Origin of the sequence: Bacteroides intestinalis (assembly GCF_003464595.1) — a bacterium.
GTDB classification, from domain to species: domain Bacteria; phylum Bacteroidota; class Bacteroidia; order Bacteroidales; family Bacteroidaceae; genus Bacteroides; species Bacteroides intestinalis_A.
The window spans coordinates 1-115,343 of the sequence record NZ_QRZF01000013.1; the positions used below are offsets into that span (position 1 = coordinate 1).

Consider the following 115,343-nt stretch of genomic DNA (forward strand, 5'->3'; position numbering starts at 1 on the left):
ATTTAATCGTATTTATTTAACTTTGAAACAATGAAAGTACTTATATATAGCTATTTGTCAAACATTATAGCTGTGTATAGCAAAGCAGGAACTCTTTGAAAAGCCTGTAAAGTAAAACAGGAAGAATCAAGAAGTAATGTAAAGCAAACCAGGAAGACTTTCAGGTTTCTGTACAATGAATCAGGAAGAGATTATTAGAGAGTGTAAACCGTTTACAGGCATAGTCATACCTCAGCATGTAACGGTCTTTACCCCATATTGTAACGACCTTTACCACCGTATGTAACGGCCTTTACCGCGTCATGTAACGGCCTTTACCGCGACATGCGAACAGGATTAGCATGGGGGATAAAAAGAGTTACCATGAAAGAAAACGACCGCATCTCTGTAAGATTTCAATTCCGCTCTTCCCATAAAAAAATGAATAGATTCATTTTATTCTACCCTTCGTTTGCATTATCTTTGTGGTCAGTTTTATAACAAGAATATAAATTCATAATTAAAAAACAAAGAAATTATGGCAATGCATACATGGTTTGAGTGCAAAATCCGTTACGAGAAAGTAATGGAAAACGGAATGAACAAGAAAGTAACCGAACCTTATCTGGTAGACGCACTCAGCTTCACGGAAGCAGAAGCACGTATTATTGAGGAAATGACACCGTTTATTTCAGGAGAGTTTACGGTATCGGACATCAAACGTGCTAACTATAGCGAATTATTCCCAAGCGAAGAAGAAGCCGCAGATCGCTGGTTCAAATGCAAACTGGTCTTCATCACTCTGGATGAAAAGAGCGGAGCTGAAAAGAAAACATCTACTCAGGTCTTGGTACAGGCTGCCGACCTCCGTGATGCCGTTAAGAAGCTGGATGAAGGTATGAAGGGTACAATGGCTGATTATCAAATCGCTTTAGTGTCCGAAACACCTCTTATGGATGTATATCCGTACAGTGCAGAACCCAATGATAAACCGGAGGTTTAATATATATTAGTATCATGAATATTGCAGATAATCTTCAACAAGTGCTGAACGAACTACCTGAAGGGGTGCGATTGGTAGCTGTTTCCAAATTTCACCCCAATGAAGCGATAGAAGAGGCCTATCGCTCCGGGCAGCGAGTGTTCGGTGAAAGTAAGGTGCAAGAAATGACTGCCAAGTACGAAAGCCTTCCCAAAGACATTGAATGGCATTTTATCGGGCATCTGCAAACTAATAAAATAAAGTATATTGTACCCTACGTAGCCCTGATTCACGGCATTGATTCATACAAGCTTCTTGTTGAGGTCAATAAACAGGCCGAAAAGGCCGGGAAAGTGGTCAACTGCCTGCTGCAACTACACATTGCAGAGGAAGAGACTAAATTTGGTTTCAGTTTTGACGAATGTCGGGATATGTTAGCGGAAGGTGAATGGAAAACTCTCAGTAACATACAATTATGCGGCTTGATGGGCATGGCGACAAATACAGACGACAATGAACAAATAGAGAAGGAATTTTGTTCATTAAGTAGCTTCTTCAAAGAAGTGAAAGACTCATGGTTTGCCGACACAGAGGCTTTTCGGGAGTTGTCCATGGGAATGTCCCACGATTATCACCAAGCTATTGCGGCTGGAAGTACTCTGATACGCGTAGGAAGCAAAATCTTTGGAGACAGAACGTATTAATCATTATTCATTAAACATTATTACCATGGCAACATTAAAAACTACTTTTGCCGGGTTAGAATTAAGAAACCCGATTATCGTCAGCAGTTCAGGCTTAACTGATAGTGCTGAAAAAAATCAGAAATTCTATGAAGCCGGTGTCGGTGCCATTGTTCTGAAATCTCTTTTCGAGGAGCAGATCATGATGGAAGCTGACTGGCTCGGAGATCCGAATATGTACCCGGAAGGCAGTGATTACCTGGTAGAATACGTCCGCCAGCATAAGCTGTCTGAATATCTGGAATTGATTAAAGAGACTAAGAAAGTATGTCCTATTCCTGTTATTGCCAGTATCAACTGCTATCAGGATGCTGAATGGGTAGGCTTTGCACAACAAATGGAAGCTGCAGGAGCCGATGCTATAGAAATTAATATTTTGGCGTTACAAACAGGTGTTCAGTACAATTACGGTTCATTTGAACAACGTCATATTGATATTCTCAGCCACATCAAAAAGACAGTTCGCATTCCGATCATTATGAAGTTGGGCGACAACCTTACTAATCCGATAGCTCTGATAGACCAGTTATATGCCAATGGAGCTGCCGCTGTTGTATTGTTCAATCGTTTCTATCAGCCGGATATCGATATCGAGAAGATGAAGCAAATCTCAGGAAATGTATTCAGTACAGGAGCTGATCTGGTTAAATCTTTACGCTGGATAGGTATTGCCTCAGCAGCAGTAAACAAGCTGGATTACGCAGCATCAGGCGGTATTCATTCTCCCGAAGGAATCGTAAAAGCAATTCTTGCAGGAGCTTCAGCCGTAGAAATCTGTAGCGCATTCTATCAAAACAGTTATGCACTTGTAGCAGAATATACCCGTTTCCTGAATTTATGGATGGATCGTAAAGGAATGGAAACAATCTCTCAATTCAAAGGAATGTTGAATGTTAGCGATTTGAATGGTGTGAATACCTTCGAACGTACTCAGTTCATGAAATATTTCTCCAGCAGAAAATAACAGGAACCACACAACATATCATTATACGTAATGCCCCGTAACATATATTGTTAGTGTATCTAACGTATATTGTTACGGGGCATTACATTTATTTATTACTACTTCCTTACAGGATGACTCAATCCGTTTTCTTGTCCAATGCTTCGAAACATGAATTCTTACTGATAAATTCAGGAACGATATCCTTCATAGCTGACACAATCTTCATCTGATCATAGGTATAACTAACATCTATCAGTTTTTGGATACGCTCTTTTACTTCGTCATAATCATATTCACGGACTGTTGCAATCATGATCTTCTCATGGTAGGTCGGTTTGGTCAACTCTTTTACATTCAGCAACTCTTCATACAATTTTTCTCCATGGCGTAGTCCTGTAAACTCAATCTTCACATCCGTACGTCCTGAAAGACTGATCATACGTTTGGCAAGATCTACAATCTTCACCGGTTTACCCATATCAAAGATATAAATCTCACCCCCATTTCCCATACTACCGGCTTCGAGTACCAGGCGGCAAGCTTCAGGAATCGTCATGAAATAACGGATAATTTCAGGATGAGTAACAGTCACCGGACCACCACGTTGTATCTGATCGCGGAAGCGGGGAATTACAGAACCGTTTGAACCTAATACATTGCCGAAACGTGTCGTAATGAATTGGGTTACATGCCCACCTTTCTGTTGCAGCTTCTTCGCCAAAGACTGTACATAGATCTCACAAATACGTTTGGAGCATCCCATCACATTTGTCGGGTTTACAGCTTTATCGGTGGAGATCATTACAAACTTCTCAGCTCCATATTTCACAGCCAAATCAGCAATAGTACGGGTTCCATACACATTAATCTGAATAGACTCTGAAACATTGTCTTCCATCATCGGTACATGCTTATAAGCGGCCGCATGGAAAATATACTGAGGTTTATATTCTCTAAAGATATCTTCCATGCGCGTAGCATTGGAAATATCTGCAATAATCGTTTCCGCATCAATATCACGCCAACGGTCCTGTAACTCCAGACGAATATCATGCAACGGAGTTTCTGCCTGGTCTACCAGAATCAACTTATAAGGATTGAAAGAGGCTACCTGACGCATAATTTCACTACCGATAGAACCGGCAGCACCGGTTATCATCACCCGTTTTCCTTCCAAATGAGAGGCTACCTTATGGATATCGATCTCAATAGGATTACGTTGCAAGAGGTCTTCAATCTGTATTTCTTTCAGTTGGGTACGGTTCAAAGTCTGCCCACTCCATTCACTCAAAGGAGGCGCAGTCATTAGTTTGATGTTATGAGCCAGAAGACGGTCAGCCATATCAGATCTTTTCAGTTCCTCCATCTTGGCTGGAGAAATAATAATGGTATGTACATCCCGATCATTCAGTACATCAATTAGCGTTTCGTCATTGGCGAATACTTTCACTCCCATCATCACCTTATTTATCAGCTCCGGCTCATCGGCAATGAAACCACGCAGACGGTAGTGATTACGCAAATTTACACGCAATGCTTTAGCAATATTGACTCCTGCCTCCTTAGCACCATAAATAAAAACATTGGCACTATGACTTCCATCGAAATTCAGAAGTTCATAAAACATCTTCACAACAATGCGCGAACAAGACATCATGGCAAAACTGATAATATATGCCATGAAGAATACGCTCACAGGTGCCAGGCGAACATCCATGTAGCTTGATAAAAGTACACTCGAAATCATCAGCAGCGCATAAGACACTGTCAATGAAACGAAGATGCGCATAATATCTATAAACGAAGAAAAGCGCAACACATTGGAATATGTGCGGAATATCCGAAAGAATACCAAGTTGACAATGACTGTACATACAATCGTTTTGTCAATGGTAGAGGATTCCAGGAAAATACTCCGGAAATCATATCGAAGTGCATAAGCCAACAGGCTGGATACAACGATTATCAATACATCGATCAACAGAATAGTCCAAATCGGCAATACCTTTGCTGAAAGGTATCGATGAAAAAATTTATGTTTCATTTCGTTTGACAGTTTTGTTTTAGGCGAGGCAAAGATACATTATTTTTTATCAAATATGGGAAGAAAAAGATAAAAATGTGTGATAAAATTAAATGGCGGCAAAGTTACGTATATAACCTTGTCGCCATATTTATTGCCTATGAAGCTCTGTTACATCAAATTACTAGCTAATTCACTTAGTTGACTACGCTCTCCTTTTAACAAATTCACATGAGCAAAAAGGTTCTGATCTTTCATACGGTCAATCATGTAAACCAGACCATTGGACTGGCTGTCCAGATACGGTTGGTCTATCTGCTGGATATCACCGGTAAACACCATTTTGGTTCCTTCGCCAGCACGGGTGATAATCGTTTTTATTTCATGTGGAGTCAAGTTTTGTGCTTCATCAATGATGCAATAAGTTTCACTCAAACTACGTCCACGAATGAAGGCTAACGCCTCGATTACCAGTTGCTCGCTTTTCTGCATATCTTCCAAACGTTTTACTTCAGTAGAATTAGAAGCAAACTGACGCTTAATGACATTCAGATTATCGAACAAGGGTTGCATATATGGTGCCACTTTTTCTTTTGCATCACCCGGCAGAAAACCAATGTCTTTATTGGATAGAGCAACAATCGGACGTGCCAGCAGAATCTGTTTATAATCATTCATCTGACTAAGGGCAGCTGCTAAAGCCAACAATGTCTTTCCCGTACCAGCCTTACCCGTCAGAGCAACCAACTTAATATTAGGATCAGTCAACACTTCGAAAGCAAAACTTTGTTCGGCATTTCTGGGTTCAATGCCATAGTTCTTTGTTTTATTTACCCGGCAAATGGAATGTGTAAAAGGATTGTAACGAGCAAGCACACTGTTCCTGTCACTTTTCAGGATAAAACATTCATTCGGATGAATGATATCTTTGAAATCAAACTCATTGATATCCAGTCCTTCTCTGGAAGAATAAATCCGATCTATCAAAGCAGGATCAATTCCCTCAAACACCTCATTTGATTTTTCAAATATATCCACATTTATCACCTTGTCGTTGATATAATCTTCACAAAGCAGACCTATGGAACGTGCTTTCATCCGGAGGTTCACATCCTTAGTCACCAGGATGGTTTTCATGTCCTTCTTCTGGCGCGTCAACCAGTCCGCTACAGCCAGAATCTTATGATCGGGAATACGCTCGGGGAATGAGTCGGACACCTCCGGAGCATCCACCGAACCGGCTATCACAAACAAGCGTCCCAGTCCCTCGCCCAGCGGAGCGCCTTTGTAGAAAAGACTGTCATCGGTTATCAAATCGAGTTCACGGAGAAATTCACGGGCATTGAAGTTAATCTGTTCATTCCCTTTCTTGAATTTGTCCAATTCTTCAAGAACTACGATGGGAAGATAAATATCGTTCTCTTGGAAATTCTTAAGACAGTTATAGTCGTGAAGGATTACATTCGTATCAATCACAAAATTTTTCTTTGCTCCCATACTCTTTTAGATTTAAATTGTTGATATATTTGCCTCCAAAGCGAAGATAAGCTGCACTTCGACATAAAAAATGAACAAGTTCATTTTATTCTGCTCTCAGTTTGCATTATCTTTGCAGCTTCTAAGATAGGAATTAAAAAGAGAGAATGACTTGCTTTCTCGTTAAATATTTTAAAAGATGGATTATCAGAACACTTTATTATACTTATATAACAGTGTCCCCATGTTTCAACAGGTGGGAAGTTCAGCATATAAGGAAGGCTTAGAGAATACACTGACACTGGACGAACACTTCGAACACCCGCACCGGAACTTCCACAGCATCCATGTAGGGGGAACTAATGGAAAAGGCTCATGTTCGCACACGCTTGCTGCCATTTTGCAGGAAGCAGGATATCGGGTAGGACTTTACACTTCTCCACACCTTGTAGACTTCCGCGAGCGTATTCGGGTGAATGGGCAATCCATCCCGGAAGAGTATGTAGTCCGATTTGTAGAAAAAGAACGAAATTTCTTTGAACCTCTGCATCCTTCTTTCTTTGAATTGACTACTGCCATGGCATTCCGTTATTTCGCCGATGAACATGTAGATGTAGCAGTTATTGAAGTAGGACTGGGTGGAAGACTGGATTGTACCAATATTATACATCCTGATTTATGTATTATCACCAATATAAGTTTCGATCATACCCAGTTCCTCGGTAATACATTAGAGAAGATAGCAAGCGAAAAAGCCGGTATTATCAAAAGCGGAATACCCGTTGTGATCGGAGAAACTACTCCCGAAACAAAACCTGTATTTACAAAAAAGGCTCGCGAAGTGGATGCACCCATTTTCTTTGCAGAAGAAAACCAAAAAGATGAATACCCCGGATTGGAATGTGAGCTGAAAGGGCTATACCAAACTAGGAATACCCATACTTTACTCACTGCCATCGCACAGCTACAGCAAGCCGGATACAATCTGAGTGAGCAGGCCGTCCGTAGTGGTTTTGCCCATGTCTGTGAACTAACCGGACTGATGGGACGTTGGCAGAAATTGCAGGACACCCCTACTCTGATATGTGATACCGGACACAATGTAGGTGGTATCACCTATATCACAGAGCAGTTGAAACAGCAATCTTACCGAAAGCTACATATGATTATAGGTATGGTGAATGACAAAGACATACGTGGCGTATTGGCATTGCTGCCCAAAGACGCTGAATATTATTTCACGAAAGCCAGCGTCAAACGCGCATTACCCGAAAATGAACTTTCCCAGCTTGCTTCTGAAGCCGGATTACAAGGAAGCTGTTACCCGGATGTTCCTTCCGCCGTGCAAGCGGCACAAGAAAAAAGCCTCCCGGAAGACTTTATCTTCGTAGGAGGCAGTAGCTTTATTGTTGCTGATCTGTTAGCGAACCGCGATACACTCGATCTCCACTAAAGCATCTTTCGGCAGAGCTTTCACTGCAACAGCTGAACGAGCAGGGAAATCACCATCAAAATAGGTGGCATATACTTTATTCATATCTGCAAACAATGACATATCTTGCAGGAAAACAGTAGTTTTGACAATATTTGCCATCGTCAAACCTGCTTCTCCAAGGATATGCTTAATATTCTCCAATGACTGGCGGGCCTGTGCTTCAGCCCCTTCTGCCATCTGTCCGGTAGCTGCATCAATAGGCAACTGACCAGATACAAATATCATTCCATTCGCTTCGATAGCCTGGCTGTAAGGACCGATAGCTCCCGGTGCTTTCTGACTGCAAATTACTTTTTTCATTCCAATAATATTTTAATATTCAACAATTTATGATTTATGCAAGAAAAAAAACAGATATTCTATGCAGTATTCTGCAACTTCATGCATTTACCTAATAGGATTATACACAAAAGAAAAATTCACTTATACCTGTTTTAAAAACCTAGACTTAGCTAATTCTTTTTTGACACGGGAGTTTCCCGATAAAGGCTCGGCTTGTGAAAGCCGAGCCTTTTTTACAAACATATCATCTATATTACAACTACTTACAATGCTTCTCAATCAAGGCATCAACGTTCGGATCACCCAGTTCTTTTGCTTTCGCAAAACTAGCACAAGCCTCCTTATTCTGTTTCAACTGCAATTGTGCAACTCCCATCAAACGGTAAGCTTCAGCATATTTAGGATCAATTGTCAAGGCATCTTTCAGAACTTTAATAGCTTCTTCATTTCTACCCACGCGAATATTCACCGCAGCAAGTTCCGAACGATAAGTCAACTCATTCGGATTGAGTTCAATAGCTTTTGCCATATCATCCAACGCACGTTGGAATTGTTTTGCCTGGAAAGCAGCTTGTTCACGGTAATAGTAGAACACATCGTTCACATTACCACGCACAGCTTTATAATATTCATCATAATCAAGCATTGCATTACGCCCCTGTCCGGCATTCATGCGTGCTTGGGCACGTTCCAACAGATAAGGGGCAGCATCTTCAGTGTACGGTTGCAGGCAATGTGCTATACAGCTATCCATCAAAGCCAGCACTTCTTCCGGAGCTGCTTCCATCAATTCTTTTGTCTTAGCAGCACTGAAGAATGTAGCAGGAGAAACAATATTGGTTTTATTTACTTTCTCATAACTGGCAAGAGCTGCTGCATAGTCTTTTTTAGCAAACTGAATATCGCCTTCCAACTGAACATAAACCGGAAGTTCCTCAATTGCTATTGCTTTATGAACTTCATCCAATGCTTTGTCATATGTCCAATCTTTATAGGTGGTTTCCGGTTTAGTCAACTGATAATTATAAATTAATTTGGCACGATTGAAGTATGCATCATCTTTCTTTTGTGCTACCTCAAGTGCCTTATCTATATCAGCAGCCACCTTATCCATCGAACTTATTTCTTTCGACAAATACATTTGACTGTTGGCACGACGAAGATAACCATCGGCACTGTTAGGATACTGGGCAATAAAATCATTCAGCAATTCGGCATATTTCTCCGGGGTTAGTTGTGAAGAAGCCATATAAAGATATACCAGCGCTTGTTCTTCTGTATCGGGCAATGCTTTCTTAATGCCAATACTTGATAAAGCATGATCATTAAAAGAAAGAGGACTGATCTTTTGAGCCATAGCATAATCAGCACCTACCGCATAGCAAATGGTAGCTGTATCTTTTCCTGAAGATTTCTGTGCAAGACCGAAAACTTGTCCGTCAGCAGTCATTACCGGACAACTTACCATCTTGTCTTTCAGATGCATATTAAGCGTATAATAATGGTATTGTCCCTCTACCTTAGATTCTTCTTTCACCTGTCCGGTAGTATAAGAACGGTCCTTCTGTGTAGAATAAGGCAGCAAGTAGACACTTGTACCTACAGTCGGAGCCGTAGGAGATACCACTAATGCAGGTACTTTTTTCCCTGAGATCGCTACACGGAACTTCACAACATCGTACATGTCGTTTGCTCCCATGATAACTTCCACAGGCATTTGTGCCCCCTCTGAATTAATGACTACGGCACGTTGCGCACCTTTAAACAGGCTATAATCAGACAGAGCCATCCCATCCTCGGTAACAAAAAATCCGTTTCCCGTATTGAGTATCTTATCACTCTCGTCGTACGTGACTACCGAGAAAACAGCACGCTTGGCTTTTTCCACCCATTTGGGTGCCTGAGCTACACTCCACTGTGCCAGCAAACAGAGGGCGAGCGTCAACAACAAGTTCTTTTTCATATCTTAGTTGGTTCTTTGTTTCACAGCTTCATAAATCAAAATACCTGCCGCAACAGAAACATTGAGCGACTCGATAGTACCCAGCATCGGGATTTTCACCCATTCATCACAAAGAGCCAGGTTCTCATAGGAAACACCTTTATCCTCAGCTCCCATTATGATACACATCGGTCCCGTATAATCAGCTTTGGTATAATCATAGTCCCCCTTTTCCGTAGCTGCCACAATGCGGAAACCACTATCTTTGAGATATTGCAATGTAGTCTTCAGATTCTGCTCACGGCAAACCGGCAGCACATGCAATGCCCCGGCAGATGTTTTCATTGCATCTGCATTCACCGTTACACTTCCTTTAGCAGGAATGATAACAGCATCTACCGCTGCACACTCACAGGTACGGGCTATGGCACCAAAGTTACGAACATCGGTCACACCATCCAACATGACGAACAACGGATTCTTGCCTTCTTCGAAAAGGAAGGGCACCAAATCTTCTGTCTTCTGATACGTAACGGATGAAATAAAAGCAATCACCCCTTGATGGTTCTTACGGGTAATGCGGTTAATGCGTTCCACCGGAACACGTTGCACCGGAATCAAAGTTCCTTTTAATGCAGCAAAAAGTTCTTTGGATAAATCGCTCTGAATGTCTTTCTTCACCAGAATCTTATCGATTTCCTTTCCTGCCTGTATTGCTTCTATCACAGCGCGAACGCCGAAAATCATTTCACTCTTATCAACCATCTTTGAGAATTAAAAATTAATAATTTAAAATTAAAGGCTATCTTTTGATACCAAGAAGCGCCTTTGCATTATTCAAAGCAGCTTCTGTCAAAGTAGCACCACTTAGCATATGGGCTATTTCCTCTACCCTCTCCTCATCTGCCAGACGGCGTATGTGGCTGTTGGTTTCGGTTTCATTATCTTGTTTATATACTTTATAATGTGCACATCCACGCGCAGCAATTTGCGGCAGATGGGTAATACTGATTACCTGGCGATCCTGTTCGCCCATTTCCTGCATAATATCCGCCATACGGTCGGCAATCTCACCGGATACTCCTGTATCTATTTCATCGAATACAATAGTGGGCAATTTCACCGCACCGGCTATCATAGCCTTGATGGACAGCATGACACGTGCAATCTCACCACCGGAAGCTACCGATGAAATGCTTTGCAATGCGCCGTTCTTATTGGCAGAAAAGAGAAAGTTTACAGTATCTTCACCGTGTACGCCAGGCTCTTTTCTCATTCCCATTTCCACCTGAAAACGCACATTAGGCATACCCAGCGGAACCAAACGTGAAGCCATCTGCTTCTCTACTTCACGGGCAGCACCGGCACGGGCTTTGGTAAGAACAGCAGCCTGTTTTTTCACCTTATTATATAAGGTATCACAAAGAGTGGTCAACTCACCGATGCGTTCATCATAAGAAGTAATGGCTGCCAACTTTGCTGCATATTCCTCAGTAAGCGCCAGCAACTCTTCTACGGTAGTTACTCTATGCTTTTGCTGTAAGGTATAAATCAGATTCAACCGATCGTTCACCTCTTCCAGACGCTCAGGGTTAAACTCGACATCCTCTTCCTGAGAAGAAACCTCCTGAGAAACATCTTTCAATTCAATATATGTACTTTCCAGACGTTCAGCAAGTTCTGTAGCCGAAGAATAGACCTTTTGCAGACCAAGCATTGTATTCAGACTTTCCTTCAACCCAGCCAGCAAACCGCCTTCATCAGAGGTCAGCAACTGCCCGACGCGGAACAAACCGGCCTTTATTTCTTCAGCATGGCTCAATGTATCCGTCTCTTGTTCCAGTTCTTCCTGTTCACCTGCAGATAAATTCGCTTCTTCCAACTGTTCCAACTGGAAACGGATATAGTCTTCATCTGCCTTATTCTGCTCTGCACGGGCTATAAGTTCAGCCAGGTCCTGTTGTGCCTGCTTCCATTCTCTGTACAAAGATTGATAAGCGGAAAGTTGTTCATCATTATGAGACAATATATCGAGTACATTCAACTGGAATCCTTCTTTATTCAACAAAAGATTCTGGTGCTGAGAGTGCACGTCAATTAACTGTTCCCCAAGTTCTTTCATTTGTACAAGCGAAGCCGGAGTATCATTGATAAAGGCACGGCTCTTGCCGGATGCATACACCTCACGACGCAAGATACACTCTTCTTCATATTCCAGTTCATTCTCTTCAAAAAAAGGCTCCATACCATAAGCTGAAATATCAAAACGGGCCTCAATCACACACTTCGATGCACCCTGGCGAATGGCTTTTACTTCGGCACGCTGACCCAGCAACAAGCCGATAGCACCCAGTATGATAGACTTACCGGCACCCGTCTCACCCGTGATAACGGAGAAACCTGCACCAAAGCTAATATCAAGCTTTTCTATAAGCGCGTAATTCTGTATGTAAAGCGAACGTAACATGACTTATTTACAATTTTAAATCTTACTCACTTCCTATTATTGTTTTATCTTTTCCCACTCGGTAGTCAACGAAGGATTGACAGAAGAAAGCAGCTCACAAACCTCTTCTTTTTCCTTCATTGCAGCACGGGAATAAAGATTAATCAATTCATCTTTTTTTGTTTCAGTAAACAAACCGGGCAATGCCGACATAGGTTTATTCTGCTGCGCCTCTTTCAGACCACTAAGCATAGAGGTTATTGTAGCACGGGCACGGGCAGCATTCACTGAAAGTTCATCCATACCTGTACGATGATACCCATACATCAATTTACGCAAAGGCGTCATACCATCTTCCAGATAATCGGAAACCAACGCATAACGATTCCGACTGCTATCGAACGCTTTCCAACCGGTTTCACCAAGATTCTGTGCAGCTGTTACAATATCTTCAGCCGCCCGAAAAACCTCCGTACCACCTTGTGGAGCCATCGTGTCCATGTCCAGTCCGATAATCATATAAGCATAATAAGCAATTACTGCCGTCAGATTACTGTCAATAACATTATCCCGCAGTTCCAGCGGATCAAACTCACGATAGTTGAAAGCAACATCCGTATCTTTAAAGCTAAAAACTACCGTCTGATAACCGGATTGCCAGACAGGGCGTGTAGACTGCACTATCAACTCACATTTCCAACGCCCGTCCGCCTCATTATACTCTTTCACAGTCAAGTTCATAGAGCAACGAATCCGTTCATTCATTTCATACTGCGCCTGTGTCCACCGACGGGTATTGATAAACTCCATCAAAGCATTTTCAAGCGTAGTGAAAACCTGTGTACTCGTACCTTGTATCTGAGAATAATTCACCGTAAATTTACAATTCAGTTCCTGGGCAGCAGACTTTAACACCACCACAACCAGAAGCAGAATCATATAAAGTATCTTATTCCTCACTAGCTATATTTACTTATTCTTCAATACTTCCACCAGACGATCTACAATATCCGCAGCTACTTCCGCTTTTGATTTCAACGGAAAGTCCGTCTTACTTTCACGGTCGATGATACTGATTTTATTCGTATCGCACCGGAAACCGGCCCCCTTATCATTCAGGGAATTCAACACGATAAAATCCAGATTCTTCCGTTGCAACTTATCTTCAGCATTATGCAGCTCGTCATTCGTTTCCAAAGCAAAACCTACCAGCACCTGGCGATCTTTCTTCATCTGTCCCAGACAAGCGGCTATGTCTTTCGTAGGTTTCAAACGCAACGTCATTTCCCCTTCCTTTTCCCGCTTTATCTTGGCATCAGCAACCTGTTCCGGTGTAAAATCGGCAACAGCAGCCGAAAGAATAGCGGCATCAGCCTCCATAAAAAAGTTACACGCCGTAGCATACATCTGATCTGCCGATTCCACTGCAAACCAATTTGCCGGATATTTCAATTGCTGTTGCACCGGACCTGATATCATAATGACCTTAGCTCCGCGGGCAGCACATTCATCTGCAATAGCAAACCCCATCTTACCGGAAGAATAATTCCCGATAAAACGTACCGGATCGATCTTCTCATAAGTAGGTCCGGCAGTGATCATAATGGTCTTACCTCGCAAATCACCTTCTTTCCCGGCAAAATAATTCGCCAGATGTTGAATAATGACTTCCGGTTCTTCCATACGCCCCTTACCTACCAGATGGCTGGCAAGTTCTCCTGTACCCGGTTCTATAATATGATTTCCATAAGAACGAAGCGTATCCAGATTCTTTTGCGTAGAAGGGTGGGCATACATATCGAGATCCATGGCAGGTGCCACAAATACCGGAGCTTTAGCCGACAAATAAGTCGTTATCAGCATATTGTCAGCCACACCGTTGGCCATCTTGCCAATTGTTGAAGCAGTAGCCGGAGCTATAAGCATAGCATCCGCCCATAAGCCCAGATCCACATGGCTATTCCATGTACCGTCACGCTGGGCAAAAAACTCACTGATAACCGGTTTACCCGTCAGCGCCGAAAGCGTAATTGGAGTTATAAATTCTTTCCCCGCAGGAGTTATGACAACCTGTACTTCAGCACCTTGTTTTATCAACCCCCGGATTATATAACAAGCTTTATAGGCAGCAATACTTCCGGTTATACCTAATACAATTTTCTTCCCTTTCAGTGTATTCGCCATGATACTACTTATTAGTTAATTCACGTAAACGAATCTTAGTCAACATTGCCTTGGTATTCAGTGTAAAGTCGCTGTTCAGTATCCAGCTATAATAACCCGGATCACGCTTCAATACATCTGTCACCGACATCCCTTTGTATTTCCCAAAGTTGAATACTTCCACGCCATTATCATCATAAACCATACGTCCGGCAAAATCCACATTCTTGTTAAAGCTGGAATATTCAGCCAGGAAAGCGATGTCATTCTGCAATTCCGAATAGCGGTCCAGCTGTGCCATCAGCACCTCGTAAGTGGCTTGTGTATCAGCTGCCGCCGTATGTGCATCCTCCAAATTCTTTCCACAATAGAATTTATAAGCAGCAGAAAGTGTACGTTGCTCCAATTTATGGAAAATGACCTGTACATCCACAAACTTGCGGCGACTCAGGTCAATATCTACACCGGCACGAAGAAATTCTTCCGCCAGCACGGGAATATCAAAACGGTTGGAATTAAATCCTGCCAGGTCACATCCTTCTATATCATTGGCAATGGTACGGGCCACTTCCTTGAAGGTAGGGCAATCTACCACATCTGCATCATAGATACCATGAACGGCAGATGCGCCTTCGGGAATATGCATTTCCGGATTAATACGAAGTGTTTTTGCTTCCTCATTACCATTGGGATGTACTTTGAGATAACAGATTTCAACGATACGGTCTACATTGATACTCGTTCCGGTCGTCTCTAAATCAAAAAAAACAATCGGGTTTTTGAGGTTTAATTTCATTATTCTTCTATTTTACAGTTGACAAGGGAACGAGTTGACAAGGGAACAAGGCATTCCCGGCATAACAGCACAGCCCTTGTCTCCTTGTCAACTCGTTCCTCGTTAACTCTATTATTTTTTTAATCATTCAGCATCATCGGCATCAGCAGCATCAGCAAGTCCTCATTTTCTTCTTGTTCAACGGGGATGATGACACCTGCACGTGACGGGTCTGCCAGTTCAATTATCACTTCATCAGCAGCAATATTATTCAAAATATCAATCAGGAAAGTCGATTTAAATCCGATACTCATCGGATTGCCATCATACTGGCAAGCCAGAGTTTCTTCGGCAGAAGTAGAGAAATCAATGTCCTGGGCCGAAATCACAATCTGATTGGGCTGCATACGCAACTTGATAAGGCTGCTTGCCTGTGACGAGAAAATAGATACACGACGCAGTGCACCTACCAGCTGCATACGGTCCACAGTCACTTTATAAGGATTATTCTGCGGTATTACCGAATTATAATTAGGATAACGTCCTTCAATCAGACGACATACCATACGGTATTTCTCCAATGTAAATACAGCATTACGCTCATCGAACTCAATAACAACCTGTCCTTGTTCTTTAGGCAACAGGTTCTTAATCAACGAAGCCGGTTTTTTAGGCAGAATAAATGCTGCACGTTCATTACCTTTGGCCGCTAATGTTTTGCAACGTACCAGTTTGTGACCATCAGATGCCACCATTGTAATATCTTCTGTGGTGATATCAAAATAGATACCATTCATCACCGGACGAAGTTCATCATCAGCCGTAGCAAATACGGCACGATTAATGCCACCCAACAATACGGATGCTTCCATCTCTACACGTACGGCATTATCGCCCAGCATAGCCGATTGAGGAAATTCATCGGCATTTTGCCCCATCAGACTATACTTACCGTTTTGATACTGTACTGTGATTTCCAAGGAATCAGTATTCACTTCAAACGACAGCGGTTGCTCAGGGATTTCCTTCAAAGCATCCAGGATTGTTTTAGCAGCCACGGCAAAACGTCCGTCAGCATCACTTTCATTCACTTCAACTGATGTTACCATCGTCGTTTCACTATCAGAAACAGTAATCGACAATGTTCCATCTTTCAGTTCAAAGAGGAAACAATCCAAAATGGGCAACGCATTCTTCGAATTAATCACACGGCTGATAGCCTGTAAATGGCTGGAGAGCGCAGTACTCGAAACGATAAATTTCATATGTTCTGTGTATTTAAGTTTTATATTATTCCCTATTCGTACTATAACTTCATAGTATCGGACAAAGTTACAAAAAAAGATCTTCCCACAACAAAGAAAATTAAGAAAAAACGCCCGGAACTTCTCCGGATTTCCCTAAAAAATTGTAACTTCGCCGCATCATTTAAAAAGAATGCAATGGAATTTACAGGAAAAATTATCGCTATACTCCAGCCAAGAGGCGGAGTGGCAAAGTCGGGCAATGAGTGGAAAGCACAAGAATACGTGATTGAAGACCACGGCCAATATCCCCGCAAAATGTGTTTCGATGTTTTCGGAGCAGACAAAATAGAACAGTTTAACATCCAGATGGGCGAAGAACTGACCGTATCATTTGATGTGGATGCACGCCAATGGCAAGACCGTTGGTTCAACAGTATCCGTGCATGGAAAGTAGAGCGTGTCAGCGCTGCAGCTCCTGCCGGTGTACCGGGTGCACCTGTTCCGCCACCGGCACCGACTGCCGCACCGGAATTCCTGGCAGGTGATGCTAAAGACGACCTACCATTCTAAAGTATATAAAATTCAGGTATAATAAAAAAGAGGAGAATAATTCTCCTCTTTTTTATTATATAATTACAGGTATTTTGAACCTCCCATTTACCCTTTGTATAAAAGCACCAAATTCGGATATACCACCTCTTCTACACAAGTAAACTGTATAGAAAGTATAAAGTGGCGGAAAAACTTCGCCTGGCGAAAGAAAAAGTTAGGTATCAGGCGTACATAAGTTTCCGGTTGTTCTACCATCCTTTCCATATCCACCATCATCACAAAGCTATACGATGGCGAAAGACTTCCTATTCCTTCCTCGTAAAGCGGCGTATCATCCAGTACCTCTCCATTTTCCATAGCATCTATATAGGCAGTAAGACTAACCACATCCGGCGCCATCAACAAATGTCCACGATAAAAACAGATATATGTATAAAGAGCCGATTCCGTGATACCTGTCAACTGGGTCAGTAAAGTATTTCGAGGCAATACATAATAACGGTGTCCCCATGCTTTGGGATAAAGATGATAATCAGGACGCTCCTGCGGAACAGGAGGTGCATCCACTTCCTTGGGAGAAGTATAAAGCAATGATTGCAAACGACGTTCAGCCTGCGACATATTCTTCACCGGAACACTCATCACTGCACATGGATACTCACTTAATGTATCTTTCGGCTCGAAGAGGCAAGAAATCACCTGATCTCCCGCATAAGTCTTCAGAAAGTCCATCCACTCCTCATCCCTCTCTTTGATATAATCGGAATAGGTAGCTTTGGCATATTCCTGCTCTGCCGTAAAACTACACATGGCATCCATATCTGAAATAGCCCAACAATCATAAAAGAAAGTAGAGAGTGGAAGTTGTTCTCCCGGAAACCCCTCCACAGGTTGCTGATGGCGTAAAGCATTGATAAAAGTACGTGTAGTATCCGAGCCATGACTGATACCTGAACAATAAATGGCAGTTTCATTCAGCTTCAAATCAAACTCCGCCCAACTTCCCAAATAGGTTTGCGAACGAATGCCATCCGTATTTTTCCCCATATCTACCGACTTGATGCGCACATACACCGTAGCTTCTACATTCGTATTCTTTCCTGCATGCATCAGTTTGAATGAGGGCATATCTATTAACGATTTCTTAGAAAGCCGTGCATCGATCACTTGTTCCACCAATCGTTTCTGAAAACTAATAGCCAGGAAGTCCGGTGTGAAATACGCCGCCAGAAAGCGCCCCTCAGGCATAGGATAAATACTAATCTCTTCACCCCTGTAATCAAAGAATTTAGAAGGAAATGCACTGGAACTATATTTCCTGATAAACGACTCCACCAACTCATAATCGCCCGAACCCAGACTGCAATACAACACCTGATTCAATGGGTTATCCGGTTCATGGAAACTGATAAGCATTTTATTCATCTGCTTACTAAGGCCATGCGGAGTATCATCGAGCAAGGTATGCAGATAGTTTTTCAGATAGACAAAGAGTTCGGAAGCATAAAGGAAGTGATTATCTTTGCTGCAACTCAGTTGATTGATACCATCAACCAACTCAGCCATGCGATCTGTCTCCAACACAGCCATTGCACTTTGAGGGACTAAAGTATAAAGATTAAAATCTTTCTGACTCTCCACCTCATTCAACCTGAAGAATGAATACACCCCGAACCCCGTACATAGCAATACTATGGACACAATCACGGCAATTCTTATGATAAGACGTAACTTCATGGTTTTTCAGGCATCAAGTTTCGGCAAAAATAATTATTTCTACTAATAAAACAAAACAAATGTTTCAAAAACTTTAGTAGATATAAAAAAAGTTTTAGAATGCCTGTGCCTCAAAACTCAATTTCCATACCGTCAAAGGTCAAATGTACATCAGGCGGAAGCTGTTTTTCAAGCTCGGCATGCAATCCGGCATGATGACTCATATGGATAAAATAAGTTTCCCGTGCGCCAATGCGCTTCGCCGTTTCCAAAGCCTCGGAAATACTCTGATGCGTAGGATGCGGTTTTACACGTAAGGCATTCACAACCAGAACATCCAAGCCATGTAATTGTTCATAGGATTCTTCGGGCATAGTCAGCATATCTGTAATATAAGCCATACGTTTACCGATGCGATACCCCAGAATGGGCAGACGCCCGTGCATCACCTGCAAAGGAGTAATCTCCGTATTATTGATGAAGAACGTTTTTCCGGCTTCCACTTCCTGCAAGAAAATTTGAGGAACACCCGGGTATTTATGTTCCAGAAAGCAATAAGGCATCCGTGCTCGCAAGTGAGTTGCCGTATACTCATCGGAGTATATAGGTATTTCACCGAAACGGCAGAAAGGACGGAGATCATCCAGCCCACCTACATGGTCATAATGTTCATGGGTAATCAGCACTCCATCTATTTTTTCAAACGAAGCTGCACGCAACATCTGCTCCCGAAAATCCGGTCCACAATCAATCAATATCACCGCATCATCCGTATGCAACAAAGACGATGCACGCAAACGGTTATCACGCGGATCGGCAGAAGTACAAACTTCACACTTACAACCTATTTCAGGCACTCCTGTCGATGTTCCGCTCCCTAATATTCTTAGTTTCACGTCTATTACCTATTAATTATCAATCTTTCAAATAAAATTCACTTCGGGATGAATATCAATGCCAAACTTCTCGCGAACTGACGCCCGCACAGCATCCGAAAGGGCTACAATGTCAGCTCCCGTTGCCCCACCCCGGTTTACTAATACCAACGCCTGCTTATCATGCACAGCGGCAGGTCCCAGCGTTTTACCTTTCCAACCACACTGGTCTATCATCCAGCCTGCAGGAATTTTTATCCGGTCAGTCCCCATCTCATAAAAGGGCATTTGAGGATACTCTTCCTTCAAAGCCTCAAAGACTTCACGCGAAACGACAGGATTCATAAAAAAGCTCCCGGCATTACCCAGCAGTTTCGGATCAGGCAGTTTACTTTCACGAATACTAATGATTACCCGGCGTAATGTTTTCAAATCCACTTTCGGGTACTTTTCAAGTTCCTGGCGAATCGTGCCGTAATCCAGCGTATAATGTTCTTTCTTACTCAGAGAGAAACAAACATACGTGACGAATACCTGCTTCATTTCCGGACTTTTAAAAATACTGTTCCGGTATGAGTAATTACATTCATCCACTTGGTAAACATGTTTCATTCCTTGTATGTTCACCGTTTCCACAGAAGAAATCAGGTCTTTCACCTCTACACCATAGGCACCAATATTCTGTACAGCTGCCGCTCCTACCTCACCAGGTATAAGAGACAGGTTCTCAGTACCGTACCAGCCACGTTCCGTGCAATAATCCACGAAATCATCCCATACCACACCGGCACCTACACGCACCGAAACCTTTTCTTCATTTTCAGCCGTTACTTCAATGCCACCAATACGCGAATGCAATATCACTCCTTCATAATTTCCGGTAAACAGCAGATTGCTCCCTCCGCCAATATGCAGATAAGGAGAAGTAATACGCCCGTCGGCAATCAACTTCTCCAATTCTCCTACCGAACCGTATTCCAGAAACACGGCAGCTTCCACATTAAGCCCGAATGTATTCGGTATCTTCATTTAATTTTTAATTATTAATTTTTAATTATTAAATGCTCGTATCCTCATATTTATATAGCTCCCACTCTCCGCGATGTCTGCGGAAGTAGAAGATATTAGTATATCCATTTCCAATCCCGTTCACTTTCAGGATTTTCGTATTTGAGTTATCACTATTCTTCTGTCCATAATTGATATTGGACAATTTATCCACAGGCAATACAGGGCGGAAGGCATACCACTGATTCAGGTCAAGCGTAGTCTCCAGAATAGAAAACTCATCATCCGGATCTATTGTGATATACTCCAAAGGTTCCCGGATATGTCGACTCTGATAAATGCTGTCGGTTACAAAGCGAGAGTAAAACGCAACGAAGTCTTCATTTTCGCCCTGTTCTATCTGGCGGAGATTGATAGCTTCCAGCATCCATACCCCCTTAGTACGTTCAAAATAGTATTTCTTCACCATGCGGTTTTCCAGAAAAATCCATTCCACCTGTACAGAAGTGAGTGCAGTATCTCCTACCAATTCCAGATCATCTTCATCATCAAAGAGCAATGTATAATAACTCTGCTGGGTAAACAGATAATCATGTTCCCAGTCCTCCTTCTCTATTTTCGAAGGTGTATCGACATTGTAAAAAGACAACGGGAACTTGGTCCGCTGCCGTTGCAGGGCGTCATCCGAAGCATAACTATAGATAAAATCATCAAATGATTCATCCGCTTCTATGGGCTTAGGGTCGTTATCCTCTTCAACCTCCGGCACAGTATCAGCCTTATGTGAAGCTGAATCCACCAAATTGGTGATTGTCGCAAAAGGGTCCATCTTCGTTTTCTTGTTGCCGCATGACATCAAGAAAACGAGAAGAAAGAACCCCAATCCTATTTTTCTCATTCTTTACCGAGACCTCATCAGGTCACTTATTTAGTTTAGCTCTTAACTTTTCAAGCATGTCCACCGTCATGGACTCTAAATCATACTGCGGTTTCCAATCCCACTCTTCACGAGCACAGGTATCATCCAGACTATCAGGCCAACTGTCGGCAATAGATTGCTTCAATGGATCAATTTCATATACCATTTCAAAGTCGGGCACATGCTTCTTGATAGCCTGACAGATCTCTTCCGGATCAAAGCTCATGGCAGCGATATTGAAAGCATTCCGATGCTTCAGACGTGCCGGAGCAGCCTCCATCAATGAAATAGCTGCATTCAGCGCATCAGGCATATACATCATATCCATGTAAGTACCAGGCTTCAAAGGACATACAAATTTTTCGCCCTTCACTGCGGAGTAAAATATATCGACTGCATAGTCGGTAGTACCTCCACCCGGAGGGGTCACATTGGAGATAATACCCGGAAAACGAACCGCACGGGTATCTACACCGTATTTAGTATAATAATAATCGCTCAATAATTCGGTAGTTACTTTGGTTACACCATACATAGTACGGGGACGCTGAATCGTATCTTGCGGCGTCTTCACATGAGGTGTAGCTTCTCCGAACGAACCGATGGAGCTCGGGGTAAAGACTGCGCAACCATACTCGCGTGCCACTTCCAGTACATTCCATAATCCGTCTATACCGATTTTCCAAGCCATGGCCGGACGACTTTCAGCAACCACCGAAAGCAAAGCTGCCAGATTATAAATCGTATCAATCTTGAATTGGCGTGCCACCACTTCAATAGACTGACGGTCGGTCACGTCGGCAATAGCTGAAGGACCTGATGCCTTTAATTCCCCTTTAGGCATAGCACTCGGAATGTATCCAGCGATAACATGGTCATCCCCATAACGTTTACGCAATTCCAATGTGAGTTCCGAACCTATCTGTCCGGTTGCTCCAATTACCAAAATATTCTTCATACGACTTATTTATAAGGTACTCCATACTTAGAGACGCGCAAATATACATACTTTTTTTTCATTATTCTATCATTTTGCTATTGTTTATTTGAAGAAAAATCGTGTCCTTTGTATCGTTTAGTATTAAGATGACAAACTTTTAATTTATAAAGCTATGTACGGGAAAATGAAAGAACACCTCAGCAACACACTTGCTGAAATTAAAGAGGCCGGACTCTATAAAGAGGAACGCCTGATCGAGAGTGCGCAACAAGCCGCCATCACCGTAAAAGGGAAGGAAGTGCTGAATTTCTGCGCCAACAATTACCTGGGTTTGTCCAACCATCCGCGACTGATTGCCGCTGCCCAAAAGATGATGGATCACCGTGGCTACGGCATGTCTTCCGTACGCTTCATCTGCGGAACACAAGACATTCACAAAGAACTGGAAGCTGCTATCTCCGACTATTTCAAGACAGAAGACACCATCCTCTATGCTGCCTGCTTCGATGCCAATGGCGGAGTATTCGAACCCCTTTTCACTGAGGAAGATGCTATCATCTCCGATTCACTGAACCATGCCTCCATCATCGACGGCGTGCGCTTGTGCAAGGCCAAACGTTACCGCTATGCCAATGCTGACATGAGCGAACTGGAGAAATGTTTGCAGGAAGCACAGGCCCAACGTTTCCGCATTGTTGTAACAGACGGTGTATTCTCTATGGACGGCAATGTAGCTCCGATGGATCAAATCTGTGATCTAGCAGAAAAGTATGACGCTTTGGTCATGGTAGATGAGTCTCACTCTGCCGGTGTAGTAGGGCCTACAGGCCACGGTGTGAGCGAGCTATTCAAAACTTACGGACGTGTGGATATTTACACCGGTACACTGGGCAAGGCTTTTGGCGGAGCCATGGGCGGATTCACCACCGGACGCAAAGAGATTATCGACCTGCTGCGCCAACGCAGTCGCCCGTATCTGTTCTCCAATTCTGTTGCTCCTGCCGTGATCGGTGCAAGTATCGAAGTCTTCAATATGCTGAGAGAAAGCAATGCCCTGCATGACAAATTAGTAGAAAACGTTAATTACTTCCGCGAGAAAATGACTGCCGCCGGATTTGACATCAAGCCTACACAAAGTGCTATCTGCGCCGTGATGCTGTATGATGCCAAACTTTCGCAGATTTACGCCGCCCGTATGCAAGAAGAAGGCATTTACGTCACCGGATTCTATTATCCCGTGGTTCCGAAAGACCAGGCACGCATCCGTGTACAGATCTCTGCCGGACACGAAAGAAAACATCTTGACAAGTGCATAGATGCATTCATCAAAGTAGGAAAAGAACTTGGAGTATTATCGCGCTAAAGCACGATAAGCTACGGGCTACAAGTGACGAGTTACAAGTTGCTACGTTTATTCGTAAGCGAATAATTATTCGCCAGACTACCACACCGAAAGGAACTTGCAACTCGTCACTTGTAGCTTGTAGCTTTTACCACCGGCAGCACCACCGTAAACCTGCTTCCTTTCCCCGGTTCCGACCACAGTTCGATTTTGCCCCGCAATTTTTCTACAATCACCTGACAGATAGAAAGTCCCAAGCCGGCTCCTTGCGAAAACTCATCCTGTTTATAGAAGCGGCTAAAGATCATTTTCTGTTCTGAGAGTTCAATGCCTCTTCCGCTATCTTCCACATAGATAGCCACTCGGTCAGATTCAGAAAGATAACGGTATCCCAACTTGATATATCCGGTTTTAGTAAACTTAGAAGCATTATTCAGGAAATTAGTAATCACCTGCGTCAAGCGCCCCTTATCAAGCATCACTTCCACCTGCACCGCATCCAACTCTTTGATGAATTCCAGTTGTTCAGGAATCAGCATCTGATGAGTCATATAAATACTGTCAACCAATTCTGAAACGAAACACTTCTCGTATTCAAATGACATATATCCGGATTCGATGCGCGAAAGTTCCAGAATATCATTGATCAGTTTCAGCAATAAATCACTATTCTTATTAATACTGCCGATATATTCCAACCGTTCTGCCTGGCTCACATCTTCATCAAGCGCCAATATATTAGAGAATCCTACAATCGCATTCAGCGGCGTGCGAATCTCGTGACTCATATTTGCCAGAAAAGATTGCTTCAATTCGGCTTTCTCGGCCAGTTGGCGCGCCTCTTCCAGTTCTTGTTCACGGTCTTTAATCGCCTGTATGTTCAGCAATAAGCCGGCAGCTTTATACCCTCCTCCAGGAAGCAAAATGGTCTTATAACGGAACTCCCACCACTGATACCCTCTATCATTGAAATCACAGCGCACCCGAGATATTATCTTGCCCGCTTTAGAGATATCCTTCCAATATCCCTTCACCTCTTCCCAATGATCGGGATGCATAAACAACAATAACTCTTCAAAACTTATCGGTCTGAATTTCATCTCCTGCGATATCCAGAAGTCTTTCTCAAAAAGAAAACAATCATTCTCCAGCTTCCACGCATATGTATCTCCGCCTTCGAGAGCCAGTGCCAGCGTTTCTTTTTCACTTTCCAGTTCATTGAGCGCACGTTTCTTCCGCCCCTGTTCACGGCGATACAAGAAGAAAAGCCAGACAAACAAAGTGGAAAAAAGAACGACAATCACCACAATACCGACTCCCCATGCTACCGGATATTTTTCACTGATAGGAATATTTATAATCGTGCATTCTGCCGGAATACGTGTCTTCGAAATTCCCCGTTGCCGCATCACGTTCCAATCCACCACATATTTCTTGCGGCTTTCCGCAACGGGTATATCCGAAGGATTTTCACCATGCAAAATACGCACAGCGACACTCACTTCCTCTTCCGCCAAAATCGGGTATGTCGTAATATATCCGCCAAGCAATCTTTCATTATACCCGAATGCTTCATTGATCGCAGTCAGACTAGGACTTGCACATATATTTCCGATATTGACCGTCGTATAATCGCGCTTCATCTGGAGATAACACATTCCGGTGGAATATTTACTCAAGGTCCAGATAAAATTGGCAGTTTCCTGCTCTCTCCCAATTCGCACCGGCAGACTGGTAAAGCGCGTATACCCCTCTTTGGGAGGATAATGCAACCGCCTTTCGCGAGGAGTGCCCGAATAGCCTACCAGGCAAGTCACTTTCTCACCTTTCACCTGTTCTCTTACATCAGCACGTATCTGTCTGTCTATATACGTAGAATCGAGCACCGTAAAAAACTCCACCTCTTCACCAAAGAGCTTTGCTCCCAGACGTATATTCTTCATAATATCCATCCGGTCATGAAATCCCGTCACATTGGGATATTCTTTCAGTAATTTCCAATTAGGATAGTTCACTCCACCAAAAACCACCGGTGTCTCTTTCACCAAAGGATGACGGCACTTGAACAGTGAATAAGCAGCCTGATCATCATTCACCAGGATAACCTCGGGCCTCCAACCACCGGAAGCTGAATCAAGCAAGTGATACATGTGCCTCAATTCCGGTTCTTCCTGAAACGCTTCACAGTCCAGATAAACAATACGGATATCCGCATCGATCCCGTTTCTTCTGAATTCTTTATCTATCAAGCGATTGAAATCAGGATAGCCGACATAGCTTTCCTCATAAGAATGCACGATTAAAATTCGCCGTTCTTCCCGGTTCGAACAGCTGCTCAAAACGAAAAAAAACAGAAAAATCCATGCATATATAGGCAGAAATGCGTTTTTCATGATTCGACTATCTGATCCATAAGTGGAACAAAGGTAGAATAAAATATGTATAATCCCAAGAAAACAAAAAAGAAGCTGTCTGATTTTTTTTCAGACAGCTTCCCTACTTAGTGATTCTATATCAAAAGATTATTAACGTTCGCCCAATTTCACATCTACAAAGAAGATACCCGTTGCACCGGCTTTCTTAATCATATCAACGATGCTTGCAGCGGTTGCCTCTTCTTCCACCTGTTCGCGTACAAATCCCCACAGGAAGTCCTGTGTTGCTTTATCTTTTTCGGCGGCAGCCACATCCACCAACTTATCGATCATTTCGGATACACGGCACTCGTGTTTGTAAACCTGTTCAAATACTTCCAGCGGAGTACCGAAATCATTGGGAACTACATCCAGCTTATCAACTTTGGCTTTACCACCACGCTTGATTACGTAATCGGCCATTGCACAGGCATGTTCGTTTTCTTCTGCCCACTGTTTCTTCAACCAGTGTGCCATACCGCTAAAACCTTCTTTCTCCATATAGAAAGACATAGCCAAATACATGTTAGCCGACCACATTTCAGCCGTGATCTGCTCGTTAATTGCATTCTGTAATTTTTCAGTAATCATAATCGTATTTTTTAATTAATTTGAAATCATTACAAAAGTAACAATGATACACAGACATTGTTCATTTAATAACATTTTTTATATAAAACAACCCGGATTGGCAGGCTTTTCCCGCAGAATTGCAGCAGCATCGAAACACGGACACTGTTTGATCCATTCTTCCGGTTCTATTTCACATTACCATTCAAGTCAGCACTGAGGTCGCGATGCCCCACCAGTCGGAAATGCGGATAATCTTTTAGCAGCAACTTGGCAAGCAGCCGGAGGGAATGTTTCTGAAAGTCAGTTCTCGTATCGGCAGAGCATCCGTTCACATCCAGTCCACCTTCATAGCACGCACCGATTGAGCGAGCGTTGTGGCTCCGGGCGTGCGCACCGTTTTTTAAAACCGGGCGAAGACTTTTGATATCTCCGTTCTTCCTTAATATAATAATGATAACCTGCGCCATATATAACGCAAGGTCCATACCGCCTTCATCTTTCTCAAATCTTTCTGTATTCATAACTTTGGGGTTGAAAGTTGCACACTACAAAATAACTCCTGAAAACAGAAATCAAAGGCGTAATGTTTGTGAATACAAAGTAAAGAAAGTGAGGATAGGAAATAAAAATGAAAGCGTACAATCATCAAAAGGATGATGTGCACGCTTCATACATATAGTTTATACTTTTAGGAGTTCTTACGCATTTTTTACAATGTCCGTAAAATCGGACCAGTCATATCAAAACTTATAACAAACATGTTTATTCTTTTAATGTTATGACAATAAAGATAGCTTTTTTCCTCTAATCTCCAACCTAATGTGGCTGAATCATGAAAAGATTAAGTCTTTATACCAACTCGTCCGAAGTATACCCCTTCGGCAATTCGCGGCAATTATAGCTTGAAGCCATAATCTCACCATAAGCACCTGCAGAACGCAACGCTATCAGATCTCCGCGCTTCACCTTATTCAAATCTATCGCTTTCCCGAATACATCCGATGACTCACAAATAGGACCTACCACATCATAAGTTTCAACTGTATCTTCTGAAGTGATATTTTCTATCTTATGATAAGCCTGATACAATGCAGGACGAATCAAATCCGTCATACCGGCATCAAGGATAGCAAATTTTTTGTTTGCTCCCTGTTTTACATAAAGCACCTGCGAGATAAGTGAACCACACTGCCCCGTTATGGCACGCCCCAGTTCAAAATGGAGCGTTTGATAAGAACGCAGCTTCAAATGCTCAGCATAAGTCGAAAAATAGTCTTTGAAATCAGGTACCGCCTGACGGTTGGGATGCTTATAATCAATGCCCAGTCCGCCACCTACGTTGACGTGCTCGATACGGATGCGGCGTGCCTCCAACTTATCTTGCAGTTCATTCACACGATTGCAAAGAGCCACGAAATCACCCATATCCAATATCTGCGAACCGATGTGGAAGTGCAGTCCGATAAACTTCACATTCTTCATCTCCAGTGCCACGTCTATCACATCGTTCATATCCTGCATACTGATACCAAACTTATTCTCTGCCAGCCCGGTAGTGATGTTGGCATGCGTATGCGCACCTACATTGGGATTGATACGGAAAGCGACATTAGCGATCTTACCTTTAGCAGCCGCCAATTCATTAATTACTTCCAACTCAGGAATAGACTCCACATTGAAACAGAAGATATTGTAGTCCAAGCTCAGGTTGATCTCCCAATCGGACTTACCTACTCCTGCAAAAACAACCTTATTCGCAGGAAAGCCAGCCTTGATGGCAGCGCGCACTTCTCCCCCACTCACACAATCGGCACCCAGTCCATTCTCACGGATAATGGTAAGTACCTTCGGATTAGCATTTGCTTTCACAGCATAATGTACCTCAAAATTGCCATACTTAGCAGCTTCTGCACGCACGCAGGAAAGAGTATCACGCAACACCTTCGTATCATAATAATAAAAAGGGGTATGCAGCTCACGGAATTTATCTATGGGGAATGTTCCTTTCATACTTCAAAACTTTGTTTATAAAGAAAAGAACGCAAATTACGCGAATTACACAAGAGCCTTTATCAGAGAGTTGTGTAATTTGTGTAGTTTGCGTTCCATATTATTTTATATCTGTACTTTCTTATTTCTCTTATTCTTCGTTGAACAGTGCATCGCTAAGCGACTGCAATGCCTTATTCTTGTCGCACTCACGGATGAGGAAAGAAATATTGTAGTTACTACCACCGAATGAGATCATTCGTACCGGTATGTCGCGCATGGCATCCAGTGCCTTCGCCTCGAAACCGACATTCTCCCATTCCAAATCACCTACCACACAGACAATACACATATCCTTATCTACTGTAACGGTTCCGTACTTCTTCAGGTCGTCTAAAATCTCGTTGAGGTGCTTCGTATTATCAACAGATACAGATACTCCTACCTCAGAAGTACAAATCATATCGATAGAAGTCTGATAGCTTTCAAAGATTTCGAATACCTTGCGCAAGAAACCGTGAGCAAGCAACATACGGCTGGATTTAATCTTGATAGCTGTAATGTTATCTTTTGCTGCAACTGCCTTGATTTTGCCCTTCTCGGTATCATTGGAAATCATAGTACCGGGAGCAGTCGGGTCCATCGTATTCAGCAGACGCACCGGGATATTGGCATACTTGGCAGGCTGTATACAAGTGGGGTGAAGAATCTTCGCACCAAAATAAGCCAGCTCGGCAGCTTCTTCAAAATGAAGATGACGTACAGGAGCAGTCTTGTCAACGATACGCGGGTCATTATTGTGCATACCGTCGATATCGGTCCATATCTGGATTTCGGAAGCATTGATAGCTGCACCGATCAGAGAAGCGGTATAGTCGCTTCCACCACGTTGCAGATTGTCTATTTCTCCGTAAGCGTTGCGGCAAATATATCCTTGTGTGATGTAAATCTCAGCACCGGGATGCAATTCCAACTGCATCTGAAGTTTCTCCTTAATATATACAGGATCGGGCTCCGCATTCTTATCGGTACGCATATATTCCAAAGCCGGAAGCAAAATGGACTTCACACCACACTCTTGCAGGTAATAGTTCATCATGGCAGTAGAGATCAGTTCTCCCTGTGCCAGAACCACTTTCTCCTCAAACAGCGTGAAAAGGTCTTTGGTATAAGAACGGATGTAGTCAAAATGAGATTTAATCAGTTCCTGACCTTTCTGTTTATACTCGGGAGTGGAATACAACTCATTCACATGCTGTTTGTATTTAGCCTCCAGCTTGTTAATGATCTCGTTGGCACCCTCCGGATTTTTCTTGTACAGATAGTCCGAAATTTCCACCAATGTATTAGTTGTACCCGACATAGCCGAGAGTACAACTATCTTCTGTTCACCATCAGTGATCAATTTGGCTACTTCCTTTATCCGCGGTGCAGAACCTACGGAAGTACCTCCAAACTTTAAAACTTTCATTTTCGTTCCTGTATTAAATGATTATATATTATTATTTGTTTCTTCTACAGTCGGCATGACATTCGAATATTCGGATGTCACATCTGTTATCTGATGACCTGCACAGCGATATACCTGTCCCGGAAACTCGTGAAGCAGATGGAGGTTGTGCGTAGTCATCAATACCAGCGAGCCACCCGTGCGGCTGATGTTATGTAACAGTCCTACAATAGCACGTCCCGTTTCCGCATCCAGATTACCGGTCGGTTCATCCGCCAGGATAATCTCCGGAGAGTTGAGCATAGCACGGGCAATAACAATGCGTTGTTGTTCGCCTCCCGAAAGTTCGTTAGGGAACTTGTATCCTTTATTACCCATTCCTACCTGCATCAGCACTTCAGCAATACGGTCTTTTATTTCCGATTTGTTTTTCCAACCCGTAGCCTTCAATACAAAAGCAAGATTATCGTTCACCGTGCGGTCCGTCAACAGTTGGAAATCCTGAAACACGATGCCCAACTTACGACGCAACTGCGGAATATGCTTGCGCTTAATGCGGCTCATATCATAGCCCAGTACCATTGCTTCGCCGGCAGTGATATCCAGTTCTCCGTAGAGGGTCTTTAGCAAACTGGTCTTACCCGAACCTACCTTACCGATCAGGTACACAAACTCTCCCTTCTGCAGCTCGAGGTTTACCTCATTCAGCACGCACAAGTCCTGTTGGTGTACTTCCACATCTTTATATCGTATCAGCGGTTCAGCCATTCCCGTTTAATTATTAATTATTAATTTTTAATTATTAATTATTTAGTGTTTCTTCCACGAAGCGCTATGACGTTCCTGCAATTCGCGTGCCAAATCTTCCAGACTGTATCCTTTGGATGTTAGCAGCACGATGAGGTGGTATATCAAATCGGCTCCTTCATAGATCAACCGTTCGTCAGTTCCGTTGCAAGCTTCGATCACTGTTTCCACAGCTTCTTCACCCACTTTCTGTGCCATTTTATTCACACCAGACTCAAACAGACTGGTTGTGTAAGAACCTTCCGGCATCTCTTCATGGCGCTTAGTAATAAAATCCTGAAGATGCTTCAGAAACATTACAGGCTGTTCATTCTTCTCACCCCAACATGTATCCGTGCCTGTATGGCAAACTGGTCCCACAGGATGTACCTGAATCAGCAATGTATCCTGATCACAGTCTTCCTTGATAGAAACGACATTCAGGAAATTACCACTCTCCTCACCTTTCGTCCAAAGACGGTTCTTGGTGCGGCTGAAAAAAGTCACTTTACCGGTTTCTACCGTTTTGTCGTAAGCTTCTTTATTCATGAAGCCCAACATTAACACCTTAGCGGTGTCTGCGTCTTGTATGATTGCCGGAACAAGTCCGTTCATTTTATCAAAATCCATTTAGGTAATTATTAATTATGAGCTATAAATTATTAATTGCTATGCAGCGTGATGCGGTAATATTCTGTCATCTTTATCGCCTTATCACTTTGCCACTCTATCACTTTTACATCACCCGCATCGAGATTCCCTGGGCGCAAAGATACGATTTTAAATCGGGAATTTTAATTTCTCCGAAATGAAAAACACTGGCTGCCAACGCTGCATCTGCTTTTCCTTGCAAAAATACATCACGAAAATGCTCTTTTGCTCCTGCTCCGCCCGATGCAATCACCGGAATAGAGAGGTTATCAGACATTTCAGCAAGTGCTTCATTGGCGTATCCGGTCTTTACGCCATCATGATTCATGCTGGTGAAAAGTATTTCTCCGGCACCACGTTCCTGGGCTTCTTTTGTCCAGGTAAACAGCTCCTTATCTGTTTCTACACGGCCTCCATTCAGATAGCACCACCAGCCTTTTTCAGTCTGTTTGGCATCTACCGCCAGCACACATACCTGCGAACCGAAGTTCTTAGCTATTTCATCAATCAGTTCGGGACGGCGAATTGCAGAAGAATTGATAGAAATCTTATCTGCACCGGCATTCAGCAGACGGTCTACATCACTCAATTCGTTGATACCGCCACCTACCGTAAACGGAATACTGATATTGGCAGCAATGCGCTTCACCAACTCTGCAAATGTCTTGCGACCTTCAAAACTGGCTGTTATATCCAGAAAAACCAATTCATCAGCACCTTGCTCACTATACGCACGCGCCAGTTCCACTGGATCGCCCGCTTGACGCAAATTGACGAAATTGGTTCCTTTCACTGTTTGTCCGTCTTTGATATCGAGACAGGGAATAATTCTTTTCGCTAACACTTCTGTTTTGTTTTAACGATTTATATTCATGAGAATGATTCGTCAATAATCCTGCATCATTCTTTCTATTTCCTTCAGAGTAATATGCCCTTCATACAGAGCCTTACCAAAAATTACAGCCGGTACTCCAGCCGCCTCCAATGCACGTATATCTTCCATACTGCTGACACCGCCACTTGCTATCAGGTAAAGGTCGGGATGTTGTTCCAGCATTTCCTTATACAGTTCAATAGAAGGTCCCTGCAACATACCATCGCAACTAATATCCGTGCAAATTACTTTCTGAATACCTTTCTCTACATATTCTTTCAGGAAAGGGAACAATTCACAAGCACTTTCGTCCTTCCAGCCATTCACAGCTATCTTCCGGTCTTTCACATCCGCACCAAGAATTATCTTCTCACTGCCGTAAACTTCCAGCCAATGGCAGAACAACTCAGGATTTTTCACCGCAATACTGCCGCCTGTAACCATCTGCGCCCCATTCTCAAAAGCTATCTTCAAGTCTTCATCACTTTTCACGCCACCACCGAAATCAACTATCAGGGAAGTCTGTGAGGTGATTCTATTCAAAACATTATAATTGACTACATGATGAGAAGCCGCCCCGTCCAGGTCTACCACATGAAGCCGGCGAATACCGTATGCCTCCATTTCTTTGGCCACTTCCACCGGATTTTCGTTATACACCTTCTTACTGTCATAGTCACCTTGCGAAAGGCGTACACACTTTCCGTCGATAATATCTATTGCAGGGATAAGCTCTATCATATATTTATCTACTTAATTATAATTCTAAAAAATTGCGCAGGATACGTTCTCCCACACCTCCACTCTTCTCCGGATGGAATTGGGTAGCATAATAATTATCCTTATGCAAGGCAGCGCTAAACGGTTGTATATAGTCCGTCACAGCAGCTGTATATTCATTGACCGGAACGTAGAAGCTATGCACAAAATAGACAAACTCTTCTTTTGTAAAGCCTTTGAATAAGCCACTGTTCGTCTCTGTGAGCGTATTCCAACCCATGTGAGGCACTTTATCCTCATGCTTCTGTGGAACGAAACGCTTCACTTCCGTATCAAAAATACCCAGACAATCCACATCTCCCCCTTCTTCAGAATGGCGACACATCACTTGCATACCCAGACATATCCCTAAAAGAGGCTGTCTAAGTTCCTTAATCAATGCATCCATGCCACTGGCACGCAGAAACTTCATGGTGGTTTCCGCCTCGCCCACACCTGGAAAGATCACTTTGTCCGCCGCACGCAATTCATCTCTATCCGCCGTTACCACAGCTTCCACGCCCAAACGCTTCAGCGCATAATCCACCGAATAGATATTGCCCGCATTATATTTGATAATCGCTACTTTCATGAATATACCTTAACTAAATATCACTGTTTTATTCTTATACGCCAGTACCTTGCGCTCAATATGCTTCTGCACGGCACGCGAGAGAACAATCTTTTCCAGGTCTTTCCCCTTATTTACAAGATCTTCTACAGTATCTTTATGAGTGATACGAACCACATCTTGTTCAATGATCGGTCCTGCATCCAGTTCTGTTGTTACATAATGACTGGTAGCACCAATGATCTTCACACCACGCTCAAATGCTGCATGATAAGGTCTTGCTCCCACAAATGCAGGAAGGAAAGAGTGATGAATATTGATAATCCGATTGGGATAGGCATCAATCATCCACTCTGAAATCACCTGCATATAACGCGCCAGTACAATAAAGTTCACCTTATGCTTTGCCAGCAATTCCATTTCTTTTTTCTCCTGTTCTTCTTTAGTCTCCTTTGTAATAGGGAACAGATAGAAAGGTATTCCGAAACGTTCGGCTACATGTTGCAAGTCGGGATGGTTGCTTATAATAAGAGGAATCTCGACGTTCCATTCTCCTGCCGTATAGCGTGCCAGTAAATCGAACAGGCAATGTGACATCTTAGACACAAATATTGCCATGCGTGGTTTCGTATCCGAGAAATAGAGACGGAAAAACATTTCATATTTCTGTGCGTACAGCGTAGCAAAATAATCTTCAATTTTCTCTTGCGGTATCAGGAAGTTCTTCAATTCCCACTCGATACGCATGAAAAAGATATTCTCCACATGATCGACATATTGGTCCAGATAGATAATATTTCCCTTGTTTACCGTTATAAAGTCTGTCACTTCTGCCAGAATTCCCGGTTTGTCGGGACAGTGAAGTAACAGTTTGGCCGTTTTCATCATCCTAAATTATCGTTTTTATCGTTTTCAAATTACAATTTTCTCGATTTGAGTTTGCAAAAATAACGATTTATTGTAAAATAACGAAGTTTTCGAGCAAGAAGTTTAAATCAAGCAACAAAAAGCTTCGTTTTCATTACAAAACCATCCCAATCCCCTTTCACAAAAAGCTCTGCAAGAACTTATTTTTTTTCATATTCCAATGTTCTCAAAATGAGGATATAAAAGGAAAAGTGATAAAATCAAGCAAAAAAATTTCATCGTAGCTATTGCAGGTTTCAAAGAAATGCCTACCTTTGCAACCGCAATCGAGAGAGAAAGCAATTAAAGAAATGAAATTATGGTGCGTTAGTTCAGTTGGTTAGAATACATGCCTGTCACGCATGGGGTCACGGGTTCGAGTCCCGTACGCACCGCTTAAAGCTCTGAAATCGAATGATTTCAGAGCTTTTTTGTTCAATATACCAGGTGTTCCACCTAATAACAATTACATTCCAAACCTTGATGTATCCACCTCTTTCAGATTCTTTTTCTTATACCCTCCAAAGCGATAACTGAGATTCAGAGTAAAAGCCCGCGAATAGAAAGCGCTGTTCATATCTAAGTCCTGTCCCTTGAAACGAACTTTTGTTTTAGGCATCCCTGTATTAAGAATATCATTACAACGAGCGGAAAGGCTCATCCTGTCGTTTGCAAAACTCCATTTCAATCCGGCAGTAAAGTTAAAGATGGATTCAATATCGAATGTTCCTTGTATAACCGGTGTTTGTACATTCCCCATCAATTCAAAAGCCAGATTTTTATTCACTTTAAAAGTGTTATCCAGCATAGCACTGAACATCCACTTTTTTCGATTGAAAGGTATATCAAAGAAATCATCACAACGTTGCCTCATCTGCATACCGGCTACAGTCAATCGAGAATCCAACCAATTTCCTGTTTTGAAAGGCAATATGATATTTACTCCCCACAACTGCATATAGTTCCAGTTTGTATTTTTATAAATTAGCGCAAGCCTATCTGTAGATTGATAAGGAGTTTGTATAAAGTAATCTGGAGTATGCATAAAGAACAGGTTAAAAATATATTTTTGCTTCAAGATATAACTCCCGTTCAGATTGTAATTAGTCATAGGTTTCAATCCCGGCGTTCCCCATAACTCAGTGTACCCGTTGAGATAACTAACAGACGATTGCATATCCCAATAGCTCGGATACGTCTTATCTGTAGATAAGGAGAACTGGAATGTATGCTTCGGGGTTTTAAAGTAAGTCAGCGATGCCTGTGGATAAACCGCCCATTTATGATAATTGCCAATAGTATAATATTCTCCCGTAGCCGATACTGAGAACGAAACTCCTGTCTCGTAGTTTTTTCTGAGTGACACATAAAAATTAGCAGTCTGTTCTTTCAGATCGGAATACATATTCTGAGTATGAATATCCCCCACTACCTTATCATAAGTTTGAAAATCACGATCTTTAGCAAACCGATAGGATGCCCCATACCCTAAACTCCATCCTTTAGATAATGAATGCTTTTGATCTGCATAAATAGAATAGCGATCTATTCTTTGTCCGCCAACCATTGAAAAACTGCTTTGCCTGCCATCCTGATAGTCGGCATAGAGGCTTTGATGATTGTCGGATGTATAATGCGTATAATCACCACCTATTTCAAACCCAAATCCTGAATGATACTGCAATGTGACATTATTCATCTGTGTATCAAGATATTTATCAACATTACTGGTTTGATAATTTCCTGTCGTTTCGCTACTATTATGCTGATCGGGGCTATAACTGCCTGTATATATCACATTGATTGTATGATTATCATTGAAATTATACTCAAATGCAGTTCTGAAATTGTGATTCCAATACTTACTGCGTAATTGCTCATTCTGACTGATATCGTACCGTTCATTTTTCAGTGTATGCCTGGAATCGAGGTCTATGTATTCCATGTTCTTCACATCATTCGCTCCATACATCACATCAAAAGCCATCTTGGGTGTCGATAAACGGAAATTCCCCTTCATGCCACCGCTATTAAAATATTGATTCTTATAATCAGCACTTACTTCTCCTTGAAAAGAATAGTCATTCGAGCGTTTTAAAACAACATTGATAACCGCTCCCCGTACATGATATTCTGGGGGTGCACTATACATTACTTCTGCTTTCTCCACCCTGCTTACCGGCGTATTACGCAAAAGAGTTTCAAGCTGCCCGACATCCATTGTAGTAGGTTTTCCATTCAGGATTACAATCAGATTTCCTGCACCGACCAGAGTCAATGCCCCCTTACTTTCTTGCACTCCCGGTAGCCTCATCAATGCTTCATAGGCATTATTCACTACTTGCTTTTCAGATAAAACAGCGAGATTATAACCTAAACGTCCATTCTCCACTTTTACAAATGGGCGTTCCGCCTTTACCACCACTTCATCCAAGGCATAATCCTGAGGCTGTAACTGAATAGTCCCGGCATTTTTCCCATTGCCGGTTACTTGCTTCGTATGAAATAAAAGATGTTGGATAATTAAGCGGTATTTTTCTTGTTGGCCATTCAAAGTGAATATACCGTCAGCGTTTGATATAGACGCATCTATATAAATAGAGTCTACCGTTTGCAATACAATGGTCGCCCCCTCTATGGGGTGCTGTTCACTGTCTATTATCTTGCCGCTAATGGTTTGTCCCCAAACGGCTGTTTGAAAACCACCTACTACAATATAGCTGATTACAGATAAGATTACTTTATTCAATCGCATCATTCTATGCCATTTACAGATACTAATGTCACCATTAGTTCGGATTACAGAAATTTCATGTTTTGATTTCTCTGTTTATAGACGAAGCGAAAAAATCATATTTGGTTTATAAAGAAGAAAAACATTTAATATTCTTAAATACAAGATTCACCTATAGCCCTTGATGCATCCATTAATATACGCTCGCTGCCTTACCAAGTCCACACCAACTCCGTATCAAGTCCGTACCCGCTCCGTATCAACTCCCAATAAAGGTACTTTTATACGGACCAGGTACGGAGTTGGTACGGAGCAGACCAGGACCAGACACGGTTCAGGTATGTCTTAAATATTATTTCAGAGTTTATTCAGCAAATGTGCCTGTAGACATAAAGATTACCGAATTCATATAATAATCCTCACCCTCTGTCTGCGGTTGTTCAAACAGTTGTTTATAAATAGGCTCAGGCTCAGGTCCGACAGATACATCTGCATCCGGAGAATAAATGCCACAGTACCATACAGGAACCTTTTTCATATTAAAGCGCGGAATGCCTTCTATTACAAGTTTATAAAACCCAACCTTATCGCCATCTTTTACGACTCTTGTCAGCCCTCCGTAATTGGTACCCATATTATATCTCAACCCTTTTAAAGAAATATATCCATCTTCAACCAGATTACCCTCTGCAAATTTCTTCGCTTTACAGGTAAAAGGTATTTCATATTCACCACCTTCGGGAGACAGAATAAAAGGATTAGGGCCATCTACTTTTATTGTGTATTCATACTCTACTTTTGCCTTCGATATTACATCTATCAATTTGTAGACAATGCTACTTCCATCAGCAGGAGGATCAACCAAGGTTCTTTTCTCAACCCATAAAGCATACTCATAGCCTTTTTCGTAAACGAAATCAGCAATTCCTTGAAAATCCAGCGTTTTGTAGTCGCTTTCACTTTCTTCTTTCACCAGCATACAATCGATGGGAGAATCACTTCCCCAAGGCTGATAAGTACCTGTTTTGTCAGAAATAAGCATTTTTACAGTTTCTACCTTGTCTTGCGGTTCATCATCACTACAAGCAACAAAGCCAGTGATTGGCAGGATTAATAGCAATAATCCTAATAAGCGTTTTGTCTTCATAATGTTTTCTTTAAGTCTAGTTTTGTAATTATGCAAAGATATACAAAATCTCTTTAAGCCTATAATAAACAAAACCTTTTATTTCTCTTCTCAGAAGAAGCTTGAATAGAATTTTAAAGGAGATAGGCTATATGAAGATATAAAAGCGTACCTTCGTCAACAGAATGAGATATCGAAGAATAACAACCACCGGACAAATCCGGGAAAAAAAGAAAGAGCGCAGGCAAACCATATATGTCTGGCTGATAGTGATTGTGATCCTGACAATACTTGTCGGAGTGGGTTATCTGGCCTCTCCCAGTACTGTATTGCTCCAGCAAACTGCATTTCGGGGTATCAGTTATCGCCCACTTATGGCATCCGTGATGCTTTTCACTACCATTCTTGTCATTATTATTGGCGTACTTCTGGCAGATAAATACACAAAAGTCGGATATTACCTGAAGACCATCGCCTGTGGCATTGTCATAGGGATGCTTTTTCACGGTATGGGTATCAATCTGTTACTGAATATGAATCATTGGTTGGCAAGCAAGGCTCCCGTCCGTAAAGAATACAGAGTAACAGAAATCCGTTTTCTAAAGCCCAACAAATTGGCCCGCTACCGGACCATATTGCCTGAATGCAGAATTCTGAAAGCTGTCGACCAGGATAATCCTGACGACTACCTTTCCTTCCACGTCCCTATAGATACACAAGTAGCCATGGGATGTGTATTGCATGTTACAATAAAAAACGGTATCTTTGGGTGGAAAGCAGTCGATGAACTGGCGGTAGATTGTAAAGAACTACATGAGTATGTCAAATAAGAAACTCAAAATATTATATGAAAACCATTTAAATCACCGGATATGAAAAAACACTCCATTCTATTCCTTTTAGGATTTATCTTTCCTATCTGCATCCATGCTCAGGACATATCCGGAACATGGAATGGAAAGCTGTCGCTCCCCAACGCTTCCTTGACTATTTGCTTCAACCTGCAACAAACCGAGCAGGGATATACCTCTACTTGTGACAGTCCCGATCAGAATGTAAAAGGCATTCCGACAGGTTCCACACTCTTTCAGGATTCGATTCTGACGATTCAGATTCCTGATATTCGTGCCTCTTACAAAGGTAAGTTGGAGAAAGACGGCAAAATATACGGAGACTTCACACAAGGACTTAGATTCAAACTAAATCTGGAAAAAGGAGAAGTAGCCAAACCTAAACGCCCCCAAGAACCACAACCACCTTTCCCCTATAAAGCAGAAGACATTACTTTTGAAAATAAAGAAGCCGGAATCACACTTGCCGGCACTCTGACGCTTCCCGAACAGGGCAAAAAATTCCCGGCAGTAGTATTGGTTACCGGTAGTGGCGCACAGAACAGGGATGAGGAAATAATGGGGCATAAGCCATTTCTGGTAATAGCAGACTACCTGACCCGTAACGGTATAGCCGTACTTCGCTGCGACGACAGAGGCGTAGGAGGCTCAACAGGCGTTTTTGCAGAAGCCACCAACGAAGATTATGCCAGCGATGCAGAAGCAGCGATCAATTACCTGAAAGGCAGAAAAGAAATTAATCCCAAACAGATAGGAATCATCGGTCATAGCTGTGGCGGAACCGTGGCTTTTATATTGGGCGCCCGTAACAAAGATATTGCTTACATCGTTTCAATGGCCGGCGCTACCATAAAAGGAGACAGCCTGATGTTGAAACAAGCAGAAACAGTTAGCAAGTCAGGTGGCACCTCCGATGCCATGTGGGAATTATACAAACCCACATTACGCGCCCGTTATGCTATATTGGCACAGGACAAAAGCACTGAGGAAATCCGGAAAGAGCTATATGCCAACATTATTGCAACACTGCCACCCGTACAACTGCAAGACCCAAACATCGCCAAACAAATAGAAGTTGAGATGAACGGAATGCTCTCTCCGTGGTATCTTCATTTCATGAAATACGATCCGACCCAAGATTTAAAGAAGATAAAATGTCCGGTACTGGCTGTCAATGGAGATAAAGACATACAGGTAGATGCAGACATGAATCTCAAAGCTGTGGAAGATTGGGTCAAGTCTAACGGAAATAAGAAAGTTACCACCAAGAAATATCCCGGTTTGAACCATTTGTTCCAATCCTGTAAGACTTGTACAATTATGGAATACGGGCAATTAGAAGAAACCATCAGTCCTGAGGTCCTGAAAGATATGACAGAATGGATTCTTCTGAATTGCAGACATTAGAGTTATTTTTCCGCTTGTTTAATTTCGTCAACCAATGTATTAATCTCTTCCAGAGCATACTCATAAGTCTGAGGATCAACTGTTTCACGCAATAAACCAACTGCTCTTCTTGCGTCATCACACGCTTTTAGGGCAGTTTTTACGTCATCTTTATCCATGTAGGCTTCGGACATGGCCAAATACATGATGTAATGACTAAAATCATTCTGATAAATTGATATGGCCCATTTTGCAAGTTGTATCACTTTATCCGGTTGCTCATTATTACCAGCCACCGTTATCCAATCATTATACAGGGGATATACTTCCGGATAAAATTGATAACCCAGATACAATCGTCTATTGTCATATATCTTTTTGACAGCCATGGCATAATCTTCTTCACCCAATAATGCAGTTCGTTCTTCTTCTTTCGGAGTTCCATATGAATAACCTAAATATGCTTTCACCGCTTTCCCAAATGACACAGGTACAGATTCCGAATGGTTGACATCAGACATATATTCGAATATAATTTTGAAATTGTCTATTTGAGGAGAATTAGTAATGAGTGAATCCAGTTCCTCCACGCCTTTAAGATAATTCTGCTCCAATTCCCCGGCATTGCCATTGGCTATGAAAACAAATTTATGAAGACTATCCGGATTCTTGGTTTTAAAGTCACGGATCAATCGATGTTTCTCATAGATCAAGTTGGGGCTAAACAGCATATAGGCATTAAACATGGAATCCCGGTTACACAAAGCATGCATAAATAAGGAACCTCCCAATGAATGCCCGACACAAGCTCTATGGTTATTTAAATTATAGCGAGTTTCGATATACGGAAACAATTCATTAGACATGAAGTCCAGAAACAGATCAGCGCGTCCTGTCGCTCTATATTCTCCTTTTGTTATAAAATCGTCCATTCTGGTATTTTCGGACTCAATGCCTACTACCAAATATGCAGGAACTCCTTTATCAGACTCCATATCTGTTACAAAAGAGATTTGTGATGCCACCAAATTCACAAATGCATTATCCCCATCCAAAACATATACAACATTCAATTTCTTACCTGGTTGCATACCGGCCGTATCCGGTATTACCAGATTCAAATGACGGGTCTGTCCTAAGACTTCAGACTTTAAAGAGTCCTTAATGAGGGTTTGTTGCGCATAACTAAATAAATTAGTCATTAAGAGTAGTAATACCAAATAGTAGTTTCTCATAATATCTTGTTTTAAAGGTTACTCAATCAACCTGCTGTCGTTTTCAGGGCTAAATATAGAAATAACAAATGACTTTTTCAAATTTATTTTATTGAAATAAAGACAGTTATTCTCTAAAGTATATCGAAAAAAGATGAATCATAAAAGAGAAGGAGAATTGTCTTCAGGGTAATTCTCCTTCATAAGTTACTTAGATTTTCTTTCCGACGTAGAATGCATAACCATAAAAGTCTTTATACTTATAGTATAATTGTTGCTCATGGCGCTGATTGGCAATCAGTTCTTCAGCAGCTTGGTTACCTTTATATTTTCGTAGGAAGTCCTCTTGGGCTTCAACCTGCGGCATATAGAAATGTTCGATCCAGCAATTTTCCGGTATACAGAAACAGGCTACAGGGATATATCCGGCCTTCTGCATCTGTGCCAGCTTATTGGGAATCGTATTTATTTCAGGATAAGCATCCATCCAGAAATCATTGATCTCAGCCGGACGTTCATCAGTGAACCATGACACCTCTGATACGGCAATATAACCGCCTTTCTTCAAAAACGGACGCCATAGATTCAACCCGTATTCAAAACCAATATTATAGATGGCTCCTTCCGACCAGATAAGATCTAATTCTTCATTCCGGAACGGGAGTTCATCCATTGATCCAATAATACCTTTCACTCTGTCCTGAAGGTTAAAGTGCTCGGCATTACTATTGAATTGGTTGATAAAATCAGGAAACAAATCAATGCCTGTAATTTGTCCCGGAGTATGTTGCGCCAGCGTAATCGTCTGGCCACCTGTGCCACAACCCAGATCAGCAATCAGAGATTTATCCGTAAGCCCCTCAACAAAGCTAAGAGCCTTTATTGTTGTTTCAGCACTTCCCGGTCCCTGACGTTCTACACTTGAAAAGTATTCGCAGATTAAACTAAAATCGAATTCGTGAATAGATTTATTTTCGTTGCTCATGATGTTTAAATTTTATTGTTGATACATAGGTATAAAAATAACTCCTGCAAGAATATGCACGAGTTGAGCTAAAGGATAACCGAGAGCATAATGCCCACAGTTATTTACTTACCGAATCCTTCTTAACTTTAAACATCCAACATTTTTTATATCGCCACAAAGATAGGCAGACTTTTTATTCCTGCAAATTATCGGAAGAGAAAAAAGAAACCACCCTTGTGACATGTTCCTTTCGCCATAACTATAATTTAAGTTGTTATTATATTTTCCTTATTTTCTGACATTCAGGACAATAGTAAACCGATCCTCCAAGATAGGCTTCTTTGACAATTACGCTGCCACAACGCGGGCAAGGATTCTTCCATGTTTTGGAAGAAAGAATCGTTTTATACCCTCCCTCATTTCCATAAAGGTCCGTCTGGGTATCACGGCCTCTTCCGGAAGTCATAGCCATTAAGGTATCCTTCAGAGATTTGAAAAGTACCCCTTTCTGTCCATCCGACAGGTCAAGCACTTTCTGTTTCGGATGAATCCCGGCATTAAATAGAATATCCTGCGTTACCCCATTGCCTACACCCGGAATACGTTGTTCGGTAGCCAGCAGAGCTTTAGCCGTCAATGTCTTTTTGGCTGAAGCAAATAATTTCTCAAATTCCGCTTCCGTATAAGCATCACTCAGCGGGGAAATACTTTCACGGCTTATCGTATAATATTTATTGTCGATAACGCCATCGGGATAGGCACTGATAAAGCCATACATGGCAACCGTAAATACAAGAAACGATTCATCTTCAAAAGTCAGCAGCAATTGGTAATTGGCAGGAACTTTATCACCCGGATTATAGTAACGTGCGCTCACCCCGTCACCGATATTCATTATCACATTGCCCGACAGGTAAAAATCGACAAACATTCCATATCCTTTAGACGACAGAATCGTCTTTCCGATGAGCAACTTTCCATACTCCAGTGGATCGCCACTATAGAACGTGAACTTATGAGGCTTGGTAGCATTGAACACTTGCGTAATCGTTTTACCTCTTAAAACATCATTGGCTTGCTTACTCAGTGTAAGTACTTCTGGCAATTCTAACATACTTATATCATTTAATTATTTATCAATAGGAATATAAATCTCCGTCAGCAATCCTTCAACCGGCGTTTCATCCGGTGAATTGAGATACACCTCAAACGTCAACGGACGTTTCTGATGATACATACTGTAAGGAAACCATTGATTATAAATCGTCTTATAAAATTCAGGTAAATCAGAATAACTGCCTTTATACCTGAAAACAGCGTACATCCCTCCGGGAATTTCCCGAAGTGATAATTTCCCCTCGGACTTGGCACTCCCTTCAACAAGAATCCCGATATAGAACCGCCGTTGTTCCATCGGTGTAATCAAGGGATTATCCTGACTTATACTCACAAAACGACTACTGGGAGCATTCTGCAAATGAACTGCTTTATAATGCAGTAATTGCTTCCAGATCGTGGTGTAAGCATATTTATCACGAAAAGTATCACCCACTTCTATGCAAACAGCTTTCAGGGTATTGATACGCATAATCTTAGCCTCGGGCATGCTATCCGGTTCTTGGCTCGCATTGACAGACTCATACTTTTCGCGATAAGCCGACATTGAAATGCCAAAGTGCTTTTTAAAAGCCTTTGCCAGACTGAACTTTGTCTGATAATTGGTCTGCATACCAATTTCCTCAATGCTCTGTCCGGTAGTTATAAGCAAATGGGCAATGTATTCCAAACGCAGACGCTGGATATATGTACCAATATTCTCTCCGGTAACATTCCTGAAAACCTTTCGGAAATGGAAAAATGAAAGATTAACCATCTTAGCCAACTGCTCTGGATCGATTTCCTGAAAGAGGTTTTGGTCAATATAAGTCCGAACCCAATTGATAGCTTCATAGTGAACATGTTGCGTCATCTCTTTCTGTCGCCAGCGTTTCAGGGTGGGAAGACGCTTGTTCAATAAGGTTCTTAATTCTTGTGGAGTATAGTCGGTTCCCGAATACCAGTTGTATTTATCGGTATATTTTACCCAGATATCCACCATCTCATTCATAGAGATATCCACTGTATAACTCCCGTCTTTCAGGCAATAGTAGCAATACTCGTCACTACAGGAATGATCGGCATTTGTGCCCAGATATTCTTCCACATCAAAGCGAAGAGGCATTCCACAACTCTGGCAATATTGCTTGTCTGCTATTTGTTCCATGCTACAAAGATACAAAGCTGATCCAAAATACAGTTATCCAAAATAGGTATCTTTCATATCCTCCACTTTCAATCCATCCACTGAATACCGAATTTCAACCGGCAGATTATGCAGCCTGTCCGGAAGCACTTGTCTACTGCCCTTTCAGAGTAATATCTTTGCCGGAAACAATTTATAATAACCACATGAAAATTACTTTTAAGATTCTATTGACACCATTGCTTGTCATTCTTCCGGGCTTAAGTTACGGACAGGGCTATATCAGCAGCGATTATATGCCGACAAGTACCCTTAAAGATGATGCCGGCAATAAATACGGGTCGGGAGACTTACTTATTCTATCCGGCAGGTATACTCTGCCGTTCTCTGTCAGGCACAATGAAAAAGGGCAAGTAACGGCATGGTCGGCAACCCTCAATTGTTCCTATGGCATTCTCAACAACAAAGGACCGGCCAAAGAATTAAACCCTGATAATATACTGAACAGCAGTTTAAATATATCACACATCAGGCCCTTGTCCGATAGATGGAGCATTATCGCTTCTTTAGGTGCCGGAGTCTATGCTTCACCCAGTGAAATCACGATAAAGAGCGTGTTAGCCAATGGTGCCGTTGTCTTTGTATATAAGCTAAGGAACAATCTTGACCTCGGAATCGGAGGTGGGCTTACCAATTCATACGGCATCCCGATGATATTACCTATGGTATACTTCAGCTGGAGGAACACGGGCAAATACGAATTTAAAGTAGACATGTCCAGCGGTATAAAAATATCTGCCGCTACCTGGCTGAACAAGAAATTTAAGGTAGAACTCACTGCTATCGAAATGGATGGCATGTCGGCCGTAATGAACATAGACGGAAAGTCCAAAATCTATTCAACGGCAAGCATGAAATCTTATATAAGCCCGTCATTCTACATAAGCAAGAAGACGAGCATTTATCTGGGTATAGGTGGCAACTGGATACGTAGCGCAAAAATCTCAGACCGTAGTTTCAAAGGTTTTATCGAAAACTTTAAAGAAGACGATGGGAGCTGTAATTTCGGCACCTCCTTACGTTTTACGGCAGGTTTCCGGTGCGGCTTCTGACGAAAACAGACATTTATTCCCTAAAAACTTACATGGCAGAATAATATATTGTATTTTTGACAAAGAAACAGTAATACCCTAAAGAACAGAATCAGTATGACAAGATATGTATTGGTGGAAGATGAACGGTTCGCCTATGAAGAAATGAAACGGATGATGCAAATGTTAAGGCCGGACTATCAACTGGTAGGCTGGGCAGAAAGCATTGAGCAGGCAGTCTTACTTCTCAGACAGAACAGGATAGACCTGATGATTGTCGATATACGCTTATCCGACGGACTTAGTTTCGAGATTTTTGAGCAATGCCCCATTGATATACCTGTCCTCTTCACAACGGCCTACGACGAATACGCCCTGCAGGCATTCAAAGTCAACAGCATTGATTACCTGCTGAAGCCCATTGAAGAAAATGAATTGGACGCGGCATTGCACAAGTTCGAACGAAACCATTCGCTACATTCCACCACTCCCCAATACAAGAAACTGGAGACCGATTACCTGGCAGGAAATAAAAAGAACCGTTTTTTAGTCCAGATAGGAGATACTTTCCAGTATGCTGAAACCCATGAAGTCGCTTTCTTCTACAGTGAAGAGAAGTACACCTACCTGCATCTGTTCACCAATAAAAGATACATTATCAATTACTCATTGGATCAACTGGAACCAATGCTGGACAGGAATCTCTTTTTCCGCGTATCGAGAAATTGCATCTCCAATATAAAGGCCATTCAAAAGAGTTCCAGGTATTTCGGCAGCCGTTTAAAGTTATATTTCCGCCCGGAATGCCCGCATGAAGTATTGGTCAGCCGCAGCCGCGCGAACGATTTTCTGAAATGGATAGACGGTACTTTATAAACTACGCTGATGAAACATAAGAAATACATATTCCTCTTTATCCTCACGATATCAATCTCTCTATTTGTTATCGGCTGTATCTATAACATAGTCAGCGGAAAGCCTTTAAAGATAAATCTGGCTTATCAGTTTATCATCAATCTTCCGCTATGTATAGCACTCGGATTTATTGATTTCGGAGTAATCAATTGGGTATACAAGAGATTAAAATCCACAAGTAATGTAGTCAGAATTTCTATCGACTTGTTATTGACCACCTGTCTTAGCGTTTCATTGGCAGGAATCCTGAACTGCCTGTTAGCCGGTCCGGAGATGTCAGGTTGGGATATCTTTAAAAGCTCCCTGCCTGTAATCCCATGGAACTGGATTGCCGTCTTCCAGATAGAAATCTTTTTCTATAACCTGCAGCAGACGGAAATGGAAAAGCGGCTGGCTGTTATTGAAAAAGAAAGAGCTTTGTATCAATTTGAAGTACTGAAGAACCAGATTAATCCGCATTTCCTGTTCAACAGTCTCAACGTGCTTGCTTCCTTGACCTATCAGGATGCAGAGAAAGCGAACCTGTTCACTAAGAAATTATCCACTGTCTACCGCTATCTGCTCACAACTCACGGGCAATTAAAAGTCACGCTGAAAGAAGAACTGTCATTTGTCGACTCATACCTGTATTTGGAACATATACGTTTTGGAGATACCTTGCACATCGACATAGAAGACAACGGAAAGAATCATAACCGCTTTGTCATCCCTGCAAGCATACAAATGCTTGTGGAAAATGCCATAAAGCACAATATCAGCACCACCAACTCCCCTTTAATAATCCACATCACCATTGATGATGAAATGATTATTGTTTCCAACAACCTCCAGTTGCGCAACTACGTAACTAAAAGTGGAACAGGGCTCAAGAATCTGCAACGCCAATATGCCCTGTACAACCGGCAAATTGATATTTTTCAAAACGAAAAGGAATTTGCAGTCCAAATTCCTTTTCTGGACTGAGGAATCAGTCTATCACAAAACTTTCCGATTTGAAGCCACTGTAATATCTTCCGGAAATTGCCGTGAATTTCAGGACGCAATAGTCGGGATCGGTCACGCCTTCCGGATAATACATCGTATCTCCTTCCCGCCATATCATCTCCTTACTGGCACTATCTGTCAGCACTTCCATTGTGCCGCGCAACATGACACCTCTGAAAAACCTTGCATCACAGAAGTAGATACAGGCATGATTATTTTCCCTGTATTGCGCAACACGCATTGACGAAGTGTTCGTTGTCAGGTAAATAGTCTTTATCCCTTCCCTCTTCCTGGGTTGCAGCATAGCCTTGATATTAGGAAAGCCCTCTGCATCCACCGAACCGATAAAAGCTGTTTTCAGCTTATCCATCATACCTCCGACTGTCTTTTCCGCATCTCTCATAATCTTATTATTTTATGGGTTATTATTCCGCAAAGATAGGCCCTCAAGGAAAATACAACGCAATAAGAACTAAGGGAGAAATGACACTTTTTACGGTTTATGCTCCTTCCGGTAAGACAAAGGTGTCTCTCCCGTACACTGACGAAAGCAACGGACAAAGTAGGAAACGGTTGAAAAATGCAGTTCGAAAGCAATTTCTGAAATAGGCAGTTCCGTATAGACAAGCAGCCGTTTGGCTTCCTCCACAACTTTATTCTGAATGTATTGCTTTGCACTGATTCCCATAGCTGAACTGACAATTTCATTCAGATAGTTTGGTGTGATGCATAGCTTATCGGCATAATATTGAACAGAGTGATGTTCTCTCAGGTCAGCCCCTACACACTCCATGAACTTGCTTATGTGGGTACTGCTTGCTTCTTTATGGGTACTACCGTCAGACAACATCTTTTGATATGCCCGGTCCAAAAGCATGAGAGCCTCATAAAGCAATGCTCTCAATACATGTACATCGTTTTGTTTATACGAATCGATCTCTGTCTTAATATCACTCAACAATTGAAGCATACGTACATAGAGCTCATTCGACAAGTGCAGTCCGGCAGATTTCCTCCCCACATTGAAGAAAGAAAGATGCTGCACAAACAACGGATCTTTAAAGAAGGAAGACAGAAACTCATCTTCGAAGATCAAAGCATAGCCATTTACAATGTGGCCGGTATCCCAATTCCGTATCTCTCCGGGTTTGGAAAACAGTACATCACAGGGAACTGCCTTATGCGTTTGATTATCGATAGAAAAATTACCTTCTCCCTCTGTAATGAAAGTAATATCATAGTAAGTCAATGTGTGCACAGTGCCCTTGGTCAAGAACTTTTTTACGTACTTCAGTTCTACGACATCCACTAAAAGTTCGCTTCCGTACTTAGTCTTATAGAAAGTATACCGGGGAATTGAATTTTTCATTGAAAAGGTTCTTACTCTAAGGATCACATTACTGCATGCAAATATATTGAATCTTACGGAAAAACTACTTATTCACAAACTTAAATTCATGTGGATTGTAACGGTCACCGACATCTGGATAGTTTCTCAATAGTTGTTCTATCCGATTTCTATCTCCGGCAGACAGGGATTCTATCTACAAGAATAGGGCAAGCTTTTCCTTCTTTTATCCAGATGAATCCGCCTGTAGAATTGGTAACAAAAGTATTAGCCGCAGTCTAAGACTGTGCCAAACTTAGACACATCAAAAAAAGAATCGTGTAAATTGTTCTCATGGCATTCATTATGCAGTTTATATTTATGGTTACTAAACTACTGCAAAAATAGTTCATATGCATAGGAATTATCGTACGATTGCATTCCCTGTTCACCTATAGCATGTTACGTATTCTTTAGCTATGTTTCAGAAATCATTGTCTATGTTACAACTTCTATTTGAGGGGTTATACTCCAATAAAATAATTCCATTTTTATTAGGGAATATATTAGGCTTAAATTACTTTTGTAGAAACAATCCGAGAGAATACTTACCATGAAAGATACGTTGACTTTATTATTATTATTGTTTATGCCACTGTTGGGGTATGGACAATCATGCAGGTTGTTTACAACCGACCGGGAATTATCTAGCAGTCTGATCAATAAGATATTTCAAGACCGAAACGGGATGATATGGATTGCCACAGAAGACGGTTTAAATCGTTATGATGGTGCTAAATTCACTATATACAAATATCAAGCGGGAGATAAACATTCGTTGGCGCATAATTATGTACGTACTCTTGCCGAAGATAGCAAAGGACATTTGTTTGTCGGAACTTACAACGGAATACAGATGTATAATCCGGCTACAGATAATTTTACGCCACCCGCTACATGGGAAGATGAAAAGCCATTCGAAAGCACAATCATCGATATTCTGGAACGAAAAAATGGAGAAATCTGGGTTTCGGGAAATGTATTATGTTCGTTAACGATTAACGAAAAAAAAGGCAGACTCACAGTAAGAAATCTCAAGTTACCTATACCGACAAGTATGACCGACTATATTATTGAAGACCAAAATCAATCCATTTGGATGATTAGAGGTGACAATGGAATTTATAAGCTCGATACAGATAGCAAAGTGACCCATTATTTAGGTTCAGAGAAAGGAGCCAGTATTGTCAGTATCTGCCATGATTCACAAGGAAATATCTTTGCTGCTGCTATGGGAAAAGGATTACTTAAATATGATAAAAAGACTGACTCGTTTATTTCGATACCGTATGAAGGAAAAACAAATCTACCGGTTAAAACACTCTGCTCAAGCAGTCAGGATGAACTCTATATAGGTACGGACGGAAGAGGCATAAAGATATTCAACAATAGAACGCAGCAAATAACAGACTATGCTTTTGAAAACACCTATTTTAACTCAAGTACCTCAAAAGTGCATTCCATATTGAAGGACAATACCGGAAATTTTTGGCTCGCCATCTACCAAAAAGGAGTCATGCTGATTCCCGCTCAGGTAAACAGTTTTAAATATTTGGGATACAGATCCATTGACAAAAATATAATTGGTTCCAACTGCATCACGGCTATGCACAAGGACCGGAATGGAATTATGTGGGTTGGTACTGACAACGATGGAATCTATGCCATAACAAAAGGTGGGACACAGAAAGCGCATTTCCGAGTAACCGATGAATCTTCTTCCGTTCCATCCACGGTTATGAATCTGTATGAAGACTCAGAACAAAATCTGTGGTGCGGTTCATTTATAAATGGTATGGGCAAGCTAGACAAGGCGACCGGACATTGCACCTATCGACGGGACTTGTTGGATGAAGACGGAAAACATGTACAACGCGTTTATGACTTTGCCGAAGACAAATATAAAAGGCTCTGGATAGCAACGATGGGGTCCGGACTGTTCTATTTAGACCTGATGAATGAACGTTTAGTCTATCATGAAAAGATAAATGCACAAGTCAACAAATGGATCAGTTGTTTATACTATTCTAAAGACAACAAACTCTATGCAGGTACTTACGATGGAATAAACTGCATTGATTTGAACACTGACGAGTTCAAGATGCAGAAGCTATTGTCTAAACATATCATTATCTCTATTTATGAAGATTTCCAAGGTACGATATGGATAGGAAGTTCCAACGGCCTTTTCTGTTGGGTTCCCAAAACACAAAAGTTATCAACTTATACCACAGCCAACGGTCTGCCCAGTGATGCCATTTACGCCATCCAAGGTGACGGTCAAGGCCATCTGTGGATAAGTACTAATGCCGGAATCTCACAATTCCACCCCGAAAGCGGTAGGTTTATCAACTATTATGTAGGTGACGGACTACAAGGTAACGAATTCAGTAAAAACGCTTCATATAAGGATAGAGAAGGCATCATCTGGTTTGGCGGAATGAATGGCATTACTTATTTCAATCCGCAGGAAATCACGAATCCCGCCAAGAAATGGAATATTCGTATAACCGATTTTTATCTGCATAACCAATCTGTGCGAAAAGGTATGAAAAGCGGTGGTTATGAAATTATCGACCGCCCGGTATTTGAAGCAAAAGAGTTCCAACTCTCGCATTTCGACAATGCATTCAGTATCGAATTCTCTACGCAGGAATTGAACAGTCCCGAACGGGTAACTTATCTCTATGCCATGAACAATGGCCCTTGGATAGCCCTGCCCGCAGGTACCCATCGGGTATCATTCAGCAATCTGACACCCGGTACCTACCGTTTTCGCGTAAAGGCTATGGACTATACTATTTACTCGGATGTGAAAGAAGTTATGATTTACATCCATCCGGCATGGTGGGCCACCGGATGGGCTAAACTCCTCTATTTTCTGATAGCCTTGGCAGTTATCGGAGGTGTCATTGCACAAATCCGCCATCATTACTGTATGCGTCAGGAGATGATGCAGCATGTTCATGCAGAACAGTTAAATGAGGCGAAACTGCAATTTTTCATCAATATATCACATGAAATACGTACACCGATGTCACTAATAATCAGTCCATTACAAAAGTTAATGGATAATGATACTGATAACTTACGACAAAAAGCCTACCGTATGATCTACCGGAATGCTGAACGAATTCTAAGACTGGTAAATCAACTGATGGATATCCGAAAGATAGACAAAGGACAAATGTCACTTGTTTTTCGTGAAACTGAAATAACAGGATTCATCAATGACCTCTGCGAAACGTTTGCCGAACAAGCACTGAAGAAAAAAATAACATTGACCTTCCACCATCCGGAGGAAGAAAAGCTGAAACTATGGGTGGATCCGGCCAACTTCGACAAAATTATTATGAATATCCTGTCGAATGCATTCAAGTTCACACCCGAAAACGGCAGTGTTGACATATACTTGACAACCGGTGAAGACAAGAACATGTATGATTCACTCCAGCACTATGCCGAAATTATAATAGCGGACAGCGGCATCGGCATCCCTGCGGAAGAGAAGAAACATATTTTTGAACGTTTCTATCAGATACATAACGACTTGAACAAATCTAGTGTAGGGACAGGCATCGGCTTACACCTGACTCATTCATTAGTGGAATTGCATCACGGCGACATTCGCGTGGAAGACAATCCGGACGGTACATTGGGCACACGTTTCATCATTCGGTTGCCGCTGGGATGTGAACATTTGCGCCCAGAAGAAATGGAACACAACGAAAAGAGCAATGTTATCTATACACAGGCAATGCCAATCACTTTGCCCATAGAAGAGACGGACGATGCTAAAGATGCAGCAACACGTACCCGAACCAAATATCGCGTACTCGTAGTAGAAGATGATGAGGAAATACGCCACTACATCTCTCAGGAACTGACCAACGACTACTATATGATGGAAGGTTGCAATGGAAAAGAAGCGTTGGAAATGATATTTAAACGGACACCCGACTTGGTGATAAGCGATATCATGATGCCGGAAATGGATGGGCTCACCTTATGCCGCAAAATAAAACAGAATGTAAACCTCAACTATATACCGGTTATCTTACTCACTGCCAAGACACGGGAAGAGGATAATATCGAAGGACTTGAGACAGGAGCGGACGCTTACCTGACAAAACCTTTCAATATTGAAATACTACGCAAAACAGTAAGAAACCTTATCCGTAACCGAGAGCGTTTACGCAATAACTTCAGCGGCCAGCAGACCCAAGAAGACAAGCTGGAAAAGATTACAGCTCAATCACCGGACGACAAGTTAATGGAACGTGTCATGAAAGTAATAAATGAGAATCTTTCCAATCCGAACCTGACGGTGGAAATGCTCTGCGAGCAAATAGGTATCAGCCGTGTGCATCTGCATCGGAAACTAAAAGAATTGACCAATCAGACCACACGCAATTTTATCCGAAATGTGAGATTGAAACAAGCTGCCACACTTTTGTCTGAGAAGCGATATACAGTAACAGAGGCAGCAGCCTTGACCGGTTTTACCGACCCCAATAACTTCTCTACTGCATTTAAAGAACTTTATGGAGTGCCGCCCAGTGCATATATGAAAGAACATTTGGGAGAAAAAGCACCGTAAGGTAAGTAAGAATAGATATCAGCTGGTGCAAGTATAGAACTATAATAAACATTGGCATCGTTGAAGTTAAACTTTGAGGATGCCAATGTTTAACTTTCTTATAACACAGTTTTCGGTATCTCTGTAATAGGTTCTATTGAAATCTCTTTTATAAACAGTTCCGCACCCTCTGATTGCAATTGCAACCTTCCGGAAGTAAGCGGATGAATGGAACCATTATCGCAAGAGCAGATATCTTCGTTCACCATCACTGTCACCCCGTTAACTACATGAACTGCCGTTTGCCCCAAACAATATAATTCCAACGTATTCCATTCGCCCAACGGCTTTTCAGCATGTTGCCTTTTCCTTATCATACGTCTGTTCACCCGTTGTCCAAAACGTACCTTTTCAGCTTTAGGATCATATACATATACTCCCTTTTCACTTTTTACCTTGGCACTGCACTCTACGCTGTCTACCATCAGAAAAGTATCCCCCGGATTATCATGCATCATTTGACATTCAACAGAAGCCATCCACGTACCGAATGCAGTCCCCAAAGGCCCATAGCCATGATACAGAAGTCCGCCATTACGTTCCAAGGTCACTTTGTCTCCCCATTTATAAACCACCCGCAGATGATAATTCCCGAAGGATTCTTTGGTAGCAAGGGAACCGTGAACCTCACCCGATATACGAATCATTTTATATCCGTCAACGGTCACAACAGAGAATACATTATCCGTAGTCGCCGTTTTACCCAATTCCTCGTGCCCTGGAAAAGTCGGACCGATATACTTATCCCAGTTTTCAAGATTTTCTCCGTTAAAAAGACTTTTCCAGCTCTCTTTTTGACTCCATGATATTCCCAAAATACCACCGAGCAATATGACTATAAATATAGCAACATTCCTCATTTTACAATCAAAGTTTCTTTATCCAAATATCTTTGAACCGAATTAGTAACTCATCCCCATTATGGAGCTGAAGTGCAATATGTCCACTTTGTCCTACACGACGTTTTTGATGCACAGTATCATCCAGAGTACCAGTAGCATCCCAATCAGTACACACAATTCCATTTACAAGTGTCCGGATATGCATGCCCTTGCATATAAGAAGTCATTCCATCCCCATCTTTTGCATATTTGAATAAGTACTTTTCTGGTTTATATTCCTCCGGCATATTCCAGTCGGGAAGTCTGGGATGTATCCAACACCGCACTCCGGTCGTTTCATCATAAATAAGCCCTGTACGCCAGAACATGTCAGAAGGATTGATATCCACCTGCGGACCGTCCATCCGCCTTCAGTCAGGGAATCATACCGACATCGAAAATCCAGGCCACTATTACCGAGAGAATCCGGATAGGCTTGAAATTTTAAATTTAGCTCAAAATCCGTAAATACTAGTTCTGATGCTAACCAAACATGATGGTGTTCCTTCTTTCCGATAGAATTACATTAAGATAGTACTCTCGTCAATGATCCAAAATGTTTTATTACTGTCCTGCTGTTGACATTGTACCATCCACCCCGAAAGGTTTTTCCCATTGAAAAGAGATTCCCTTTCATTCTGTTGGGCAGTGGCTGTCAAATACGCACCCAGCAGAATGAACAAAACAAGAGCTTTCATTTCAGTTCTTCTATTTCAATATCCTTATACCATATTTCCGAAGCCTTTCCTTCATGAATTTGAAGGGCAATGTGACCATCCTGACTTACAGTTGTACCGATACCTTCGAATGGTTCATCAGTATAGGGCTCTATATAGTCCGTTGTCTTTACACCGTTCAGCCAAATGCGGATACGCGGACCTTCGCATCGAATAATATAGTCATTCCATTCATTAGCCTTATAATCCACGGGAGTTCCCAACTGCATTCCGAGGAAATCCCAACGGCGTTGTTCATCATAGAGCGCGCCACGCTTCCAAGAAAGAATATCAGCCTGATAGCCAACCATCTCGAATGGACGCTCCAGAATTGTACAAGGCATACTTCTGAACTGTACCCCTCCATTATAATTATCATCTGTTGCTTTCACCTTATATTTCAGGCGCAACTCAAAGTTCTTGTATTTACGTATGGTACGTACAAACTGGTTATGTTCCAAATCCTTGTCCATTGTTCCGCCTACTATCGCGCGCTTTTCTATCCGGAAATGAGCCATGCTGTTCTCTCCGTCATTTCCTTCCCAGCCGTCAAAGTCCTTTCCATTGAAAATCTTTGTACCCTTGAAAAGAGTAAGAATATCCATCGGTTGTGAAGTCTCCGATAGGGAAGTAGGCACAAGTGCCAGATAATGTACATCGGGGAGTGCCTCATTGGCTTTCAACTTTCCCTCCTTATCACGACTTATACCATTCTGTATCCCATGTAATGAAAAAGTCACGTCTCCTCCATTGGCGATTTTAATGACACCCACCTCTGTTGTCGTATAATCATACCACGTAAATGTCGGTTTGAACAATTTTGCCAACTCTTGTCCGTCGGCATCGAGTGTCATCGCACTACCTGCGTAAGGTTGTGAATAACGAATCAGCACTTGATAATTTCCAGGTTTCAGATTGGTCGTCCACGAAATAGTCTGATCCGGTTTGTTCCACGCGTGAATAGTAGCTTCCGTACCGTTACCCTGCAAATTCATGTCTGCAGAAAACTTGGCAGTATTCGCATTTAATCTGATAGTATCGCCTAATTGGGCTTTCTTTTCCTTTACCTTGATTATTTCACCACATATCTTATCTATGTAGTTTACACTCTGGATGAGGTAAGGCATCGGGTTATCAAAGTCATGTTCATATTCCAACATCATCAAAGGCTTAACATCATTGTCGCTCAGCGCCTGAAAGATTTCAGAAAGGCGGCCCTTACCTGTACCGCAAGGAACATCCAGACCATGAGGGCCTCGTTCACTGACATCACGCATGTGGAAATGATACAGCTTTCCTGTTTCATCAATATAACGTTTGGCTATCTCATACGTGTCAAAACCTCCACGCATATAGTGACCGATATCCACCGAAGCCCCTATGCAGGGACCATAGTTTTTCGTGTCCTCAACTGTAAAATCTGGATTCCAATAAGATGCAGCTTTCGGATGATTAGTGAAGACCATCTTCACGTCATATTTATTCAGAATATCTTCATAATAAGAAACGGGCTTGCCACCATTATTCGCACGGCGGGGGTCTGTGACAATCATCCATCCCATCTCTTTGCAGAACTTCACCACATCCTCAAAACCTTTGCCGCTTCCATCCATCCAGTAATAGATAGACTCACATTTTATACCGCTTGCTGCAAGTTTCTGTTTGATACGGTCCATCCACTCTTGGGGCATTCCTGCATAGATTCCCTGGGTGGTTTCCGGGCTGATTCGTGCTCCAATAGTTGCTTCAATATAATGCAATCCTAAAGCACGAGTAAGGTCTATTCCCTCAAAAAAAGTATATTTATGAAATGAATAAAACTGCATTCCAACTTTCCATCCCAATTTTTCCGCATTGGGGCAACCGTCGGCCAAACGGCCATAGCAATTGTAGGGCGACTGGACTATTTTATTCAAATTTAGATTTTCGGCAGCTTGTCCGTATGACTTTGCGCCGAATCCAAGCATTAAACACACTAATAGTAGTGATAGAGAAAATGTTTTCATGATAATTAGTTATTTATTTTGTTATTACGATTATGAATTTCATATTGTTGACTACAAATATACGAAGGCTGCGAAAAAAAATAGCCGTCAAAACGTTACATATATCTTTATCAACGTTGCGTATTGGGCTTGTTACCCACATAATAGCTAAAATCATCCACATCTATGTAGCCTTTAGCCTCTTTGTTATTGTAGGTACAAATGCCTATCATATCACCTCTGAAATTTGCCGTTTTCATTCTGAATTCTTCTCCAAAAGGAATAAAAGTCTTATCATCAAGGCTGTATAGAAAGTGTTGCCCTTCCGTGGTATATTGTTTACTTTCATCCCGTTCTTCGAATCCTGAAACGGAACGGATATATATCGTCCCGACTCCTTCCGGCAGGGGGGTACTGTTTATCACTTGTCCGTTCTTCTCGTAAATCACATGTTTGCCATTTTTCAGATATTGAATTCCGCAGAGTGCATAATCTATTCCTCCGTTAAAATGTACCATTCCGCCCTTTTGCCCTTCCGACATGCCCGAAATATCCATTTTTACCGTTACAGCCACCGTGTCTGAACTCATGTAGCGTTGTTCAATCGTATTGGCTGCCAGAAAGAGGGAATCCGTACCGTTTGCTGTGGCTCCGGCATATAGGCGTAAAAAACCGGGACGTTCCGTTAAAGACCAACGCTCGTTGTCTGGCTGGTGATTCCAGGCCCAGAAATGCTTCAATTCCGATGAAGAGAAATCATCACTACCATGGGGCAGGAAAGAAGCGGATGATGCTATCGGTTTAGGAAGTCTCCAGTTCATTTTGCCATAGCCGTCCTCTATAGAATCACCTATAATGGGCCAGTCTTCTATCCAGGTCACCGGCAACAGACAAGGAGTACGCCCGTCAGAACCGTAACGGTTGAACTGCGCTATCCAGAACCAGCGTCCGTCAGGCGTATCCACAAAACCGCCTTGTCCCGGCAGTTCCTGTTTGTAGGGATTGACATGAAGGTCAATGCGTCTCATTTCGTATTCACCGATATCCCCTGGTTTGCCGGGGGTACCGTCTTTCTTTGTTCCGTAAATGTTCTTGGAGCGATAGATATAAGTACCGGCACCTTTACCGCCCTCCAGAAACTCTATATGCACTATATAGTAATATCCGTTGCGCTTGTATATCTTATTCCCCTCAGTAGAATAATTAGGGCTATACAGCGTCCCTCCCTTAGGGTATTCATACACGATATTGCGTACTTTCATGTGTTCCACATCCGCATCCAGCAGTTGGGTACCGTCAGGAGTCATCTCGAACAGATAGCCGTACCATATCTTCCCAGGATTACTGCTCACGAGATAAGCCTTTCCATCTTCAGCCCATACAGGGCATGGGTCGGTCCATCCGGCTAACATCAAGGGCTTACCGTTCTTATCTCTCAAAGCGCAAATGTCCCATTTTCCTGCCGGGTCTTTTGCTGTTGCCACAAACATTCCATCTGTATAGAGATTTACATATACATAGAACAGTCCATTGTGATAACGTATGGAAGGCGCATACACTCCACCATTATAACGCATCATTTGCTTATAAGAAAAGGCATCATTGATTTCTGACAAATCATTAAACACTCCCCCTATTATCTTCCAATTTACGAGATCCTTCGAATGAAGTACCGTCACTCCTGGTGAAGTCTCGAAAGTTGAGGATACCATATAATATTCATCTCCCACACGGATAGGATCGGGATCGCTGAAATCTGCTGCGAGAATAGGGTTCCGGTAAGTACCGTCACCCATATCTCCCCAGTAACCGTTTTGTCTTTGCTCGTTCAAAAGGATATTATCCCTTTCCTGAGTTTTGCAACCTATAATAGTCATAAGGCAGATGACTATAAGGATTATTTGACGGTGTTCTAAATAATATCTCTTCATACTGTTGTCTTTTGCAAGTCCTACATATCAAGAAGCTCTCATTGCATTCCATTCCATGACACTTCCAGTTCATAATCACTCCCCGGTTGTGTTTCTATATCATATTCATAAGTACGATACAGTAACGGTAGTTGAGGTTTTAAATCTTTTGAGACTAAAGGTTCCTGTATTTCGGCAGGAGCATATAATGGATTCGGGCACTCGCCATGAGCTTTCTTTAAATTCTTACCTTTCAGCGGGACATATGAACGGATACGCAAAACTCCGCCGATGCGTGAATGAATGTGGGCATGAACAAGTTGTGAGCCTTTCCATTCCATATCCACCACAAAACCGCCACGTGCCACTAATCCTTTTACGCTTCCCTCATTCCATGAATCGGGAAGTGCTGGTAGCAGTTGTACCGCACCATCATGGCTTTGCAACAACATTTCCGCCACTCCGGCAGTATAGCCGAAGTTGCCGTCAATTTGAAAAGGAGGGTGAGCGTCGAACAGGTTTGGATAGGTTCTTCCTTCGGGATACTCTTTGGATGAGGCATCGTTAGGTAAAAGGCTCAACATATTTTTGATAATGGTGTAAGCGTGATTGCCATCCAGCATACGCGCCCAAAAGTTTATCTTCCAGCCGATACTCCATCCGGTGGCCATGTCTCCGCGTTGTTGTAACGTGTTCCGGGCAGCTTGAAACAGTAAGGGGTGTTGATTAGGTGAAATTTGGTTACTGGGATAAAGTCCGTACAAATGGGATATGTGCCGATGCTCATCTTTCGGGTCGTCTATATCATCTAACCATTCCTGCACTTGGTTATGCCGTCCAATTTGCATAGGTGGAAGTTTACGTAACATCTGTTTCAACGAATCTTGAAAAACAGTTGGCTCTCCGAGAATCTGTGCGGCGAGCCATGTATTCCTCAACGCATCGGCTGCAATTTGGTTGTCCATTGTACATCCGGCAGTAATGGGACCATGTTCAGGAGATACCGAGGGAGCGGTGACCATCCATCCGGTTTCGGGGTGTTCCACTAAAAAATCCAGATAGAAGCGGGCGGTTCCACGCAAAATGGGATAATATTTTTTCAAGAACTGACGGTCGCCTGTAAACAAATAGTGCTGCCAGATGTGCTGGGCCAACCATGCACCGCCATTAGGCCACATACCGGCCGCTGCAAAATCTACGGCACCGGCTATCCTCCACAAATCGGTATTGTGATGTGTCATCCATCCTTGGCATCCATACATGGTACGAGCCGTTTCAGCTCCTGTCACCGCCAAATCTTTCAGCATACTGAACAGTGGCGAGTGACATTCACTCAAATTGGTGACTTCGGCAGGCCAGTAGTTCATTTCCGTGTTGATATTGATGGTATATTTACTATCCCACGGAGCATGCGTGCTGTGGTTCCATATCCCTTGTAAGTTGGCCGGTTGTCCACCGGGCTGTGAGGAGGAAATCAACAGGTAACGTCCGAATTGGAAAAGTAAAGCCGCCATAGCTTGATCCTTTCCGTTCTTGAAATCCCGGATGCGCACAGGAGTTTCCAATTCTGATTGGGCTGAAGCTGGCAACGAAAGGGATACACGGTTGAATTGCTTGCGATAAGCCATAATATGATTTTCCAATGCTTCATTATAAGGTATGCGCAGAGCACGTTTCAGATATTCTGCCGCCCGTTTGGAAGCATTGCCGCTGATAGTCTTGTAATCTACGAAATTCGTTGCAGCGGATATATACAAGGTTGCCTCTGTAGCTCTGGTTACTTCCAACATTTTGTTTGATGTTATTACCACACCATCCGTCTTTACCTGCACCTGACACTCGGCTTTCAGTGCAGCCTGTACTCCTTCCTGTTCCTGTCCTTCGCACCGTAAAACCAGTTTGCCACCTTTCGTGGTTGGCTGAGATACCAAAGGTGCGGTATGTGAAACAGAGAAAGTGAGTGCCCCTGCACGAGAAGCTTGCATATGTAAGATAATGACATTGTCTGTAAAAGAAGTAAAGGCTGTACGCGTATAAGTCACGCTGTCCACTTTATAACGGATGGTTGCCGTGGCATTTTCCAGATTAAGATCTCGATAAAAATCGGTGGCTTTCTCATGTCCTTGAAAATCTAAATAAAGACTACCCAATGTCAAATAACTCATGCCATGCCATGGAGTGAAGAAGTGCTCGTCAATCAGGCGTTGCGCCTCGCGATTCTTCTTCTCAAAAATCAATCTTCTGACTTGCGGAAGCACCTCCAATGCCTTGGAATTGTTGTTATGGTAGGGTGATCCGGCCCAGAAAGTTTCCTCATTCAATTGCAATTCCTCGCGGGCGATTCCGCCGAACACCATCGCTCCCAAGCGTGAATTGCCCAAAGGTAAAGCTTCGGTCCAGTTATTTGCCGGACGACTGTACCATAGTTTTAGTTCTTGAGCTCTGATAGAAATAGTGGCAATGCATAGCATTATTAATAAAGTTCCTTTTTTCATATTTACAATTTGTTATCTACAAGATATACATTCTATTTTACATTATTGATCATGAATATATATCAAAATTTGTATTATAACAATATAAATTCGATATTATTCTTTTTGTTTTGGTATAAACAAAAGTAGGATGAAAACATAAATCTTCTCATCCTACTTGTTTTTACCTACAAAACAATTATTCTTTAATCGTTTTACAAGTATGGATAGTTAAAAATACTACTTACCTTCAATAAGTCTGTTTAATAATCGATCCATGTAGAGGTCTGTTCCAGAGTGCCGTTATTCTTCCTTAACTCGTCATTCGAAACAGGTATCATGTACATTCTTTCTGTGAACTTACCCTTCTTGTCATACAGCTTCACCGGTTCATATCTCTTTCTGCCGGTGTTAGTATCCAGATATATATCCATACCATAGATATCTCTGTTTTCAGTCTCCATCGCAATCTTCCAACGACGCACATCGAAAATTCTATGAGACTCGAAAGCAAATTCTACACGGCGCTCATTATAAAGACGCTGTCTCAGATCCTCTCCTGTCACAGTAGAAGAAATACCCGGCATGTTAACACGGCTACGCACCTTATTCATATACTCTCTGCAAGCATCTTCATTACCCAATTCGAACATAGCTTCCGCATAATTCAAATAGATTTCAGCAAGACGGAAGTATGGCCATGGAATGACACATTTAATCTCCCAACCAATAGCCTGATCAGCTTCTGGCATAAACTTACGGAGCACATAGTTTGTACGTGGGTTATCTCCACTTTGCTTATAAGAGTCATATCCCCAGGTCTGTTGATCTTCGGCAATCCACATTTCATGAGTAACATCACGATAAACGGCACCGTCATGAATTACAGTAGCATCCATACGTGGATCGCGGTCAGCGTAAGGATTCTGAGGATCATAGCCGGACTCCTCATTAAGCACCTTCTCGCCGTTCACCCATTTGAATGCAGGCAGACCGGTTGACTGCATATCATAATCATCCACCAAGTTTTGTGAAGGACCATTGCTTGCGAACCATCCTCCATAGCCTCCCCAGCGGCGTCCCAAATTATCCATAGGAGCATCGTGTCCATTGGTAGAGGTAAAGTTACGACCCCAAATCCACTCTTTGTTCAATATTCCGGAAGTCAATCTGAAGCTTTCGCCATAATCAGGATACAACTCATAGGTATTACCGGCCTTATCCATGAATTCTTTTGCAGCGTCAGCTGCTTTCTGCCACTTGGCCTTATCATTGCTTGGATTGAACAGTGGAGATGCCATATAGAGATAAGTACGTGACAGCAATGCACGACATACGTCCTGGGTAGCCCTACCAAAATTGGCGTTGTCGGTGTAATAAGTTTGAGGAAGAGCCGGAATGGCTTCATTAATCAGTCTCTCGATTTCGGTTACACACTCATCAAGGGTGTTACGAGTGAACGTAACGGAAGAGGCATCCTCAAGACTGTAACATTCATTGATAATAGGCACTCCGCCATAGCGGGTAATCAATTGGAAATAAATCCATGCCTTCAAAAATTTTGCTTCTGCTACCAGACAATCCTTATTACCCATATTGAGGGTAGTATTATTCATTTTTTCAATGAACAGATTAATCTTTCGGATATACTGGTATCCTGTATTCCAATAATCCAAAGAACCGATATTATCAGGAGTCATTTCACCACACTGGTACATACTTGGTCCCCAGTTGATGGAAGGATAGGTTTCATCTGTTCCTTTGGACAGCCAATCATTCCAACTTCTGAAACCGTTCTGTACACAATTGTACAATTCTACCTGATATGCTGATACCAGATTGGCGTCTGTCCAAACTGCCGCATCTGTAATTTTGTCAGATGGGGTGATGTCCAAAATATCAGAACAAGACGAAAATAATGCAATAGCAGAAATTATTAAATACTTTTTCATTTTATTCTATTTTAAAATTTAACGTTTAAACCGAAGTTTATTACACGCTGCTGAGGATAGTTCAAGCTGCCGTCACTAATTTCTGGGTCAATATGCTTGATCTCTTTAGCCCATGTCAACAGGTTAAATCCACTGACATACACTCTCAAATCTGTTAATCCAATCTTTGAGATCCATATTTTCGGAAGTGTATATCCCAATTCAGCAGACTTCAAACGAATGAATGTAGCATCCTGCAAGTAGAATGTTGACTTTCCTGGCTGGTAGCCGTCTGAACGTGGCATGGTTCCATTGGGATTGTCAACAGTCCAACGGTTCTTTGCACGCTCAGCGTATGCATTGTCGTAAGATGCATTACCGAGAATTTCAAAACGGTCATCGTAATTGTAAGCACCCGCTTGTCCCTGGAAGAAAAGGCTAAGATCAAGATTCTTATACTGGAAATTTGTAGTTAGTCCAAAAACCGTACGAGGCGTGTTTGTATATCCGAATCGGTACTGGTCATCAGAATCAATCTTACCGTCTTTATTCAAATCGACGATCTTGATATCTCCGACTTGTGTTCCAGCAGCATGAGGATAGTTGTCAAGTTCTTCCTGAGTATGGAAAATGCCATCTGCCTTATAAAAGAGATCGGCACCGATTGGACGTCCGGTCTGGTTTCTGTACTCGAACGTGTTAGGTGTCTCATCCATATAGATGATCTTGCTCTTTGCATAAGCGATGTTTCCAATAATCTCATAGAAGAAATCTTTGTTCACACGGTTTCTATGGCTGAGTTCGAGCTCAAAGCCTCTGTTGCGGGTCTTACCGATATTTTCATTTGGTAATCCAGTGAAGCCCAGTGTTCCGGGAATGGAGAGGTTTCGTGATGCCAAAATACTTGAACGGTTTTCCTGGAACAAGGTAAGGTTGAAACCAATCAGTCCATTCTTAAATCCACCTTCAAAACCTAAATCATATTTGGTACTTACTTCCCATGTAATATCAGAATTGGGCATGACTCCTGCCTGGATACCACTTGTATCTGTTGTGCCGAATACGTAATTTCCGCCAATGGAATATGTCTGCAAATGCTGATAGGCGTCAACACTGTCATAGCCTGTCTGTCCTGCAGAGAAACGCAGTTTAAGTTGGTCAATATCTGGGAACAAGTTTTTCATGAATGGTTCTTCTGAAATTCGCCATCCAAATGAGGCAGCTGGGAAGAAGCCGTATCGCTTACCTTCTGGGAATTTATGGGAACCGTCATAACGGAAGATGAATTCTGCCATATATTTTGAACGGTAATCATAATTGAGACGTCCGAAGTAGTTGTTACGTCCGTCTCTTCCTGAATTACCTCCATTATCCTTATCTTCTGCTGCAGAACTGCCACGATCAATATCCGGCAATAAAGATGTCAAGAAGTTCTTTCTATAAGCTTTCATCCAGTTAGAAGTGCCCTGTTGCTGCTCTATACCCAACATTGCGCTAATATTATGGTTTTCCTTGATGGTCGTCTCGTACACCAAACGAGTATTCCACATCAAAGTAGTCCATTTCCAGCTCTCGTCCTGTACCTGAATGACTGAAGAATTAGAGCCTGTACCCTTTTTCTCCTCATATTCTCCGGTATTAACATTATATTCATGATAAGTATATGGGGTTCTCACATTTTTCTGGAACTGGTTGTTAAAGTCATAATTAAAAGAACCTTCAACTTTCAATCCCTTTATATACGGTATTTTTAAAGTAGCTGTAAACGAAGAACTTACAGGGGTATTATTCATTTTCTGATAACCTCTTCTATCCAGCAGAAGTGGATTCTCTGTCAAACGTCCTGGCCCAATGAGGCCATTGGGATAACGGGCAACAAGAGTAGGACTGGCATGGACGATATTCCAGAAATTGTCGCTTTGGTATGTAGGAGTAGTCATCCTGTCACGTATCATGGCACTGATGTTGGCACCAATAGTCAGATAATCATTCATCTCAACAGATATATTGGCACGTACAGTGTGCTGCCTATAATCAATAGGATTGTGGTGATAGCCTGACCCTTGTTTCAGAAATCTGTATGAGAGCAGATAACTAACCTTATCTGTACCTCCCGTTACTTGCATACTTGTAACGTATTGCATAGAATGGCTCTTCATTGTTTCATCCAACCAATTGGTGTTTGGATACAATACAGGGTCTGAGCCATCTCTATATTTCTGAATGGCTTCGTCAGAGTAGTAAGGTGTATAACCTGACTCGGGACGGCCCAAACGATACCAATAACCCTCGTTGAATGCTTCAGCATATTCAGCTGAGTTCAATACTTTGGGCTTAACGGTAGGTGCGGAGAGCGCTACATTTTGAGAGAAACTGAACTGTGGCTTTCCCTTTGTTCCCTTTTTTGTGGTAATCAAGATTACACCATTGGCAGCACGTGCTCCATAAATGGCGGCTGACGCATCCTTCAAGACAGTGTAGCTCTCAATATCATCCGGATTCAGTCGGGTCATGTTGCCACGCTCCATACCATCAATAATAACCAATGGACCATTATCGCTGGCGAAAGAGGCACGTCCACGAATCTTCATTGAAGGATCATCATCACCAGGCTGTCCTGAACGCTGGTTCACTATAAGACCTGGAAGCTTACCGGCCAAAGAACTCCCCAAGTTAACTGACGGGCTTTTGGCAATCTCTGCTCCAGCAACATTGGCAATCGAACCGGTCAGTGTCGCTTTCTTTTGACTTCCATATCCGACAACAACAACTTCTTCCAAAGCTTCTGCATCTTCTTTTAAAATAATTTCAATGGTTGTTTGTTTATTTAGCTTAACAGTTTGAGTTTGATAACCTATATATGATATAACCAATTCCCCATTCTTTGGAACTGTAAGAGTAAAGTTTCCATCTATATCGGTTATAATTCCATTGGTAGTTCCTGCAATTAGTACATTAGCACCAATTATAGGTTCGCCCATTGTGTCTTTCACACTTCCTTTGATAGAAAGACTTTGTGCAATTATCCACGTTGGAAATAAGCACAACAATAATGTAAGGCTAAGCAGCCTCAGATTAATTGAGTTTCTCATGTTATTAATAATTAATTGTTAAAATGTTATTATTAGAATAATTATTCTTTTGCTTAGGCAACTTCCGCTCAGGAAGTAGTTTTATTCAATAGTCACTTATTTTATATCTTCTTTAATGTGGCTATTTTTTAGTTGCATACATACCGATTGTTGTTCCGGTAAATCCTCCGGCTACGGCAGTGGAAAGGTAGGATGCATCCACATTCTTACAAAGTAACTTCCAATCTTCGGCTTCGGTCGAATAATAAAAATCATATTGGGTACCTGTCGAGATAACTTTCAGGTTCATCGTCTTCACCTCCTCGCTTATAGGCCGGCTGGCTAATGTTTTTGTCTCAGTTTCATCGACCTTTCGCAGAGAAACACATTTGTCGGTTCCGTCTCTACTTACAGCCAGAAAATATTGATGTTTTTCATCTTTGAATAATAGTAGTCCAGCTGCCTCCGTATCACTTGGATTGAACAACATACGCGTGGTACATTCAAATTTGTGATGTTGCATGCGGTGGCATATAAAAGCCGGGGTCTTCTTTTCCGTAGCACTTATATCGGCACATTTTAATGTCAGATATCCCGGAGTCTCGTCCAATGAATATAAATCAGTGGCTGGAGCTCGTAAAGTCAGCCAGTTCATTTCCAACGCTGTATCATCGAAGTCATCTTTTACTTCAAAGTTACCAAAGGTCACGGTGCTGTCCCGTTCCACTCCCTCACGATAGGCAATCATAGGAATCAGGTCTTCACCCTGTGTCATATAGGGGAAACCGTCTTCGCTCCACCTGACCGGCATAAGGAAAGTTTCACGCCCCAGATTTTCAAATTTGTTGTTGACAGGGCGGCAAGCCAAGAAGACCGCCCACCAATCTCCTTCCTTTGCCTGGATCAAATCGGCATGTCCAGCACAAGTGATAGGATTAGGACGTTCCGGATGCAGATGTCTTTGAGTCAGAATTGGATTATTCTTCCAAGGAGTGAATTTGCCCATGGGGGAATCACTTCGGAAAATCACTTCAGAATGCCAACCTTCGGTTCCCCCCTCGGCAGCCATTAAAAAATATTTCCCATTGATTTTATATAGATGTGGACCTTCAATCCAAATCGGCTTATCTTCGGGACGGGCACCTTTATTTATTAAAACCTTACGCGGACCTATAGTCCTATCTGTGTTTACATCGAATTCCTGTATACGAATAGTTCGATGACCGCTATATTCAGGTTTGTTATCCGGAGCATCGTCATTATTAACAATGTATGCTTTACCGTTTTCATCAAAGAAGAAAGAAGGATCAATTCCTATAATAGTCGGAAGCATTATCGGCTCAGACCATTCACCGAATGGGTTTTGAGTCTTCACAAAGAAATTACCTGCACCAACATTGGTGGTTATCATATAATAGGTCTTATTCTTCGGATTATAGCTGATAGCAGGAGCAAAAATTCCACCACTGATTCCCTGACCTTCCAGTTTTACCAATTGTGACGGACGGTTCAATACGTGACCTATTTGTCTCCAATTTACTAAATCTCTACTATGAAAAATAGGAACTCCCGGAAAATAAGAGAAAGTGGAAGTTACCAAGAAATAATCCCCCTCACCATTAGTACAGACACTCGGATCGGAATACCATCCTGGTAAAATCGGATTGTAGAAACATTTCTTATCCGACAGAGGATTTGATACATAGAAGTCATCTTCACCTTTGTAGTTGAAATTGTCGAAGAGAGCTACAGATTTCCCGATAAGGGGAAGATCTTGGTTCTTTTTCATGGGATTACACGAAGTTGATACGCCTACCATAATATATATGGAGAATAGTATGGTTAACCATCGTTTAAAAATTAGATTCTTCTTCATTACATTTCATTTATAAGTTAGATTTCTAAGTCTAAGCCGCAATAAAGGAAAGTGTTTTTCATTTATGTGTCTCTCCTATTAGAACAGGGCCTTTATCATTGCAAATTTAAGATTCAGTTTATTTTCCATGTCACAATCATGTTACGAACATCTTTAAGAATGTTACAAACTTATTTTCTAACGTTACACAAATCTTTAGATAAGATACATTGAGAGAGAAAAGTACTATCCACAAGGTGAAATAGGACCTCTTTTTCTACCATTCAGTACTATTACTTGACGGTTCTATTGTCATGATACATCCTGCAGCATCACAGTTCCGGCAACGGCTCCTTCAAGCCCGAATATATCCGTATAGAATTTAGTCTGGTAAATCATCATCATCTGGAAGATCAGATTTGCCGCCCCCAAGCTGTAACCGATTTTCTCGGTTATTGAAACTTTTTGATTCTGTGTGTTCATGGATATTAATTTAAAAGTTTTTTTAAACAAAAGCAATTCCGGTCACCCTATGAACCGGAATGCTTTTCTACCTATTGAAAACGACCTTTCCCTCTGTCATGATGCAAAGGTAGACCATGAAAATGAAATCTTAGAAGAATCACGCTACATGTATCTTTATCAGTGATACATCTTTCCAAAGCATCGCTACATTTTTCTTTATCCATGCTACATTGTGCCGTCAGGAGTGCTGTATTCATTAATTTGTTGTTGATACATCGGTTTGAACAATAATTGAATATTGCCCTATAGGCCTGTCATCTCTTTGAGCACGTCCATTAGGAAACACCATAACCATAGGCAAGGCTTTTCGCCGTGCAATGAGAGTATCCAGTATCAGATGGGGAGCACCCTAAGTGTATCATTCCTTTTTATCCCCCCGATGCCGTGTAGCAAGTACAGTACCAGATATTTTTTCTGACCATCGTAACCGGGAGGGGTATAAACCAATGCTCTGCGGTTAGTTCATACCGTATTCGAAACATACGTAATGGTATCTATTTTTCCATAAGGAATTTCCTATGCAAAAAACGCACCGACACAAATAAGGAGAATTCCCAAACTAATCAAAATAGTCTTTTTCTTCATTTCCCGTCTTTAGTGTAATGAAAGAAGTCAATATCCACATATCCACCAAGTTCTTTCGTGGCGTAATTAAAGAGGGCAAACTTAGTACCCATAAACAGTTTCATATAATCAAATCTCATTTTGAAATCCGTTCCTATTTTCTTCCATGCTTTGTTGTCAAAACTATAATAAAAAGTAGCGATATCTTGTCCCAAACGGAAATCACCGTCAATACGGAGATAAATCCGGTTCTGCTTCAATTCCACCCGCTCCTTTTCAGACTTCTCTACTCCCAGTATTGCTTTATCGGAATTACGCAAATCCACGATATTAGTGTTCATCGTAAGATATTTTTTGTTTCCATCAGCTATGACCGATAAAAGCCCTGAATGTCCGTTGAAAGCACTGAAACCGGCTACATCGCCTTCTTTCATATGAGAGGTGTCCAATACGATGACACCGCTACACTTGGGACCCTCCATACGCTGAGTCAGCGTATTGGGTGCAGCATAAAGATTATCTACTATACGGTTTGTTTTCAAACGTAAATATCCGGGGCGTTCACTCAAAGACCAGGCATCATTTACCGGATTATGGTTCCACTGCCAGTTCATCTTCATCTCTTTATCAGAAAAATCATCACTAACCACCAATGGAACAGGCGGACAGCCTTGAATGGGTTTCTCCATTATCTTCGGTACGCATCCCTTTTTATCTCCTAACATCGGCCAACCATTTTCCCAGCGGCAAGGCATTAAAGTAAGCACACGTCCCACTCCGCCACGGTCTTGAAAAATCACCCCGTACCAGTTTCCTTTGGCATCATCTACAATAGTGCCTTGTCCCACATACGGGAAACCATTGAAAGCGTCATCCAATATAACACGTTTCTCATACGGTCCGGTAATCTTATCGGCCCGATAGCATACTTGTCTGCGATGCCCTTCCTTTGGCCAGGAAATCATCAACAGATAATATTTTCCATTATGCTTGATAGCCCGGCTGCCTTCCAACAGGCCGGTTTCTTCCGCATCTTTCTGAAAAATATGCATATCCACACCGCCCTCCTTAACGCCAGACAAATCAGCTTTCAACTCCCTCAATTGCCCAGTTCCATAAAAAATATAAACCCGACCATCATCGTCAAAAAAGAGAGAAGCATCATGAAAATGGGGAATACGTGATACCAACTGCCATTTTCCTGCAGGATCGGAAGTTGAATAAACATACCCTTTGTAAGGTTTGTCGTTCGGTGAAAAATAGGCATAGTACTTCCCGTTATGATAACGGATGGAAGTTGCCCATTGTCCCCTACCGTATACCGTTCCGTTTTTCAAATCATAATTGGAAGTATCTGTTAACTTGTCAAATAAATAACTGACCAGTTCCCAGTTCACCAGATCCTTTGAACGCATCACGGGAGCACCCGGCATCAGGTGCATGGTGGTACTCATCAGGTAAAAAATATCCCCTACGCGGATAACATCCGGATCAGGAACATCTGCCCAAAGGACAGGATTAGTAAATACAGTTGCCGTATCTACCGATACCGATTGCTGCGGATTAGTGGCCCCATACCCCCAAGTGGCGGACAGAAGCAACAATGAAATAATTGTCTTTCTCATAATCATCTTTCTTTTTTTAATAAACGAATATAAAATATCCCGCCAGTAGCGGTGTTTAATTTGCTACGAAAGGTGACGGTAATGAATGCCTTGCCGTCTGTCATGATTGAAGGAATGGCATACTCCTCATTCACAAACTCTTTCCGATTCCATTTTCCCGTTGCGTTTCTTTCTAATAGCAGTTGGTCGTCAACCAGGATATCAGAAGAGTGTTTCTCTGTTTCATTTCCCCAATAACATACCATCAATGACAGGTTCTGTCCACCACATTGGTTTGCTGCATTATAACTATTCCCTTTTCTTTCCACTTCAATTCTGATGCTATAAACAGGTTGACAAACAGTGAATCATGAACATGGGTATAAATAAATTCTCCATATTTCCCATGATTCTCCATACCTGTTCCAACGCAACACCACATAGCACTGTTGGGTGATGAGTAGACACGATAATGGGCGGGGCGCACAGGTGTGAAGTAAACATAACCTCCATACTCCGGGTGTTGGGTGGATAATATGTGATTATACAAAGCGCGTTCATAAAAATCCGCATATTTTGCTGATGGATTCATGCGAAATAAATTTTCTGTCAGTTTCAACATATTATTCATATTGCATGATTCCTGTCCTTCCCGGTCTTCCACATAACTTTTACAATCATCTGCCGGAGCGAAATGTTCCCGACGACTATTGGCTCCCAACGATAAAGAACGATGATTGACCACCCTGTCCCAAAAGAAATCGGCAGCATTCGCATATTGTTTGTCTTTATCAACTTTCGCAATCCGGGCGTAGCCCACAACTTTAGGCACTTGCGTATTGGCATGTTTGTTATCCAAGTTATCCACATGTACAACCATACTATTAAAAAGCCATTTATGAGAAAAACGTTTGGCCGCATCCAAATATTTTTTCTCTTTTGTCATCCGATAAGCATCTGCATAAATTTCATCCATTCCTCCAAACTCATTGGCAAGCATTTGTTCCATCTGTTCTTCATTGAGAGGAGCGATGACGGTTACCCCCCCAATCACACAAATCAAGGAACATTTTCCGCGCTTCTTCATTTCCTCCATATAGCCACGCATCCCTTAATCCGGCATACATTTTATGTAGATTATACCAAGAAACCCATACTTTCCATACAACTCCGGCATTTCCTTTTTTTATTTCAGCCCAAATTTTCTTCCCGCCCGGAACATCCCCCACATATCCATCACCATTTTGCAACTGACAGCGTTTCAGTTCGGCAATCATGTAGTCCATTTTTTCCTTGCAGGCTTTGTCACCTGTTACAGCATAATGAATAACCAAAGCGGCCAGATAGTGTCCGCCTACATATCCGTCTAACCCAATCCAATTTTCAAAGCTCTCCGCTTTGGGGATCAATCCGGCTTCTTTTAGATAAGGAGCCAACAAGTGATCTGTATCATATTGAAGAAGAACTTTTATATTCAATGTACAATCATGCTTGAAAGAACCATCCAACGGTTTGACATCACATAGAGGGAAAGTGTTGCTGTACAACTTATCTTGAGCATTCACACTTGCGACGGCTAGTAGCGTAAATAAGATTAAGATAATTCTGTAATTCATGGCATTTTCTCTTTTCTTTGTCGCAAAGATACCCCACAGGCAGCAAATTCTAATAAAAACATGAAACACATATCTTTAGCTATAGTACACACTATAAACATAGCGTTACATTTCTCTTTGTCTATGTTGCGCAAGATATAAAAGTCTAACACGTAACCCTCTTAAATAATCTTGCAACCTATTAATGCAAAAAGTTTTAAAGCCATTCTCTACTTTTGTCCTGTCGAAATTGATCAGAGTCTTAAGAACAATAAATAATGGACAATAAAAAGATGAATGAAAAACATTTAATGAATCGTGCAGCAAACAATATCCGTATTCTTGCTGCCTCAATGGTAGAGAAAGCCAATTCCGGACACCCGGGCGGAGCCATGGGGGGTGTTGATTTTATGAACGCGCTCTTCTCTGAGTTTTTAGTATATGATCCTGAAAATCCCTATTGGGAAGGTCGTGACCGTTTCTTCCTTGATCCGGGTCACATGTCGCCGATGTTGTACTCCACATTGGCACTGACTGGCAAGTTTACCATAGAAGAACTGGCACAGTTCCGCCAGTAGGGAAGCCCGACTCCAGGGCATCCCGAAGTGAACATCATGCGTGGTATTGAAAATATTTCCGGCCCGCTGGGACAGGGACATACCCTTACAGTAGGCGCTGCCATCGCTGCCAAATTCCTAAAAGCCCGCTTGGGTGATGCTATGAACCAGACGATTTATGTTTATATTTCTAGGAAGAAATATCTCAGGGAATGGACTAAAGCTAATCCTGGACTGGCAGCCAAACTGAAACTGTGGTTCTCGGCCAAGACTCCGAAAGTAAACTGGGACGCTATTGGCCTTGATTATTATGTAAACGAAAGCCGAACTTCGTAGCAATAAAAATCCGGTTTCTTTTTTCACTTACCATCTTCGAAAGCAGTTCCTCATTGGCTTCATTACCATACACATCAGCCGTATCCCAAAAGTTTATACCCAATTCCAAGGCACGATGCAGCGTTGCGATACTCTCTTTTTCGTCCGCCACTCCATACGCAGCACTCATTCCCATACAACCCAGTCCGATAGCGGAAAGTCGTACATCTATTTTACCTAATTTTCTGTACTTCATAATTTTAATATTTCATTTCGGTGTAAAGTTAGGTGTTAGCGTACGGACAGATAAGCACTATTCAAATCATCCTTTGTACAAATCAAATATTTACCTTCCCCCTAACTTCAATTGGCGACTTACCTGTATGTTTACGAAAGAACTTAGTAAAGTAGGAAACAGACTCAAAGCCCAGTCCAAATGCCATGAAATAGAGAGATTGCTATGTTGCAGATATTGAACAGCTTCTTTGATGATTCTTTCTGCAATAAGTACTGAGGTCGTTTTTCCTGTCGTTTCTTTAATAACCTTATTCAGATGGTTCACATACACAGACAACCGATTAGCATAATCAGTCGACGTACGCAGAACTAATGCAGCACGGGGATAATCTATCGGAAATTGCCTTTCCAGTAACTCCATAAACAATTCTGCAATACGCTGTGAAGCATTCGGATGCGATTCATACTGATTAGCATCCTGCATCCTCATGGCCGTATGTATCAGTAAATGAAGATAACAACGCAACACATCAAGTGTACCTGCGTAACCGGATTGTATCTCTTCCTGCATCTGAGCATATATATTTTGTACTTTCATCAGTTGAGATTCATCCAGGAAGAAGACTTTATCACCCGTCAGTTTAAATAAAGGTGTATTCGCCAAAGAGCCGTTCTTCTCTTCGGATTGCACAAACTGCTCATTAAAAATGCAGAACATACCCCTCTGCTCTTCACTGACAGACTCCCAAGCATAAGGCACAAGAGGATTGGAAAACAGCAGCGCCGGACGATCTACCAGAATCCATTTATCAGCATAATATAATTTCCCAACACCCATGATTAAAGTTACTTTATAGAAATCCCGATAGCTGAATTGCACAGTACCGAAATTGCACTGGCGGGAAAAGATATTGAAATATTCTTTCCCTTTAGAATAAGTTGCATCCAGTTTCGGATCGCAACGTTGTATTCTCTTGTAGAATTGAGGAATTGTTTCAACCATTATCCAAGTCTCACTAAATGATACACTGTCCCCCTATTCGACTTCTTACAAGGAATATCCAATTTCTTCAGCGAACGGCCGAAGTGCCCTATTTTGCTGACCGACAGTTTATCGCGGGTTTTCTGCTGTAGATAATTGAATATCTCCATTGCGGTCAGCCATTCCCCTTCCCGTTCTTCTTCCGTCACCCGGAAATAGCAGTGGAAAAGCTGTTCGAGCGGACTGACCTGTTCAAAATCCCGGTTGGTCTCTTTCAGGATAGCTTCGTCCTCATCATTCAACCAGTAGCGCTCACCTTTATAAATGGCATCCATGGCCTGAGCATACAATTGCTTGTAGTTGATGGTGACATTCGTATCAATAGGTGCAGTCACTTCGATACAGATAAAACGGCGGCTACCGCTGGGATCGGTAAGCAGGTCCATCTGATTACTGGTACCGATAAACGAGGCATAACGGCGCACTTCCTGGATGGTAGCACCGTAAGGTTTCCGCAAATTTGCCACAGGTTTCTGCAAAAGATGTTTCAGAAAGCCCTGCTGATTAGAGCTAATCTGATCAAACTCATCCAAGTTCACCAACAGAAAACGCCCCAGATAACGCTCCGCATCCTGTTTGCTCTTAAAATCAAGACTATCCGTATATCCGAAACGCAGTTCAGGCGGCAAAATAATGCGACAATAGGTAGATTTACGATACCCCTGTGCCCCAACCAGCAATGGCGACGTACTGTTTCCATGTTGGCGGTCGAGCCCACGCCAGTGAGCCACCATACTGAGAAACCAGCGATAAAACAACTCCCGCCAATGCGGATTATTGCATGGCACAAGATTGGCAAGCGCCCGGATGCGGTCTTTTCCGTCCCAACGCCCCACACTGCAAAGGTATTCTTCAACAGGATTGTACAAAGACACATACTCTGATGTCAGATAACGCTCCACGTCACGGTCCCAGGCACGAATCCCCTCTTTCAGGGCATTAATCGCCACCGTATTGCGTACCCTCCGATCCACCGGTCTGAAATAGAAATGAATGGAATCCCGCTGACGGTATTCCAGATCATTCAACACCGTGTTGTAACGAAACTCATAGCGCCGTTCCATAAACTCTTCCAGACGCAAAGCGGTATCCTGCTCCGGAGTCAAAATAGTTTTAGAGCCAAAGCCCTTAGACTCTTGGTAAATATTATGAACCATGGCACGTACTGTTTGCTCCTCCGCCTGTGCATAATAATGAATAATCGTCTGCCTCACAACTTCCTCTTCCGGTATGCCCGCCTTGTAGCAATACTCCGCAAGGCGGACAAGCAACGGTTGAAGGTCATCTCCCCGTCGCCAGTTCTCCATATCCCGGAGCGCCTTATCGAGGGCGGTTTCAAAAAGCATGGTGAAGGTCTGCGATGTTTCAAAACCCGGTTCCAGCCTCAGCAACGGATTTTTCTCAGCCAACTGCCGTTGCCGGAAGGTCTGTTCTCCGGGCATGGAGAATGGCTGTTCCAGACAGAAAGGTACCGCATGAGGATTGTATCCGGGATGTTCATCGAGCGTCATCCGGCAGCTTTGCATCAGTGAAGGCTCTTTCAAGGCAATGGGAAACGGGAACAACGGCTGATAGCAACTCACCGCCAAGCGATAGGCATGGGCATGAAACAGCGCAGCTTCCTGTTCGCGCTTCGGTAAGTTTCCATCCGGTAAGGCGAAACACACCCAGATCTTCACACTCCTTCCGCTGGAACCGCAAAAAGCGGCAAACGTCTGAGGAAGCAGCATCGCCTGACGTTTCACCAGTTCAGCTTCCGCCAGTCCAGCCAGCTTCTTCACTTCAAGCTGAACCAGACCATTGTATTGTTTCATCCTTCGCCCTCCGTCTTTAGTGCGGGCATACTCCACGGCAGGATAGACACGCGGAAGTTTGTCAATATGAACGAATGTAGAGCCACTACTTTCCAACTGAGGTATGACAGTTCGTAACCCCGTTACATACCCGTCTCTGGTTTCCGTTTTCATCTTCTCCATCAATACATCGGCATCATAAACGGTCATCATTTCCCTGCCTGTATCTTTGTCATGTCTTATTGAAGTGATTTTCATATCATTACTTGCTTTGAATTTTATTTATATAGTATAATTCCTTTAAATAGTTACAAAGATACCATTCCTAAAAGCGAAAGTCAAGTATTTAAGTATATTATTCTATATTTATCTCAAAAAAGTTCAGCCCATTCATTTCAAAGTAAAAGCTTCAATAATAATTGAAAAAAGACAGGGAATCACTTGACTTTGCCCTGCTTGTTTTGTATCTTTGTAGTAAGTCTTATTGAGTGTTAACCTTGGTCAACAGGCTCATTAATGAAGGTCAACAGGCCGAGTAACCAAGGTTAACAGGCTCGTTGACCAAGGTTAATATCCAATCGTTCCTAAGGGTGAGCGGGATGTTCCTTAGGAGGAAACAGAATAGTCCCTAATGTAAAACAAATTAACACCTTATAATTAAAACAAGCAACTATGGCAATCTTATTTGAATGGTACGAAAACCCGGTGGCTCCCAACCAGCCACAAGAAGAAACGAAACTTCATGCACGCATCACGCTGAATGGAAAAACAGGAACCGACCGATTGCGACGCAAAATCCAAGAACGTTGTTCACTGACGGAAACGGATGTGTCCGCCGTGCTCGACGCCCTGTCTCATGCAATGGGTGAAGAACTGGCGGAGGGCAGACAGGTACATCTGGATGGTATCGGTTACTTCCACCCTACCCTGACCTGCACGGAAGAAATAAAAGAAGATACAAAACGGAAGAATACGAAAGTAAGGCTGAAAGGCATCAAATTCCGGGCGGATCAGGATCTGAGGAGTGAAATCGGAAATGTGAAACTGAAGAATATAAAACACAATGGACACTCCAACAAATTATCGGACGAAGAAATAGACAGCCGACTAACCATCTACTTCAGTCAGCACCACATGATGACAAGAAGTGACTTCCAAAGGGTATGCGGCATGATGAAATCGACTGCAATGGGGCATATCCGCCGTTTACGCGGGGAAGGAAAGCTAAAAAACATCGGATTACAGAACCAACCGATATATGCGCCAAATGTGGGGTATTACGGTATAACAGAAGAAGTTATGATGTAAAAATGTAAAAATCCGGCGTGAGAGTAAGCGGTTTACCCTCACGCTGGATTTTTACTCTCACCCACACTTAATATTCTAATTATCAATAAGATATTTCAGCAGTGAGGGTAGTGAGAGTAACCTGAACCAACTTTTTATTGAATCTCTGAGCAATCATTAAATTATTGTTAATTACCCTTTCATACATCGAACCATGTTTCAAAGATTATGTTGTTACAAATGAACAGCAACCTTAATTATGAATTTAAAATAATGAATTATGAAGAAGAAAATTAAATTTTTAAAGAAAGAATCGCTGTTACGTTAATGAACGGGATTCGAGAAAGAGTAGATTATATGATTAAACTAACTTTAAACTTAACAAAGATCAAAGCAAACAAGAAATCTGCAACCTAACCCTCCCGCTTTATTCCTGAAAAGAGCAAACAAATAAACTACTTCAGGGCATGTTATATTTTATTGTATCAACTATTAATGCATTTCAATTATGAAAAAATCAATTATTTTATCAGCATTTGTTTTAGCAGCATTGACTGCAAATGCCCAGACTACCGTACAAGGCAGCAAATTCACAGACAATTGGTCTATAGAACTAAAAACCGGTATTATAACTCCTGTAAGCCACAGCGCTTTCTTCAAGAATGCCCGCCCGGCTTTGGGAATTGAGCTTACCAAGCAACTTACCCCCGTTTTCGGACTGGGAGTTCAAGGTATGGGATATATAAACACCTCGAACAGTAAGACAGCTTTTGATGCCTCAGACCTTAGTTTATTGGGTAAGGTTAACCTGATGAACCTGTTCGCAGGCTATACAGGTACTCCGCGCATATTCGAAGTAGAGGCCGTAGCCGGTGCGGGATGGCTGCACTACTACATGGACGGCCCTGGAGATGTGAACTCCTGGTCCAGCCGCTTCGGAATGAATTTCAACTTCAATCTCGGAGAAGCTAAAGCCTGGACGATAGGAGTCAAACCAGCATTGGTATATGATATGCAAGGCGACTACAACCGTAGCCGATTCAATGTGAACAATGCCGCCTTTGAACTAACGGCAGGTGTAGCTTACCACTTTGGTGGTAGCAACGGAAGCCATCACTTTACCTTGGCTAAACTCTATGATCCGGCTGAAATAAGCGACCTTAACAATTCTATCAATAATCTTCGCTCACAAGTGAATGAGAAAAATGGTCAGATCAATGTCGACGCACAGAAGATCAGCGCATTGCAACAAGAAGTCAACAATTTACAGAACCGGGTAGTTCCTGTTGAAACAATAGTGGAAACCAGCCGTATTCCGGAATCCATCGTAACTTTCAGACAAGGTAAATCTACAGTCGATGCCTCTCAGTTGCCAAATGTGGAACGTGTAGCTTCTTACATGAAGAAACACGCAAACACAACAGTGGTGATTAAGGGATACGCTTCACCGGAAGGTAGTGCCGAAGTCAATGCAAGAATAGCTAAAGCACGTGCCGAAGCCGTAAAGACAATCTTGGTCAATAAGTATAAAATCAACCCGTCACGTATTACTGCCGAAGGTCAGGGAGTGGGTGACATGTTCACAGAACCAGACTGGAACCGGGTTAGTATCTGCTCTATTATTGAAGATGCCAAATAAACAAAATTTAAATCCCCCTCGCCACAGATAGTTGTAGCGAGGGGGATTTTTAGTTTATGAGAGTTCCGACACACCCTCATTTCTTATTCTATTATTTAAAGTACCCTACAGGATGATTCAACATAGGAATCTGACTATCTTTCAGTTTCAATACTTTCTTCAACTGAGTGGCATCCATCGAACCTCGTGGCACTGTAGCCAATTTAGCATTAGCACAGAATAAAGAGATATTCTGCGAAACGATACCAACATCTATAGCTCCAACCGCCTGATTTTGTGGTTTCTGAGCATCGCCAAAGAGAGAAACATCACTGACCAGTACCAAAGATACCGGAGCCGCTTTTACAAAAGTCTGACCACCTGCAACAGCATCGCGGTGATCTCCTTCAGAAACCAGATTTAACTGATGATTTTTCGCATCGTACACATAGCTCCCTTCGGGTAATATCACGTATACATCTACATCCTGCTTATTCAAAGCCGATGGAGCTGTCCGCTTTCCAGACTCCGAACGATTGATTCCGTTAGCAGCCCACAATAAATCCGACAAGTCAGCAAGGCTCAATGCTTTCGAAGCATATTCACGTGTAGACTGACGTTCAGACAATGCTTTCATTACCGTACCGGCACGATTCAAATTGGGCTTTGGTAACTTAATTACCTTATCAGCAGCAGAAGCAGCCACTGAAAGCACTAAACAAACTAACAATAGTTGTACTTTTCTCATAACTGTGGTATTTTAAAAGTTAAGAGGCAAATATACGAAAAAGAATGGTATTGATTCAATCCTCCATTACAAACTTCAACGTATAGACTTAGCGATTTCTTCCATATGTGTATCATCCGTTCCGCAACAGCCGCCAAATATCCTAAAATCATATTCTGATTTCAATTTCATCATACCTTCAGCCAAGTCGGCAGGAGAAGAAGATTGCAGATCAGCGGAACCGTCCAGTTCACTATAAGACAATGCGGAAGTGTTGGCCTGAATGCCAATGAACCGCGTCCGGACAGTATCGGTTTGGTTAAAGTTGTGCGCAAGAGCTTCATAGACGATGCAGGGATGTACACAGTTTGTCATATAGCACACCGGTTTGCGAGATACATTATCGTCGATAAAGCGGATAGCATAGTCGATGGTATGCCCATCAATAAGTTTCCCGTCTTTTTGGATGGTAAAACTAATGATATAGGGGATTCCGGTATCGGACATAGCCCTCGCCATACCCGTTGCCTCAGCCAACACAGGCATAATTCCTGCATACAAGAAATCTGCTTTCGCAAGTTTAAATAGTTGCGCCTGCCAATGATGAAAGTCGCGAGCTTCCTCAATGTTCAGAGCACCGGCGCCTGTATAAGCATCTCCTTTACACCCCATCAGACCGCCAATATACATTTCAATATTTGATGTCTCCTTTATCTTACGGAGGAACCTGACATTATCCTCAATAATAGCCTCATCATATCCGGCCTGAATAACTTGCTGCTTATTAGCCCGTCTGGTTGGAGTGGTAGCCAAGAACGGTAGATTGTATTTTTCAGCAATCTCCATATAGCCCCGCCAAAGAGTTTCCAATGCCACCCGCCCCTGTTGACTATAAATCAAATCAGCCATAGCTACACTGCCATTGATGGTGAGACCATACTCACGCTTCAATCGTTCTCCCAATGCCCCCTCCATCAGAACTGAAGAATGAGAGGCTATGCAAGTTTCAAAATCCATACAAGTCGGTTTTATATATTACTCGCAGGTATGTGATACCTGTTGCCGCAAAGTTACAGAATCTTTCCCGGCTTTAAGAATACGGATCAAATGATTTCCGGTAAAAACAGAAAACTCTTCTCTTCGAAAAATCTGAAAAACAGAAAAAAAGCATTATACTTGCAATCTAAAAACACACTAATAGCTGACTAAGATTATCATGTTATTAAATCTAACAGAAGAACAAATCATACAATTAGCCCCGGATGCAGCCTCCGTAAAAGCCGGAAAAGGGTTGGCGACAAGAGCCAAGTGGGTGTTGCTGGAACACAGTGACCGTGCTATCTGGGGGCATTGCCAGGGAAGCGGGAAAACTCCATACCAGACCGTAATCGATACAAAAAACGTAGCATTCAAATGTTCCTGTCCCAGCCGGAAGTTTCCATGCAAGCATGGATTGGGACTCTTATTTCTATATGCCGCACAGGCAGAGCAGTTCAAAGAAGCGGACGAACCGGAATGGGTGACTTCCTGGCTTTCCAAGCGGGAAGAAAAAGCCGAAAAGAAGGAACAGAAAGCCAAAAGCGACACGCCTGTAGATGAAGCTGCACAAGCCAAACGTCAGGCTATGCGCCACCAAAAGGTGCTGAACGGTATTGATGAACTGGAGATTTGGCTGAAAGACCTGCTACGCAACGGGTTAATCAATATACCGGAACGGGCTTATACTCTTTTCGACGGTATTGCCCGCCGTATGGTAGACGCCCAGGCTCCCGGACTTGCCAATCGGTTGAAAGCCATTCAGGAAATAAACTTCTACGAGGAAAGTTGGAAATACAAGTTAACCGACCAACTCGGAAAACTCTACCTCCTGATGAAGAGTTACCGGAACCTGGACCTGCAACCGGAAGAGTGGCAACAGGAAATCCGCACACAGATAGGTTATCCGCAAGCAAAAGAGGATGTGCTGGCGGGTGAAACAATTACCGACCAGTGGCTGGTACTCCATAAGAGAAGTCAGAAGATAAACGAGCTGAATAATGATATTTACTGGCTATACGGATGTCGGAGCAATCGTTTCGCCATCTATCTCAGTTTCACAGTTCCCGGAACCTTGGCGGAATTCAATCTTGTTCCCGGCAGTACCTACGACGGAAAACTCTGTTATTATAAAGGAGTAGGCAGTCTTCGCGCCTTATTCAAAGAATGTGAATTATCCGAAGAAGCGGTTACCCCACACTTCTGTGCGAATCTGCAAGAAGCAACCGCCCGATACAGGAAAGCCCTGCAACAGAACCCATTTGCCGAAAATGTACCCGTATTAGTAGAAAATCTGCGACTGGCTGTTCAAGGGAAACAACTCTGTGTGCAGGATGCAAACAATGAACTGATGCCTGTGCAGATGCAAGACATCACCCGAACAGACATTCTATCCGTCACGGGTGGAAAGCCGTTTGCCGCCTTCTTTCTGGCAGACGCCAATTGCTGGGAGCTAAATTCAATGTGGTATCAATCTGACTATTATATTTGGAGAGATGAACGTAACTGAACCAATCATTAATGCAGCCTTATTGGGAACCGCTGCCAAAGAATTCATTCCAAACGGTTTACCGGAAACTCTGGAAGAAAACTTCCGACTGCTGCAAGAAAAGAGCGAAGATGCGGAAGACGCTTTCTATCAGTTTTCAGCCCTGACTTTCGCCTACAGCCGTGCCGGAATGGAACCGTTACCTACCGGAGAAGCTATCACCATGAATGAAGCTCCGGATGACAGTCTGCCCTATTTCGACCGGAATATCGGCGACCTGCTGATTCAGATGGTCAATGAACAGAACCGGTATCTTTTATTATATGCTTACCGGAAAGCTGCCCGGTGCAACAAGCTTATTCCGCCATTCTATCTGCGGACGCTAATCTCACATGCCTACGACCGCAATAATCCCGATAAGCACGAAGAGCAAGCACTGCTTTCTTCCTTAACAGGTAACCGTGGACGCTGGCTGCTTACCCACATGGAATTACCGGACTGGGGAGATACCGGAAACGAAACCTGGGAAACAGCCTCGCATGAAGAACGAAAGCGGATGCTGCAACGCCTGAGAAAAGAGAACCCCGGACAGGGACTTGCCTTGCTGCAAACCGAACTGAAAAATGAATCTGCCGCCCACCGCGACGAACTGATACAATGCCTGCGCGCCAATCTGAGTAAAGCGGATGAAAGCTTCCTGCAAGAGATTGCCACTACCGACCGAAGCAGTAATGTAAAAGAAACCGCCCGTCGCCTCTTATGCAGTCTGCCCGACTCGGAACTGGTAAAAACATACTGTGACCTGCTGCGTGGAAAACTTCATTATAAGATGTTGCTGGGTTGGTCATACGATAAAATCACCTTTACACCTGAGATGAAGAAATTGGGTTTGGAAGAGGTCAGTTCCAACAAGAAAGAAAAAGATGAAGAGTTTCTGCTCCGCCAGCTCGCCGAACGTGTACCGCTCAGTTTCTGGGCAGAGTTTTACGACTGTTCACTGGAGAAAGCCGCCGCAAAACTGGCAAAGAAACCACCATTCGGTTCCTACTTCAACTTATGCCAGCCGATAGAAAACTTCGGTGACAATCTGTGGGCGTATCAAACCCTGAAAGAAGATTCAAATGAAGCCTATGCCTCTTCGCTGATGGGATTACTGACGCCGGAGCAACGGGAAGAAATCAACTTCCAGACAGACAGCAAGAGCAATTATATTCCCGAACCCTGGTATAATACGGACGGGACGCAATGGGGAATAAAATTCTCCACACGAGCTTTACAAAGATTGTTCCATAGCAATTATTACTATTATCCGAAAGAGATGGCAGAACGCCTGTCGCTATACTTTCCTCCGGAGATGTTGCCCAAAGTGGAACAACAGGCAGTGGCATACGATGCCGACCATGCCATTGCCAAATTCTGCCGACTGACAGCGGAATATATGAGAATGAAAGAAAAAATAAACAGCTTGTTTAATGACAATAAATAATACAAAACAATATGAGTACCTTACTTAGACAACATGCCGAACAGCAATTCGCAGAAGAGCTGCACGAACTGAAAAAGAATGAAACAAACTCTGTTCCCGAAAATTGGGAAATGTCTCCGCAATCGGTAGTCACCTACCTGATGGGTGGCAAACTGAAGAACGGATTTGAAGTTTCACCTAAATATATAGGTAACCGCCGTCTGATGGAGATAGCAGTAGCTACCCTGGTAACAGACCGCGCATTGCTGCTATACGGACTTCCCGGTACGGCGAAAAGCTGGGTGAGCGAGCATATTGCTGCTGCCATTTCCGGTAACTCCACACTGATAGTGCAAGGTACTGCCGGAACAGGAGAAGAAGCCATCCGCTACGGTTGGAACTATGCTCGACTGCTGGCAGAAGGGCCCAGTGAAGGCGCACTGGTGCAAACCCCAATAATGAAGGCCATGCAGGAAGGCAAGATAGGACGTATCGAGGAGTTGACACGTATCGGCTCTGACGTGCAGGATACTCTGATCACGATTCTTTCGGAGAAAACACTTCCGGTTCCGGAGTTGAATAAAGAAGTACAAGCGATACGCGGTTTCAATATCATTGCAACAGCAAACAACCGCGACAAAGGAGTCAATGATCTGTCGAGCGCCTTGAAACGCCGTTTCAATACCGTTATTCTTCCTTTGCCGGATACGATTGACGAAGAGATAGACATTGTACGCCGCCGCGTGGAAAGCTTTGAAAAGGTGATGCAACTTCCGGCAGAGAAACCTGCGCTTGAAGAAATCCGTCGTGTAGTAACCATTTTCCGTGAACTGCGGCAGGGAGCTACCAATGATGGAAAGACGAAGTTGAAAGCACCCAGTGGTACATTAAGTACGGCCGAGGCTATCTCGGTGGTAAATAACGGTCTGGCCATGGCAGGTTATTTCGGAGACGGACAGATACATGCCGAAGACCTTGTTTCGGGCATTCTCGGAGCAGTGGTGAAAGACCCGGTACAGGATAAAGTGGTATGGCAGGAATACATGGAGACGGTAGTGAAGAACCGCGACGGATGGAAAGATATCTACCGTGCATCAAGGGATATGATCTGATACCTCCCACTCCATCATACGAACTAAAAGATTAAAAGAATGGCAATTCACTTATTAGGAATAAGGCATCACGGTCCCGGTTCATGCCGGAACGTACTGGAATACCTGCAAGAGCTTCAGCCCGATCTCATCTTGCTGGAAGGTCCGGCAGAAGCCGAGACTCTGCTTCCATGCGTGCTGAATGAGCAGATGGAACCACCCGTCGCCTTACTCGCCTATCAACCCGACCAGCCACAGAATGCGGTGTTCTATCCGTTTGCCGAATTCTCTCCGGAATGGCAGACGATAGTTTACGCCCTGCGGAACGAAGTACCGTTACGCTTCTTCGATTTGCCACTGGTACATTCGATGGCGCAAAATCAGGAGCCCCATAATACAACCGAAGAGCAACAGGAGGAGATTATCCCCACCGTATACAGAGATCCTTTTGACTATCTGGCAGAAGCGGCCGGATATACAGACGGGGAATCATGGTGGGAAACTACCATTGAGCACCGCAAAGACAGTGCCGATGTATTTCAGGCTGTGAAAGAAGCCGTAACTGCATTGCGGGAGGAACTTCCCGAACATACCTCTCCCCGTGACCAGCTCCGCGAAGCCTGGATGCGTAAGATGATCCGCACGGCACAGAAAGAAAACTTCGAACGCATCGCCGTGGTCTGTGGTGCCTGGCATGTGCCCGCCCTCGAAAATATGCCTAAAGTAAAAGAGGATAACGAACTGCTGAAAGGACTGCCCAAAATAAAAATAGAATGTACCTGGATTCCCTGGACATACGACCGGCTTGCTTTCCGCAGCGGATACGGAGCCGGTATAGAATCTCCGGGCTGGTATCATTATCTTTGGCATCATCCGCAGGACGACGGTACCCTCTGGATCAGTCAGGCTGCTTCCCTTTTCCGCAAGAAGAATATGGATATCTCCGTAGCCCACGTCATCGAAACTGTGCGTCTGGCACAGGTGACGGCTGCTTTACGCAATCTCCCCACCCCTTCACTGGCTGAGTTTAATGAAGCCATCACCACCGTCATGGGCTTTGGCGACGATATCCTTTTACAGATCATCAAGGAAGAACTTATCATCAGTAACCGTCTGGGGCGTGTTCCCGATGATGTACCCAAAGTTCCCTTGCTGGTAGATGTGGAAAAGACTCAAAAACGGCTGCGTGTTCCATTTACAGCCGAAATCAAAGAGCTGACCCTCGACCTTCGTAAACCGAATGATCTGGATAGAAGTATCTTCTTCCATCGCCTGCACCTGCTCGACATAGATTGGGCAATTCCGGGCAGTACTGACGGTAAAGGTACTTTCAAAGAAAAATGGACACTCTACCACAAGCCGGAACAGATTATAAGCATCATCGAAAAGGCTATCTGGGGAAATACACTGGAAGAAGCAACGCAGAAGTTTCTGCTCAAACAGACGAAAGAGATACGGCATATTCCGGAACTCACCCGGCTGCTCGACCGGGTAATCCCTGCCAATCTACCGGACTTAGTGGAAGCCATGACGGTGCAACTCGACCGCCTCTCGGCTGCCTCCACTGATATCATCGAGATGATGGAGGCAGTACCCGATCTGGTAAATATCGTCCGCTACGGCAATGTCCGTAATCTGGATTTCTCAAAGGTAGGCGATATGCTCCAAGCTATGATTGCCCGTATCCTTGCAGGTGGAGTACTTGTTTGTATCAATATAGACGAAGAGGCCGCTACGGACATACTCAACAAACTGGTGTCTACGGATTACGCAGTTTCCACTCTCAATGATCTGGAACTGAACAGGATGTGGCTGGAATTTATCCGCCAGGTGCGTACATCCGTTAATGTACATCCGCTGTTGTCCGGCTATGCCACACGGCTGCTGAACGACAAGGGAGACATTTCAGCCGAAGAAGCGCAGAATACCCTTAGTTATTATTCTTCCATCGGTAATGCTCCGGCAGATATGGCCTACTGGTTCGAAGGTTTCCTCCGTTCTTCCGGTTCCATTCTGCTGCTGGATGATAATTTGTGGAACCTGGTAAATAACTGGGTATGTTCGCAGGAAAAAGAAACCTTCATGGAACTGCTTCCCATACTGAAACGCACGTTCAGCGAGTTCAGTCCCGCAGAACGCCGGAAGTTGGGTGAGAAAGCCAAGGCGGGTGGTGCAGGCGGCATACAGACTGCAACAGCCTCAGCAACTTCACACAATGAAGAGGAAGCTGTGAGGGTGATTCCCTTGATTCACCGGTTATTAGGAATTGAAACGAAGTAAAGAGAAAGCAATGGAAGAAGAATATCTGAAAAGGTGGCGCCTGATACTGGGCGGAAACGAAGCCGACGGAACGGGTATCACACTGACCCCGGAAGAGCAACGCATCGACCAGTCATTGGAAGCCGTATATGACAGCGACCGCCGCGGAGGACTCGGATCATCCGCCCCAAAGGTAAGCCGCTGGCTGGGAGATATCCGTGAGTTCTTTCCGCAGACTGTGGTACAGGTCATTCAGCGCGATGCCATCAAACGACTGAATATCACCTCACTGTTGACGGAAAAGGAAATGCTTGAAACGGTAGTGCCGGATGTGCATCTTGTAGCTACACTGATGTCACTCAGCCGGGTTATTCCTGAAAAGAATAAGGAAATGGCACGGCAGGTAGTCCGCAAAGTGGTGGACGAACTGCTACGCAAGCTCTCCGCCCCTACCCAACAGGCTGTGACGGGAGCGCTCAACCGTTCTGCACGGCGGAGAAATCCACGTTATAACGAGATAGACTGGAAGACCACCATCACCAAGAATTTGAAAAACTACCAACCGGAATACAAGACTATCATCCCGGAAGTCCGTATCGGTTACGGCAGAAAACGGAAAGCGATGAAAGACATCATCCTCTGTCTGGACCAGAGCGGTTCAATGGGGACATCCGTCATTTACTCCGGAATATTCGGGTCTGTACTGGCTTCCATTCCGGCAGTGAACACGCGGATGGTGGTATTTGATACGGCTGTGGTAGACCTTACCGATGACTTGCAAGATCCGGTAGACTTACTCTTCGGTGTACAGTTGGGTGGCGGTACGGATATCGCCCGCGCCCTGACCTATTGCCAGGGAGTAATCACCCGTCCGCAAGATACGGTACTGGTACTGGTGACCGACTTGTATGAAGGGGGCGATCCGAGAGAAATGCGAAAGAAGTTCGTATCACTGGTGAATAGTGGCGTGCAACTTATCGTACTGCCCGCCCTGAATGATGACGGTGCCCCTTCTTATGACAAAAATCATGCAGAATTTCTGGCAAATATCGGTGTACCGACCTTTGCTTGTACGCCCGATAAGTTCCCCGACCTGATGGCGGCGGCACTCAGTAAGCAGGATATAGGAATGTGGGTATCGCAGAATGTCAAGAGCACTTAGTTTTGTGACAATCTATATTCGCAGGGAGATACCCCTACCAGTTTTCTAAACAGGTTGCTGAAATATTGTACGCTTGGATAGCCCAATTTTTCAGCAACCGAGCTTACTGTATAACCTTTGCCTAATAGCATCTCCTTAGCGACTTCCAGCCTTTTCAACTGGAAGTATTCATCCAGATTCTTCCCCGTTTCAAACTTCAATAAATCACTGAAATAACGGGGAGATAAATGAAGTATATCTGCGCAGTATTTTGTAGAGGGTAATACACCGTTTTTCAATTGTCCGGACTGGATATAGTCATCCAACGCAATATCCATCTTGTTCAATATCGCCTTATTGACTTCATTCCGAGTGATAAACTGACGGTCATAGAAACGGGAACAATAATCCAACAGGAGTTCTATATATCTTGAAATCAAGGTCTTGCTATGACAGTCTATTGCATGTTGCAGTTCCTTCTCAATATTGTACATACATTCAATTGCTTTATCCTTTTCGCGCAAGGAAAGGTGTAACGCTTCATTCAGATGATAAGAAAAGAAAGAGTAATTCTTAATGTTCCGCCCCAATGAAGTGCTGCAAAGCAAGTCGGGATGAAAAGCCAATAACCAGCCCTTTCGGGGAAATGCCTTTCCTTCGTTGATATTGATGGACTGTCCCGGAGTCAGGAAAATCATTGTTGCGTTGGAATAGTCATAATACTTACGCCCGTAGATGAAATCTTCACATTCGCATTCCAACAGTAAAATGGTGTAGAAATCGAACTTGATAGTACGCTGCATCACATTGGCTTTAGATAAGTCAATGGCGCTCACCAACGGATGTAAGGTCTTATTTCCCAAACAGCAATTGCACTGGTGTACGGTCTCTATGTTCAATATATCCTTTTTCAAAACTGTACATTTTGCAGTCTATATTCATTGGGCGTACAGCCGACACGTTTTTTGAACAGGCGGCTGAGGTGTTGCGGATATTGAAATCCCAAGGTGTAAGCAATCTCGCTGATTGTCTCGTCCGTTTCAACGATATGTTCTTTAGCCAGTTCGATCACTTTCATCTGAATATGTTCCTGAGGTGTCATACCAGTTTCTTTCTTAATCATGTCACCGAAATAATTGGGTGAGAGATAGATTTTATCCGCAAAGTATTTCACGGATGGCAAGCCATCCTGCACAGGAAGATTGCTTCTGAAATATTCATCCAGAAGTTGCTCAAACTTGGTAAGAGAGTCTTTATTGGCGCCGCTCCGGGTGATGAACTGGCGTTCATAGAACCGCATACAGTAATTGAGCAGAAGCTCGATATTCATGGCAATCAATGCTTTACTATGTTTATCAATAGGATGCTCCAGCTCGATACTGATCTTTTTCAGGCAATCCATCACGGTCTCTTTTTCCTGATCGGACAGGTGCAAAGCCTCGCTTACTGAATAAGAGAAGAAAGTATAATCCTTTATTGTCTTTCCGAGGGAGGTTCCGCGAATCAGGTCGGGATGAAAGAGGATGCCGTACACTTCTTGCTGCACTACATCATTCAGCATCTCTACTCCGGCAGTCTGGCCGGGAGCAAAGCAAACGATGGTTCCTTCCTGATAGTCATAATGCTGACGACCATACTTGATATCACAGTTCTTAGCTCCTTTCAGAAAGAGTGCATAAAGGCCATAAGTCATTTGGATATGATTGACCGATTTGGTTGCTTTGGTAAGATCCACCACACTCACCAGAGGATGCAGGGTTTCCAATCCGTAGAGACTGTTATAGTGATCTACATTATCTAATTTTATAACTCTATCCATATTCATAAGTATTTGAACTGCAACAAAGATAGAAATTATTTCAATTGAGAAATCAGGTATCTGTAATTGGGGTTATCATATCCGTAATAAGGGTACAAATTTCAGGATACAGCTTCAAAACAAAGACAACATTCGCATATCATCCAAAGCTTTCGGCTGATATTTTATCTCACTAAATACTCCCGTAAAGCCGTCACCACGAGAACCGTGTGCCGCGAAACCTACTTTAATCTTCCCCTTCGTCTCAAGATTGAAATTCCTGACCATCAACCAGTTTTTATTGTCAGAGGAGTAGAAGAATGAATATTCCGATCCCCTCTTCACTACTGCCATATATGCGTAATCGCCTGCCGGCATGGAGTTGCAGTCATCAGAGAAAGTACGGGTGACAACGGAAACAATTGTCGGCTGAAGATGAACCGAGTTCTCATAACAGAACTTCGCCCAGACATCATCATCCTGATAAATAACAAGGGCAGCTACATCATAAACCGACTTCAATTTGCCTGTAACCCGTGCACTCATTGTAAAATCGGCTTCCGGCTCAAACAGGATAAGTGGAGCGTTCGCAACCTTCGACTTCCCGGAAGGGCTGTTGAAAAGATTCGTCTTTCCTGCCGCAGTTATGCTGATCCGGTCTTTTTCTATTTCATAATCAACAGGGCGGTTGTAGATAATCAGATTGTGCGGAATAGTGGAAATACGCTTATTAATATCTGTCACCTGAAAGGATTTAGGCGTGTTATGCCAGAAAAGAAGAAAAGGAATAGAACTCAACTTGAACTGATTCTGCGCCGATGCAGGGATAGCTAACAGGAAAAATAAAACAAGATAGCTAAGTTTTTTCATAAATGTATTGTATTAGTTTCGGACAAAAATAGACACATCCATCGGCTTTCTTCGTAAGAGTATACTAATTAAACGGAAAAGAAACTAAAACATCATTTACGATGCCTATTGGCGAACAGCAGGAACAGGTTATTCTTTATTCTCATAAACATTGCTGAACTTGTGCCTGTTTGGATGAAGATTTATTTTAGTACTGTATGGAAGATAAAGAAAAGAAAGATGTTGTGTCGGCAGGCGATAACCTGACCGGCTACATGGAGACGGTAATTGCCGACTTGGAAAAAGAAGGGAAATTTCCGGCAGCACATGTTTACCGGAGTGTACTGCGCTCTTTTACCCGTTTTTGGAATGCCTCTGCACCGATGCGAGATGATCCGACATCAATGTCGAACGCCCTTGCACCAATACGGGATGTCTTTACGCCGGAGCGACTAAAGGAGTATGAGACATGGCTAACGGAATGTGAATGCAGTCCGAACACTATTTCCACTTACATGCGCACGCTTCAGGCAGTTTATAACCGCTGGATGCCACCCGGCATGGTAGACTACAATCCGATATTGTTCAAGGAATTGTATACCAAAGTAGAGTCGCGCACCAAGCGGGCACTGACGGCGGAACAGATGCGGCAGTTGGAGACTACGGATTTCAGCGCATTGTCGTTGCCCCAACAGCGTGTGCTGGCCTACTTCCTACTGATGTTCATGCTTCGCGGTATGCCTTTCATCGACCTGGCACATTTGCGGAAACAGGACTTGCAAGGCAGGCGTATCGTCTACCGGCGTCACAAGACAGGTAAATTGATGATGGTGGACGTGCCGCCGGACGCATTCCGGTTGCTACAGAAGTACAGAAACAGGGCTGAATCGGAGTATTTGTTCCCGATACTGAATGAGACATCTCCGGGTAAAGAACGGTATCATCTTTATCAGGATACACTGCGCCGCTTCAACCGGGAACTGGCACGGTTGATGAAGAAACTCCTGCCCGGCGTTTCCGTGAGTTCGTATACCGCCCGCCATACGTGGGCGACACTGGCTTATCATAGCGGAACACCTCTTGGACTTATCAGCCAGTCGTTGGGACATTCGTCCATACGGGTGACGATGAGTTATCTGAAGCCCTTTGATGCGGAGGTGATAGACAAAGTAAACAGACAAGTGATTGCCTTAGTGAAAGGAAGTAAAAAGAAGAAAGTAGATAGCATCAATATGCTGTACGGCACTTTATTAAGGTGATATTACTTGCATAGTAACGGCAAAAGTCACATACAAAGATGCATACTTTTTGACAAAAAAGCAAACAAATGCTAATAAAAAAGCTATTTAATCTTATATTTTACTATCTGGACTCCTCTTTACTATCCTAATAGATATACGAAATATAATTCCGCCTTCAATCCCTGAAAACGGATGCACTATTTGTGCGCCTTATTACCAAGACAACTTCTGTTTATATGCTCATTCCTGGGTTGGGTGCCGTCCAAAAACGCTTTTTCAACCTGCACCGCTATAGTTGTCTGCCGTTACTATGCAAGTAACCCCACACAATCACATTAATTATACAGCTTATGAAGAATCCAGAACTACACATCAAGAAAGGAGACCATGTATGGGTACAGATATACAATGGACGGGATTATTCCTTTCATCCGCGCCTTGCGGAAGTGATTGCTACCTTGCATCTGCGCATCTCCTGTGAAGTAGTTCCTTATGTGGCACTGCGTTATCTGGACAACCGTAGCTGTGCATGCGTCCTTTATGAACAAATCAGTGGAATATGCGAAAAATCCCCCTAATCATCAACTGAAATACTTTCAACAAGCAATAATTAAATAAATCCTGACAGTCAAGATGAACCGTAGAAGAGCCTAAAGACCGTTGTTGATACTTAGTACAAGTATGCTCGACACTTAGCACAAGTATCAGGTATACTTAGCACAAGTATCGATGACACTTCTTATAAGTCTCCCACCTCCTTCAGAATGGTCTACAGGGCATGTTTTACTTAAAAACCATAACGTATGGCATTTTTCAAACCTATTTACAAAAAGATGTCCAAGAAGTGGCATCCCCAAGCCGTGAGCGTGGGTAAACCTATCGAAATGGACGAGCTTTGCAAGCAAATCGCCCTCATCTCCACCGTGAGCAGCGCCGACAGCAAGGCCACGCTCGAAGCCCTCGGCCTGGTGCTGGGAAGCAGTATGAACACCGGTCGCACCGTCCATGTAGAAGGTCTGGGCACCTTCTACTACACCTGCGTCTCCAACGGCAAGGGCGTGGACAGCGCCGAGAAGGTGAACGCCAACCAAATCTCCGGTACCCGCGTCCGCTTCATCCCCGAGTCGCGCCGCCAAGGTAGCGCCGTCACCCGCGCCCTCATCGGCGAGAATGTGACGTGGACCAACGTCAGCTCCATCAGTGGTCTTGACGGCACCGGTTCCGGTAAACCGAGCGGTGGAGACGGTGGCTTAGAAGAAGACCCGTTGGGATAAGAAGACAACGCACCGCACCTCTATTCAAGCAAAAACGCCCCGCTGCACAATGATGATGCAGCGGGGCGCTTTGCTTGAATAGAGAATAATAAGTATCAGCCGTGACAGGAAGATAGCGAAATAAATGTTATCTTTGTTGCCCTATGATAAGTATTAGGTTTTAAGTATTAAGCATTAAGTAACACCGTTGAATTATGGAACAGAATAGCATCAAAGGCATCCCCTACGGACTGAGCGACTACGAGAGCCTCACCCGTGACAATTGTTACTACGTGGACAAGACCCACTTCATCCCCCTGATAGAGCAAGAAGCTCGCTACCTCTTCCTCATCCGCCCCCGCCGCTTCGGCAAGACGTTGCTCATCAACATGCTGGCCGCCTATTATGACATCAACAACGCCGACCACTTCAAGGAGCTCTTCGGAGAGCGGTGGATATACGAGCACCCAACGGCGCTGAGGGCGAAGTTCATGATACTCCGGTTCAACTTCTCCGCCGTCAACTCCACACCCGGAAGGCTGGAGGAATCGTTCGAGGAGCATTGCACAGGGCGTCTCGTAGAGTTTGCCGACAAGTACGAACACCTGTTCCAGCCCGGCTTCCGCCAAGAATTGATGAGCCGAACCACCGCTTCAACACGGCTGGATTACATCAATAGTACCGCCAGCCGCCTCCGCCTGCGCATCTACCTCATCATCGACGAGTACGACAACTTCACCAATACCATCCTTTCCACCTTCGGCAAAGACGAGTATCGCAAGGCCACCCACGGCGAAGGCTTCTTCCGATACTTCTTCAACGTGCTCAAGTTCCTCACCTCCGGCAACGGCATGGCACTGGAACGTATGTTTATCACCGGTGTAAGCCCCATCACACTGGACGACGTGACGAGCGGTTTCAATATCGGAACCAACATCACTACCTCACCGTTGTTCAACGCCCTTGTGGGCTTCACCGAAACGGAACTGCGCACCATGTTGGAGTATTACCGCGACCGGGGCGCACTGACGATGGGCGTGGAAGAAATGATCGCCGACATGAAGCCCTGGTACGACAACTACCACTTCTCCGAGGAATGCCTGAACGAAAGCATGTACAACTCCGATATGACGCTCTACTACATGAACAGTTGTCTGAAACTTGGCAAAAAGCCCAGAGAAATGGTGGACACCAACATCCGCACAGACTACAACAAGTTGCGCCACCTCATCCGGATAGACCACGAACTGGACGCCAACTTCTCCGTCATCCGCGAAATTGTGGAAAACGGACGGACATCAGGCACCATCAGCAGCGCCTTCTCCGTGGAGAAGATGGTGGACGAGAATAACTTCAAGTCATTGCTCTACTACTTCGGCCTACTCAGTATCCGGGGCGTGGAGGAAGGAGAAACTGTGCTTGCCATCCCTAACAACACCGTGCGCGAGCAGTTCTACAACTACCTGACGGAGGCTTACGCAGATGAAGACATCTTCAGCCTGAACATCTCCACCCTGGGTAAGCTGGCAAAAGAAATGGCATACCGTGCCGACTGGCAACCCCTCTTCACCTACATCGCCACCGAACTGGAGAAGCAGAGCCGCATCCGCGAATTCATCGACGGTGAAGCGCACGTGAAGGGGTTTCTTCTTGCCTATCTCAATATGACGAACTTCTACCAGCTGATGCCCGAATATGAACTGGGAAAGGGCTACGCCGACTTCTACTTCCGCCCCAATCCGCAGATATCGGATATCCGCTACGCCTATCTGATGGAGGTGAAGTACCTGAAGCGCGACGAGCCCGAAAGCCGCATCGCCACGCTGAAGGAAGAAGCCCGGACGCAATTGCTGAAGTACGCTTCGGACGAGATTGTCGCACAGACTATCGGCGGAGCGCAACTTAAACTGATTACCATCGTTTTCCGTGGTTGGGAGATTGTAGGCATGGAGGAGACGGATAAATTATTCAACGAGAAACGCGACTCTTGACGATACTATTCTGTTGCGCCATATTTCAACTTTAAAAAGCGCCCCGCTGCATCATCATCGTGCAGCGGGGCGCTTTGCATTTACGAGAAACTGTATTTGGGGTTATCATATCCGTAATTTATCTACAAAGGAAATGCTACGTTTCCCCGACCTTTGCAGTACAAAAAAGAAATATATGAAGAATAAATTCAAACTCAATTCAAGTACCCTACTTGTATTCATCCTCACAACCGGTGTATTCGGAATAATCAATACCGAAATGGGTGTGATTGGAATTTTGCCCCTGATAGCCGAGAACTTTCAAGTAACTGTTCCGGAAGCGGGTTGGACGGTTAGTATATTTGCACTGGTAGTAGCAATATCCGCTCCCATCACCCCTTTACTGTTTTCGGGTATCAACCGGAAAAAGGTGATGATACTGGCACTGGGATTATTTACATTAAGTAATATCATCTCCATGATGACCACTAATTTTACGGCATTGCTGATATCCCGTGCACTTCCGGCATTCCTTCATCCGGTATATGTATCTATGGCTTTCACGGTAGCGGCAGCATCTGTCAGTAAAGAGAAGGCACCAAAGGCGGTAGCAAAAGTATTCATCGGCGTATCAGCAGGTATGGTGCTGGGAGTACCGGTGACAAGCTACATTGCAAGCGAAGTTTCATATTCAATGGGCATGTTATTCTTCACCGTTGTAAATGCATTGGTACTGGTTGCAACCATCCTGTTTGTACCTTCCATGCCGGTCAAAGAGAAACTGTCCTATGGTACACAACTCGGTGTATTAAAAAAGAAAGTAGTCTGGTACTCCATTCTCGCTATCACGCTGATTAACGGAGCCTTATTCGGGTTCTTCAGCTATATGTCTGATTACTTGAAGACAATCACCGGGGTTTCATACACCGTAATCAGTACAATGCTACTGATTTATGGACTGGCCAATATTATAGGAAATGTAATAGCCGGAAAGCAACTGGCGGTCAATCCGGTACGTAGCATGATAATGATTCCTTTGACATTACTGGCCTTTTATATAGGAGTATTCGCTTTTGGGGAATGGCTGATGGCAATGGCAGTTATCATTCTGATCCTGGGAATTCTGGCGGGATATGGACAGAACACCATGCAATATATGATAACGCATGCCGCTCCCGAAGCACCGGATTTTGCCAACGGACTGTATTTGTTGTCTGCCAATCTCGGTACTACAGTAGGTGCAGCCGTCTGCGGATTGTTTATCACCTTCTTCAATACGCGTTATTCCGTCATCGGCTCTTTGATATTCCTTGTTTTAAGCATTGTATTCGTCGTATTAAGAATACGTGCCACACAATCCGAAAGACAAATCAGAATGGAAATGGCTGCATAAGAAATAAGAAGTGGTTTTAACTTTATAATATAAAATGATTATGACTAAGAAAGTATTGATTTTATCATCCAGCCCTCGTCGTGGCGGAAACTCCGACACCCTTTGCAACGAATTTATGCGAGGAGCAATTGAAAGTGGTAACGAAGCAGAAAAGGTTTTCCTGCGTGACAAGACAATCCATTATTGCACAGGATGCAGCACATGTAGCCTGCACGGAAAACCTTGCCCGCAGAAAGACGATGCGGCAGAAATTATAGAGAAGATGGTGGCAGCCGATGTAATAGTTATGGCTACACCCGTTTATTTCTACACGATGAGTGCACAGATGAAAACGTTGATAGACCGTTGCTGTGGGCTCTATACGGAGATGAAGAATAAGGAATTTTATTTCATTGTCACCGCTGCCGAAGATGATCGGAAACTGATGGAACGTACCGTGGACACTTTCCAGGGATTTCTGGATTGCCTGGAAAGTCCAACCATCAAAGGAGTTGTGTATGGAACCGGAGTTTGGCATGTGGGCGAAATAAAAGATAAACCAGCCCTACGGGAAGCTTATGAAATGGGAAAAGAAATAGAATAATTTATAGGATTTAAAAAAAGAAGAATAATGAGTCATTTTAGAATTTACATTCCTACCCGCACCTTGTTTGGTGCCGGTATGGTGAAGGAACTTCACAATCAGCAATTGCCCGGAAAGAAAGCAATGATTGTTATTTCAAACGGTCGCTCTACCAAGGATAACGGATATCTGAATACAGTAGAAAGCGAACTCCAGCAAGCAGGTGTTGAAACTGCCGTATTTGACCAGGTAGAAGCCAATCCGTTAAAATCGACCGTAATGGCGGGAGCCGCTTTTGCCAAGGAAAACAATTGCGACTTTTTAGTTGCCCTGGGTGGTGGAAGCGTAATGGACGCCTCCAAAGCGATGGCATTCATGGCCACGAATCCCGGCGATGTATGGGATTACATCAGTGGTGGAACCGGAAAAGGACAAACGATGGTAAACAAGCCCCTACCCCTGGTTTGCATTACCACCACTGCCGGAACAGGTTCCGAAGCAGATCAATGGGGCGTTATCACCAATGATGAAACCAATGAGAAAATAGGCTTTGGCGGTTATGATGAACTCTTCCCGATACTGTCTATTGTCGATCCGGAGTTGATGAAATCTGTTCCGCCTAAGTTCACGGCCTATCAGGGATTTGATGCGTTGTTCCACTCTACAGAATGTTATATCTCTAAAACTGCCAGTCTGATGAGCGATATGTACGCATTGACCGCTATTGAAAATGTAGCTAAATATCTACCGCGTGCAGTTGCCAACGGAGCTGATATGGAGGCTCGTGAGAGAGTCGCATTCGCCAATAATCTGTCCGGTGCGGTAATGACCTTTTGTAGCACTACTGCCGAACACTCTTTAGAGCACGCTATGAGCGCTTATCATCAGGAGCTGCCACATGGTGCCGGATTGATTATGATCTCCAAAGCATTCTATGAATTCTTTATAGAGAAGCATGCCTGTGATGAACGATTCATCAAAATGGCACAAGCGATGGGTATGCCGGAAGCTGACAAACCGGAAGACTTTATCACCATGCTGGTAAAACTACAGGAAGCTTGTGGAGTGGCAAACCTGAAGATGAGTGATTATGGATTTACGCCCGATGAATTTGATACCCTTGCCACCAATGCCAAGGAAACAATGGGCAAATTATTCCTTGCCAACCCTTACGAATTGAAGCATGAGGATTGCGTGGAGATTTACCGCAAATCGTTTCGTTAATTCATAAAACCAGTATTGTACGAGGCTGCATCCGGGTTAATTTCATGTTCTGAACGATAATGAGAAACATGAATTTATCTTCCGATGCAGCCTCTTTTGTACCCGATAAACAGAATCTGTAATCCGGGTTATTATGTCCGTAATCCGTCTACAAAGAGTATCCCATTTACGCCGTATTTTTGCAATATAGAAAAAAGATAATCAATCATTTAATAAACAACAAGCAAAAAACTTGAATAATGGAACTAATTAAAGACACTCATTACGAAGGTGAACGCCCTTTGTTCGCCACTCACAATCTTCATTTGGAAAACGTAACGATCCATACCGGCGAATCTGCCCTGAAAGAATGTAGTAATATCGAAGCTATAAATTGCCGTTTCGAAGGAAAATATCCTTTCTGGCATAACGATGGCTTCGTTGTGAAAAACTGCCTGTTTACGGAAGGAGCACGTGCCGCCCTCTGGTATTCCAATAATCTGCAAATGACAGACACTTTGGTAGAAGCACCGAAGATGTTCCGTGAAATGGATGGTATCCGGCTGGAAAACGTACAACTGCCCTATGCACTGGAAACCCTCTGGTTTTGCCGGAATGTAGAGTTGAAGAATGTAAAAGTAGACAAAGGTGATTACCTGTTTGTACACGGTGAAAATATCAGGATTGATGACTTTGAGATGAATGGTAACTACTCTTTCCAATACTGCAAAAACGTAGAAATCCGTAATGCGGTAATCAATTCAAAGGATGCTTTCTGGAATACGGAAAACGTGACGGTTTATGACTCTGTATTGAATGGGGAATATTTAGGCTGGCATTCCAGAAATCTGCGTTTGGTGAACTGCAAGATTTCAGGTACACAGCCGCTTTGCTATGCCCACGATCTGATTATGGAGAACTGCACGATGACAGAAGATGCAGACCTCGCTTTTGAATATAGCAGTGTACAGGCCACTATCCATAGTCCGGTTCACAGTGTAAAAAATCCACGTACAGGAAGTATCACTGCCGAAAGTTTCGGAGCTATAATCCTGGATGAGAATATAAAAGCACCGGGCAACTGTGAATTGAAATTATGGGACGACCAAACCTGTTTTGACTGATTAGGTATGAAATACAATTTTGATGAAATCATTCCACGCCGGGGTACGAACTCTTATAAATGGGATTCTGCCAATGATGCCGACATATTGCCAATGTGGGTAGCCGATATGGATTTCCGTACAGCCCCAGCCGTGACAGAAGCGCTGAAAAAGCGGGTAGAACATGGTATCTTCGGTTATGTCCGCGTGCCTGACAGCTATTATCATGCGGTAATCCACTGGTTCGGCAGACGTCATAATTGGAAAATAGAGAGAGAATGGATAATCTATACAACCGGAGTAGTACCGGCTTTATCAGCAATCATAAAAGCCCTGACGAATCCTGGTGATAGAGTTCTGGTGCAGACTCCGGTGTATAATTGCTTCTTTTCTTCCATCCGTAATAATGATTGCGAGATGATTTCCAATCCATTGATCTATGATGATAACACCTATCGGATTGATTTTGACGATCTGGAGAAGAAAGCGGCAGACCCGAAAATAAAATTACTGTTATTGTGTAATCCGCATAATCCGGCCGGAAGAGTCTGGAGCAAACAGGAATTAATACGTATTGGTGAGATTTGCCTTCGAAATAATGTATGGGTGGTATCAGATGAAATACATTGTGAACTGGTCTTTCCGGGACATACTTATACACCTTTTGCATCTCTTTCAGAAGAGTTCCGGATGCACTCCGTCACTTGCACATCACCCAGCAAAGCTTTTAACCTGGCCGGACTTCAGATTGCAAACATCATTTCCGCTGATGCAGATATACGCAGAAAAATAGATAAAGCCATTAATATCAATGAGGTTTGTGATGTGAACCCATTCGGTGTGGAGGCATTGATAGCCGCCTATAATGAAGGGGAAGAATGGCTGGAAGAACTAAAAAGTTATCTGTTTGCCAATTATCAGTATCTGAGAAACTATTTCAATGAACATCTACCGGATTTCCCCGTACTTAAATTAGAAGGTACTTATCTGGTATGGGTAGACTGTTCGGTGTTGAAGAAGTCATCAGAAGAAATCGTGACGGCTCTACTGGAAAAAGAAAAGGTCTGGGTCAATGAAGGCAGTATGTACGGGGAAGACGGAGACAATTTTATCCGTATCAATATTGCCTGTCCACGGCAACAGTTGGCTAAAGGTTTGGAGAGGCTGAAACATGCCTTCGGATAACTTTCTTAACATCTCCTATAACTATATAAAAATGGACCTTCATAAAACCATATCATCATAAGCGTTTCCGTTTTTCCGGATAATTATAAAATAAATAGTCTTCATCTCAATCGTCCCAAGCTTTCATATATCCATCATCCCAACTATTTATTCAGTGCAAATTTATTCGGATTAAAACGGGAACGTTTTCTTTTATATTAGTAACTTCGCAAAAACATACTAAGAATTTGAAATATCATGGAATACAGAATATTAGGAAATACAGGCCTATCAGTTAGTGTCATCGCACTGGGCTGTGAAGGTTTCGTGGGAAAAACGGAAGAACAGGTACATTCGGAAATGGATTTCGCCATCAGTAAAGGAATCAACTTTATCGATATGTATGCCTCAAACCCCGATCTGCGCAGTAATATCGGCAAGGCATTGACCGGACGTCGGCAACAGTTTATCATTCAGGGACATCTATGTACTACCTGGGAAAACAATCAGTACCTGCGTACCCGTGATGTAGAAAAAACAATCGCTTCTTTTGAAGACCAGTTGACACGTCTTCATACGGATTACCTTGATATTGGTATGATTCACTATGTAGATAGCGAAGAAGATTTCCATGAAGTATTCAATGGTCCTATCATTCGGTTGGCCCTGCGTCTGAAAGAAGAAGGTAAAATTCGCCATATCGGACTAAGCAGCCACAACCCTACTGTGGCAAGGTTGGCTGTAGAAAGTGGATTGATTGAAGTACTGATGTTCTCCATCAATCCCTGTTACGATTTGCAACCACCCAGCGAAAATGTAGATGATTTATGGGCTGACGAAAGTTATGCCCATTCCCTTGAAAATATAGATCCGGAACGTGAAAAGCTTTATGAACTCTGTGAGCAGAAAGGTATAGGTCTGGATGTAATGAAAGCCTATGGCGGCGGAGACTTACTGAGTGAAACGAACTCTCCCTTTGGCAAAGCGATGACACCGGTGCAGTGTATTGAGTATGCGCTAACCCGTCCGGCTGTTGCTTCCGTAATGGTCGGTTGCAAAAGTTGCGATGAAATGCAAGCTGCCATCAACTGGTGCAATGCTACTAAAGAAGAAAAAGATTACACCCCAATTATGGCAGGTATGGAAAAGTTTAGCTGGCAGGGACATTGTATGTATTGCGGACATTGCGCCCCTTGCTCAGTAGGAATTGATATAGCGAGTGTAAACAAATACTATAACCTAACCATTGCCCAGAATGAAATACCCGAGACAGTACGCGAACACTACAAGACGCTCTCGCATCATGCCTCGGAATGCATTCAGTGCGGACAATGTGAAACGAACTGTCCCTTTGGAGTAGCCATCATCGAACAGATGGAAAAGGCTGCGGAAAAGTTCGGATATTAGCAAAACGAACGTTGCTTTACTTTCCAGGCATAAAGCAACACCACGATAAACGAAAGCAACGGAACGATGAACGAGAAAGACATATTGGTCTGATCAGCCACATACCCCATCATGAGCGGTCCTACCGCTCCCCCGATGGGGGACATCATCAGATAAGAAGACGCACGCTTCGTATAGTTACCCAATCCCCTCAATGAAAGAGCGAAAATCGTGGGGAACATAATAGCTTCGAACGCATATCCCAGAAACAGAGCTATTAATGACAAAATGCCCAGATTAAGAACTACCAAAGACGTGCTGACCACCGTTCCCATTGCACAAACGAACAGCACTTTTTCTGCCCGGATATACCGCATAATCCAGCTACCGGCAAAACGTCCGCACATAAACAGTCCCAGACCACCGAACGAAAGTACTACAGATGCATCGCGGGCATTCATCCAGCCATCATCCACCACATAATTAATAAAGAAGCTGTTGATTGATATTTCTGCAATCTCGTAGCAAAACAGGCTGATAATACCGAAGATAAACAGCTTGTGCGACCAAAGCCCACGTGCACCGTTTTCTCCGACTTCTTCTTCATCAGCTTCATGAACAATCTCCGGCAGGCGTATCTTATAGAATACCAGAGCAACTCCCAATACAATGATCCCCATCAGTGTGTAAGGCAATGATATATTGCTTTCGCCCCCTTCCGAGAATAATAACAATCCCCCGATAAGCGGACCGCAAATACATCCCAATCCATTGAACGACTGCGCCAGATTCAGGCGACTGGCAGCCGTTTCCCGGTCGCCTAATTCCGTCATGTAAGGATTAGCCGCTGTTTCCAGAAAAACCAAGCCACAGGCTATGACAAACAGAGAAAACAGAAAAAAGTTGAAAGACATCCAATATTCCCCGGGAATGAAAAGCAGGGAACCTATGCCATAAAGCAATAGGCCGAAAACCACTCCTTTCCGGTAACCGTACTTATTGATAAACAGTCCGGCAGGAATAGCCATCACGAAATAACCCAGGTAAAACATGACCTGTACCCATGCCGAATGGGCACGTGTAATAACCAGCACATCTTGAAAGTGTTTGTTTAGCACATCTAATATCGCATGTGCAAATCCCCATAAGAAGAATAGGGAAGTTACCAGAATAAAAGGAATCTTATACTCCTTCTTTACCAAATTTTGCATACAGAACTCTTTTATAAAGAAAGCCACTCAAGGTTTTCAGCGCGCAAAGATAGCCAAGAAGTTTCATAATACGGCAGTTTCCCTTAACTTTGTGCCCAAAATTCAAGATTATAAAATGGAACACAGAAAACTGACAAGGTATCTGATATCGCTGGTGATGATCCTGATGATGGTCGGTTTAGCCGAATGGACCAATGAAAAGGAAATTCTGTTTCCGGAAATGACAGCGTTGATCATCGGCCTGTTAATTATCGATAAGCGGGTATGGAATGTAAAACGTTGGCAAATCATCCTGCTTATGACTCTTGGAGCAGCAGTCGGTATCTGCATTGTTCGTTATTCACCCCTGCCCTATGTGGTCAATCTATGCGCTGCATTTGCTTTTGCAGGTGCTTCCCTTTTAATCAGTCGCGCTACACTGATTCCTTTGATATCAGCTTGCGTATTGCCCGTTTTGCTTCATACGGAAAGTATTGTTTATCCGATAGCAGTCTTTTCAATGTCAGTGTCAGTAGTGCTTGTACAAATCATCTTGGAAAAATGCGGAATACGTAACCGGATGCCTAAACCTGTCGACAGAAAACCCGGCAAGGAAGATATCATCAGATGGCTGATATTATTCTGTTTTGTAGGTGCTTTGGCCGAATTGGCCGTCGGCATGGATTACCCCTATCTCATATTGCCCCCACTCATGGTGACCTTTGTAGAAATGGTAAACTCCAAAGCAGGATTCAGAAATCGCCCTACACAAGTATTTCTCTTTCTGACTACCGCAGCCACTCTGGGCACTGTACTTCAAATTGTCGGTCACCACCATCTTCATCTACCGGAAAGTATCGTTGCTTTAACCATTGCGGCTATCCTATTCCTCATCTTCGAATGGACAGGGAAATTCTTTGCTCCTGCCGGAGCACTGGCGTTCATTCCTATGCTATTACCCAAAGAGAATCTGGGCTGGTTACCTTTAGAGGCTTCTATCGGAGCAGCCTTATTCATAACCATTGCCATGGTTGTCTTTCAAAAATGCTATAAATGGAATCGGGCACAACTCATCTTCTGTGCCACCCCAACCCTACTACGTGAATATATGAACCGTAAAAAGCGAAAAAAACAAATCGAATAAATTAAGAACAAGATGAATACATACATGGAAACCCCGCGTCTGATTCTACGTGATTGGAAAGAAGAAGACATCCCTGTCTTTGCCGGATTAAATAGCAACGATCAAGTAATGGAATTCTTTCTCAAAAAGCTATCTTATCAGGAAACACTCGACTTCTATTATCGCATCCGGAAGGAATTCGCATCCAGAGGATATGGGTTGTATGCAGTAGAAAAGAAAGAAAACCATGCGTTTATAGGTTATGTAGGGTTACATGATATTACGTTCGACGTAGATTTTTCCCCGGCCGTAGAGATAGGTTGGCGCCTGATTCCCGAAGTATGGAATCAGGGATATGCTACCGAAGCGGCTTCAGCCTGTCTGGAATATGCAAAAAAGACATTGGGACTGAAAGATTTATATTCTTTCACCTCACTCCCAAACAAACGTTCGGAACGCGTGATGCAAAAAATAGGTATGGTAAAAAGCAAAGAGTTTGATCATCCATTGGTCAGTCCCGACCATCCTTTATGCAGACATGTACTGTATAAGATCTCCTTGATAAATATATAGTCAATATACCGTCCACGAGTACCTGTAAGGCACATTAAAAAGGGCTACACCCTTTCTCCCGAATGGCTACACCCTTTACCCCAAAAGGTGTAGCCATCCGGGAGAAAGGGTGTAGCCCTGAAAAAGAAAGGATTTTCACCTTTAAAGAAAAGTGCAATATACCATAGCCTTTCTAAATGCTAATAAAAAACAATTATCACTTTTTTATTAACAAATTACGAATTAAAAGTTGCCATTCCCAACTATTGTATTACCTTTGTCGCGGTTTGAGTTACGAATCGTTATCGTATAGTTCTCCTTTTTATATCTTATTAAGCAGACCTCTCCTTTAATTATCCCCTCACTCTTACTTAATATTTATTTAATTAAAATTTCAAATGAACATTTACATTTCAGGTTTAAGCTATGGCATAAATGATGCTGACTTGAACGAATTATTCTCAGCGTATGGAGAGACCTCTTCAGCTAAAGTTATTATGGACAGAGAATCGGGAAGATCCAGAGGATTTGGTTTCGTCGAAATGACAAGCGATACAGATGGACAAAAGGCAATTAATGAACTTAACGGAGCAGAATACGATCAGAAAACTATTTCAGTAAGCGTTGCACGTCCTCGTGAAGAAAGACCCCGTAACAACGGTTATAATTCCAGACGTTATTAATGTCTACCCTACAACAAGAACAGGAGATCAGATCTTCTGTTCTTGCTTTTTTCAACTAAAACAGCAATACAAAGAAAAGAACATCGCTAAACGAATAGAATACCCGGAAGTATATTTATCCGCTTACAGTCTTATTACAATATCAGTTTTATGAAGCCATTTTTTATTGGAAATATAGAGATAAAAACACCTATCATACAAGGTGGAATGGGAGTCGGAATTTCATTGTCCGGCCTGGCATCAGCCGTAGCCAACGAAGGCGGCATTGGTGTTATTTCATGTGCAGGTTTAGGCCTGCTATACCCTAAAGGCAAAGGCGACTATACCGAAAAGTGCATTTGCGGACTCAAAGAGGAAATCAGAAAAGCCCGCCAAAAAACAAAAGGAATCATCGGAGTGAATATCATGGTGGCCCTTTCCAATTATGCAGAGATGGTACGCACTGCCATAAGCGAAAAAATCGACGTAGTCTTTGCCGGCGCAGGACTTCCGCTCGACTTACCCCTATACCTGACACCGGAAAGCAAAACGAAGTTGGTGCCCATTGTATCTTCTTCAAGAGCGGCCAAGATTATATGCGACAAATGGCAGAAGAACTTTGATTATTTACCCGATGCCATAGTAGTAGAAGGCCCTAAAGCCGGAGGACATTTGGGCTTTAAGAAAGAACAAATACAAGATGAGAAATACGCTTTGGAATCCTTGATACCCGAAGTTGTAGCAATTGCAATGAGCTATAAGGAAAGAAAAGATATTCCTGTAATTGCCGCAGGTGGAATCTCTACAGGCGAAGATATTGCACGATTCATGCAATTGGGAGCTTCGGCCGTACAAATGGGAAGCATTTTTGTAACAACTCAAGAGTGCGATGCTTCACAAACCTTCAAAGAGGTTTATATTCACTCTAAACCTGAAGACGTTCTTATTATCGAAAGTCCCGTAGGAATGCCCGGACGAGCCATTGATGGAGAATTTATCCGTAATGTAGAGAAAGGACAGGAAAAGCCCAAATGTTGCTCGTTCCATTGCATCAAGACGTGTGACTATCAGAAAAGTCCTTACTGCATCATCAAAGCACTGTATAATGCGGCCAAAGGAAATATGAAAAGAGGATATGCATTTGCAGGCAGCAATGCTTTTCTCTCCGAAAAAATACGCAGCGTAAAAGAAGTGATAACCACATTGAACAATGAGTTCCTTTTAGCAACCTGCCAATTAGCCCCAGCGAAAATGAAAACTTAAAAACAATTCAATATGATGAAAAAGAGTATTGTCCGACCAGAGACCAATCAGTTAGCAGAAAACGCTCTTAAAGAGCATAAGAAAAAAGTTGGAGAAGTTATTCTTGTAGCAATTACTCCACGAACAACAATTGAGCTTCCGGCCAATCTATCTCAAGCTGAAATAGCCGAACGTGTAGAACTCTATAAAAAACTGCACAGTTCCAAAATATAATTCAGTTGATTTTTCATCGGTTGACAAAATACAAAAGCCCTGAAGTTTCGCATTTCAGGGCTTTTTAAATCATTCTCCTATCAACAGCCTACTTATTGCAGCATTATTCATAGCCCATTCATAGGTGTAAGCCTTATAGGCTTCAAGAGTATCCATCATCCGGCATCACTGGTACGTTTCATGAAAAGTAAATTTCGTTCGGGCAGTCAGTTGTACACTGAGGATATCTAAAGGGAGTCCGGATCCGGATATGCCTATCCCCCTACTCCCGTCACTGTCTTCAGCAAATAACCTATCAGAAAGCTGATTCCGGCCACGGAGAAGCTCAACACCGCCATCTCCGTGAAACGGCGTTTAAAGCTTTCATTACGGGCAATGGCATAATAATAGTTGAAAAAGGCAATAATCAGCAACGCCATCACCAGCATGATGCATAAAGCCAGAACAGGACTTGACAATAAGATAAACGGACCTACCAAAGCCACTACGGTTATGATATAAGCTATCCCCGTATAAATAGCTGCCTTAACCGGACGCTTATTATGAGTCTTTTCTGATTTAGTGGAAAGGTATTCGGAAGAAGCCATAGAAAGTGCCGCTGCAATCCCTGTAATGCTGCCGGTCAGCGCAATCAGTTTCGTATCATTCAGCGCCAGCGTGAAACCTGCCAATGCTCCGGTAAACTCCACCAAGGCATCATTTAGCCCTAGGACCACCGAACCCATATATTGCAAGCGCTCCTCATCTATCATTTCAATAAGCTTTTCTTCATGGTGCTGCTCATCCCGCGCCATCTCGGCAAAGTGTTCCATACTCGGGTATTGGGAATATACCCCACTCGTTTCTTTCTCTCCCAGTTCCAGACGACGAACGGCAAACGTAACACCCAGCAGACGCACTAACCATACATAAAAGCAGATTTCAAAACGATTAGGACTGACATCCTGATGAGTATAGCCTCGTAGTGTGGCGTAGTGCCTACTTTCATCCTCTGCAATACGTTGCAATATCTCCCGGTTATGAGGATCCTTTTCCTTTGCCGCTAACTTCCGGTATATAATACTCGATGTTATTTCCTCTTTCTGAAAGCCAATCATCTTTTTGATCAATTCTTGCTTAGTCTCTTTCTCCATGCTCTTTATTTTAAGGATACACTAAATTATAAGTTATTTATCAGGTACAACAATCCAAGCAATAATTGTTTCCGGTCAGAATGATTTTTTAATAAAACATAGAAAGCTGATCGGTACGCAGACTCTTCATTTCCCGTTCTTTAATCACTGCGTCCTTATCCACTTCTCCTATTAGCATCGGAGAATCCTTATCGTGTTTACTCCGGTTAAATTTCGCCGTATTATAATTACCTTTAATAGCATAGCAATAAATGCAGCCATTGAGGCAGCTTTCATAAGTGCCGATGTCAATACTTTCCACACAACGACAAATGTCCCGCTGATTCTTATCTTTACGGGCAATAATAGGATATCCGACAATTCGTTCAATCAACCTATTGTCAACGCACACTCCACCCGAAATACCCAAATGAGATAAGTCGACCTTCATTGTACAAGTATCCAACTCCATCGAACATTCATCCGCAGTCTTCTTAAATGAAATGGCCATGGCATCGATATCTTCCTTTATCAACGGCTCGATATGAAATTCACGGAGAAAGGAACGCACATGCGGATAATGATCAATAAAGCCCAGCATACACTTTTCAGTATAGTCATGCAAAGCAAATGCCATTTCTGCAAATTTGTCTTGGTGGAAAGTAACTGTGTATTGTTCGTTCGTAAGAATAGGGTCATATCGCCACACCACTTTCTCCCTTCCTATCTTATCAGAAAGGCGTTTGAATGTATCTATACGCTTTTGAAGTGGTGGCAGTTTACTTTCAAGTTCCGTTCCGTACGGATTCAGTGTAAACTGGAAATAGTATTTATAGTCCTGCAATCTGTCCAGTTTATCAATCATCGGTGCAGGATTCTTCGTCCAAAAGACAATGCAATCAATGACAGCAGGGTCCAGACTGACCCTGCTGATCATATTAGGATTATACGGATTAGGTACCAAAACATACCTTTCTTTTATCCGGTTGAGAAACCACTCCGAATAAAAAGCAGGTATATCCGTCCTGCGACTGGCACTGATGATCATCTTCCTATCTCGCTATTCGTCGGAAGATGGGGCCACGTAATCTTCTTTAATGAATTCGTCATATACCCTCTTGGGATGGTCAAAATGAGCCACACCTGTACGATCTTCATTAAAGTTCTCGCGTCGGAATTTTTTCAGTTTCAAGTTGTCTTCAGCATACTCTCTGAGTTTCCTCTTTTCACTCCCGTACAAAGAGCTATCCAATACCTCAGATTCCAACAAACCTTCTCTGGGAGTGATGGTAGGCAATAGATTTTGTTCCAACAGTCCGCGATAAGCACCATTGTACTCACACCAAACATTATCGCCCAAAACAAACAAGCGATACGTGTAGTTTGACCATGCCGTCTTGATGGTAATCTCGCGGGCATAGATTTCTACTGTCGCCTCCGAATTGTAATTCGGATCACGGATGACAACCAACTTTCTGCCTGAAATATCCTCTTTTACTAAAGTTGTCCATCTCTCACAATTCAGGATCTCTTCGATAATTTCAGGTAGTTTTTCTCTAATCTCAAAATGTATTCTCATATTCTTTGCCTGTGGGTCAGGACTTTTTTACTACCCCCCAATTTGATATATGCCCCTAAAGATAACAAGTATTTGTCAGAAAAACAATAAAAAATCCATTATCTATTTGCCATGCGATAGATATTTTCCATATCATCGCGATGTAAAACCTTCAAATTTCCGGTTGTTACACTACCACCGGAACTGCATTTATCTGCCATGAGTTTAATTTCTTCGTCAGTGGCCTGCCGTCCTATCAGCTCGCAAATACTAACCGGCATCCCAATTGCGCGATAGAAATTTTCCATGGCTTCAATGCCTGCCAAAGCGGTATGTTCGGGTGATTTGAAATCATTTGTTACACCCATCACATTCACGGCAAACTGAGCGAAACGGGTTACATTCTCTTTGTAGACATACCGTGCCCAACTTCCCCAAAGAGCTGCCAGACCTGCACCATGTGCTACATCGAATAATGCACTCAGTTCATGTTCAAGCTGGTGTGTTGCCCAGTCACCGGTTGTTCCACATCCCGTCAAATCATTGTGTGCCAAGCTACCTGCCCACATAATTTGGGCACGATGTACATAATTCTCCGGTTCTTTCAGTACTTCAAAAACGCTATCTTTTACCGTACGGAGAATACTCTCAGCAATGGCATCAGTCACCGTCATATCGTCATCATGAGAGAAATAACGTTCCATAGTATGCATCATAATGTCCGTTACACCACAAGCTGTCTGATAGTTGGGCAATGTATAAGTCCGTTCCGGATTCATCACAGCAAATTTGCAACGGCACAGATTATTGGAATAACCTTTTTTCAAATCACCGTCCTCATTGGTTATCACGGTACTGTTACTCATTTCACTTCCCGCAGCAGGAATTGTCAGCACGGTAGCAACCGGCAGACAAGCTTCCGCATGGGCTCGTCCCATATAGAAATTCCAGACTTCACCCCCATAAGGTACACCGAAAGCAATTGCCTTCGCAGAGTCGATCACACTACCGCCACCTACAGCAAGAATGAAATCAACCTTTTCTTTTCGGCACAGTTCAATGCCCTCGTGCACTTTCGACAAACGTGGGTTAGGAACCACCCCGCCCAGTTTTACGTAAGCAATACCTTCCGCCTCCAATGCCCGGCATATTTTATCCAGCAAACCGGAACGCTCCGCACTCTGTCCGCCATAATGTATCAGGACTTTAGTGCCGCCATATTGCTTCACCAATTTCCCTGTTTTATCTTCCGATAATGCTCCAAACACAACCTGTGTGGGTGCATAGTAAATAAAGTCTTTCATCGTCAATTTTGTTTTTCTATTCTGATACAAAGATAAGCATATTGAAGGTAGAAAGGTTCATAGAAACTATAACTTTTCATTATCTTTGCCGAGGATAAGAAACTTTAATGTATCTGTCTGAATGACAGCGTAGAGTGGAGATTAAGAAAGTTGTCGGTAACGATTTGGCAACCGTGTAACTGCGCTGAACTGCTGCGCTTTGCATCTCGTCGAACAACTCTATGCAAATATAGCGTTTTTCTTGGAAATAGCAAAATCGACGACTGTGTTAATGCAAAATGCGGACAGAATCTTCCATCCGCATTATTTAATCAGCGTCGCCGCTCCTGTTCTTTTTCATCGTCGCGTTGCATCCGCAGATTCAGGCGTTCGCGCAACTTGTCGAGAAAATAGGTACGGCTCTCGCCCTTGCGCCGTTTGATGTCGGTATAAGCGTCATAGAAACTTCGTGCATCGAGACGAATGCCGAACAACTCGCCGAAGAATCCGGCCAGTTCGCTCATGGTTATCTCCCCGTTGTCGATACGTTTCATCTCGTGCAAGGCGTATATCAACTCGACTATTTCGACCACAGCTCCCGTCCAACGTCGTTTGCATACATGAGGTTTCGGCGGATAAGTATCGCCGTAGCGATTCAAGATCTCCAGCTCCGTGTCAATATATCCTATGACGATATGCAGGAAACGAATTTGAGTATCACTCTCCAGCGTTTTCTCTTTCGAGATATAGCCGCATAAAACGTGCAGGCGGATACGCGCATAACGCAGGGTGCGAAAAACGGCTTTGCGGTCGTCGTCTTCGTCGCAGAGGGTGCGGAGCGTGTTATCGAAGTCGCGGAACAGTTCTTCCGTGACGGCTTGGGTGGCGGATTCTACCAAATGATCCGTCGTGATATGATGGGTCATAAATGTTCGTTTTATAAGTAAATAAATCAGTTCCTTCGAGTTTGTTGAAGTGGGACTCGGTGGAGATTTATTTCTTATAAAGCGAACAGCTATCTGCTATTTTATTTTTCGCCGAATAGGTTGTATCGCTTTGTGTAGAGAGAATATGCTTTTATTCTTCATTTTTCTATTACAGTTAAATATTTGTTATTCTGGATTATATAAGAATTATAAATTATCTAATAACAGATTTATCAAAACTCATTTTAGCAACCACGTCTGTACTGTTTTCAGTGCTTGTGACTGCGAGTTTTGTGCGGTTGTGCCTTTTATGGCAAGCCCTGCACTTACCGTAGCTCCTTTGCAAGCATCTTTCAGTTTACGTTCCGTACCCGACAGCCCGCTGCCCTCGTGCGTGCAGAACGGAACGACAGTTTTCCCGTTCCAATTATGCTTCTCGATAAAGGTATAGACTGCCATCGGCATATCTCCCCACCAGTTGGGATACCCCAAGAAGATAATATCGTAATCCTCGACTTTCACATCGCCTTTTATTTCCGGGCGTGTATTGTTTTCTTTCTCCGTTTTCGCTATCTCCACGCAAGCCTTGTACTCATCCGGGTAAGGCTTGACCGTTTCTATCCGGAACAACTTGCCTCCGCTCTCTTTCGCAATCATTTCGGCAATGATATGGGTATTTCCCTTTTCGATATTTCCCACCGCGTAGTTCTCACCTGTCCGGGAGAAGAAAACCACAAGCACTTTCTTACGATTTTTCATATCTGTTGTTTGAGACGTATTACCCTGCGCATGAACGGTAAACGCACATGCGCAAAGCATCATTAAAATTGATATTATATTTTTCATAACTCCATTGATTCAATCATTTCATTTTTCGGGTTTCAACGCTCCATAAAAGTAGGATGCCGTGGCGCCGCCATCGATCAGGAAATCGGCTCCTGTGATAAACGCTCCCCGGTCACTCATCAGCAGCTCGGCAACGTTAGCTATTTCATCCGCCGTACCGGGACGCCCTGCCGGACACTTGGCGAACATATTCTTGTAAAAATCACCTCGCGGCCCGTTGAACTCATCCAATGCCAGCGGGGTTACGACAATCCCCGGAGAGATGGAGTTGATACGGGCATCCCGTTCGCCCCATTTCACGGCCTCGGCCATTACACGTTTCACGTTGCAGCGTTTGGCCATCTGGTAAGCGTGCAGCGTATCCCGGATATTTTGAGGTTGAAGAATATCGAGCGAGAGCAATCCCTCTGTCGGTGTGCAGGCCAGTTGCTCGTCCTCGTCGGCAGTGAGTGCAGGCATCCGGTATCCCGACTGGCTGGAAATCGTAACGCCGACACCGCCCTCTTTGATAACTTTACCGACTTCTTCAAGCAAAACGGCAGTTCCGTACAAGTCCACTTTCAATATGGTCTCCATCGAAGCCTGCGATGGCGATACGCCCGCCGCATTGACAAGCATCGAAATCTCACCGTGTTTCCGGGCCTCGGCAATCAGGCTCAATATGGATGCTCTGGATGAAAGATCCATTTCAACGGGTATTGCATCGAACCCGGCATTATTCATGATTCGGGCAATATCCTCCGCATTTTCCATCTTCTTATCACCCACGACTATTTTCTTTCCATAGCCTATGCGACGGGCTATTGCCATACCGATCTGACCGGCTCCGGTCAATATCATTACATCTTGTTTCATTTTCAAAATCTATTACTTTAATTATTATTCTTAGTAATTACAAAATTACGGTATTACCGTTTGCCCGACCTTAACCCTATTACAGAGTATCTTACCGAAATTACAGATTGTCAGGCTGCTTGTCGTCTCATGTTTTACGGCGTATATACAGGGCAAATAAACCGATACTACCGGATAACACGAGGAATACGATTCCCACAATAAAGATAAAACCGTAGGAAGTTGCATCGGCTAAAAGTCCCCAGCCCCCGGCAGCGATAGCCCCGCCTATGGCGATAGCCATCGACACGTTGGAGTAAATCTGGGCATAA

96 protein-coding genes, 1 tRNA gene and 5 pseudogenes (1 of these 102 running past the window's edge) are annotated in these 115,343 nt (G+C 43.0%); 36 read left to right on the forward strand and 66 right to left on the reverse strand.

Features of this window, described 5'->3' with window-relative positions:
* Positions 1 to 517 precede the first annotated feature (517 nt).
* The 3 genes from DWW10_RS16830 to DWW10_RS16840 are packed head-to-tail and all read left to right on the forward strand — an operon-like array spanning position 518 to position 2,668.
* Complete coding sequence (locus DWW10_RS16830) at positions 518 to 982, forward strand: DUF4494 domain-containing protein (RefSeq protein WP_007664937.1); 465 nt, start codon at positions 518 to 520, stop codon at positions 980 to 982.
* Positions 983 to 996: 14 nt separating this feature from the next.
* Positions 997 to 1,665, forward strand: a complete 669-nt coding sequence (locus DWW10_RS16835; protein WP_118223796.1) for a YggS family pyridoxal phosphate-dependent enzyme — start codon at positions 997 to 999, stop codon at positions 1,663 to 1,665.
* A gap of 25 nt (positions 1,666 to 1,690) precedes the next feature.
* The gene (locus tag DWW10_RS16840; protein WP_022393922.1) at positions 1,691 to 2,668 is read left to right on the forward strand and encodes a dihydroorotate dehydrogenase-like protein; all 978 of its coding nucleotides are present in this window, start codon (positions 1,691 to 1,693) and stop codon (positions 2,666 to 2,668) included.
* Positions 2,669 to 2,786: 118 nt separating this feature from the next.
* Here DWW10_RS16840 and DWW10_RS16845 read toward each other — a convergent pair whose 3' ends face one another.
* Entirely contained in the window at positions 2,787 to 4,694 is a 1,908-nt protein-coding gene (locus tag DWW10_RS16845; RefSeq protein ID WP_118421944.1) for a polysaccharide biosynthesis protein, read from the reverse strand.
* 150 nt (positions 4,695 to 4,844) lie between these two features.
* Positions 4,845 to 6,170, reverse strand: a complete 1,326-nt coding sequence (locus tag DWW10_RS16850) for a PhoH family protein (RefSeq protein ID WP_118223798.1) — start codon at positions 6,168 to 6,170, stop codon at positions 4,845 to 4,847.
* Between the two features lie 178 nt (positions 6,171 to 6,348).
* Here DWW10_RS16850 and DWW10_RS16855 point away from each other — a divergent pair, with 178 nt between their 5' ends.
* Complete coding sequence (locus tag DWW10_RS16855) at positions 6,349 to 7,602, forward strand: bifunctional folylpolyglutamate synthase/dihydrofolate synthase (protein ID WP_022393919.1); 1,254 nt, start codon at positions 6,349 to 6,351, stop codon at positions 7,600 to 7,602.
* Here the strand turns inward: DWW10_RS16855 and DWW10_RS16860 are convergent.
* From DWW10_RS16860 to dnaN, 8 genes are all read right to left on the reverse strand, one after another.
* The gene (locus tag DWW10_RS16860) at positions 7,570 to 7,944 is read right to left on the reverse strand and encodes a RidA family protein (protein WP_022393918.1); all 375 of its coding nucleotides are present in this window, start codon (positions 7,942 to 7,944) and stop codon (positions 7,570 to 7,572) included. The genes DWW10_RS16855 and DWW10_RS16860 overlap by 33 nt on opposite strands.
* A gap of 241 nt (positions 7,945 to 8,185) precedes the next feature.
* Positions 8,186 to 9,889, reverse strand: a complete 1,704-nt coding sequence (locus tag DWW10_RS16865) for a serine protease (RefSeq protein ID WP_022393917.1) — start codon at positions 9,887 to 9,889, stop codon at positions 8,186 to 8,188.
* A gap of 3 nt (positions 9,890 to 9,892) precedes the next feature.
* Positions 9,893 to 10,633 carry a 23S rRNA (guanosine(2251)-2'-O)-methyltransferase RlmB gene (gene rlmB / locus DWW10_RS16870; protein ID WP_007664967.1) on the reverse strand — a complete coding sequence of 247 codons (741 nt, stop codon included), beginning with the start codon at positions 10,631 to 10,633 and terminating at the stop codon, positions 9,893 to 9,895.
* A gap of 37 nt (positions 10,634 to 10,670) precedes the next feature.
* Complete coding sequence (recN, locus tag DWW10_RS16875) at positions 10,671 to 12,335, reverse strand: DNA repair protein RecN (RefSeq protein WP_022393915.1); 1,665 nt, start codon at positions 12,333 to 12,335, stop codon at positions 10,671 to 10,673.
* A 36-nt stretch (positions 12,336 to 12,371) separates the two neighbouring features.
* A complete protein-coding gene (gene porD / locus DWW10_RS16880) occupies positions 12,372 to 13,253 on the reverse strand; it encodes a type IX secretion system protein PorD (RefSeq protein WP_022393914.1) in 882 nt (293 codons plus the stop codon).
* A 30-nt stretch (positions 13,254 to 13,283) separates the two neighbouring features.
* Entirely contained in the window at positions 13,284 to 14,498 is a 1,215-nt protein-coding gene (gene coaBC / locus DWW10_RS16885; protein ID WP_022393913.1) for a bifunctional phosphopantothenoylcysteine decarboxylase/phosphopantothenate--cysteine ligase CoaBC, read from the reverse strand.
* Between the two features lie 4 nt (positions 14,499 to 14,502).
* On the reverse strand, positions 14,503 to 15,273 hold the full coding sequence (locus DWW10_RS16890) for a 3'-5' exonuclease (protein ID WP_022393912.1): 771 nt from the start codon (positions 15,271 to 15,273) through the stop codon (positions 14,503 to 14,505).
* Between the two features lie 119 nt (positions 15,274 to 15,392).
* Positions 15,393 to 16,517, reverse strand: a complete 1,125-nt coding sequence (gene dnaN / locus DWW10_RS16895) for a DNA polymerase III subunit beta (protein WP_022393911.1) — start codon at positions 16,515 to 16,517, stop codon at positions 15,393 to 15,395.
* A gap of 177 nt (positions 16,518 to 16,694) precedes the next feature.
* Between dnaN and DWW10_RS16900 the strand changes: the two genes are divergently transcribed.
* Positions 16,695 to 17,069 (forward strand): DUF3127 domain-containing protein, encoded by a 375-nt coding sequence (locus DWW10_RS16900; protein ID WP_118223851.1) that lies wholly within the window; start codon positions 16,695 to 16,697, stop codon positions 17,067 to 17,069.
* Between the two features lie 87 nt (positions 17,070 to 17,156).
* On the opposite strand, the gene DWW10_RS16905 is transcribed toward DWW10_RS16900, so the two are convergent.
* The 5 genes from DWW10_RS16905 to DWW10_RS16925 form a co-directional block, all read right to left on the reverse strand.
* Positions 17,157 to 18,788, reverse strand: a complete 1,632-nt coding sequence (locus DWW10_RS16905; protein ID WP_022393909.1) for a hypothetical protein — start codon at positions 18,786 to 18,788, stop codon at positions 17,157 to 17,159.
* A gap of 110 nt (positions 18,789 to 18,898) precedes the next feature.
* Positions 18,899 to 19,663: an MBL fold metallo-hydrolase gene (locus DWW10_RS16910; RefSeq protein WP_022393908.1), complete on the reverse strand. Its 765-nt coding sequence runs from the start codon at positions 19,661 to 19,663 to the stop codon at positions 18,899 to 18,901.
* A 27-nt stretch (positions 19,664 to 19,690) separates the two neighbouring features.
* A complete protein-coding gene (gene murB / locus DWW10_RS16915; protein WP_022393907.1) occupies positions 19,691 to 20,671 on the reverse strand; it encodes a UDP-N-acetylmuramate dehydrogenase in 981 nt (326 codons plus the stop codon).
* A 28-nt stretch (positions 20,672 to 20,699) separates the two neighbouring features.
* Complete coding sequence (locus DWW10_RS16920; protein WP_022393906.1) at positions 20,700 to 21,548, reverse strand: DUF4348 domain-containing protein; 849 nt, start codon at positions 21,546 to 21,548, stop codon at positions 20,700 to 20,702.
* A 22-nt stretch (positions 21,549 to 21,570) separates the two neighbouring features.
* Complete coding sequence (locus tag DWW10_RS16925; RefSeq protein WP_022393905.1) at positions 21,571 to 22,527, reverse strand: NAD-dependent epimerase/dehydratase family protein; 957 nt, start codon at positions 22,525 to 22,527, stop codon at positions 21,571 to 21,573.
* Between the two features lie 154 nt (positions 22,528 to 22,681).
* Here DWW10_RS16925 and kbl point away from each other — a divergent pair, with 154 nt between their 5' ends.
* A complete protein-coding gene (gene kbl, locus DWW10_RS16930) occupies positions 22,682 to 23,872 on the forward strand; it encodes a glycine C-acetyltransferase (RefSeq protein ID WP_118421945.1) in 1,191 nt (396 codons plus the stop codon).
* A 107-nt stretch (positions 23,873 to 23,979) separates the two neighbouring features.
* On the opposite strand, the gene DWW10_RS16935 is transcribed toward kbl, so the two are convergent.
* From DWW10_RS16935 to purU, 11 genes and pseudogenes are all read right to left on the reverse strand, one after another.
* On the reverse strand, positions 23,980 to 26,244 hold the full coding sequence (locus DWW10_RS16935; protein WP_118421946.1) for a sensor histidine kinase: 2,265 nt from the start codon (positions 26,242 to 26,244) through the stop codon (positions 23,980 to 23,982).
* 132 nt (positions 26,245 to 26,376) lie between these two features.
* Positions 26,377 to 26,856: a ferritin gene (locus DWW10_RS16940; RefSeq protein WP_118421947.1), complete on the reverse strand. Its 480-nt coding sequence runs from the start codon at positions 26,854 to 26,856 to the stop codon at positions 26,377 to 26,379.
* Positions 26,857 to 26,934: 78 nt separating this feature from the next.
* Positions 26,935 to 27,303 (reverse strand): annotated as a pseudogene (locus DWW10_RS16945) (N-acetylmuramoyl-L-alanine amidase); the annotation flags it as partial.
* Between the two features lie 384 nt (positions 27,304 to 27,687).
* Positions 27,688 to 28,848: a diaminopimelate decarboxylase gene (gene lysA / locus DWW10_RS16950; protein ID WP_118421948.1), complete on the reverse strand. Its 1,161-nt coding sequence runs from the start codon at positions 28,846 to 28,848 to the stop codon at positions 27,688 to 27,690.
* A 130-nt stretch (positions 28,849 to 28,978) separates the two neighbouring features.
* Complete coding sequence (locus tag DWW10_RS16955) at positions 28,979 to 30,298, reverse strand: aspartate kinase (RefSeq protein WP_022391971.1); 1,320 nt, start codon at positions 30,296 to 30,298, stop codon at positions 28,979 to 28,981.
* A gap of 21 nt (positions 30,299 to 30,319) precedes the next feature.
* A complete protein-coding gene (locus tag DWW10_RS16960) occupies positions 30,320 to 31,045 on the reverse strand; it encodes a cell division ATP-binding protein FtsE (protein ID WP_118421949.1) in 726 nt (241 codons plus the stop codon).
* A 42-nt stretch (positions 31,046 to 31,087) separates the two neighbouring features.
* Positions 31,088 to 31,693 carry a bifunctional phosphoribosyl-AMP cyclohydrolase/phosphoribosyl-ATP diphosphatase HisIE gene (gene hisIE, locus DWW10_RS16965; RefSeq protein WP_044532491.1) on the reverse strand — a complete coding sequence of 202 codons (606 nt, stop codon included), beginning with the start codon at positions 31,691 to 31,693 and terminating at the stop codon, positions 31,088 to 31,090.
* 106 nt (positions 31,694 to 31,799) lie between these two features.
* Positions 31,800 to 32,558, reverse strand: a complete 759-nt coding sequence (hisF, locus tag DWW10_RS16970; protein WP_118421950.1) for an imidazole glycerol phosphate synthase subunit HisF — start codon at positions 32,556 to 32,558, stop codon at positions 31,800 to 31,802.
* Positions 32,559 to 32,600: 42 nt separating this feature from the next.
* Entirely contained in the window at positions 32,601 to 33,329 is a 729-nt protein-coding gene (hisA, locus tag DWW10_RS16975; RefSeq protein ID WP_118421951.1) for a 1-(5-phosphoribosyl)-5-[(5-phosphoribosylamino)methylideneamino]imidazole-4-carboxamide isomerase, read from the reverse strand.
* 16 nt (positions 33,330 to 33,345) lie between these two features.
* A complete protein-coding gene (hisH, locus tag DWW10_RS16980; RefSeq protein WP_118223813.1) occupies positions 33,346 to 33,939 on the reverse strand; it encodes an imidazole glycerol phosphate synthase subunit HisH in 594 nt (197 codons plus the stop codon).
* 9 nt (positions 33,940 to 33,948) lie between these two features.
* Positions 33,949 to 34,806 carry a formyltetrahydrofolate deformylase gene (purU, locus tag DWW10_RS16985; protein WP_118421952.1) on the reverse strand — a complete coding sequence of 286 codons (858 nt, stop codon included), beginning with the start codon at positions 34,804 to 34,806 and terminating at the stop codon, positions 33,949 to 33,951.
* Between the two features lie 339 nt (positions 34,807 to 35,145).
* Here purU and DWW10_RS16990 point away from each other — a divergent pair.
* Positions 35,146 to 35,219 (forward strand) — tRNA-Asp (locus DWW10_RS16990).
* 71 nt (positions 35,220 to 35,290) lie between these two features.
* Here the strand turns inward: DWW10_RS16990 and DWW10_RS16995 are convergent.
* Both DWW10_RS16995 and DWW10_RS17000 read right to left on the reverse strand, forming a co-directional pair.
* Entirely contained in the window at positions 35,291 to 37,582 is a 2,292-nt protein-coding gene (locus DWW10_RS16995) for a TonB-dependent receptor (RefSeq protein ID WP_118421953.1), read from the reverse strand.
* A 340-nt stretch (positions 37,583 to 37,922) separates the two neighbouring features.
* Positions 37,923 to 38,705: a DUF4377 domain-containing protein gene (locus tag DWW10_RS17000; RefSeq protein ID WP_022393381.1), complete on the reverse strand. Its 783-nt coding sequence runs from the start codon at positions 38,703 to 38,705 to the stop codon at positions 37,923 to 37,925.
* Between the two features lie 164 nt (positions 38,706 to 38,869).
* Here DWW10_RS17000 and DWW10_RS17005 point away from each other — a divergent pair, with 164 nt between their 5' ends.
* Both DWW10_RS17005 and DWW10_RS17010 read left to right on the forward strand, forming a co-directional pair.
* Positions 38,870 to 39,514, forward strand: a complete 645-nt coding sequence (locus DWW10_RS17005; RefSeq protein ID WP_118421954.1) for a hypothetical protein — start codon at positions 38,870 to 38,872, stop codon at positions 39,512 to 39,514.
* 42 nt (positions 39,515 to 39,556) lie between these two features.
* A complete protein-coding gene (locus tag DWW10_RS17010; RefSeq protein ID WP_022391421.1) occupies positions 39,557 to 40,942 on the forward strand; it encodes an alpha/beta hydrolase family protein in 1,386 nt (461 codons plus the stop codon).
* A gap of 2 nt (positions 40,943 to 40,944) precedes the next feature.
* Here the strand turns inward: DWW10_RS17010 and DWW10_RS17015 are convergent, their stop codons facing one another.
* The 4 genes from DWW10_RS17015 to DWW10_RS17030 form a co-directional block, all read right to left on the reverse strand.
* Positions 40,945 to 42,156: an alpha/beta hydrolase gene (locus tag DWW10_RS17015; protein WP_022391420.1), complete on the reverse strand. Its 1,212-nt coding sequence runs from the start codon at positions 42,154 to 42,156 to the stop codon at positions 40,945 to 40,947.
* A 190-nt stretch (positions 42,157 to 42,346) separates the two neighbouring features.
* Positions 42,347 to 43,120, reverse strand: coding sequence for a class I SAM-dependent methyltransferase (locus tag DWW10_RS17020; RefSeq protein ID WP_022391419.1), 774 nt, complete (start codon positions 43,118 to 43,120; stop codon positions 42,347 to 42,349).
* Positions 43,121 to 43,379: 259 nt separating this feature from the next.
* A complete protein-coding gene (locus tag DWW10_RS17025) occupies positions 43,380 to 44,216 on the reverse strand; it encodes a zinc finger domain-containing protein (protein WP_022391418.1) in 837 nt (278 codons plus the stop codon).
* A gap of 15 nt (positions 44,217 to 44,231) precedes the next feature.
* Positions 44,232 to 45,365 carry a GyrI-like domain-containing protein gene (locus tag DWW10_RS17030; RefSeq protein ID WP_118421955.1) on the reverse strand — a complete coding sequence of 378 codons (1,134 nt, stop codon included), beginning with the start codon at positions 45,363 to 45,365 and terminating at the stop codon, positions 44,232 to 44,234.
* Between the two features lie 185 nt (positions 45,366 to 45,550).
* Between DWW10_RS17030 and DWW10_RS17035 the strand changes: the two genes are divergently transcribed.
* The 3 genes from DWW10_RS17035 (at position 45,551) to DWW10_RS17045 (ending at position 48,313) form a co-directional block, all read left to right on the forward strand.
* Positions 45,551 to 46,456 carry a DUF6268 family outer membrane beta-barrel protein gene (locus DWW10_RS17035; protein WP_118421956.1) on the forward strand — a complete coding sequence of 302 codons (906 nt, stop codon included), beginning with the start codon at positions 45,551 to 45,553 and terminating at the stop codon, positions 46,454 to 46,456.
* A gap of 96 nt (positions 46,457 to 46,552) precedes the next feature.
* Positions 46,553 to 47,311, forward strand: coding sequence for a LytR/AlgR family response regulator transcription factor (locus tag DWW10_RS17040; protein WP_118421957.1), 759 nt, complete (start codon positions 46,553 to 46,555; stop codon positions 47,309 to 47,311).
* A 9-nt stretch (positions 47,312 to 47,320) separates the two neighbouring features.
* Complete coding sequence (locus DWW10_RS17045) at positions 47,321 to 48,313, forward strand: sensor histidine kinase (RefSeq protein ID WP_118421958.1); 993 nt, start codon at positions 47,321 to 47,323, stop codon at positions 48,311 to 48,313.
* A 4-nt stretch (positions 48,314 to 48,317) separates the two neighbouring features.
* Here DWW10_RS17045 and DWW10_RS17050 read toward each other — a convergent pair whose 3' ends face one another.
* Both DWW10_RS17050 and DWW10_RS17055 read right to left on the reverse strand, forming a co-directional pair.
* A complete protein-coding gene (locus DWW10_RS17050; RefSeq protein WP_118421959.1) occupies positions 48,318 to 48,737 on the reverse strand; it encodes a pyridoxamine 5'-phosphate oxidase family protein in 420 nt (139 codons plus the stop codon).
* A 90-nt stretch (positions 48,738 to 48,827) separates the two neighbouring features.
* Positions 48,828 to 49,703, reverse strand: coding sequence for an AraC family transcriptional regulator (locus tag DWW10_RS17055; RefSeq protein WP_118421960.1), 876 nt, complete (start codon positions 49,701 to 49,703; stop codon positions 48,828 to 48,830).
* 571 nt (positions 49,704 to 50,274) lie between these two features.
* On the opposite strand from DWW10_RS17055, the gene DWW10_RS17060 reads away from it, so the two are divergent.
* Positions 50,275 to 54,321, forward strand: coding sequence for a hybrid sensor histidine kinase/response regulator transcription factor (locus tag DWW10_RS17060; protein ID WP_118421961.1), 4,047 nt, complete (start codon positions 50,275 to 50,277; stop codon positions 54,319 to 54,321).
* Between the two features lie 98 nt (positions 54,322 to 54,419).
* Here DWW10_RS17060 and DWW10_RS17065 read toward each other — a convergent pair whose 3' ends face one another.
* The 15 genes and pseudogenes from DWW10_RS17065 to DWW10_RS26610 form a co-directional block, all read right to left on the reverse strand.
* A complete protein-coding gene (locus tag DWW10_RS17065; protein ID WP_118421962.1) occupies positions 54,420 to 55,220 on the reverse strand; it encodes a 3-keto-disaccharide hydrolase in 801 nt (266 codons plus the stop codon).
* Between the two features lie 7 nt (positions 55,221 to 55,227).
* Entirely contained in the window at positions 55,228 to 55,407 is a 180-nt protein-coding gene (locus DWW10_RS26705) for a LamG domain-containing protein (protein WP_118421963.1), read from the reverse strand.
* A complete protein-coding gene (locus DWW10_RS17075; RefSeq protein WP_118421964.1) occupies positions 55,367 to 55,606 on the reverse strand; it encodes a hypothetical protein in 240 nt (79 codons plus the stop codon). Before DWW10_RS17075 ends, DWW10_RS26705 begins: the two co-directional genes overlap by 41 nt.
* Before the next feature lie 156 nt (positions 55,607 to 55,762).
* Positions 55,763 to 55,939 carry a hypothetical protein gene (locus DWW10_RS26100; RefSeq protein ID WP_182021444.1) on the reverse strand — a complete coding sequence of 59 codons (177 nt, stop codon included), beginning with the start codon at positions 55,937 to 55,939 and terminating at the stop codon, positions 55,763 to 55,765.
* On the reverse strand, positions 55,936 to 57,963 hold the full coding sequence (locus DWW10_RS17080) for a 3-keto-alpha-glucoside-1,2-lyase-like domain-containing protein (RefSeq protein ID WP_259320499.1): 2,028 nt from the start codon (positions 57,961 to 57,963) through the stop codon (positions 55,936 to 55,938). Before DWW10_RS17080 ends, DWW10_RS26100 begins: the two co-directional genes overlap by 4 nt.
* A gap of 110 nt (positions 57,964 to 58,073) precedes the next feature.
* Positions 58,074 to 59,873 carry a glycoside hydrolase family 43 protein gene (locus tag DWW10_RS17085; protein ID WP_118421966.1) on the reverse strand — a complete coding sequence of 600 codons (1,800 nt, stop codon included), beginning with the start codon at positions 59,871 to 59,873 and terminating at the stop codon, positions 58,074 to 58,076.
* Positions 59,874 to 59,911: 38 nt separating this feature from the next.
* A complete protein-coding gene (locus DWW10_RS17090; protein ID WP_118421967.1) occupies positions 59,912 to 62,347 on the reverse strand; it encodes a glycoside hydrolase family 95 protein in 2,436 nt (811 codons plus the stop codon).
* 242 nt (positions 62,348 to 62,589) lie between these two features.
* Positions 62,590 to 64,278: a RagB/SusD family nutrient uptake outer membrane protein gene (locus DWW10_RS17095; RefSeq protein ID WP_118421968.1), complete on the reverse strand. Its 1,689-nt coding sequence runs from the start codon at positions 64,276 to 64,278 to the stop codon at positions 62,590 to 62,592.
* An 11-nt stretch (positions 64,279 to 64,289) separates the two neighbouring features.
* Entirely contained in the window at positions 64,290 to 67,349 is a 3,060-nt protein-coding gene (locus DWW10_RS17100; RefSeq protein ID WP_118421969.1) for a SusC/RagA family TonB-linked outer membrane protein, read from the reverse strand.
* A 121-nt stretch (positions 67,350 to 67,470) separates the two neighbouring features.
* Positions 67,471 to 69,147 (reverse strand): glycoside hydrolase family 43 protein, encoded by a 1,677-nt coding sequence (locus DWW10_RS17105; RefSeq protein WP_409012373.1) that lies wholly within the window; start codon positions 69,145 to 69,147, stop codon positions 67,471 to 67,473.
* Between the two features lie 363 nt (positions 69,148 to 69,510).
* Positions 69,511 to 69,666, reverse strand: a pseudogene (locus DWW10_RS17110) (MFS transporter); the annotation flags it as partial.
* Positions 69,667 to 70,289: 623 nt separating this feature from the next.
* Positions 70,290 to 71,903, reverse strand: coding sequence for a glycoside hydrolase family 43 protein (locus DWW10_RS17115; RefSeq protein ID WP_409012372.1), 1,614 nt, complete (start codon positions 71,901 to 71,903; stop codon positions 70,290 to 70,292).
* Positions 71,900 to 72,142 carry a DUF6805 domain-containing protein gene (locus DWW10_RS17120; protein WP_118421971.1) on the reverse strand — a complete coding sequence of 81 codons (243 nt, stop codon included), beginning with the start codon at positions 72,140 to 72,142 and terminating at the stop codon, positions 71,900 to 71,902. Before DWW10_RS17120 ends, DWW10_RS17115 begins: the two co-directional genes overlap by 4 nt.
* Positions 72,142 to 72,972, reverse strand: coding sequence for a beta-L-arabinofuranosidase domain-containing protein (locus tag DWW10_RS26605; RefSeq protein ID WP_310592499.1), 831 nt, complete (start codon positions 72,970 to 72,972; stop codon positions 72,142 to 72,144). The genes DWW10_RS17120 and DWW10_RS26605 overlap by 1 nt, the downstream gene beginning before the upstream one ends.
* Complete coding sequence (locus DWW10_RS26610) at positions 72,893 to 73,492, reverse strand: beta-L-arabinofuranosidase domain-containing protein (RefSeq protein WP_310592500.1); 600 nt, start codon at positions 73,490 to 73,492, stop codon at positions 72,893 to 72,895. Before DWW10_RS26610 ends, DWW10_RS26605 begins: the two co-directional genes overlap by 80 nt.
* A 272-nt stretch (positions 73,493 to 73,764) precedes the next feature.
* Here DWW10_RS26610 and DWW10_RS17130 point away from each other — a divergent pair.
* Positions 73,765 to 74,283 (forward strand): annotated as a pseudogene (locus DWW10_RS17130) (transketolase); the annotation flags it as partial.
* A gap of 43 nt (positions 74,284 to 74,326) precedes the next feature.
* On the opposite strand, the pseudogene DWW10_RS17135 reads toward DWW10_RS17130, so the two are convergent.
* The 3 genes and pseudogenes from DWW10_RS17135 to DWW10_RS17145 all read right to left on the reverse strand — a co-directional run.
* Positions 74,327 to 74,599, reverse strand: a pseudogene (locus tag DWW10_RS17135) (aldo/keto reductase); the annotation flags it as partial.
* Between the two features lie 82 nt (positions 74,600 to 74,681).
* Positions 74,682 to 75,583, reverse strand: a pseudogene (locus DWW10_RS17140) (helix-turn-helix domain-containing protein).
* Positions 75,583 to 77,673 (reverse strand): BT4734/BF3469 family protein, encoded by a 2,091-nt coding sequence (locus tag DWW10_RS17145; protein WP_118421972.1) that lies wholly within the window; start codon positions 77,671 to 77,673, stop codon positions 75,583 to 75,585. Before DWW10_RS17145 ends, DWW10_RS17140 begins: the two are co-directional and overlap by 1 nt.
* A gap of 414 nt (positions 77,674 to 78,087) precedes the next feature.
* On the opposite strand from DWW10_RS17145, the gene DWW10_RS17150 reads away from it, so the two are divergent.
* Together DWW10_RS17150 and DWW10_RS17155 are read left to right on the forward strand one after the other, a co-directional pair.
* Positions 78,088 to 78,723 carry an HU family DNA-binding protein gene (locus DWW10_RS17150; protein ID WP_022391736.1) on the forward strand — a complete coding sequence of 212 codons (636 nt, stop codon included), beginning with the start codon at positions 78,088 to 78,090 and terminating at the stop codon, positions 78,721 to 78,723.
* A 487-nt stretch (positions 78,724 to 79,210) separates the two neighbouring features.
* Positions 79,211 to 80,341: an OmpA family protein gene (locus DWW10_RS17155; RefSeq protein ID WP_118421973.1), complete on the forward strand. Its 1,131-nt coding sequence runs from the start codon at positions 79,211 to 79,213 to the stop codon at positions 80,339 to 80,341.
* Positions 80,342 to 80,432: 91 nt separating this feature from the next.
* On the opposite strand, the gene DWW10_RS17160 is transcribed toward DWW10_RS17155, so the two are convergent.
* On the reverse strand, positions 80,433 to 81,068 hold the full coding sequence (locus DWW10_RS17160; RefSeq protein ID WP_182021446.1) for a SagB/ThcOx family dehydrogenase: 636 nt from the start codon (positions 81,066 to 81,068) through the stop codon (positions 80,433 to 80,435).
* Between the two features lie 75 nt (positions 81,069 to 81,143).
* A complete protein-coding gene (locus DWW10_RS17165) occupies positions 81,144 to 82,064 on the reverse strand; it encodes a homocysteine S-methyltransferase family protein (RefSeq protein ID WP_182021448.1) in 921 nt (306 codons plus the stop codon).
* 199 nt (positions 82,065 to 82,263) lie between these two features.
* Between DWW10_RS17165 and DWW10_RS17170 the strand changes: the two genes are divergently transcribed.
* Genes DWW10_RS17170 through DWW10_RS17190 form a run of 5 tightly spaced genes read left to right on the forward strand, consistent with a single transcriptional unit; the run spans position 82,264 to position 89,548 of the window.
* Positions 82,264 to 83,592: an SWIM zinc finger family protein gene (locus DWW10_RS17170; protein WP_118421975.1), complete on the forward strand. Its 1,329-nt coding sequence runs from the start codon at positions 82,264 to 82,266 to the stop codon at positions 83,590 to 83,592.
* Positions 83,579 to 85,057 (forward strand): DUF5691 domain-containing protein, encoded by a 1,479-nt coding sequence (locus DWW10_RS17175; protein ID WP_118421976.1) that lies wholly within the window; start codon positions 83,579 to 83,581, stop codon positions 85,055 to 85,057. The genes DWW10_RS17170 and DWW10_RS17175 overlap by 14 nt, the downstream gene beginning before the upstream one ends.
* 11 nt (positions 85,058 to 85,068) lie before the next feature.
* Complete coding sequence (locus DWW10_RS17180) at positions 85,069 to 86,148, forward strand: ATP-binding protein (protein WP_029328066.1); 1,080 nt, start codon at positions 85,069 to 85,071, stop codon at positions 86,146 to 86,148.
* 39 nt (positions 86,149 to 86,187) lie between these two features.
* The gene (locus DWW10_RS17185; protein WP_118421977.1) at positions 86,188 to 88,407 is read left to right on the forward strand and encodes a DUF5682 family protein; all 2,220 of its coding nucleotides are present in this window, start codon (positions 86,188 to 86,190) and stop codon (positions 88,405 to 88,407) included.
* Positions 88,408 to 88,417: 10 nt separating this feature from the next.
* A complete protein-coding gene (locus DWW10_RS17190; RefSeq protein ID WP_029426735.1) occupies positions 88,418 to 89,548 on the forward strand; it encodes a vWA domain-containing protein in 1,131 nt (376 codons plus the stop codon).
* On the opposite strand, the gene DWW10_RS17195 is transcribed toward DWW10_RS17190, so the two are convergent.
* The 3 genes from DWW10_RS17195 to DWW10_RS17205 all read right to left on the reverse strand — a co-directional run bounded on the left by DWW10_RS17195 (position 89,545) and on the right by DWW10_RS17205 (position 92,195).
* Positions 89,545 to 90,441, reverse strand: coding sequence for a helix-turn-helix domain-containing protein (locus tag DWW10_RS17195; RefSeq protein ID WP_118421978.1), 897 nt, complete (start codon positions 90,439 to 90,441; stop codon positions 89,545 to 89,547). The genes DWW10_RS17190 and DWW10_RS17195 overlap by 4 nt on opposite strands.
* Positions 90,438 to 91,346, reverse strand: a complete 909-nt coding sequence (locus tag DWW10_RS17200; protein ID WP_007216284.1) for a helix-turn-helix domain-containing protein — start codon at positions 91,344 to 91,346, stop codon at positions 90,438 to 90,440. The genes DWW10_RS17195 and DWW10_RS17200 overlap by 4 nt, the downstream gene beginning before the upstream one ends.
* Positions 91,347 to 91,460: 114 nt before the next feature.
* Complete coding sequence (locus DWW10_RS17205) at positions 91,461 to 92,195, reverse strand: DUF1349 domain-containing protein (protein ID WP_118421979.1); 735 nt, start codon at positions 92,193 to 92,195, stop codon at positions 91,461 to 91,463.
* 197 nt (positions 92,196 to 92,392) lie between these two features.
* On the opposite strand from DWW10_RS17205, the gene DWW10_RS17210 reads away from it, so the two are divergent.
* The 10 genes from DWW10_RS17210 to DWW10_RS17255 all read left to right on the forward strand — a co-directional run bounded on the left by DWW10_RS17210 (position 92,393) and on the right by DWW10_RS17255 (position 103,470).
* Positions 92,393 to 93,433 carry a tyrosine-type recombinase/integrase gene (locus DWW10_RS17210; protein ID WP_118421980.1) on the forward strand — a complete coding sequence of 347 codons (1,041 nt, stop codon included), beginning with the start codon at positions 92,393 to 92,395 and terminating at the stop codon, positions 93,431 to 93,433.
* 332 nt (positions 93,434 to 93,765) lie between these two features.
* Positions 93,766 to 93,993, forward strand: coding sequence for a hypothetical protein (locus tag DWW10_RS17215; protein WP_118421981.1), 228 nt, complete (start codon positions 93,766 to 93,768; stop codon positions 93,991 to 93,993).
* Positions 93,994 to 94,218: 225 nt separating this feature from the next.
* Positions 94,219 to 94,689, forward strand: a complete 471-nt coding sequence (locus DWW10_RS17220; RefSeq protein ID WP_022210952.1) for an HU family DNA-binding protein — start codon at positions 94,219 to 94,221, stop codon at positions 94,687 to 94,689.
* Between the two features lie 194 nt (positions 94,690 to 94,883).
* Positions 94,884 to 96,659: an ATP-binding protein gene (locus DWW10_RS17225; RefSeq protein WP_118421982.1), complete on the forward strand. Its 1,776-nt coding sequence runs from the start codon at positions 94,884 to 94,886 to the stop codon at positions 96,657 to 96,659.
* Positions 96,660 to 96,834: 175 nt separating this feature from the next.
* Positions 96,835 to 98,031, forward strand: a complete 1,197-nt coding sequence (locus DWW10_RS17230; RefSeq protein WP_118421983.1) for an MFS transporter — start codon at positions 96,835 to 96,837, stop codon at positions 98,029 to 98,031.
* Positions 98,032 to 98,071: 40 nt separating this feature from the next.
* Positions 98,072 to 98,614, forward strand: a complete 543-nt coding sequence (locus DWW10_RS17235; RefSeq protein ID WP_007216278.1) for a flavodoxin family protein — start codon at positions 98,072 to 98,074, stop codon at positions 98,612 to 98,614.
* Between the two features lie 27 nt (positions 98,615 to 98,641).
* Positions 98,642 to 99,817: an iron-containing alcohol dehydrogenase gene (locus DWW10_RS17240; protein WP_022392369.1), complete on the forward strand. Its 1,176-nt coding sequence runs from the start codon at positions 98,642 to 98,644 to the stop codon at positions 99,815 to 99,817.
* Positions 99,818 to 100,056: 239 nt separating this feature from the next.
* The gene (locus DWW10_RS17245; protein WP_022392370.1) at positions 100,057 to 100,920 is read left to right on the forward strand and encodes a DUF3737 family protein; all 864 of its coding nucleotides are present in this window, start codon (positions 100,057 to 100,059) and stop codon (positions 100,918 to 100,920) included.
* Positions 100,921 to 100,926: 6 nt separating this feature from the next.
* Entirely contained in the window at positions 100,927 to 102,084 is a 1,158-nt protein-coding gene (locus DWW10_RS17250) for a MalY/PatB family protein (RefSeq protein WP_118421984.1), read from the forward strand.
* Positions 102,085 to 102,321: 237 nt separating this feature from the next.
* On the forward strand, positions 102,322 to 103,470 hold the full coding sequence (locus tag DWW10_RS17255) for an aldo/keto reductase (protein WP_118421985.1): 1,149 nt from the start codon (positions 102,322 to 102,324) through the stop codon (positions 103,468 to 103,470).
* Here DWW10_RS17255 and DWW10_RS17260 read toward each other — a convergent pair.
* Positions 103,467 to 104,660: a sugar MFS transporter gene (locus tag DWW10_RS17260; RefSeq protein WP_061434525.1), complete on the reverse strand. Its 1,194-nt coding sequence runs from the start codon at positions 104,658 to 104,660 to the stop codon at positions 103,467 to 103,469. The genes DWW10_RS17255 and DWW10_RS17260 overlap by 4 nt on opposite strands.
* 115 nt (positions 104,661 to 104,775) lie before the next feature.
* On the opposite strand from DWW10_RS17260, the gene DWW10_RS17265 reads away from it, so the two are divergent.
* The 5 genes from DWW10_RS17265 (at position 104,776) to DWW10_RS17285 (ending at position 108,452) form a co-directional block, all read left to right on the forward strand.
* Entirely contained in the window at positions 104,776 to 105,783 is a 1,008-nt protein-coding gene (locus DWW10_RS17265; RefSeq protein ID WP_061434524.1) for an HPP family protein, read from the forward strand.
* A 12-nt stretch (positions 105,784 to 105,795) separates the two neighbouring features.
* Positions 105,796 to 106,335 (forward strand): GNAT family N-acetyltransferase, encoded by a 540-nt coding sequence (locus tag DWW10_RS17270; protein WP_022393667.1) that lies wholly within the window; start codon positions 105,796 to 105,798, stop codon positions 106,333 to 106,335.
* Between the two features lie 377 nt (positions 106,336 to 106,712).
* On the forward strand, positions 106,713 to 106,997 hold the full coding sequence (locus DWW10_RS17275) for an RNA recognition motif domain-containing protein (RefSeq protein WP_007209893.1): 285 nt from the start codon (positions 106,713 to 106,715) through the stop codon (positions 106,995 to 106,997).
* Between the two features lie 150 nt (positions 106,998 to 107,147).
* Positions 107,148 to 108,239, forward strand: coding sequence for an NAD(P)H-dependent flavin oxidoreductase (locus DWW10_RS17280; protein WP_007209894.1), 1,092 nt, complete (start codon positions 107,148 to 107,150; stop codon positions 108,237 to 108,239).
* A gap of 12 nt (positions 108,240 to 108,251) precedes the next feature.
* Complete coding sequence (locus tag DWW10_RS17285) at positions 108,252 to 108,452, forward strand: hypothetical protein (RefSeq protein ID WP_118421986.1); 201 nt, start codon at positions 108,252 to 108,254, stop codon at positions 108,450 to 108,452.
* 254 nt (positions 108,453 to 108,706) lie between these two features.
* On the opposite strand, the gene DWW10_RS17290 is transcribed toward DWW10_RS17285, so the two are convergent.
* The 8 genes from DWW10_RS17290 to DWW10_RS17325 all read right to left on the reverse strand — a co-directional run.
* Positions 108,707 to 109,585, reverse strand: a complete 879-nt coding sequence (locus DWW10_RS17290; protein WP_022393665.1) for a VIT1/CCC1 transporter family protein — start codon at positions 109,583 to 109,585, stop codon at positions 108,707 to 108,709.
* 88 nt (positions 109,586 to 109,673) lie between these two features.
* The gene (locus DWW10_RS17295; protein WP_118421987.1) at positions 109,674 to 110,612 is read right to left on the reverse strand and encodes a DUF1848 domain-containing protein; all 939 of its coding nucleotides are present in this window, start codon (positions 110,610 to 110,612) and stop codon (positions 109,674 to 109,676) included.
* Between the two features lie 12 nt (positions 110,613 to 110,624).
* Positions 110,625 to 111,143, reverse strand: coding sequence for a hypothetical protein (locus DWW10_RS17300; protein ID WP_022393663.1), 519 nt, complete (start codon positions 111,141 to 111,143; stop codon positions 110,625 to 110,627).
* Between the two features lie 98 nt (positions 111,144 to 111,241).
* Positions 111,242 to 112,426 carry an iron-containing alcohol dehydrogenase gene (locus DWW10_RS17305; RefSeq protein WP_022393662.1) on the reverse strand — a complete coding sequence of 395 codons (1,185 nt, stop codon included), beginning with the start codon at positions 112,424 to 112,426 and terminating at the stop codon, positions 111,242 to 111,244.
* 311 nt (positions 112,427 to 112,737) lie between these two features.
* Entirely contained in the window at positions 112,738 to 113,331 is a 594-nt protein-coding gene (locus tag DWW10_RS17310; RefSeq protein WP_118421988.1) for an RteC domain-containing protein, read from the reverse strand.
* Positions 113,332 to 113,571: 240 nt separating this feature from the next.
* Positions 113,572 to 114,177 carry a flavodoxin gene (locus tag DWW10_RS17315; protein WP_118421989.1) on the reverse strand — a complete coding sequence of 202 codons (606 nt, stop codon included), beginning with the start codon at positions 114,175 to 114,177 and terminating at the stop codon, positions 113,572 to 113,574.
* Positions 114,178 to 114,198: 21 nt separating this feature from the next.
* Entirely contained in the window at positions 114,199 to 115,032 is an 834-nt protein-coding gene (locus tag DWW10_RS17320) for an SDR family oxidoreductase (RefSeq protein WP_118421990.1), read from the reverse strand.
* A gap of 127 nt (positions 115,033 to 115,159) precedes the next feature.
* Positions 115,160 to 115,343, reverse strand: the 3' end of a protein-coding gene (locus tag DWW10_RS17325; protein WP_259320500.1) for an MFS transporter. The gene runs 671 nt beyond the window's last position; the window shows 184 of its 855 coding nt (coding positions 672-855); the start codon falls outside the window, past its right edge; it ends in the stop codon at positions 115,160 to 115,162.

Coding starts and splice junctions, on each gene's coding strand:
- DWW10_RS17100 (WP_118421969.1), bottom strand. CDS start 67,349: ATGAGAAACTCAATTAATCTGAGGCTGCTTAGCCTTACATTATTGTTG.
- DWW10_RS16905 (WP_022393909.1), bottom strand. CDS start 18,788: ATGAAGTTACGTCTTATCATAAGAATTGCCGTGATTGTGTCCATAGTA.
- DWW10_RS17115 (WP_409012372.1), bottom strand. CDS start 71,903: ATGATTATGAGAAAGACAATTATTTCATTGTTGCTTCTGTCCGCCACT.
- DWW10_RS17225 (WP_118421982.1), top strand. CDS start 94,884: ATGGAACAGAATAGCATCAAAGGCATCCCCTACGGACTGAGCGACTAC.
- DWW10_RS26605 (WP_310592499.1), bottom strand. CDS start 72,972: ATGGAGGAAATGAAGAAGCGCGGAAAATGTTCCTTGATTTGTGTGATT.
- DWW10_RS17245 (WP_022392370.1), top strand. CDS start 100,057: ATGGAACTAATTAAAGACACTCATTACGAAGGTGAACGCCCTTTGTTC.
- murB (WP_022393907.1), bottom strand. CDS start 20,671: ATGAAGATACCGAATACATTCGGGCTTAATGTGGAAGCTGCCGTGTTT.
- porD (WP_022393914.1), bottom strand. CDS start 13,253: ATGATTCTGCTTCTGGTTGTGGTGGTGTTAAAGTCTGCTGCCCAGGAA.
- recN (WP_022393915.1), bottom strand. CDS start 12,335: ATGTTACGTTCGCTTTACATACAGAATTACGCGCTTATAGAAAAGCTT.
- DWW10_RS17060 (WP_118421961.1), top strand. CDS start 50,275: ATGAAAGATACGTTGACTTTATTATTATTATTGTTTATGCCACTGTTG.
- hisH (WP_118223813.1), bottom strand. CDS start 33,939: ATGAAAGTAGCGATTATCAAATATAATGCGGGCAATATCTATTCGGTG.
- DWW10_RS17080 (WP_259320499.1), bottom strand. CDS start 57,963: ATGAAAACATTTTCTCTATCACTACTATTAGTGTGTTTAATGCTTGGA.
- DWW10_RS17105 (WP_409012373.1), bottom strand. CDS start 69,147: ATGGTAGGCGTATCAACTTCGTGTAATCCCATGAAAAAGAACCAAGAT.
- DWW10_RS26610 (WP_310592500.1), bottom strand. CDS start 73,492: ATGAATTACAGAATTATCTTAATCTTATTTACGCTACTAGCCGTCGCA.
- DWW10_RS26705 (WP_118421963.1), bottom strand. CDS start 55,407: ATGCATATCCGGACACTTGTAAATGGAATTGTGTGTACTGATTGGGAT.
- DWW10_RS16840 (WP_022393922.1), top strand. CDS start 1,691: ATGGCAACATTAAAAACTACTTTTGCCGGGTTAGAATTAAGAAACCCG.
- DWW10_RS17310 (WP_118421988.1), bottom strand. CDS start 113,331: ATGACCCATCATATCACGACGGATCATTTGGTAGAATCCGCCACCCAA.
- DWW10_RS17295 (WP_118421987.1), bottom strand. CDS start 110,612: ATGATCATCAGTGCCAGTCGCAGGACGGATATACCTGCTTTTTATTCG.
- DWW10_RS17035 (WP_118421956.1), top strand. CDS start 45,551: ATGAAAATTACTTTTAAGATTCTATTGACACCATTGCTTGTCATTCTT.
- DWW10_RS16830 (WP_007664937.1), top strand. CDS start 518: ATGGCAATGCATACATGGTTTGAGTGCAAAATCCGTTACGAGAAAGTA.
- DWW10_RS16940 (WP_118421947.1), bottom strand. CDS start 26,856: ATGATTACTGAAAAATTACAGAATGCAATTAACGAGCAGATCACGGCT.
- DWW10_RS26100 (WP_182021444.1), bottom strand. CDS start 55,939: ATGAAAGCTCTTGTTTTGTTCATTCTGCTGGGTGCGTATTTGACAGCC.
- DWW10_RS17205 (WP_118421979.1), bottom strand. CDS start 92,195: ATGAAAAAACTTAGCTATCTTGTTTTATTTTTCCTGTTAGCTATCCCT.
- DWW10_RS16890 (WP_022393912.1), bottom strand. CDS start 15,273: ATGAAATTAAACCTCAAAAACCCGATTGTTTTTTTTGATTTAGAGACG.
- hisIE (WP_044532491.1), bottom strand. CDS start 31,693: ATGGATTTTGATAAAATGAACGGACTTGTTCCGGCAATCATACAAGAC.
- DWW10_RS17065 (WP_118421962.1), bottom strand. CDS start 55,220: ATGAGGAATGTTGCTATATTTATAGTCATATTGCTCGGTGGTATTTTG.
- DWW10_RS17085 (WP_118421966.1), bottom strand. CDS start 59,873: ATGAAGAGATATTATTTAGAACACCGTCAAATAATCCTTATAGTCATC.
- dnaN (WP_022393911.1), bottom strand. CDS start 16,517: ATGAAATTTATCGTTTCGAGTACTGCGCTCTCCAGCCATTTACAGGCT.
- DWW10_RS17150 (WP_022391736.1), top strand. CDS start 78,088: ATGGCAATCTTATTTGAATGGTACGAAAACCCGGTGGCTCCCAACCAG.
- DWW10_RS16865 (WP_022393917.1), bottom strand. CDS start 9,889: ATGAAAAAGAACTTGTTGTTGACGCTCGCCCTCTGTTTGCTGGCACAG.
- DWW10_RS17320 (WP_118421990.1), bottom strand. CDS start 115,032: ATGAAACAAGATGTAATGATATTGACCGGAGCCGGTCAGATCGGTATG.
- DWW10_RS16920 (WP_022393906.1), bottom strand. CDS start 21,548: ATGAGAAAAATAGGATTGGGGTTCTTTCTTCTCGTTTTCTTGATGTCA.
- DWW10_RS17160 (WP_182021446.1), bottom strand. CDS start 81,068: ATGAGAAAAGTACAACTATTGTTAGTTTGTTTAGTGCTTTCAGTGGCT.
- DWW10_RS16960 (WP_118421949.1), bottom strand. CDS start 31,045: ATGGCTGAACCGCTGATACGATATAAAGATGTGGAAGTACACCAACAG.
- DWW10_RS17180 (WP_029328066.1), top strand. CDS start 85,069: ATGAGTACCTTACTTAGACAACATGCCGAACAGCAATTCGCAGAAGAG.
- DWW10_RS17285 (WP_118421986.1), top strand. CDS start 108,252: ATGATGAAAAAGAGTATTGTCCGACCAGAGACCAATCAGTTAGCAGAA.
- DWW10_RS17230 (WP_118421983.1), top strand. CDS start 96,835: ATGAAGAATAAATTCAAACTCAATTCAAGTACCCTACTTGTATTCATC.
- DWW10_RS17015 (WP_022391420.1), bottom strand. CDS start 42,156: ATGAGAAACTACTATTTGGTATTACTACTCTTAATGACTAATTTATTT.
- DWW10_RS16850 (WP_118223798.1), bottom strand. CDS start 6,170: ATGGGAGCAAAGAAAAATTTTGTGATTGATACGAATGTAATCCTTCAC.
- DWW10_RS17240 (WP_022392369.1), top strand. CDS start 98,642: ATGAGTCATTTTAGAATTTACATTCCTACCCGCACCTTGTTTGGTGCC.
- purU (WP_118421952.1), bottom strand. CDS start 34,806: ATGATGAAAACGGCCAAACTGTTACTTCACTGTCCCGACAAACCGGGA.
- kbl (WP_118421945.1), top strand. CDS start 22,682: ATGTACGGGAAAATGAAAGAACACCTCAGCAACACACTTGCTGAAATT.
- DWW10_RS17185 (WP_118421977.1), top strand. CDS start 86,188: ATGGCAATTCACTTATTAGGAATAAGGCATCACGGTCCCGGTTCATGC.
- DWW10_RS17020 (WP_022391419.1), bottom strand. CDS start 43,120: ATGAGCAACGAAAATAAATCTATTCACGAATTCGATTTTAGTTTAATC.
- DWW10_RS17170 (WP_118421975.1), top strand. CDS start 82,264: ATGTTATTAAATCTAACAGAAGAACAAATCATACAATTAGCCCCGGAT.
- DWW10_RS16845 (WP_118421944.1), bottom strand. CDS start 4,694: ATGAAACATAAATTTTTTCATCGATACCTTTCAGCAAAGGTATTGCCG.
- DWW10_RS17270 (WP_022393667.1), top strand. CDS start 105,796: ATGAATACATACATGGAAACCCCGCGTCTGATTCTACGTGATTGGAAA.
- DWW10_RS17165 (WP_182021448.1), bottom strand. CDS start 82,064: ATGGATTTTGAAACTTGCATAGCCTCTCATTCTTCAGTTCTGATGGAG.
- DWW10_RS17045 (WP_118421958.1), top strand. CDS start 47,321: ATGAAACATAAGAAATACATATTCCTCTTTATCCTCACGATATCAATC.
- DWW10_RS17040 (WP_118421957.1), top strand. CDS start 46,553: ATGACAAGATATGTATTGGTGGAAGATGAACGGTTCGCCTATGAAGAA.
- DWW10_RS17010 (WP_022391421.1), top strand. CDS start 39,557: ATGAAAAAACACTCCATTCTATTCCTTTTAGGATTTATCTTTCCTATC.
- DWW10_RS16860 (WP_022393918.1), bottom strand. CDS start 7,944: ATGAAAAAAGTAATTTGCAGTCAGAAAGCACCGGGAGCTATCGGTCCT.
- DWW10_RS17215 (WP_118421981.1), top strand. CDS start 93,766: ATGAAGAATCCAGAACTACACATCAAGAAAGGAGACCATGTATGGGTA.
- DWW10_RS16855 (WP_022393919.1), top strand. CDS start 6,349: ATGGATTATCAGAACACTTTATTATACTTATATAACAGTGTCCCCATG.
- DWW10_RS17315 (WP_118421989.1), bottom strand. CDS start 114,177: ATGAAAAATATAATATCAATTTTAATGATGCTTTGCGCATGTGCGTTT.
- DWW10_RS17000 (WP_022393381.1), bottom strand. CDS start 38,705: ATGAAGACAAAACGCTTATTAGGATTATTGCTATTAATCCTGCCAATC.
- DWW10_RS17025 (WP_022391418.1), bottom strand. CDS start 44,216: ATGTTAGAATTGCCAGAAGTACTTACACTGAGTAAGCAAGCCAATGAT.
- DWW10_RS17255 (WP_118421985.1), top strand. CDS start 102,322: ATGGAATACAGAATATTAGGAAATACAGGCCTATCAGTTAGTGTCATC.
- DWW10_RS17155 (WP_118421973.1), top strand. CDS start 79,211: ATGAAAAAATCAATTATTTTATCAGCATTTGTTTTAGCAGCATTGACT.
- DWW10_RS17305 (WP_022393662.1), bottom strand. CDS start 112,426: ATGAAAGACTTTATTTACTATGCACCCACACAGGTTGTGTTTGGAGCA.
- coaBC (WP_022393913.1), bottom strand. CDS start 14,498: ATGGCGAATACACTGAAAGGGAAGAAAATTGTATTAGGTATAACCGGA.
- DWW10_RS17005 (WP_118421954.1), top strand. CDS start 38,870: ATGAGATATCGAAGAATAACAACCACCGGACAAATCCGGGAAAAAAAG.
- DWW10_RS17260 (WP_061434525.1), bottom strand. CDS start 104,660: ATGCAAAATTTGGTAAAGAAGGAGTATAAGATTCCTTTTATTCTGGTA.
- DWW10_RS17030 (WP_118421955.1), bottom strand. CDS start 45,365: ATGGAACAAATAGCAGACAAGCAATATTGCCAGAGTTGTGGAATGCCT.
- DWW10_RS16955 (WP_022391971.1), bottom strand. CDS start 30,298: ATGAAAGTTTTAAAGTTTGGAGGTACTTCCGTAGGTTCTGCACCGCGG.
- rlmB (WP_007664967.1), bottom strand. CDS start 10,633: ATGGTTGATAAGAGTGAAATGATTTTCGGCGTTCGCGCTGTGATAGAA.
- DWW10_RS17090 (WP_118421967.1), bottom strand. CDS start 62,347: ATGAAAAAAGGAACTTTATTAATAATGCTATGCATTGCCACTATTTCT.
- DWW10_RS17095 (WP_118421968.1), bottom strand. CDS start 64,278: ATGAAAAAGTATTTAATAATTTCTGCTATTGCATTATTTTCGTCTTGT.
- DWW10_RS17120 (WP_118421971.1), bottom strand. CDS start 72,142: ATGGTATGTTATTGGGGAAATGAAACAGAGAAACACTCTTCTGATATC.
- hisA (WP_118421951.1), bottom strand. CDS start 33,329: ATGATAGAGCTTATCCCTGCAATAGATATTATCGACGGAAAGTGTGTA.
- DWW10_RS17055 (WP_118421960.1), bottom strand. CDS start 49,703: ATGAAAAATTCAATTCCCCGGTATACTTTCTATAAGACTAAGTACGGA.
- DWW10_RS17210 (WP_118421980.1), top strand. CDS start 92,393: ATGGAAGATAAAGAAAAGAAAGATGTTGTGTCGGCAGGCGATAACCTG.
- DWW10_RS17275 (WP_007209893.1), top strand. CDS start 106,713: ATGAACATTTACATTTCAGGTTTAAGCTATGGCATAAATGATGCTGAC.
- DWW10_RS16900 (WP_118223851.1), top strand. CDS start 16,695: ATGGAATTTACAGGAAAAATTATCGCTATACTCCAGCCAAGAGGCGGA.
- DWW10_RS17200 (WP_007216284.1), bottom strand. CDS start 91,346: ATGGATAGAGTTATAAAATTAGATAATGTAGATCACTATAACAGTCTC.
- DWW10_RS17290 (WP_022393665.1), bottom strand. CDS start 109,585: ATGGAGAAAGAGACTAAGCAAGAATTGATCAAAAAGATGATTGGCTTT.
- DWW10_RS16995 (WP_118421953.1), bottom strand. CDS start 37,582: ATGATGCGATTGAATAAAGTAATCTTATCTGTAATCAGCTATATTGTA.
- DWW10_RS17050 (WP_118421959.1), bottom strand. CDS start 48,737: ATGAGAGATGCGGAAAAGACAGTCGGAGGTATGATGGATAAGCTGAAA.
- DWW10_RS17235 (WP_007216278.1), top strand. CDS start 98,072: ATGACTAAGAAAGTATTGATTTTATCATCCAGCCCTCGTCGTGGCGGA.
- DWW10_RS17250 (WP_118421984.1), top strand. CDS start 100,927: ATGAAATACAATTTTGATGAAATCATTCCACGCCGGGGTACGAACTCT.
- DWW10_RS17075 (WP_118421964.1), bottom strand. CDS start 55,606: ATGGACGGTCCGCAGGTGGATATCAATCCTTCTGACATGTTCTGGCGT.
- lysA (WP_118421948.1), bottom strand. CDS start 28,848: ATGAAAGGAACATTCCCCATAGATAAATTCCGTGAGCTGCATACCCCT.
- DWW10_RS17280 (WP_007209894.1), top strand. CDS start 107,148: ATGAAGCCATTTTTTATTGGAAATATAGAGATAAAAACACCTATCATA.
- DWW10_RS16835 (WP_118223796.1), top strand. CDS start 997: ATGAATATTGCAGATAATCTTCAACAAGTGCTGAACGAACTACCTGAA.
- DWW10_RS17145 (WP_118421972.1), bottom strand. CDS start 77,673: ATGAAAATCACTTCAATAAGACATGACAAAGATACAGGCAGGGAAATG.
- DWW10_RS16935 (WP_118421946.1), bottom strand. CDS start 26,244: ATGAAAAACGCATTTCTGCCTATATATGCATGGATTTTTCTGTTTTTT.
- DWW10_RS16925 (WP_022393905.1), bottom strand. CDS start 22,527: ATGAAGAATATTTTGGTAATTGGAGCAACCGGACAGATAGGTTCGGAA.
- DWW10_RS17300 (WP_022393663.1), bottom strand. CDS start 111,143: ATGAGAATACATTTTGAGATTAGAGAAAAACTACCTGAAATTATCGAA.
- DWW10_RS17220 (WP_022210952.1), top strand. CDS start 94,219: ATGGCATTTTTCAAACCTATTTACAAAAAGATGTCCAAGAAGTGGCAT.
- DWW10_RS17265 (WP_061434524.1), top strand. CDS start 104,776: ATGGAACACAGAAAACTGACAAGGTATCTGATATCGCTGGTGATGATC.
- DWW10_RS17175 (WP_118421976.1), top strand. CDS start 83,579: ATGAACGTAACTGAACCAATCATTAATGCAGCCTTATTGGGAACCGCT.
- DWW10_RS17190 (WP_029426735.1), top strand. CDS start 88,418: ATGGAAGAAGAATATCTGAAAAGGTGGCGCCTGATACTGGGCGGAAAC.